The sequence below is a fragment of the Sphingomonas sp. CFBP8993 genome, assembly GCF_034044895.1.
Lineage (GTDB): Bacteria > Pseudomonadota > Alphaproteobacteria > Sphingomonadales > Sphingomonadaceae > Sphingomonas.
The window spans coordinates 113,128-228,095 of sequence record NZ_JAXCWU010000005.1 but is presented as its reverse complement, the minus strand read 5'-3'; the positions used below and the strand labels follow the sequence as shown (position 1 = coordinate 228,095).

General features: G+C 67.5%; 101 protein-coding genes, 2 tRNA genes and 1 riboswitch (2 of these 104 only partly in view). Of the genes, 57 read left to right on the top strand and 46 right to left on the bottom strand.

The features are described 5' to 3' along the window. From SOM26_RS12175 to SOM26_RS12140, 8 genes are all read left to right on the top strand, one after another. Window positions 1–95 carry the end of a hypothetical protein gene (locus SOM26_RS12175; protein ID WP_320452991.1) on the top strand. 448 nt of this gene lie to the left of the window's left edge, so the window shows 95 of its 543 coding nt (coding positions 449–543); the start codon falls outside the window, past its left edge; the stop codon is at window positions 93–95. Further along, window positions 92–589 (top strand): flagella basal body P-ring formation protein FlgA, encoded by a 498-nt coding sequence (locus tag SOM26_RS12170; protein ID WP_320452990.1) that lies wholly within the window; start codon window positions 92–94, stop codon window positions 587–589. The genes SOM26_RS12175 and SOM26_RS12170 overlap by 4 nt, the downstream gene beginning before the upstream one ends. Before the next feature lie 147 nt (window positions 590–736). Continuing rightward, window positions 737–1,012, top strand: a complete 276-nt coding sequence (flgM, locus tag SOM26_RS12165) for a flagellar biosynthesis anti-sigma factor FlgM (protein ID WP_320452989.1) — start codon at window positions 737–739, stop codon at window positions 1,010–1,012. Next, window positions 999–1,310, top strand: coding sequence for a flagellar protein FlgN (locus SOM26_RS12160; RefSeq protein ID WP_320452988.1), 312 nt, complete (start codon window positions 999–1,001; stop codon window positions 1,308–1,310). Before flgM ends, SOM26_RS12160 begins: the two co-directional genes overlap by 14 nt. 236 nt (window positions 1,311–1,546) lie before the next feature. Further along, window positions 1,547–2,404 carry a lytic transglycosylase domain-containing protein gene (locus tag SOM26_RS12155; protein WP_320452987.1) on the top strand — a complete coding sequence of 286 codons (858 nt, stop codon included), beginning with the start codon at window positions 1,547–1,549 and terminating at the stop codon, window positions 2,402–2,404. A 3-nt stretch (window positions 2,405–2,407) separates the two neighbouring features. After that, window positions 2,408–4,489: a flagellar biosynthesis protein FlhA gene (gene flhA / locus SOM26_RS12150; protein ID WP_320452986.1), complete on the top strand. Its 2,082-nt coding sequence runs from the start codon at window positions 2,408–2,410 to the stop codon at window positions 4,487–4,489. Continuing rightward, window positions 4,486–5,295 (top strand): sigma-70 family RNA polymerase sigma factor, encoded by an 810-nt coding sequence (locus SOM26_RS12145; protein WP_320452985.1) that lies wholly within the window; start codon window positions 4,486–4,488, stop codon window positions 5,293–5,295. Before flhA ends, SOM26_RS12145 begins: the two co-directional genes overlap by 4 nt. A 101-nt stretch (window positions 5,296–5,396) precedes the next feature. Then, a complete protein-coding gene (locus SOM26_RS12140) occupies window positions 5,397–6,623 on the top strand; it encodes an ABC transporter permease (RefSeq protein WP_320452984.1) in 1,227 nt (408 codons plus the stop codon). A 127-nt stretch (window positions 6,624–6,750) separates the two neighbouring features. On the opposite strand, the gene SOM26_RS12135 is transcribed toward SOM26_RS12140, so the two are convergent. Next, a complete protein-coding gene (locus tag SOM26_RS12135; protein ID WP_320452983.1) occupies window positions 6,751–7,587 on the bottom strand; it encodes a flagellin N-terminal helical domain-containing protein in 837 nt (278 codons plus the stop codon). A gap of 201 nt (window positions 7,588–7,788) precedes the next feature. Continuing rightward, the gene (locus SOM26_RS12130) at window positions 7,789–8,637 is read right to left on the bottom strand and encodes a flagellin N-terminal helical domain-containing protein (protein ID WP_320452982.1); all 849 of its coding nucleotides are present in this window, start codon (window positions 8,635–8,637) and stop codon (window positions 7,789–7,791) included. A 297-nt stretch (window positions 8,638–8,934) separates the two neighbouring features. On the opposite strand from SOM26_RS12130, the gene SOM26_RS12125 reads away from it, so the two are divergent. The 18 genes from SOM26_RS12125 to fliS all read left to right on the top strand — a co-directional run bounded on the left by SOM26_RS12125 (window position 8,935) and on the right by fliS (window position 25,382). Further along, window positions 8,935–10,218, top strand: coding sequence for a sigma-54 interaction domain-containing protein (locus tag SOM26_RS12125; RefSeq protein WP_320452981.1), 1,284 nt, complete (start codon window positions 8,935–8,937; stop codon window positions 10,216–10,218). Beyond that, window positions 10,215–10,589, top strand: a complete 375-nt coding sequence (gene fliE / locus SOM26_RS12120; RefSeq protein WP_320452980.1) for a flagellar hook-basal body complex protein FliE — start codon at window positions 10,215–10,217, stop codon at window positions 10,587–10,589. Before SOM26_RS12125 ends, fliE begins: the two co-directional genes overlap by 4 nt. Before the next feature lies 1 nt (window position 10,590). Then, the gene (gene fliF / locus SOM26_RS12115; RefSeq protein ID WP_320452979.1) at window positions 10,591–12,423 is read left to right on the top strand and encodes a flagellar basal-body MS-ring/collar protein FliF; all 1,833 of its coding nucleotides are present in this window, start codon (window positions 10,591–10,593) and stop codon (window positions 12,421–12,423) included. Continuing rightward, entirely contained in the window at window positions 12,420–13,448 is a 1,029-nt protein-coding gene (gene fliG, locus SOM26_RS12110; RefSeq protein WP_320452978.1) for a flagellar motor switch protein FliG, read from the top strand. The genes fliF and fliG overlap by 4 nt, the downstream gene beginning before the upstream one ends. Continuing rightward, a complete protein-coding gene (locus SOM26_RS12105; protein WP_320452977.1) occupies window positions 13,441–14,244 on the top strand; it encodes a FliH/SctL family protein in 804 nt (267 codons plus the stop codon). Before fliG ends, SOM26_RS12105 begins: the two co-directional genes overlap by 8 nt. Beyond that, complete coding sequence (locus tag SOM26_RS12100; protein ID WP_320452976.1) at window positions 14,238–15,575, top strand: FliI/YscN family ATPase; 1,338 nt, start codon at window positions 14,238–14,240, stop codon at window positions 15,573–15,575. The genes SOM26_RS12105 and SOM26_RS12100 overlap by 7 nt, the downstream gene beginning before the upstream one ends. 6 nt (window positions 15,576–15,581) lie before the next feature. Further along, window positions 15,582–16,046: a hypothetical protein gene (locus SOM26_RS12095; protein ID WP_320452975.1), complete on the top strand. Its 465-nt coding sequence runs from the start codon at window positions 15,582–15,584 to the stop codon at window positions 16,044–16,046. Between the two features lie 12 nt (window positions 16,047–16,058). Beyond that, on the top strand, window positions 16,059–17,735 hold the full coding sequence (locus tag SOM26_RS12090; protein ID WP_320452974.1) for a flagellar hook-length control protein FliK: 1,677 nt from the start codon (window positions 16,059–16,061) through the stop codon (window positions 17,733–17,735). 11 nt (window positions 17,736–17,746) lie between these two features. After that, window positions 17,747–18,451, top strand: a complete 705-nt coding sequence (locus SOM26_RS12085; RefSeq protein ID WP_320452973.1) for a flagellar basal body-associated FliL family protein — start codon at window positions 17,747–17,749, stop codon at window positions 18,449–18,451. Window positions 18,452–18,454: 3 nt separating this feature from the next. Then, window positions 18,455–19,435 (top strand): flagellar motor switch protein FliM, encoded by a 981-nt coding sequence (locus SOM26_RS12080; RefSeq protein ID WP_320452972.1) that lies wholly within the window; start codon window positions 18,455–18,457, stop codon window positions 19,433–19,435. Beyond that, window positions 19,432–19,722 carry a flagellar motor switch protein FliN gene (fliN, locus tag SOM26_RS12075; protein WP_320452971.1) on the top strand — a complete coding sequence of 97 codons (291 nt, stop codon included), beginning with the start codon at window positions 19,432–19,434 and terminating at the stop codon, window positions 19,720–19,722. Before SOM26_RS12080 ends, fliN begins: the two co-directional genes overlap by 4 nt. A 7-nt stretch (window positions 19,723–19,729) precedes the next feature. After that, the gene (locus tag SOM26_RS12070) at window positions 19,730–20,083 is read left to right on the top strand and encodes a FliO/MopB family protein (RefSeq protein WP_320452970.1); all 354 of its coding nucleotides are present in this window, start codon (window positions 19,730–19,732) and stop codon (window positions 20,081–20,083) included. Then, on the top strand, window positions 20,080–20,967 hold the full coding sequence (gene fliP, locus SOM26_RS12065; protein ID WP_320452969.1) for a flagellar type III secretion system pore protein FliP: 888 nt from the start codon (window positions 20,080–20,082) through the stop codon (window positions 20,965–20,967). The genes SOM26_RS12070 and fliP overlap by 4 nt, the downstream gene beginning before the upstream one ends. Before the next feature lie 244 nt (window positions 20,968–21,211). Next, complete coding sequence (gene fliQ / locus SOM26_RS12060) at window positions 21,212–21,481, top strand: flagellar biosynthesis protein FliQ (RefSeq protein WP_320452968.1); 270 nt, start codon at window positions 21,212–21,214, stop codon at window positions 21,479–21,481. Between the two features lie 18 nt (window positions 21,482–21,499). Beyond that, window positions 21,500–22,273: a flagellar biosynthetic protein FliR gene (gene fliR / locus SOM26_RS12055; RefSeq protein ID WP_320452967.1), complete on the top strand. Its 774-nt coding sequence runs from the start codon at window positions 21,500–21,502 to the stop codon at window positions 22,271–22,273. After that, on the top strand, window positions 22,273–23,400 hold the full coding sequence (locus SOM26_RS12050; protein WP_320452966.1) for an EscU/YscU/HrcU family type III secretion system export apparatus switch protein: 1,128 nt from the start codon (window positions 22,273–22,275) through the stop codon (window positions 23,398–23,400). The genes fliR and SOM26_RS12050 overlap by 1 nt, the downstream gene beginning before the upstream one ends. Before the next feature lie 94 nt (window positions 23,401–23,494). Further along, on the top strand, window positions 23,495–24,961 hold the full coding sequence (fliD, locus tag SOM26_RS12045) for a flagellar filament capping protein FliD (RefSeq protein ID WP_320452965.1): 1,467 nt from the start codon (window positions 23,495–23,497) through the stop codon (window positions 24,959–24,961). A gap of 1 nt (window position 24,962) precedes the next feature. Beyond that, entirely contained in the window at window positions 24,963–25,382 is a 420-nt protein-coding gene (gene fliS / locus SOM26_RS12040; RefSeq protein ID WP_320452964.1) for a flagellar export chaperone FliS, read from the top strand. Between the two features lie 55 nt (window positions 25,383–25,437). On the opposite strand, the gene SOM26_RS12035 is transcribed toward fliS, so the two are convergent. From SOM26_RS12035 to argH, 5 genes are read right to left on the bottom strand one after another with little or no spacing between them, the layout of a single operon-like run. Continuing rightward, window positions 25,438–26,391: a zinc transporter ZntB gene (locus SOM26_RS12035; protein WP_320452963.1), complete on the bottom strand. Its 954-nt coding sequence runs from the start codon at window positions 26,389–26,391 to the stop codon at window positions 25,438–25,440. Beyond that, window positions 26,388–27,161: a precorrin-2 dehydrogenase/sirohydrochlorin ferrochelatase family protein gene (locus tag SOM26_RS12030; protein ID WP_320452962.1), complete on the bottom strand. Its 774-nt coding sequence runs from the start codon at window positions 27,159–27,161 to the stop codon at window positions 26,388–26,390. Before SOM26_RS12030 ends, SOM26_RS12035 begins: the two co-directional genes overlap by 4 nt. A gap of 52 nt (window positions 27,162–27,213) precedes the next feature. Further along, the gene (gene lysA, locus SOM26_RS12025) at window positions 27,214–28,476 is read right to left on the bottom strand and encodes a diaminopimelate decarboxylase (RefSeq protein ID WP_320452961.1); all 1,263 of its coding nucleotides are present in this window, start codon (window positions 28,474–28,476) and stop codon (window positions 27,214–27,216) included. After that, the gene (locus SOM26_RS12020) at window positions 28,476–28,712 is read right to left on the bottom strand and encodes a hypothetical protein (protein WP_042487426.1); all 237 of its coding nucleotides are present in this window, start codon (window positions 28,710–28,712) and stop codon (window positions 28,476–28,478) included. The genes lysA and SOM26_RS12020 overlap by 1 nt, the downstream gene beginning before the upstream one ends. Next, window positions 28,709–30,076 carry an argininosuccinate lyase gene (gene argH, locus SOM26_RS12015; RefSeq protein WP_320453182.1) on the bottom strand — a complete coding sequence of 456 codons (1,368 nt, stop codon included), beginning with the start codon at window positions 30,074–30,076 and terminating at the stop codon, window positions 28,709–28,711. Before argH ends, SOM26_RS12020 begins: the two co-directional genes overlap by 4 nt. A 16-nt stretch (window positions 30,077–30,092) precedes the next feature. Between argH and SOM26_RS12010 the strand changes: the two genes are divergently transcribed. Beyond that, a complete protein-coding gene (locus SOM26_RS12010) occupies window positions 30,093–30,698 on the top strand; it encodes a TlpA family protein disulfide reductase (protein WP_320452960.1) in 606 nt (201 codons plus the stop codon). 172 nt (window positions 30,699–30,870) lie between these two features. Here SOM26_RS12010 and SOM26_RS12005 read toward each other — a convergent pair whose 3' ends face one another. Next, window positions 30,871–33,867, bottom strand: coding sequence for a TonB-dependent receptor domain-containing protein (locus tag SOM26_RS12005; RefSeq protein WP_320452959.1), 2,997 nt, complete (start codon window positions 33,865–33,867; stop codon window positions 30,871–30,873). 187 nt (window positions 33,868–34,054) lie between these two features. Here SOM26_RS12005 and SOM26_RS12000 point away from each other — a divergent pair, with 187 nt between their 5' ends. Together SOM26_RS12000 and mdoH are read left to right on the top strand one after the other, a co-directional pair. Next, on the top strand, window positions 34,055–35,578 hold the full coding sequence (locus SOM26_RS12000; RefSeq protein ID WP_320452958.1) for an OpgD/OpgG family glucan biosynthesis protein: 1,524 nt from the start codon (window positions 34,055–34,057) through the stop codon (window positions 35,576–35,578). Then, window positions 35,575–37,374, top strand: coding sequence for a glucans biosynthesis glucosyltransferase MdoH (gene mdoH, locus SOM26_RS11995; protein ID WP_320452957.1), 1,800 nt, complete (start codon window positions 35,575–35,577; stop codon window positions 37,372–37,374). The genes SOM26_RS12000 and mdoH overlap by 4 nt, the downstream gene beginning before the upstream one ends. A gap of 100 nt (window positions 37,375–37,474) precedes the next feature. On the opposite strand, the gene SOM26_RS11990 is transcribed toward mdoH, so the two are convergent. Beyond that, on the bottom strand, window positions 37,475–38,473 hold the full coding sequence (locus SOM26_RS11990; protein ID WP_320452956.1) for a ligase-associated DNA damage response exonuclease: 999 nt from the start codon (window positions 38,471–38,473) through the stop codon (window positions 37,475–37,477). Between the two features lie 19 nt (window positions 38,474–38,492). Between SOM26_RS11990 and SOM26_RS11985 the strand changes: the two genes are divergently transcribed. From SOM26_RS11985 to SOM26_RS11965, 5 genes are all read left to right on the top strand, one after another. Beyond that, window positions 38,493–40,904 (top strand): ligase-associated DNA damage response DEXH box helicase, encoded by a 2,412-nt coding sequence (locus SOM26_RS11985; RefSeq protein WP_320452955.1) that lies wholly within the window; start codon window positions 38,493–38,495, stop codon window positions 40,902–40,904. 138 nt (window positions 40,905–41,042) lie between these two features. After that, a complete protein-coding gene (locus tag SOM26_RS11980; RefSeq protein ID WP_320452954.1) occupies window positions 41,043–43,142 on the top strand; it encodes a RelA/SpoT family protein in 2,100 nt (699 codons plus the stop codon). Window positions 43,143–43,449: 307 nt separating this feature from the next. Next, a complete protein-coding gene (locus SOM26_RS11975; protein WP_320452953.1) occupies window positions 43,450–44,865 on the top strand; it encodes a M48 family metalloprotease in 1,416 nt (471 codons plus the stop codon). 34 nt (window positions 44,866–44,899) lie between these two features. Further along, window positions 44,900–45,892 carry a glycosyltransferase family 2 protein gene (locus SOM26_RS11970; RefSeq protein ID WP_320452952.1) on the top strand — a complete coding sequence of 331 codons (993 nt, stop codon included), beginning with the start codon at window positions 44,900–44,902 and terminating at the stop codon, window positions 45,890–45,892. 193 nt (window positions 45,893–46,085) lie between these two features. Then, on the top strand, window positions 46,086–46,781 hold the full coding sequence (locus tag SOM26_RS11965; protein ID WP_320452951.1) for an alpha/beta hydrolase: 696 nt from the start codon (window positions 46,086–46,088) through the stop codon (window positions 46,779–46,781). 118 nt (window positions 46,782–46,899) lie between these two features. Here SOM26_RS11965 and pnp read toward each other — a convergent pair whose 3' ends face one another. From pnp to SOM26_RS11945, 4 genes are all read right to left on the bottom strand, one after another. Then, a complete protein-coding gene (gene pnp, locus SOM26_RS11960; protein WP_320452950.1) occupies window positions 46,900–49,248 on the bottom strand; it encodes a polyribonucleotide nucleotidyltransferase in 2,349 nt (782 codons plus the stop codon). A gap of 243 nt (window positions 49,249–49,491) precedes the next feature. Further along, complete coding sequence (rpsO, locus tag SOM26_RS11955) at window positions 49,492–49,761, bottom strand: 30S ribosomal protein S15 (protein ID WP_320452949.1); 270 nt, start codon at window positions 49,759–49,761, stop codon at window positions 49,492–49,494. Between the two features lie 12 nt (window positions 49,762–49,773). Further along, complete coding sequence (gene truB, locus SOM26_RS11950; protein WP_320452948.1) at window positions 49,774–50,784, bottom strand: tRNA pseudouridine(55) synthase TruB; 1,011 nt, start codon at window positions 50,782–50,784, stop codon at window positions 49,774–49,776. A 9-nt stretch (window positions 50,785–50,793) separates the two neighbouring features. After that, window positions 50,794–51,405 (bottom strand): thymidine kinase, encoded by a 612-nt coding sequence (locus SOM26_RS11945; protein ID WP_320452947.1) that lies wholly within the window; start codon window positions 51,403–51,405, stop codon window positions 50,794–50,796. A gap of 64 nt (window positions 51,406–51,469) precedes the next feature. On the opposite strand from SOM26_RS11945, the gene SOM26_RS11940 reads away from it, so the two are divergent. Next, window positions 51,470–52,036, top strand: a complete 567-nt coding sequence (locus SOM26_RS11940) for a YceI family protein (RefSeq protein WP_320452946.1) — start codon at window positions 51,470–51,472, stop codon at window positions 52,034–52,036. Window positions 52,037–52,452: 416 nt separating this feature from the next. Here SOM26_RS11940 and rbfA read toward each other — a convergent pair whose 3' ends face one another. From rbfA to rimP, 6 genes are all read right to left on the bottom strand, one after another. Next, a complete protein-coding gene (rbfA, locus tag SOM26_RS11935; RefSeq protein ID WP_320452945.1) occupies window positions 52,453–52,860 on the bottom strand; it encodes a 30S ribosome-binding factor RbfA in 408 nt (135 codons plus the stop codon). A 107-nt stretch (window positions 52,861–52,967) separates the two neighbouring features. Then, window positions 52,968–55,868, bottom strand: a complete 2,901-nt coding sequence (infB, locus tag SOM26_RS11930) for a translation initiation factor IF-2 (protein ID WP_320452944.1) — start codon at window positions 55,866–55,868, stop codon at window positions 52,968–52,970. Beyond that, window positions 55,865–56,680, bottom strand: coding sequence for a DUF448 domain-containing protein (locus SOM26_RS11925; RefSeq protein WP_414712055.1), 816 nt, complete (start codon window positions 56,678–56,680; stop codon window positions 55,865–55,867). The genes infB and SOM26_RS11925 overlap by 4 nt, the downstream gene beginning before the upstream one ends. Then, window positions 56,661–56,897: a tautomerase family protein gene (locus tag SOM26_RS11920; protein WP_320452943.1), complete on the bottom strand. Its 237-nt coding sequence runs from the start codon at window positions 56,895–56,897 to the stop codon at window positions 56,661–56,663. Before SOM26_RS11920 ends, SOM26_RS11925 begins: the two co-directional genes overlap by 20 nt. Then, complete coding sequence (gene nusA / locus SOM26_RS11915) at window positions 56,897–58,513, bottom strand: transcription termination factor NusA (RefSeq protein WP_320452942.1); 1,617 nt, start codon at window positions 58,511–58,513, stop codon at window positions 56,897–56,899. Before nusA ends, SOM26_RS11920 begins: the two co-directional genes overlap by 1 nt. After that, window positions 58,513–59,091 (bottom strand): ribosome maturation protein RimP, encoded by a 579-nt coding sequence (gene rimP, locus SOM26_RS11910; protein ID WP_320452941.1) that lies wholly within the window; start codon window positions 59,089–59,091, stop codon window positions 58,513–58,515. Before rimP ends, nusA begins: the two co-directional genes overlap by 1 nt. Before the next feature lie 174 nt (window positions 59,092–59,265). Here rimP and SOM26_RS11905 point away from each other — a divergent pair, with 174 nt between their 5' ends. Next, on the top strand, window positions 59,266–60,468 hold the full coding sequence (locus SOM26_RS11905) for a PQQ-dependent sugar dehydrogenase (protein WP_320452940.1): 1,203 nt from the start codon (window positions 59,266–59,268) through the stop codon (window positions 60,466–60,468). Window positions 60,469–60,613: 145 nt separating this feature from the next. Next, entirely contained in the window at window positions 60,614–61,906 is a 1,293-nt protein-coding gene (locus tag SOM26_RS11900) for an ROK family transcriptional regulator (protein WP_320452939.1), read from the top strand. A gap of 104 nt (window positions 61,907–62,010) precedes the next feature. Here SOM26_RS11900 and SOM26_RS11895 read toward each other — a convergent pair whose 3' ends face one another. After that, on the bottom strand, window positions 62,011–63,453 hold the full coding sequence (locus SOM26_RS11895) for a sugar porter family MFS transporter (RefSeq protein WP_320452938.1): 1,443 nt from the start codon (window positions 63,451–63,453) through the stop codon (window positions 62,011–62,013). Window positions 63,454–63,603: 150 nt separating this feature from the next. Continuing rightward, on the bottom strand, window positions 63,604–64,674 hold the full coding sequence (locus SOM26_RS11890) for a LacI family DNA-binding transcriptional regulator (RefSeq protein ID WP_320452937.1): 1,071 nt from the start codon (window positions 64,672–64,674) through the stop codon (window positions 63,604–63,606). A 109-nt stretch (window positions 64,675–64,783) separates the two neighbouring features. Continuing rightward, window positions 64,784–64,893: riboswitch (SAM-I-IV-variant riboswitch) on the top strand. A gap of 44 nt (window positions 64,894–64,937) precedes the next feature. On the opposite strand from SOM26_RS11890, the gene SOM26_RS11885 reads away from it, so the two are divergent. Next, window positions 64,938–66,005, top strand: a complete 1,068-nt coding sequence (locus tag SOM26_RS11885; protein ID WP_320452936.1) for a threonine aldolase family protein — start codon at window positions 64,938–64,940, stop codon at window positions 66,003–66,005. A gap of 52 nt (window positions 66,006–66,057) precedes the next feature. Here the strand turns inward: SOM26_RS11885 and SOM26_RS11880 are convergent, their stop codons facing one another. The 9 genes from SOM26_RS11880 to SOM26_RS11840 all read right to left on the bottom strand — a co-directional run bounded on the left by SOM26_RS11880 (window position 66,058) and on the right by SOM26_RS11840 (window position 77,543). After that, window positions 66,058–66,399: a hypothetical protein gene (locus SOM26_RS11880; protein WP_320452935.1), complete on the bottom strand. Its 342-nt coding sequence runs from the start codon at window positions 66,397–66,399 to the stop codon at window positions 66,058–66,060. 65 nt (window positions 66,400–66,464) lie between these two features. After that, the gene (locus SOM26_RS11875) at window positions 66,465–66,965 is read right to left on the bottom strand and encodes an OmpA family protein (protein WP_320452934.1); all 501 of its coding nucleotides are present in this window, start codon (window positions 66,963–66,965) and stop codon (window positions 66,465–66,467) included. A 177-nt stretch (window positions 66,966–67,142) separates the two neighbouring features. Next, window positions 67,143–68,222 carry an AI-2E family transporter gene (locus SOM26_RS11870; protein WP_320452933.1) on the bottom strand — a complete coding sequence of 360 codons (1,080 nt, stop codon included), beginning with the start codon at window positions 68,220–68,222 and terminating at the stop codon, window positions 67,143–67,145. Between the two features lie 217 nt (window positions 68,223–68,439). Beyond that, complete coding sequence (gene gltB, locus SOM26_RS11865; protein WP_320452932.1) at window positions 68,440–72,957, bottom strand: glutamate synthase large subunit; 4,518 nt, start codon at window positions 72,955–72,957, stop codon at window positions 68,440–68,442. Further along, window positions 72,954–73,556 carry a DUF2059 domain-containing protein gene (locus SOM26_RS11860; protein ID WP_320452931.1) on the bottom strand — a complete coding sequence of 201 codons (603 nt, stop codon included), beginning with the start codon at window positions 73,554–73,556 and terminating at the stop codon, window positions 72,954–72,956. Before SOM26_RS11860 ends, gltB begins: the two co-directional genes overlap by 4 nt. Next, window positions 73,553–74,116, bottom strand: a complete 564-nt coding sequence (locus SOM26_RS11855; protein ID WP_320452930.1) for a DUF2059 domain-containing protein — start codon at window positions 74,114–74,116, stop codon at window positions 73,553–73,555. The genes SOM26_RS11860 and SOM26_RS11855 overlap by 4 nt, the downstream gene beginning before the upstream one ends. Continuing rightward, complete coding sequence (locus tag SOM26_RS11850; protein ID WP_320452929.1) at window positions 74,113–75,564, bottom strand: NAD(P)-dependent oxidoreductase; 1,452 nt, start codon at window positions 75,562–75,564, stop codon at window positions 74,113–74,115. Before SOM26_RS11850 ends, SOM26_RS11855 begins: the two co-directional genes overlap by 4 nt. A 153-nt stretch (window positions 75,565–75,717) precedes the next feature. Next, window positions 75,718–76,527 carry an undecaprenyl-diphosphate phosphatase gene (locus SOM26_RS11845; RefSeq protein WP_320452928.1) on the bottom strand — a complete coding sequence of 270 codons (810 nt, stop codon included), beginning with the start codon at window positions 76,525–76,527 and terminating at the stop codon, window positions 75,718–75,720. An 83-nt stretch (window positions 76,528–76,610) separates the two neighbouring features. Further along, window positions 76,611–77,543 carry a complex I NDUFA9 subunit family protein gene (locus SOM26_RS11840; RefSeq protein ID WP_320452927.1) on the bottom strand — a complete coding sequence of 311 codons (933 nt, stop codon included), beginning with the start codon at window positions 77,541–77,543 and terminating at the stop codon, window positions 76,611–76,613. 104 nt (window positions 77,544–77,647) lie between these two features. Between SOM26_RS11840 and SOM26_RS11835 the strand changes: the two genes are divergently transcribed. Together SOM26_RS11835 and SOM26_RS11830 are read left to right on the top strand one after the other, a co-directional pair. Continuing rightward, window positions 77,648–77,734 (top strand) — tRNA-Leu (locus SOM26_RS11835). 314 nt (window positions 77,735–78,048) lie between these two features. Then, window positions 78,049–78,615 carry a phosphoribosyltransferase gene (locus tag SOM26_RS11830; RefSeq protein WP_320452926.1) on the top strand — a complete coding sequence of 189 codons (567 nt, stop codon included), beginning with the start codon at window positions 78,049–78,051 and terminating at the stop codon, window positions 78,613–78,615. A 111-nt stretch (window positions 78,616–78,726) separates the two neighbouring features. Here SOM26_RS11830 and SOM26_RS11825 read toward each other — a convergent pair. Further along, a tRNA-Gln gene (locus tag SOM26_RS11825) sits at window positions 78,727–78,800 on the bottom strand. Window positions 78,801–78,969: 169 nt separating this feature from the next. Here SOM26_RS11825 and SOM26_RS11820 point away from each other — a divergent pair. The 3 genes from SOM26_RS11820 to SOM26_RS11810 are packed head-to-tail and all read left to right on the top strand — an operon-like array spanning window position 78,970 to window position 80,980. After that, window positions 78,970–80,013 (top strand): Ppx/GppA phosphatase family protein, encoded by a 1,044-nt coding sequence (locus SOM26_RS11820; RefSeq protein WP_320452925.1) that lies wholly within the window; start codon window positions 78,970–78,972, stop codon window positions 80,011–80,013. Next, window positions 80,010–80,705: an RlmE family RNA methyltransferase gene (locus tag SOM26_RS11815; protein WP_320452924.1), complete on the top strand. Its 696-nt coding sequence runs from the start codon at window positions 80,010–80,012 to the stop codon at window positions 80,703–80,705. The genes SOM26_RS11820 and SOM26_RS11815 overlap by 4 nt, the downstream gene beginning before the upstream one ends. Before the next feature lie 50 nt (window positions 80,706–80,755). Continuing rightward, window positions 80,756–80,980 (top strand): hypothetical protein, encoded by a 225-nt coding sequence (locus tag SOM26_RS11810; RefSeq protein ID WP_320452923.1) that lies wholly within the window; start codon window positions 80,756–80,758, stop codon window positions 80,978–80,980. A 183-nt stretch (window positions 80,981–81,163) separates the two neighbouring features. Here the strand turns inward: SOM26_RS11810 and SOM26_RS11805 are convergent, their stop codons facing one another. Then, window positions 81,164–81,526, bottom strand: a complete 363-nt coding sequence (locus tag SOM26_RS11805) for a response regulator (protein WP_320452922.1) — start codon at window positions 81,524–81,526, stop codon at window positions 81,164–81,166. 34 nt (window positions 81,527–81,560) lie between these two features. Here SOM26_RS11805 and SOM26_RS11800 point away from each other — a divergent pair, with 34 nt between their 5' ends. From SOM26_RS11800 to SOM26_RS11785, 4 genes are all read left to right on the top strand, one after another. Beyond that, window positions 81,561–81,848: a DUF3572 domain-containing protein gene (locus tag SOM26_RS11800; RefSeq protein WP_320452921.1), complete on the top strand. Its 288-nt coding sequence runs from the start codon at window positions 81,561–81,563 to the stop codon at window positions 81,846–81,848. After that, the gene (locus tag SOM26_RS11795; RefSeq protein ID WP_320452920.1) at window positions 81,845–82,471 is read left to right on the top strand and encodes an HAD family hydrolase; all 627 of its coding nucleotides are present in this window, start codon (window positions 81,845–81,847) and stop codon (window positions 82,469–82,471) included. Before SOM26_RS11800 ends, SOM26_RS11795 begins: the two co-directional genes overlap by 4 nt. Window positions 82,472–82,530: 59 nt before the next feature. Then, on the top strand, window positions 82,531–82,995 hold the full coding sequence (locus tag SOM26_RS11790; protein ID WP_320452919.1) for a RidA family protein: 465 nt from the start codon (window positions 82,531–82,533) through the stop codon (window positions 82,993–82,995). A 221-nt stretch (window positions 82,996–83,216) separates the two neighbouring features. Continuing rightward, window positions 83,217–84,347, top strand: a complete 1,131-nt coding sequence (locus tag SOM26_RS11785) for a GNAT family N-acetyltransferase (protein ID WP_320452918.1) — start codon at window positions 83,217–83,219, stop codon at window positions 84,345–84,347. Between the two features lie 9 nt (window positions 84,348–84,356). On the opposite strand, the gene SOM26_RS11780 is transcribed toward SOM26_RS11785, so the two are convergent. Then, entirely contained in the window at window positions 84,357–86,018 is a 1,662-nt protein-coding gene (locus SOM26_RS11780; RefSeq protein ID WP_320452917.1) for a hypothetical protein, read from the bottom strand. 287 nt (window positions 86,019–86,305) lie between these two features. After that, window positions 86,306–87,526 (bottom strand): argininosuccinate synthase, encoded by a 1,221-nt coding sequence (locus tag SOM26_RS11775; protein WP_320452916.1) that lies wholly within the window; start codon window positions 87,524–87,526, stop codon window positions 86,306–86,308. A 163-nt stretch (window positions 87,527–87,689) separates the two neighbouring features. Here SOM26_RS11775 and SOM26_RS11770 point away from each other — a divergent pair, with 163 nt between their 5' ends. After that, window positions 87,690–88,085 (top strand): EF-hand domain-containing protein, encoded by a 396-nt coding sequence (locus SOM26_RS11770; protein WP_320452915.1) that lies wholly within the window; start codon window positions 87,690–87,692, stop codon window positions 88,083–88,085. A gap of 306 nt (window positions 88,086–88,391) precedes the next feature. On the opposite strand, the gene SOM26_RS11765 is transcribed toward SOM26_RS11770, so the two are convergent. The 4 genes from SOM26_RS11765 to SOM26_RS11750 all read right to left on the bottom strand — a co-directional run bounded on the left by SOM26_RS11765 (window position 88,392) and on the right by SOM26_RS11750 (window position 92,224). Next, window positions 88,392–89,741, bottom strand: a complete 1,350-nt coding sequence (locus SOM26_RS11765) for an ammonium transporter (protein WP_320452914.1) — start codon at window positions 89,739–89,741, stop codon at window positions 88,392–88,394. Between the two features lie 14 nt (window positions 89,742–89,755). Next, complete coding sequence (locus tag SOM26_RS11760) at window positions 89,756–90,094, bottom strand: P-II family nitrogen regulator (protein ID WP_058717839.1); 339 nt, start codon at window positions 90,092–90,094, stop codon at window positions 89,756–89,758. A 280-nt stretch (window positions 90,095–90,374) separates the two neighbouring features. Beyond that, window positions 90,375–91,805 (bottom strand): metalloprotease TldD, encoded by a 1,431-nt coding sequence (gene tldD, locus SOM26_RS11755; RefSeq protein WP_320452913.1) that lies wholly within the window; start codon window positions 91,803–91,805, stop codon window positions 90,375–90,377. Between the two features lie 185 nt (window positions 91,806–91,990). Then, the gene (locus SOM26_RS11750; protein ID WP_320452912.1) at window positions 91,991–92,224 is read right to left on the bottom strand and encodes a zinc-finger domain-containing protein; all 234 of its coding nucleotides are present in this window, start codon (window positions 92,222–92,224) and stop codon (window positions 91,991–91,993) included. Between the two features lie 88 nt (window positions 92,225–92,312). Here SOM26_RS11750 and SOM26_RS11745 point away from each other — a divergent pair, with 88 nt between their 5' ends. Next, complete coding sequence (locus SOM26_RS11745) at window positions 92,313–93,245, top strand: ABC transporter ATP-binding protein (RefSeq protein WP_320452911.1); 933 nt, start codon at window positions 92,313–92,315, stop codon at window positions 93,243–93,245. 314 nt (window positions 93,246–93,559) lie between these two features. Here the strand turns inward: SOM26_RS11745 and SOM26_RS11740 are convergent, their stop codons facing one another. Then, complete coding sequence (locus SOM26_RS11740; RefSeq protein WP_320452910.1) at window positions 93,560–94,303, bottom strand: energy transducer TonB; 744 nt, start codon at window positions 94,301–94,303, stop codon at window positions 93,560–93,562. A gap of 118 nt (window positions 94,304–94,421) precedes the next feature. Between SOM26_RS11740 and nadB the strand changes: the two genes are divergently transcribed. From nadB to SOM26_RS11720, 4 genes are all read left to right on the top strand, one after another. Then, window positions 94,422–95,999: an L-aspartate oxidase gene (nadB, locus tag SOM26_RS11735; RefSeq protein WP_320452909.1), complete on the top strand. Its 1,578-nt coding sequence runs from the start codon at window positions 94,422–94,424 to the stop codon at window positions 95,997–95,999. A 112-nt stretch (window positions 96,000–96,111) separates the two neighbouring features. Beyond that, window positions 96,112–97,242, top strand: coding sequence for a serine hydrolase (locus SOM26_RS11730; RefSeq protein ID WP_320452908.1), 1,131 nt, complete (start codon window positions 96,112–96,114; stop codon window positions 97,240–97,242). A 438-nt stretch (window positions 97,243–97,680) separates the two neighbouring features. After that, entirely contained in the window at window positions 97,681–100,455 is a 2,775-nt protein-coding gene (gene polA / locus SOM26_RS11725; RefSeq protein WP_320452907.1) for a DNA polymerase I, read from the top strand. Window positions 100,456–100,663: 208 nt separating this feature from the next. Next, on the top strand, window positions 100,664–102,178 hold the full coding sequence (locus SOM26_RS11720; protein ID WP_320452906.1) for a lipopolysaccharide biosynthesis protein: 1,515 nt from the start codon (window positions 100,664–100,666) through the stop codon (window positions 102,176–102,178). Window positions 102,179–102,309: 131 nt separating this feature from the next. On the opposite strand, the gene purH is transcribed toward SOM26_RS11720, so the two are convergent. Then, window positions 102,310–103,929, bottom strand: coding sequence for a bifunctional phosphoribosylaminoimidazolecarboxamide formyltransferase/IMP cyclohydrolase (purH, locus tag SOM26_RS11715; protein WP_320452905.1), 1,620 nt, complete (start codon window positions 103,927–103,929; stop codon window positions 102,310–102,312). Window positions 103,930–104,128: 199 nt separating this feature from the next. Between purH and SOM26_RS11710 the strand changes: the two genes are divergently transcribed. Continuing rightward, the gene (locus SOM26_RS11710) at window positions 104,129–107,578 is read left to right on the top strand and encodes a glycosyl hydrolase 2 galactose-binding domain-containing protein (RefSeq protein ID WP_320452904.1); all 3,450 of its coding nucleotides are present in this window, start codon (window positions 104,129–104,131) and stop codon (window positions 107,576–107,578) included. An 8-nt stretch (window positions 107,579–107,586) separates the two neighbouring features. Further along, the gene (locus tag SOM26_RS11705; RefSeq protein ID WP_414712061.1) at window positions 107,587–108,351 is read left to right on the top strand and encodes an SGNH/GDSL hydrolase family protein; all 765 of its coding nucleotides are present in this window, start codon (window positions 107,587–107,589) and stop codon (window positions 108,349–108,351) included. Here SOM26_RS11705 and SOM26_RS11700 read toward each other — a convergent pair. Next, the gene (locus tag SOM26_RS11700; protein ID WP_320452902.1) at window positions 108,330–108,743 is read right to left on the bottom strand and encodes a PaaI family thioesterase; all 414 of its coding nucleotides are present in this window, start codon (window positions 108,741–108,743) and stop codon (window positions 108,330–108,332) included. The two genes, SOM26_RS11705 and SOM26_RS11700, sit on opposite strands and share 22 nt — an antisense overlap. After that, window positions 108,740–109,162 (bottom strand): PaaI family thioesterase, encoded by a 423-nt coding sequence (locus SOM26_RS11695; RefSeq protein ID WP_320452901.1) that lies wholly within the window; start codon window positions 109,160–109,162, stop codon window positions 108,740–108,742. Before SOM26_RS11695 ends, SOM26_RS11700 begins: the two co-directional genes overlap by 4 nt. A gap of 48 nt (window positions 109,163–109,210) precedes the next feature. Here SOM26_RS11695 and SOM26_RS11690 point away from each other — a divergent pair, with 48 nt between their 5' ends. Further along, window positions 109,211–109,993, top strand: coding sequence for a crotonase/enoyl-CoA hydratase family protein (locus SOM26_RS11690; RefSeq protein ID WP_320452900.1), 783 nt, complete (start codon window positions 109,211–109,213; stop codon window positions 109,991–109,993). 211 nt (window positions 109,994–110,204) lie between these two features. On the opposite strand, the gene SOM26_RS11685 is transcribed toward SOM26_RS11690, so the two are convergent. Further along, the gene (locus SOM26_RS11685) at window positions 110,205–110,660 is read right to left on the bottom strand and encodes a peptidylprolyl isomerase (RefSeq protein WP_320452899.1); all 456 of its coding nucleotides are present in this window, start codon (window positions 110,658–110,660) and stop codon (window positions 110,205–110,207) included. 132 nt (window positions 110,661–110,792) lie between these two features. Between SOM26_RS11685 and mgtE the strand changes: the two genes are divergently transcribed. Continuing rightward, window positions 110,793–112,220, top strand: coding sequence for a magnesium transporter (mgtE, locus tag SOM26_RS11680; protein WP_414712060.1), 1,428 nt, complete (start codon window positions 110,793–110,795; stop codon window positions 112,218–112,220). A 158-nt stretch (window positions 112,221–112,378) separates the two neighbouring features. Here mgtE and SOM26_RS11675 read toward each other — a convergent pair whose 3' ends face one another. The 3 genes in view from SOM26_RS11675 to SOM26_RS11665 are tightly spaced (each overlapping or abutting the next) and all read right to left on the bottom strand, a layout consistent with a single transcriptional unit that may run on beyond the window. Further along, window positions 112,379–113,653 carry an adenosylmethionine--8-amino-7-oxononanoate transaminase gene (locus SOM26_RS11675; protein ID WP_320452897.1) on the bottom strand — a complete coding sequence of 425 codons (1,275 nt, stop codon included), beginning with the start codon at window positions 113,651–113,653 and terminating at the stop codon, window positions 112,379–112,381. Then, window positions 113,650–114,270, bottom strand: a complete 621-nt coding sequence (gene bioD, locus SOM26_RS11670) for a dethiobiotin synthase (RefSeq protein ID WP_320452896.1) — start codon at window positions 114,268–114,270, stop codon at window positions 113,650–113,652. Before bioD ends, SOM26_RS11675 begins: the two co-directional genes overlap by 4 nt. After that, window positions 114,267–114,968: the 3' portion of an 8-amino-7-oxononanoate synthase gene (locus tag SOM26_RS11665; protein WP_320452895.1), read on the bottom strand. It continues 408 nt past the right edge of the window; the window shows 702 of its 1,110 coding nt (coding positions 409–1,110); its start codon lies beyond the right edge, outside the window; its stop codon occupies window positions 114,267–114,269. The genes bioD and SOM26_RS11665 overlap by 4 nt, the downstream gene beginning before the upstream one ends.

Sequence of the window (114,968 nt, the reverse complement as noted above, 5' to 3'; positions counted from 1 at the left end):
ACCGCCTCACCCTCTCTACCGCCACCGCGCCCGGCCAGCGGACCGCGCTGGTCACGCTGGTCTTTTCCGGCGAATCGCAAAGGAAGTCCCGATGATCCTGTCCCTGTTGCTGGCCGGCGCCGCCGGTTTTCAGGATGTCCGCGCGCTCGACGCCGCCGTCGCCGCCTTTACCGGCCGCCCGGTCGGCATAGAGGGGGGGGCGCGTTCGGGCGTCGATGCCCGGCTGAAGCTGGCGCAATGCCCCACCGTCGCGCTGTCGTGGCGGACCGAGGCGCATGATGCCGTCGTCATCGCGTGTTCCGCACCGCAATGGCGCATCTTCGTACCGGTCCTCGCCATGCCCCGCCCCGCCCCGCCCGCCGCCGCGATACCGGCGGTCGCCATACGCCTGGAGCCGGTGATCCGGCGCGGCGATCCGGTGACGGTGGAGGCGGGGTCGGACGGCTTTTCGATCAGCCGCGACGGGGTGGCGATGGCCGATGCCACGCCCGGCGCGCACTTCCCCGTGAAGATCGACGCCGCGCGCCAGCCGATCCAGGCCGTGGCCCTGTCCAGCGGCCGCGCCACCCTGCCCGGCTGGACCGAGTGATCCCCGAGTCCGCCCCCCGGGATATCGAGTCGGCGCGCAGATTTCTTTCTAAAGGATTTCACCGCCCGGCCGTTTCATGGGATGTCAGCGAAACCGATAGGTGCGGGCATGGTGGAAATAGCAACTTCAAGGCCGAATGCCGGGGACATGAGGATCGCACGGGTGACCGGCGCGGCTCGTGGCCTGGCGACCGCAGAAGCGGGTCTCGCTTCGGCGTCGGCTGCGACGCCGAAGGCGGGGGGCGACCAGAGCGCGCTGAGCGGCCTGGCCAGCGTCATGGCGAGCCATCCGCCGGTCAACCAGGAACGCATCGCCATGATCAAGAAGGCGATCGCCGACGGCCATTTCCCGATCATGCCGGCGACCATCGCCGACCAGATGATTGCCCTGAAGCTGAGCTGGAACAACAATGACGCGGCGTGACGCCCTGATCCGGGTCATCGAGGCCCTTCATCGTGAGATCGCCGCGCTGAAGGTCAACGACGTCAGCGCGCTGGAGCGCGCGACGACCGAGAAGCTGGCCGCGATCGAGGACGTCGCGGCGCTCGGCACCGGGCCCGCCGGACCGGAACTGCGCGAACTGGCCGACGAGGCCAACCGCCTGAACGAGACGTGCCGCATCTATGTCAACCTGATGGCGGCCAATGTCCGTCGCCGGTTGCAGACCCTGACCGGCGATGCCGGTGGCGGGTATCGCCCGATGATGCGGGCCTATGCCTGATTGCCGCCCGATTGCCGCCTGCCGGGCGGCAAGGGCTTGCCGCTTTGCCGGATAGGCCGCCTACCGACCGTTGCCGCCTGCCCTGCCCTCCCACCCCCGACACCTCGCAAAGCCCGGTTTTTCCGGGCTTTTTTGTCGAATTTCGCGATGATCCGCACATCGCTCAACGATCTCCCCGGAATTGGCACGCCGCTTGCTGAGTAAGTCCCGAACAGGGGCTTTGACCATTTAACAGCATGACCGTCCAACCCGTTTCCCAAGCCAGAGTCCAATCGGCCATCGCGCTGGCATCCAGCCGCACGGGCGTCGATTTCGGCTATCTGCTCGGCCAGGCCAAGCTGGAGTCGGGGCTGAACGCGAATGCGCGGGCAGGCACCTCCTCGGCATCCGGGCTGTACCAGTTCGTCGAACAAAGCTGGCTGGCGGTCGTCAAGAAGCACGGCGCCGAGCATGGCCTGGGCTGGGCGGCGGACTCGATCGGCCAGTCGGGCGGACGTTATTATGTCAGCGGCGACGCGCGGGCGGCCGTGATGGGTCTGCGCAACGATCCCACCGCCGCCTCGCTGATGGCCGCCGAGCACGCGTCGGACAACAAGGCCGCGCTGGAATCGACGCTGGGCCGCGAGGCGGGCGGCACCGACCTGTACATGGCGCATTTCCTGGGCCTGGGCGGCGCGACCAAGTTCCTGGGAACCATGGCCAGCAACCCGCAGGCCAGCGGCGCGGCGCTGTTCCCGGCGGCCGCGCGCGCCAACCGTTCGGTCTTCTATGCCGCCAATGGCCAGCCGCGCTCGCTGTCGGACATCTACGACCGTTTCGCCAACAAGCTGGCGGGCACCCAGGCGGACGGCAACGAAACCCGCGCCGCCAATCTGCAGTTCGCCGCACAGACGCTGGCGCTGCAGGCGATGAACGGGGAGGCCACCGTGGTCACCGGCTCCAACGAAAGCCCCGCCGACGCGATGGCCTGGGCCAACAGCACGATGAACCAGCTGGGCCTGCGCCATGCGAACGTCACCGGCGACAGCGTGCTGCGGCCCAAGCCCGATCATGCGCGCCTGGCATATATGATGCTCGCACGGATGGGTGGCTAAGCGATGGGCAAGCTCTTCTCCGGTGGCCGCACCATGGCCCTGCCCGCGGCGATCCTGCTGCTGGTGCTGGTCATGGTCGTGCCGATCCCGCCCGCGCTGCTCGACATCTTCTTCGTCGCCAACATCGCGATCAGCCTGGCGGTCCTGATGGTCGCGCTGAACGCGCAGAAGCCGCTCGACTTTTCGGCCTTCCCGACCGTCCTCCTGTTCGCCACCCTGTTCCGCCTCGGCCTGAACGTCGCCTCGACCCGCATCGTGCTGGTCCATGGCCATGAGGGCGAAAGCGCGGCCGGTCACGTCATCGAGGCGTTCGGCACCTTCCTGATCGGCGGCGATTACGTCGTCGGCCTCTTCGTCTTCGCGATCCTGATGATCATCAACCTGATCGTCGTGACCAAGGGCGCAGGGCGCGTGTCGGAAGTGTCCGCGCGCTTCACCCTGGACGCCCTGCCCGGCAAGCAGATGGCGATCGACGCCGACCTGAACGCCGGTCTCATCACCCCGGACCAGGCCAAGGCGCGCCGCGTCGAGGTGTCGACCGAGGCCGATTTCTACGGCTCGATGGACGGTTCGTCCAAGTTCGTGAAGGGCGACGCGGTCGCCGCCATGCTGATCCTGGCGGCCAACATCGTCGGCGGCCTGATCCTGGGTCCGGTCAGCCACGGCATGGGCATCGCCGACGCCGCCAAGACCTATATCCTGCTCGCCATCGGCGACGCGCTGGTCGCGCAGCTCCCCTCGCTGATGCTGTCGATCGCCGCCGCCGCCATCGTGACGCGCGTGTCGTCGGACAAGGATCTGGCGGGCCAGATCGGGTCGCAGTTCGGCGCGTCGAAGACCTGGCTGCCGGTCGCGGTGATCCTCGGCCTGCTGGGCGTGCTGCCCGGCATGCCGCACCTGATCCTGCTGCCCGCCGCCGCCATCGCCGGGTTCACCGCATGGAAGCTGCGCCAGATCGAGAAGCGCCCGGTCCTCGCGCCCCCCGCCCCGGCACCCGAACCGGTCGACCCCTCGCGCATCGCCTGGGACGAAGTGATCGACGGCATGCAGGTGCATATCGACATCGGTTACGGCCTGGTGCCGCTGGTCGACGAGCGTCGCGGTGCGCCGCTGATGGCCCGCATCACCGGTGTGCGCCGCCAGCTGTCCAAGGATCTCGGCTTCGTGGTGCCGCAGGCACGCGTGCGCGACGACATCAACCTGGCGCCCTATAGCTACCGCATCCTCATCAACGGCGTGGTCGCCGCCGAGGACCAGGTCTCGCCCGACGAGATGCTGGCGCTCGACACCGGCCAGGCGTTCGGCACGCTGAATGGCAAGCCGGTCAAGGACCCGACCTTCGGCCTGCCCGCGACCTGGATCCTGAAGGGCGACGCCGATGCCGCCACCGGCATGGGCTATCTGGTCGTCGATCCGGGCACCGTCATGGCGACGCACCTGAACCATATCCTGGGGTCCAACGCGTCCGAGCTGCTCGGCCCCGACGAGGTGCAGGCGCTGCTCGACGGGCTCAAGGAACGCGCGGCACAGCTGGCGGCCTCGCTCTGCCCGACGCCGCTGCCGCTGACCACGCTGACCCAGGTGCTCAAGGGCCTGCTGGCGGAGAACATCTCCCTCAAGGAGTTCCGCCGCATCGCCAGCGCCATCGCGGTCGCCGCGCAGAAGACCGCCGATGCCGAGGATATCATCGAGCTGATCCGCCCGAGCCTGGGCGGCCTGATCATCCAGAAGCTGTGCGGCGTGCGCGAACCGCTTCGCGTCATGACGCTCGACGGCCAGCTTGAAGGGCTGCTCGCCCAGGCGATGCGCGCCGACGTGTCGCGCCGCCATGTCATCGAACCCGATCTGGGCCAGCGGATCACCACCGCCCTGACCCAGGCCGCCGAACCGCTGATCGCCGAGGCCAAGCCCTTTGCCCTCGTCGTGCAGCCGGGCGTGCGGGTGGCGATGCGCAAGCTGTTGCGCACCTGCCTGCCCGACGTGCCCGTCCTCTCCTTCTTCGAAGTGCCGGAAGACAAGCCGGTCGAAGTCGTCGCCGTCATCGGCGCCCCCCATCACTCCCAGCAACAGGCGATTGCTGCATGACCTCGCACCCTCTCAGCGGCGCATTCATGAACGCCCAGCCGATCAATCCGGCAAGCTTCGACCCTGCGCTGATCAACCCGACCGTCGCGGACCAGCCGCTGACCTATCGCCCCGTGCCGCGTGGGCCGGGTCGCGATGCGAGCGCGCTGATCCGCCAGCATTTGCCGCTGGTCCGGCGCATCGCGTGGCATGTCCATGGATCGATGTCGAACCTGGTCGAGATCGAGGATCTGGTCCAGGTCGGCCTGGTCGCCTTGGTCGAGGCCGCCGCCTCGTTCGAGGAGCGCGGCGTCGAGTTCGGCCATTATCTCAAGGCGCGGCTGCGCGGCGCGATGATCGACGAGTTGCGCCGCCAGGCGACGACGACGCGCGGTGCGATGCGCCGCCGTCGCGACTATGCCAAGGCGGTGTCGGCCCTGTCCCAGGCGACCGGCCAGGCCCCGACCGACGAGGTCGTGGCTCAGAAGCTGGGTGTGACCGTCGAGCGGCTGCGTACGGAATACAAGACCGCCGAGGCCATCCGCATGGAGGCGATCGACGACATCTATTCCGACGATATGCCCTGGTTCGCCGACGACACGCCCAACGCCTTCGAACAACTGGCCGAAAGCGACCTGCGCGACGCGCTGATCGCCGCGATCGGCGCGCTGCCCGAGCGTGAGGCGATGGTCATCCAGCTCTATTATGTCGAGGAACTCAATCTCGAGGAAATCGGCCAGGTCCTGGGCGTCGGCGCCGCACGCGTCTGCCAGATCAAGAGCGCCGCGCACGCCCGCCTGAAAAAGGCCCTCGCCGCGCAGGCGTGAGGGGCGAGGCGGTGGGACTCGCCATGCCGCCGCCATCATAATCCTCTTCCCGTCGGGAGCCCTGCGCGCCTAAGCCTTCCCCCTTGGTCCGGGGGAAGAGCATGCTGGCATCCCATGAACGTCGACTGATCGCGCGCTATCTCTGGCCGGGTGCCGGTGGGCGGCTGGTCCTGCTGGTTGCTGCAATCGGATGCATCGGTGTCGCGATCGGTGTCGCCTCGCTGGTCCTGGTCGTCGCCGTCATGAATGGCGCTCAGGCCAAGCTCGCCAGCACCGTCGCGCCCGTCGACGGACATCTCAGCATCACCGCGGCCGCGCACCAGCGCATGAACGAGACCCAGGTCGCCGCGATCGTCGCGCGCCTACCGGGCGTTGCGCGCGCCGAGCCGCTTCGCGAAGTCACCACCGCGCTCAGCGTCGACGGACGCATCAGTTCGGTCCGAGTCCAGGGGCTGACGCCGGAGGGCATCGCCCGTCATCCCGCGCTGGTCCGCCCGGCCATGGGGGTACGACCGAACGCACCCGGCACCATCGCAATTGGCCAAAATGCCGCATTGCGACTCGGCCTGCTGCCCGGCTCGCCCGTCGCGATCGGCCGGGTCGCGGTCGGCCCGGACCAGTCGGTTGATCTGCAACTGTTCGAGGTGCGGGTTTCGGGCCTTTATGACGATGACAAGGCGGTCGGCGGGAAAGCACCGGTCCTGCTCGGCCCGGTCGACGGCCTCGCCGTCCTGGATGGCCCGGCCGTCACGCGCCGCGTGGCGGTGACGCTCAACCGGCCCGAGGACGAACCCGCCATCCTCGCCGCGATTCGCCGGCACCTTGGCTCCGCCTATCGCATCACCAGCTGGATGCAGACGAACCGCACCCTTCTCGCGGCGCTCGCGACCGAGAAGATCGGCATGACGATCGCCGTCGGTCTGGTCACGGTGATCGCGCTGTTCAACATCCTGTCGTCGATGACCCTGCTCGCCCGGTCGAAGCGGCGCGAGATCGCTGTGTTGCGCAGCATGGGGACGTCGGCGTCCAGCATTGCACGCATATTTGCCACGGTCGGCAGCGTGATTGCCGCATCTGGCGCGACGGCGGGAATGGCCCTGGCGGGCGGAATGTTGGTGCAGCGCGACCGGATTGCGGCGCTCATGTTGTGGCTGGTGCCAACACGCGCGGCGGAACTCGACCTTTTCCTGTCGTTGCCCATCGGCATTGCCGCCCATGAGGTTGCGACGATCGGTGTCTGCGTGATGGCGGGCGCCGTGCTGGCCAGCCTGTATCCGGCATGGGCCGCGTCGCGCGTGCCGCCCGCGCTCGTGCTACGCGGCGAATAGACGAAAAGAAACCCCGGCAGCCCGAAGGCCGCCGGGGTTTGTCCTGCAAACCGGTCCGCGAAGGCGCAGCCGGTTGGCCCCGGCACCCGAGTGGGGGCGCGGTGCCAGGGCGCTCAGGAACCTGGTATTACTGGCCGAGCAGCTTGAGCACGCCCTGCTGCGACTGGTTGGCCTGGCTCAGCATCGCGGTCGAGGCCTGGCTGAGGATCTGGGCCTTGGCGAGCGCGGTCGTCTCGGCCGAGAAATCGGTGTCCTCGATACGGCTGCGCGCCTCGGAAAGATTGGTGGCGTTCGAGGTCAGGTTGTTGATCGCCGACTGGAGCCGGTTCTGCACCGCGCCCAGGCCCGAACGGAAATTGGCGACCCTGGCGATGGCGGTGTCGAAATCCTCGAGCGCGGGCGGCGTCGACGAGTTCAGCCGCTGGTTCGTGAAATCGATGATCGTGGTCAGGGTCGCGTCGGTCTTCAGATTGCCGAACGTCATGGTCAGCGCATCGCTGGTATAGGCGCCCGCCTGGATCTGGACCGAGCCCGAAACACCGGCCGTCCCGTCGAACAGCTTCTGGCCGTTGAAGGTGGTGTTGGTCAGAATGGTCGAGATCTGCGCCGACAAGGCGTCCTGTTCGACGGTGATGCTCGTCTTGTCCTGCGCCGAATAGGTCGCGTTGGCCTTCTGCACCGCCAGTTCGCGCATCCGCTGCAGCATGTTGCTGACTTCCTGGAGCGCGCCTTCGGCGGTCTGCGCCATCGAGATGCCGTCGTTCGCGTTGCGCACGCCCTGGTTCATGCCGCGAACCTGCGCGGTCATCGAGGACGTGATGGCGAGGCCTGCCGCGTCGTCCATCGCCGAGTTGATGCGCTTGCCGGTCGACAGGCGGTTCATCGACACGTCCAGCCCGTTCTGGGCGGAAACGGATGCGTTGGCGGCACGTAAGGCCGTGATGTTGGTGGCGATCACCGTCATGGTTGTTCTCCAAAGCTGGAGCTCTCCGCCGCCCCCAAGGCGAAGGTCGAGCTGCCACCACGGAAAACGGTCGCCTTGCACCGCACTTTAGGAAAAAATGCAGCGGGCGACGATTTTTTTCTAAAACCGCCCCCCGCCATCGGTTCGCGATGGTGGGGGGGCGGTCCTTTGATCCGGGAGGACGATCCCGGAACCCTGGGATTAACCGAGCAGCTTCATCACGCCCTGCTGCGACTGGTTCGCCTGGCTCAGCATCGCGGTCGAGGCCTGGGCGAGGATCTGCGCCTTGGCGAGCGCGGTGGTTTCGGTCGAGAAGTCGGTGTCCTCGATGCGGCTGCGTGCTTCGGACAGGTTGGTCATGGTCGAGGTGGTGTTGTTGACCGCCGACTGGATCTGGTTCTGGGTCGCACCCAGACCGGCCCGTGCCGTCGCCACCGCCGTGATCGCGGCGTCATACTGGGCCAGCGTCGCAGCGGCCGATGCCGTCGCGGCGTTCGCCGCCGTCTCGCCGCCGCCGCCGGTCACGGCGACCAGGGCCGCGCTGCCGGTTGCCTTGGAGAAGTCGGTCGACTTCAGCGTGATCGCATCCGCCGAGCTGGCACCCGTCTGGATGTTGAAGCCGGTGGCAGCCGCGGCGTTGAACAGCGCCTTGCCGTTAAAGGTGGTGTTGCTGACCACGCTGTTGATCTGCACGGCCAGGGCGGCCTGTTCGTTCTGGATGTTGGTCTTGTCGGTCGCCTGGTAGCTGTCGTTCGACGACTGCACCTTCAGTTCGCGCATCCGCTGCAGCATGTTGTTGACCTCGTCCAGCGCACCTTCGGCGGTCTGCGCCATCGAGATGCCGTCATTGGCGTTGCGGATACCCTGCGCCATGCCGCGGATCTGCGACGTCATCGATGCCGAAATCGCCAGGCCTGCCGAGTCGTCCGCTGCCGAGTTGATGCGCTTGCCGGTCGACAGGCGGTTCATCGAGGTGTTCAGGGCGTTCGACGCCATGTTGTTGGCAGCAGTGGCACGCAGGGCGCTGATGTTCGTGGCGATAACAGTCATGGTTCGTCCTCCAAATTTCCCGACGGTCCCCTCGTTGTCCGCTGGGACCCTCGAGCCGTCGAAATGAAGAACGGCCGCATTCCGGCAGGTTTTAGCCGCCAAACGGCAATTTCCTGCCCTTAAGTTTTGCCGGTTTTGCCGTTTCACGGGCGAGCGGGCGGGCTGGCGCGCCCCTGCCCCCGCCCCGGCGCAGGCGGGCGCATCGCGCGCGGAAAAAACTTGCCGCAACGATTGCCGCATTAACCCGCACTTTACCAAGGAAAGGGCATTGCGAAGTCACGAAAGGACTTGTCGCCGATGCCGTCGATTCACCCCTCCCCCGCGCTGGTTAAGCAGAAATACGCGCTGATTTCCGCTTTGCGCGCCCAAGGTCTGGCCCTTGCCGAACCCGGCGCTGCGCCCCAGGCCGGGGATATGTTCCTGCTGGCACCGGGCGACATGGTCACCCATCCGACCCGCACCGTGATCGTGACCGACGGCCCCGTCGCCTCGATCACCCCGATGCAGGGCGGCCAGCCGATCACGGTCACCTATCCAAGCAGCGAGGCAGGCGTCGGCAACAGCGTCGTGCGCGCCCTCGTTGCCGGTCCGCAGATGCCGACCGCCGCCGACCCGGAAAGCCTGGCGCTGTTCACCCTGGCCGAGCGCGTGGCCCAGTCGGACATCACCGTCCTGATCAACGGCCCCACCGGCACCGGCAAGGAAGTGGTCGCCCGCACCATCCACGCCCAGTCCGCCCGCGCGAACAAGCCGTTCGTCGCGATCAACTGCGCCGCGCTGCCCGAATCGATGCTCGAGGCGCTGCTCTTCGGTCACCAGAAGGGCGCGTTCACCGGTGCGGCGCAGGCGGGCGAAGGTTTCTTCCGCGCGGCGGACGGCGGCACGCTGCTGCTCGACGAGATTGCCGAAATGCCGCTTCAGCTGCAGGCCAAGCTGCTGCGCGTCCTTCAGGAGCGCGAAGTGATCCCGCTCGGCGCGTCGATGCCGCAGTCGGTCGACGTCCGCGTCATCGCCTGTGCCAACCGCGATCTGCAGGCCGAAGTGGCGGCAGGCCGGTTCCGCGCCGACCTTTACTACCGCCTGTCGGTCTTTCCGCTGACCACCAAGTCGCTGTGCGAGCGTCGCATGGACATCCCCGCGCTCGCCGCGACGATGATCCTGCGCCATGCCGCCGGTCGCACCGCCATTCCGTGGCCGAGCACGGCCGCGATCGACAAGCTGGCCATGCACAACTGGCCCGGCAATGTCCGCGAGCTGGAGAATGTGATCCAGCGCGCGCTGCTCTTCGCGGGCGGTGCGACCATCGAGCCCGAGCATATCGTGTTCGACCGCCCGATGATCGCCAACGACCTGGACGACGAGCCGCTGACCGTGACGACCGCGGAAGCCACGCTGGGCAAGGTCGTGCAGATGAGCGAATTCGCCGCGATCCGCGACATGCTGGCCGCATGCGGCGGCAACCGGGTCGAGACCGCCAAGCGCCTGGGCATCTCGGAGCGTACCCTGCGCTACCGCCTGGCCAAGGCGCGCGAGCAGGGCGAAGAGATCATCCGCCCGTCTAGCCGGGCCGTGATGGCATGAGCGTCGGTGGCATCGGCGGCGCAATGAGCGTCGACCGGGTGATGGCGCTTCGCGCCCAGATCCTGGAACGCAATCAAGCGCTGAAGGCGGCAAGCCAGGCCGGTGCCAACCAGGCGGCACAGGCCGCCTCGACTCAAGCTCCCGCGGCCCCGGCGACCTTCGCCGACACGCTGGAGACCGCGCTGAAGGGCGTGAACGAAGGCCAGCAACAGGCCGCCCGACTCTCCGAATCCTATGAACGCGGCGAGACCGTCGACATCGCCAAGGTGATGATGGCGCGCCAGCAGGCATCGGTCGGGTTCGAGGCCACGCTGCAGGTCCGCAACAAACTCCTGTCCGCCTATAAGGACATCATGAGCATGCCGGTGTAAGATGAGCACTGCCCTCACCCCCGCATCGACCAATCCCGCACCGGCCCTGCCGCCTTTGCCGGAAAAGTTCGCCAACCCGCTTCGCCAGATCAAGTCGGTCATGGCGCAGCCCGCGGTCCGCCGTTCCGCGCCGATGGCGCTGCTCGTCGGGCTGATCGCGGCCGCCGCGCTGGCCTGGATGGCGCTGTCCAGCCCGCCGCAGAAGACGCTGTTCGAAAATCTGTCGGACGCGGACAAGCAGGCCGTCACCTCGGCGCTGTCCACCGCGAACATCAAGAGCAAGATCAACGACGGCACCGGCGCGCTGACCGTGAACGAGGAGGATTACGCCAAGGCGCGGATGCTGCTGGCGGGTCAGGGCCTGCCCAAGCAGGCGCCCGGCGGTTACGCGATCCTCGACCAGTTGCCGATGGGCGTCAGCCGCGCGGTTGAGGGCGAACGCCTTCGCCAGGCGCGCGAGAGCGAGATCGCCCGCTCGATCCAGGAGATCGACGCCGTCGCCGAAGCGCGCGTGCACCTCGCCACGCCCGACGCCTCGCCCTTCATCCGCGACAAGTCCTCGCCCTCGGCCTCGGTGGTGCTCAAGCTCAACGCCGGGCGCTCGCTGTCGGAGGCGCAGGTCCAGTCGATCATCAACCTCGTCGCCTCGTCGGTGCCGGGCATGAAGCCCGAGGACGTGACCGTCGTCGACCAGATGGGTGCGCTCCTGTCCAAGAAGGGGGGCGAGGGTGCGGCCGGCGACGATCGCCGCATCGATTTCCAGCGTCGCCTGGAAGAGAAGTACCGCACCCAGCTGGTCCAGCTGCTGACCCCGCTGGTCGGCGCGGGCAACTTCACCGCCGAGGTGCAGGCCGACGTCAATCTGGACGAGACGAGCGCGACCAGCGAACGTTACGACAAGGACGGCGCGCTGCGGGCCGAAACCGGCAACTGGACCGGCAACCAGAAGGACCCGACGACGCCGGGCGGTATTCCGGGCGCACTGTCCAACACGCCGCCGCCCGCCAGCATGCTGCAGCAGCCGCAGGCCGCCAACGGCGCGAGCGGTGCGCCGCCCGCCGATGGCAAGCCGGTCGCCGGTGGCCCGGGCGTGAACCCGGAAAAACAGTCCGACGCCTATCAGCGCGCCTATGACCTGAACAAGCAGGTGTCGGTGACGCGCGCCGCGCCGGGGTCGATCAAGCGGCTGACCGTCGCGGTCCTGCTGCGCGATCCCGCCACCGGCAAGCGCAGCCAGATGGAAATCTCCCAGATTTCCGACCTGGTGAAGTCGGCGGTCGGTTTCGACCAGCAGCGCAACGACAACGTCACCGTCATCAGCCGCAAGTTCGCCGATGCCGGTATGGAGGACAAGCGCGCCTGGTACGATGCCAGCTGGATGCCGGTGGCCGCGCGCAACGCGACCGCGCTGGTCATCGCGCTCCTCGTCCTGCTGCTCGGCGTGCGGCCGCTGGTCAAGGCGATGACCAAGAAGAAGGAAGAACCCGCGGCCAACGCGCTGCCCATGGGCGCCGCCGACGGTGCACCCGGCCAGATCCTGACCGGTGCCGACGGCGCGCCGATGGTGATGAATGCCGAAGGGGTCGCCGTGCCGCTCGACGCCGCCGCGCTTGCCGCGCTGTCGGCCGCCGGGATCGACATCGCCAGGATGAACCCGGCGCTGGCCGCGCCCGCCGAGCCGTCGGTGCTGCCGCCCGTGACCCTGGACGATATCGAACAGTCGACCCATCTCGACGACCGCATCGTCAAGGTGCGCGGCTTTACCCGCGACAACCCCGCGCGCGCCGCACTCGCCGTTCGTGACATGATCCGCACGTCGGAGGAGGCCGCGTGACAACCGCCACCGATACGCGGACCTATACGGGCGTCGAGCGTGCCGCGGTCCTGATGATGCTGGTGGGCGAGGCCGAGGCCGCCGCCATCCTGCAGAAGCTGGACCCGGACGAGGTGCGCGAACTGGGCCGCGCCATGTATTCGATCGCCGACGTCAGCGAGAACGAGGTCGACGCCGTGCTCGACAATTTCGTCGGCGCGGCCCGTGCCCGCACCTCGATCGCCTTCGAGCCCAAGCCGATGGTCGAGAACATGATGACCCGCGCGCTCGGCCCCGAGCGGGCCGACACCGTGCTGTCGCGCATCATCCCGCCCGAGGCGCAGTGCGAGATCGACATGCTCGACTGGCTGGACGCCGCCGACATCGCCAAGATCGTCGAGAAGGAACATCCCCAGATCGGCGCGGTCATCATCGCGAACTGCGATCCGGCCGTCGCGGGCCAGGTGCTCGAACTGCTGCCCGAGATCATGCAGCCCGATATCCTGCACCGCGTCGCCCGGCTGGGTCCGGTGACCCCGCAGGCGGTCGAAACGCTGAACGCGGTCCTGCAACGGCGCGCCGGCGGCGGTGGCGGTGGTGCGGGCGGCGGCGGCAACGGCCTGGCCATGGGCGGATCGCGCGAAGCCGCCAAGATCCTGTCGAGCGCGCGCAAGGCGACCGAACAGCGGGTCATGCCCAAGCTGTTCAAGATCGACCGCGACGTCGCCAAGCAGATCGAGGAGGCGCTGTTCATCTTCGAGAACCTGCTCGAGATGGACGACAAGAATCTGGGCACCCTCATCCGCAACGTCGACGGCGAAGTGCTGATCCGCTCGCTGAAGGGCGCGGACGAGGTGGCACGCGAACGCTTCCTGGGCTGCATGTCGGCGCGGGCGGCGACGGGCATCCGCGACGAGATCGAAGGTCGCGGGCCGATGAAGCTGACCGAGGTGCTGGAAGCGCAGAAGGCGATGATCGCCGTCGCGCGTAACCTGGCCAAGGAAGGCACGATCATGATGGGCGGGGGCGAGGACGATTATGTCTGATTTCATCGCGGGTTTCTCCGCGCGCCAGAACGCGGCGGCGGCCGCGCTGCAACAGGCGTTCGTGCCACCGGGCGGCTTTTCCCGGACCGACATGCCGGGTCTCGCCGGGCTGGGCATCGACCTGAATGCCGAGCCGTTCTCGTTCCGCGCGCGCGCGCCCATGCCGGGCGGCCAGACAGCACCCGATCCCGCCGCCGAGGTCCGGCCCCGCCACTTCCACCCGGTCAACCGCGCCGAGGACCCGACCGAGGGCTGGGATCCGTTCGCCGCGTGCGACGACAATGCCGAGCCCGCCGCCGATCCGATCGCGACGGCCCGCGCCGCCGGTTATGCCGAGGGCTATGCCGCCGGGGTCGATGCCGCCACCGCCGAATTCCAGGCGCTGGTCGAGGGGCAGGCGCGCGATGGCCAGTTGATCGAGGGTATCGCCCAGGCGCTGACCTCGCGCGTCGATCGCGAACTGATGGCGGGCCAGTTGCGCGACACCGTCATGACGCTCGTCACCCGGCTGGTGGGCGAGATCGGCGTCGATGCCGACCGTCTGGCCACCCGCATCGAAGGTGCGATCGACCTGCTGACCAACACGCAGGAATCGGCCATGTTGCGCGTTCACCCTGAGGATGTCGCACTGCTCGACGGACGCCTGCCGCAGACCATCTTTCCGGTCGGTGATCCGACCATCGAACGCGGCAGCTTCGTGCTCGAGAGCGCCTCGACCATCGTCGAGGACGGGCCGCGCCTGTGGCTGGATCAGCTGGCCGCCGTCATGGACAAGGTTCCGGTTCCATCATGCTGAATCGATTCACCGCCGATTATCTGGAAACGCTGGCCCAGGCCGATTTCGCGCCGCGCGCCACCGTGTGCGGTCGCCTGTCCTCCTATGACGGACTGTTGATGGAAGCGGTCGGCCTGTCGCTGCCGGTCGGCACCGTCTGCGCGATCGGCGACAAGCCCGAGGAACGGGTCGAGGCCGAGGTGATCGGCTTTCGCAACGGCCGCACCCTCCTGATGAACCTGGGCGGCCCCGCCCCCCTGTTGCCGCGCGCGCCGGTGCGCCCGCTCGGCCCTCCCGGCGAAGCGGAGGTCGGTGCGGCGATGCTGGGCCGCGTGGTCGACGGGTCGGGCAAGCCGATCGACGGCCTGGGCCCCATTCGCGGCGCGGGTCGCTGGCCGCTGGCGGGCCGTATGCAGTCGCCGCTCGACCGCGGTCGGGTGCGCGAGCCATTGGACGTCGGGGTGCGCGCGATCAACGGCCTGCTGACAATCGGCCAGGGCCAGCGCGTCGGCATCATGGCGGGCTCGGGCGTCGGCAAGTCGGTGCTGCTGGGCATGATGGTGCGTGCCGCGCGCGCCGACGTGATCGTCATCGGCCTGATCGGCGAACGCAGCCGCGAGGTCGCCGACTTTCTGGAAACCAAGGTGGCGGGCGAGGCCCGCGCGCGCTCGGTCGTGGTCGCGGTCCCCGCCAACCACTCGCCGGTGCTGCGTATTCGCGGCGCCCTGCGCGCCACCGCCATTGCGGAGGCGTTCCGTGCAGAGGGCAAGAAGGTCCTGCTGATCATGGATTCGCTGACCCGCGTCGCCCATGCCGGTCGCGAGATCGGGCTGGCGCTGGGCGAGCCCGCCTCGGCGCGCGGCTATCCGCCCTCGGCCATCGCGATGCTGCCCAACCTGATCGAGCGGGCGGGTGCCGATGCGCATGGCACCGGTTCGATCACCGCCATCTATACCGTGCTGGCCGATGGCGACGACGGCAACGACCCGGTCGTCGACTCGGCGCGCTCGATCCTGGACGGGCATATCGTGCTGAACCGCCATCTCGCCGAGCGCGGCGTCTATCCGGCGATCGATATCGGTCCCTCGGTCAGCCGCGTGATGACCGACATCGTCGGCAAGCCCCACGCCATGGCCGCGCGCACGCTGCGTCGTCACCTGGCGACCTATGAGGAAAATCGCGACCTGGTGCTGATGGGTGCGTACCGCGCGGGCGCCGACCCCGCGATCGACGCCGCCATCGCCTGCCACCCGGCGGTGATGGAATATATCCGCCAGGATGCCGACGAGATCGTGCCGCTCGACCATGCGGTCGAGGAGCTGGTCGGCGTGTTCGGCCAGGCGGGGGCCTGACGCACCATGGCCGACCGCCAGCAGGCGATGCTCAACCGGCTGCACCGGGTCCGCACGCTGCAACTGAACCTGACCCGCGCCGAGGAAGCGCGGGCGCAGGAACGCGTCTCGACCGAGCAGTCCCTGTCGCAGCGTATCGCCCAGCTGGTCGAGGCGGTGTCGCCGGTCGCCGCACCGCCGACCGCCGCCGCCGGATTGATGGCGCGCGCGCATTTTCGCGGACGCCTGCTCGAATCGGCCGATGCCGCCACCGCGCGGGTCGCCGCCGCCGAACAGCGCGCCGCCCAGGCCGCCGAACAGACGCGCGAGGCCAAGCGCGACCAGACCGCCGTCGAAAAGCTGCTCGAACGGGCCCGCGTCGCCGCCATCCGCGCCGAGATGCGCGCGCTGGAGGACATGCCCGCCGCCGGTTCGCGCGGCGGCCTGGGGCGGGGTCCGGACCGGGATCACAACCGGCACGATCCTTGCTGACGGTGTCCTATCATGTCAGCCATCCCCTCTTTCCTTTCGCCCGACGCGTCCTCGCCCAGCCGGGCGACCTCGCTCCGATCGCGGCCCGATGCCACGGGCGCGGCCGGGCAACCCCCGAAATTCGCTGACTTTCTGACCGCCAGCGTGGTCGTGCCGCCGCCCGGGGGCGACACGGGCATGCCGCTCGCTTCCAAGCCCGCAGCGGGCGCGATCGACGGTGCGGCAATGCCCGAGGCTCCGATGGCGGCATTGCCCGGCAACGGCTTGCCGACCCCCGCGCCTTCCTTGCCGGTCATGCCCGCCGTCCGGGCGGATAGCCCGAGCGCCGCGCCCGTCACGGCCCAGGTAGTTGCCGGTGAGCCCGTTTCCGCTGCGCCTGTCGCGGCCGGAGCGGTCACCGTCACGCCGCTTGCTACCCGGTCCGTCGCGAAGGCGATGCCAAGCGATGGTGCGCCGCGGCCCGACAAGCTTATTCAGACGGCCACCGACGACGAACCGACCGGAGATACCGATACCCCGAGCGATCCGTTGGCGACCAAGGACGACGACGAGCCCGGTAACGCACCCGGACCAGCCATCGCCACGCCCATCCTGCCCGACGCAGCCGTCATACCGTTCGCGATGGCACCCACGCCCGACGCGACGCCCGATGCAGCGCCGGTCGCAGCCGCGCCGACGCCCGCAATTCCACCCGCCGCCCGTGCGACGACCGGCCCCGTGGCAGCATCGAAGGTCTTTGCATCGCTGCGTCAGGCGACGGCCGACACCTCTTCGCTGGGCCTAGTTCCCACCCCTTCGGCCGGTCCCATGGTCGCGGCCATGCCGTCTTCGGCGGGCACGCCATCGATCGCGCTGCCCGCCATGCCGGACGCGGCCGCCACTGGCCCGGCGACGCCGATGACGACCACCGCGAATCCGGCACCGTCCGCGAATATGCCCGCCTTCCGGCTGGTCGCCATGCCGGTGGCCACGACGCCCGAGACGGCACCGCCGCCGCTGGCTACGCTGCCCAGCGGCCCGCTGAGCGTGACCCAACCGGCACAGGCGACCGCGACGATCGGCCTGCTGGCGGGCGCGCTGCGCGGGGCGGCGACGCCGGTTCGCGACGAGGATCCGCTGGACGACCCCGCCCGGCCGACCACCGCGGCGATCGACCCGGCCGCGCTGGCCGCAACCGACCTGACCCGCCCCGTGGCGTCCGCCAGCGCACCCGACCAGCCGCCGCTCGACATGACGCAGGCGCATTGGCCGCAGGGCATGATCGAACGCATCGACCGCATGCGCGAGGATGCAGCCACCGCCGACACCCGGATCCAGCTGTCGCCCGACGCGCTGGGCGGCATCGCGGTGGCGATTCGCCAGGATGACGGCGCGACCCATATCCATTTCACCGCCGACCATGCCGGCACCGCCGCGATGCTCGCCGATGCGCAGGGCCAGCTCACCCGGCTGGCCGAGGACAAGGGCATGCGGCTGGGCGATGTGGCGGTGGCGTCCGGTGGTACGGGCGGCGGCATGGCGAGCGGGTTCGACATGGGCCAGTCGCTGCGCGACCAGCGTCCCCCCGCCCAGCCCGCGCCGGTGATCCCGTCACGGCCGCGCGGCAGCGGCACCTCCCTCTTCGGCGAGGAATCGGTCGGATCGTCCCCGACCGCCTCGCCTTCCACCCCATCCATCCGAATCGCCTGAGGAACTGAACTATGAGCGACGCGAAAGACACGCCCACCGATGATGCGCCCAAGAAGAAGAAGGGCAAGCTCGGCAAGATCATCGTCATGGTCGTCGGCGTCCTCGTCCTGCTGGGCGGTGGCGTCGGTGCCGGGCTCTATGCCGCCAGTTCGGGCCTGATCGGCGGCCACGGCGCGAAGGCCGACAAGGCGGGCCATGAGGAAGCCGAGGCCGATGCCAGCCATCCCGGCCCCAAGCTGGTGCCCAAGGCCGAGCAGAAGCGCGCCGGAGCCGAAGGTGAAGGGGGCGAAGGCGGTCATGGCGGCGGCGAAGGTGGCGGCCATGGCGAGGGCGGCGAAGGCGGCGGTACACACGAGAATGTCGGCATGAAGACGCCGGTGGGCGATGGCGGCGAGCGCTATGCGTCCAACTATTACCAGCTGCCCAAGGACTTCACCTCGAACCTGCGCGACTCGATCCATATCGTCCAGGTCGGGCTGGCCATCTCGACCCCCTATGACGACACGGTCATCAACAATCTGAAGACCAACGACTTGGCGGTCCGCTCGGCGGTGCTGATGACGCTGGGCGATGCCAGCGAGGACATGGTGACGTCCGGCGACGGCAAGCGGCAGCTCCAGCGCCGCCTGGTCGACGCGATCAACGAGATTCTTCGCCAAAAGGAGGGATTCGGCGGCGTCGCTAACGTCTACTTTACCAATTTTGTTGTTCAGTGAGGCATGGTTAACGCCGCCCCTCAGGTTGAACGTCGCGAACGTCCGCGGGATCAGTATGTCGCTGATCACGGGGTGCTGGGCTCGCACAAGATCAACCCGTTCGGCGATCTCCACACGATGCAGCATCTGTCCGCGCGACTGGCGCGGACGCTGCGCGGCCTGTTCGAATCGCTCCTTCGCGAAGAGTTGCGCTGCTGGGCCGAGCCGCTGGTCGTCCAGCGCTTCTCGGATTACCGGGCCGAGCGCGGCGACGGGCTGAGCGCCTGGATGCCGATGGTCATGTCGTCGTTGAACGGCATTTCCGCCGATGCCCAGGCGCTGGTCGTCATCGAGGGCGGGTTCGGCATGTCGCTGATCGACCTGTTCTTCGGCGGCACCGGCGCGGTTCCCGATCCCCTGCCGCCCGAATTCTCGCCCGCGGCCGAGGCGATGATGACCCAGCTGGGCGGCATGATGGCCACGCCGATGCGCAACGCCTGGGACTCGCTCGCCAAGCTCGACTTCCGCGCCGGTCGCACCGAATCCTCGCCCGCCCTGCTGTCGGGGATCGAGGGCGAGGATGCGATGATCGTCACCCGTTTCGGCCTGGCCCGCCAGGATCGCCGCCCCTCGATGCTCGACATCCTGTATCCGGTCAGCGCGTTGAAGCCGCACGGCTCCGCCCTTACCGGCAAGGTCGTCGACAACAAGGGCGAGGCGCATCCGACCTGGCGTGGCGACCTGACGCGCGCGGTGATGACGGTGCGCTTCCCGGTCCGCTCGGTCCTCGCCGAACCCGTCGTGCCGCTCAGCCGCCTGATGGACCTGAAGATCGGTGACGTGATCCCCATCAGCTTCGGCCCGGAAGTGCCGGTGATGGTGGGCGGCGACCTGCTGGGCACCGGCACGGTCGGCACCGCCAATGGCCGCGCCGCCGTCCAGCTCACCTCGCTCGCCCGCTCGCCCGAGTCGCTCGCGCAATCCTTTGAAGGACACCAACAATGAACGATATGGCCGGGGGCTTCCCCGTCGACACGTCGGTCGCCGCCAATTTCCGGCTGCTCCAGGACGTCGACGTCAAGCTGACCGTCGAGATCGGCTCGACCCAGCTGACGCTGCGCGAGCTGCTGGCGCTGTCCGAATCGAGCGTGATCGAACTGGACCGCCAGGCCAACGAGTTGCTCGACGTGCTGGTCAACGGCACGCTGATCGGGCGCGGCGAAGTTGTGACGGTCGGCGACCGGTTCGGCGTGCGCATGACCGAGCTGGTCAACCCCGACAAGCGCGGCTGATCCCACGATGCTCTGGTCCTACATCCTGAAGCTGGTCGTCCTGCTGCCGCTGATCTGCGGCCTGATGATCGGTTGCCTGTATCTGTGGCGTCGCCTGGAGACCCGGATGCCGGGCCGCCCGGCGACGCGGCTGATCCATGTCCGCGAAACGATGATGATCTCGCCCGGCCTGCGCCTGGCGGTCATCGAGTTCGAGGGGCGCAACCTGCTCGTCTCGGTCGGGCGCGGCGGTGTCCAGCTGGTCGACAAGGTCGAGGGTAAGGGCCCGGTCACGCCGGTCACGCCGACGCCGATGGAACCGACCATGCCGCGCCGTCCCGACTTCGTCTCCCGCTTCGCGCCCAAGAAGTTCGACCAATGAGCATTTCCGTGACCCGCCGGGGCACCGGCCCCGCGCTGATCCGCACGCAGGATGCCGGTGCGGCGCGCCGCAGCCTGAAGCCGCTGTGGATCGTGCTGGCGCTGCTGCTGGCGCTGGTCATCGCGATGCCGGCCTTTGCCCAGGCCGCACCGGCCGCCGCTCCCGCCGCCGCACCCGCACCCGCACCGGGCGTCGGCGACGCGGTCGACCGCGCGATCGGCCAGCTGGGCGGCGGCGCCAATGGCGGCTCGGGCTCGCTGAGCCTGTCGCTCCAGGTCCTGATCATCATGGGCCTGCTGACGATCCTGCCGGGCATCATCCTGATGATGACCAGCTTTACCCGGATCGTCATCGTGCTCGCCATCCTGCGCCAGGCGATGGGCCTGCAACAGACTCCGCCCAACCAGGTGCTGATCGGCCTGTCGGTGTTCCTGTCGCTGTTCATCATGGCCCCGACCATCAACCAGATGAACACCCAGGCAATCCAGCCCTATGCCGAAGGACGCCTGCCCGGCACCGAGATGATCAAGGCCGCCGGTGCGCCGCTGCACGCCTTCATGGCCAAGCAGACCCGGATCAAGGACGTGTCGATGTTCGCCGAGATGGCGAAATCGGGTCCCTATGCCAGCCCCAACGACATTCCCTATGCCGTGCTGCTCCCCGCCTTCGTCACCTCGGAGCTGAAGACCGCGTTCCAGATCGGCTTCCTGATCTTCCTGCCCTTCATCGTCATCGACCTGGTCGTCGCGACCGTCCTGATGGCGCTGGGCATGATGATGCTGTCGCCCTCGATCATCTCGCTGCCGTTCAAGCTGCTGCTGTTCGTGCTGGTCGACGGATGGGCGCTGACCATGGGCAGCCTGGCCAACAGTTTCGCGACATAGGGGGTGCCCCCCTAATTCCTCTCCGGCAAGGGGAGGGGGACCAGCAAAGCTGGTGGAGGGGTGTCGCGCTATCGGGAGGGTGACACCCCTCCGACGCGCTGCGCGCGCCACCTCCCCTTCCACGGGACGAATGAGTTCGGTGCCGGACGACAGGCCTTCATTAACCATTTTGGCCCCATAATCCGTTCAGCCTGAGCGCAGTCGAAGGCCACGGGAATCCCTCCCACGGAAGCATGCGAGCATCATGGACGCCCAATATTTCCTGACGCTGGCCAACCAGACCATGTGGGTGCTGGCGCTGGCCGCCGCCCCCATCCTGCTGCCGGTGCTGGTATCAGGCCTGGTCATCGGCATGGTACAGGCCGCCACCTCGATCAACGAACAGACCCTGTCGTTCGTGCCCAAGCTGATCGTCGTGGCCGTCTCGATCCTGATCTTCGGCAGCCTGATCATGGGCCTGCTCAGCGACTTCACCGTCAGCATGTTCGAGCGCATCCCGGACTTGGTAAAGTGAAGGTCTGGGTAAAATAACATGCTGGGCTTCGGCCTCTCGATCGAGCCACAGGCCTGGGCGATCCTGTTCATCATGATCCGGGTCGGGGCGGCGTTCATCACCGCGCCCGTCTTCGGCGCGGTGTCGATCCCCCTGCCCGTGCGGATCAGCCTGGCCGGGGCCATCGCCTTTCTGGTGAACCTGGCGCACCCCGTCGTGCCGCCGCCCGTGATCTTCGCGGTGCCCACCATCATGGCGGTGGTGGCCGAGGTGATCGTGGGTCTCGCGCTCGGCCTGATCCTGCAGGTCGCCTTCACCGCCCCCCTGGTCGCCAGCGAGCTGATCGGCGGGTCGATGGGCATCAGCTTCGCGTCCACGATCGACCCGCTCAACGGTCGTTCGACCCAGGCGCTGGGCCAGTTCTTCACGGTCATGCTGACCCTGTTGTTCCTGTCCGTCGATGGGCACCTCGTCCTCGTCGACACGATCGTCAAAAGCTATGACGCGCTGCCCCCCGGCAGGGCCTGGATGGACCCGGCGCAATTCCGTGCGATCGCGCTGTTCGGCAGCTATGCCTTCCTGGCGGGCCTGTTGCTAGCGCTGCCGGTCGGCTTCCTGCTGCTTTGCCTGAACCTCGTGATGGGCATGATGAGCCGCGCCGCGCCCTCGCTCAACCTGTTCTCGGTGGGCCTGCCCGCCGCGCTCACCATCGGCGTCATCGCCATCGCCGTCGCCTTCCCCGCCATGGGTGACTATATGCTGGTCATCATCCGCGAAGGGCTTGCCGCCACCGTCACGCTGGTGCTCGGCTGATGTCGGAGGGCGGCGAAAAGACAGAAGCCCCAACCCAAAAGCGTCGCGACAAAGCGCGCGACGACGGGCAGATCCTGCGCAGCAAGGACCTGGCGGCGGCTTTGGTGATGATGGCGGGTATCGCCTGGCTGATGTTCGCAGGGCCCACCCTTTTGGGCGCGTGCAAGGCGGTGATGGCGACGAGTTTCCAGTTCACCCATGCCGATGTCGAGGATTTCGAGCCGTTTCGCCCGTTGATGGAGGCGGGGTGGAAGCTGCTGCCCTCGATGGCGTCGCTGTTCGCGATCACCATCGTCGCGACCGTCGCGTCGCAGGCCGGGCTGGGCTCGCTGCGCTTCAATCCCAAGGCCATCGCGCCCAAGCCGTCCAAGCTGAACCCCGCCTCGGGCCTGAAGCGCATCTTCGGGATGCAGGGCTGGACCGAACTCGGCAAGTCGCTGCTGAAGGTCGTGCTGCTCGGTGTGATCGGCGCGTACATGCTGTGGCGCACCACGCGCCCGACGCTGGGCCTGGCGCAGAGCGACATCAACGGGGCGATCGGACAGCTGGGCGGCACCTTCATCACCATCCTGCTGGTGATGGGGTTCGGCCTGATCCTGATCGCCGGGTTCGACGTGCCGCTGCAGATCTTCCAGCTGTTCTCGAAGCTCAAGATGACCAAGCAGGAGGTCAAGGACGAGCATAAGGAGGCCGAGGGCAACCCCGAGGCCAAGGCGCATATCCGCGCCAAGCAACGCGAGATGTCGCATCGTGCGGTCCGCGCGGCGGTGCAGGAGGCGCATGTCATCCTGACCAACCCTACCCATTTCGCGGTCGCGCTGCGGTACGAACGCGGCCAGGACGAGGTGCCGGTGGTGGTCGCCAAGGGGCGCGGCGCGACCGCGCTCGCCATTCGCGAGATGGCGGCCGAATATGCCACGCCCGTGCTGGAATATCCGCAGCTCGCCCGCGCCGTCTATTACACCAGCCGCGAGGGGCAGGAGGTGCGCCCCGACCTGTACCAGGCGATCGCGGTCATCCTCGCCTTCGTCTTCGGCCTCAACGCGGGTGCGGGCGGCACGGCCCAGCCGCCGGTCGAGGTCCCGGTCGAGGCGCGCTTCGACGAAAACGGCCAGCTCGCATCATGAGGTCCGTACTGATTCCACTCGCTTCGTCGCATCGCCCTAAAGCCCGACCCGCGCCGGTCGTTACCGATGACGTACCCGTGTCGGAGCGCCGTCGATGACGACCATTTCTTCCACTTCCTCGTCGACCGCCACCCCGACGCCCACGCCGTCGACGACGGACGCGACCAAGACCGCCGCGCAGGCGCTGTTCAACTCGCTGCAGACGGGGTCGGGCATCGACCTGTCGTCGCTCGTCCCCTCGCTGGTCCAGGCGCAGTTCGCCGCCCGCACCGCCGCGTTGAAGGCCAAGGCCAGCACGCTGACCGCGCAGATCTCGGCGACCTCGACCGTCATGAGCTCGATCACCGACTTTGCCAGCTCGCTCGCCTCGCTGGCCAAGGGCGGCACGCTGGCGACCCAGGCGACCAGCAGCAATTCGGGCGTGCTGAGCGTGACGACGCAATCCGGTGCCAAGCTGGCGGGCCTGTCCAAGTCGATCACCGTCACCGCGCTGGCCACCGCGCAGACCAACGTCACCAATACCAGCTATGACCGCACCGCGGCGATGGGCACGGGCAAGCTGACCATCAAGGTCGGATCGAACACGGCGGTCGACATCAATTTCCCCGACGGCACCAGCCCGACGCTCGACGATATCGCCAGCAAGGTGAACGCGGCCAAGACCGGCGTGACCGCGTCGGTCATCTCGGACGTCAACGGCAAAGCGTATCTGTCCTTCAGCGGGCCGACCGGCGCCGCGAACAGCTTCACCGTCACCGCCAGCGAGGGCGCAACGCCCGGCCTGTCCAACTTCGCGGTCGGCAACGGCGCGACCAGCACGCGCAGCGCGGCTACCGCCGGCAATGCCCAGATGACCGTCGACGGCGTGTCGGTGCAGCGTGCGACCAACAGCTTCAGCGACTTGATCCCCGGCGTGGCGATGACGCTGAACGCGGTGTCGACCGCGCCCGTGTCGCTGACCGGCACGCGCCCCACCGCCGCGCTGACTTCGGTCGTGTCGGACTTCGTGTTGACCTATAACGACAAGATGGTCGAGCTGAACAAGACGCTCGATCCGCAGACCGGCGACCTGCGCAGCAGCGTGGCTGCGCGTTCGCTGCAACAATCGCTGGCGCGGCTGACCACGTCCAAGATCGTGCCGGGCGACAGTTCGACGCCGGGGCCCAAGACGCTCGCCGATCTGGGCGTCGGGACCAACCGGGACGGCACGCTCAAGGTCGACTCGGCGCGCCTGTCGCAGGTGATGGCGCAATATCCCGATGCCGTCGAACAGATGTTCCAGAGCAGCGGCGACAATTTGATCGGCCTGTCGGCGCAGTTGAACAACATCCAGATGGCGGCGACCAGCACCGTCTATGGCCTGGGCGCCACGTCGAAGCAGCTCGCCCAGGACCAGAGCGCCAACCAGCTCGCCCAGAGCAATCTGACCGACGACCAGACATCGACGCAGGACCGGATGACGGCACAGTTCGCCGCGATGAATGCGCGCGTCTCGAGCTACAAGTCGGTTCAGAGCTTCCTGACCCAGCAGGTCAACATGTGGACGAAGAGCAGCAACTGATATGGCCTATGCTACCGGACTATTGGCCGATCCTGCCGCCACCTATCGCCAGATCGACGTCGTCGGTCGGACCGCGACGGCGGACGGCCCCGCGCTCGTCCAGCTTCTCTACGAGGAACTGATCTCCGCGCTGCGCTCGGCCGCCTGGGCGACCGAACATGGCCAGCTCGCGCGCAAGAGCGAGCGGGTGACGCGCGCCACCGCGATCCTGTTCGCGCTCGAGGCGGGGCTCGACTTCGACCATGGCGGCGAGATGTCGATCACCTTCGCCAAGCTCTACGCGGGCGCGCGACGCCAGATCGTCGACGGCTCGCTCGAACAGGACCCGCAGGTGTTCCGCAACGTCGCCGGCAGCATCGCCGACATTGCCGAGGCATGGGACATGGTGCGCAAGATGAACGCGCCGAAGAAGGGCAACTAAACGCGGCCTTCGACATCCGGCATCCGGTCACGCTGCGCGATGCCGAAGCCCGCAGTTACCGCCGGAACCAGTGTTTCTGCACGAAATAGATGACGATCCCCACCGCGATCAGCGTGCAGGCACCCAGGATCGCGTCGAATGCCCAGCTTTCGTCGGCATAGGGCAGGTTCTTGACGTTCATCCCGTAAAGCCCGGTGATGAAGGTCAACGGCAGGAACACCATCGCTACGATCGAGATGACCAGCGCGCGATTGTCGATCTGTTCCGCGCGCATGTCGCTCAGCGTCTCGTGGATCAGCGCGGAGCGTTCGCGGATCGATTCCAGCTCCTCGGCCATGCGCGCCGCACGGTCGGCGGCGGCGGACAAATGCAGCCGGTCGTCGGCGGCCAGCCAGTCGCCGGGCAGCGCGGCCAGCTTTTCGAGTGCGGCGCGTTGCGGATTGAGGAAGCGGCGATAACCGATCGCGGCGACGCGCACCCGGCTGACCGTGCGGCGCAACTGGAAGACGCGGTGTTCGTCCAGCTGCTCCTCGCACCCGTCGAGTTCGTCGCCCAGATTGGCGACGTCGGGGTCCATGTCGCCGGTGATCGCGGTGGCGAAGGCGGTGATCAGGTCGCCGGGATCGTTGATCGCGCCCTTCTCCACCTCCTGCCGCACGGCATCCGTCGCCAGCAGCGGGCGGCGGGTCACCGAATAGACCTTTCCCTTCACCGCCCAGATGCGGACCGAGGCGAGCATGTCCGACCCGTCGAGCGGCTCGCTGCTGCGCCCGCGCAGGTTGAGGAACGCCCCCTCGCCCACCGCCTCGCAACGCGGCCGCGTCTCGGTCGCGGTCAGCGCGTCGATGACATAGTCGTCCAGATGCGCCGCATCGCGCAGCCAGCGTTGCGCGACCGCGTCATTGGTTTCCAGATGCACCCAGACCAAATTCGCTTTGGCGTCCACCGCCTCGCGGATCTTGATCGGCGCGGCATGTCCGTCATCGATGCGATAGGCAAAGCCAGTCATGCGCGCAGGTCCATGGCGAGGTCGACGATCTGCCCCTCGCCCGGCTCGGTCGGCAATGCGTCGCTGGCGATCCGCACCGCATCGGCGCGCGCGCGGTCGAGGATGGCGGGCGGCACATCGACGCGGTGATAGACCCGGTCGGCGGCGGCCAGCGCCCGCGCCTGGCGCAGCGTCAAATCGTCGGGATCGGTCGAGGTGAGGACGAACGTCGCGACCTGTGCCGCCGGACGCGCGACGCCCGCCAGCCAGGCGGCAACATCGGTTTCACCGGCCAGCGGATCGAGCGCGCCGCCGGGCGACAGCGCCGCCCCGATCGCGCGCCGTCGCTCCGCCCCATCGGGGAAGCGCGCACGCAAGCCTGCGCGCGCGGCGTACAGCCCCTCGGCCAGGGTGCCGAGCCCCGCCGGAAGCAACGTCTCCAGCCGCTGGCGCAGCGCCGCGGCCAGCCCCGCCGACACGCCGCCGGTGCCGATCGCGACGATCACCGGCCCACGCTCGACGATGGCGGGCAGGGTGAAGTCGCACGCCGCAGGCCGGTCGACCGCATTGACCAGCACGCCGCGCGCCTTCAGCCGGGCGATGGCGGCTTGCGCCTTGTCCTCATCCTCGATGGCGACGATGGCGAGCGCGGCCTGCGCCTCCTCGCCGACGACCTGCGCCCCGGCGCGGTCGAGCAGACGGCGCTTGGCCTCGGCCGGTTCGCCCTCGCCGACCAGAATGACCGGGCGACCGTTCAAACGGACGAACAGAGGCAGGCTACCGAGGCTCACCCATTCCTCCCCATCTCCAAGCACAGCTTGGGGAGGAATGGGGCCAGCGGCGTCACTTCTTCAGCCACTCCGGCACGCGCTCGGCGGCGATGATCGTCTCGGCGGCGATGCGGTCGGCGACGACGGCGAAGCGGTCGCCCTCGACCATGACCTCGGGCACCAGCGGGCGGCTGTTATAGGTCGACGCCATGGTCGCGCCATAAGCCCCGGCGGTGCGGAACACCGCGAGGTCGCCCGACTTCACCGCATCGATCTCGCGGTTCATGGCGAAGGTGTCGCCCGTCTCGCACACCGGTCCGGCGATGTTCGCCATCATCGTCTCGCCGGTCGGCTTGACCGCGACGAATTCGTGGTGAGCATCGTAGAGCGCGGGCCGCATCAGGTCGTTCATCGCCGCATCGACGATGACGTAAGGGTTGGCGACGCCGGGCTTCACCCAGACGACTTCGGTCGCGAGCACCCCGGCATTGCCCGCGATCACCCGGCCCGGTTCGAACATCAGTTCGACGTCCCAGTCCCTGGTCACGCGCGCCACCATCTCGCCATAAGCGGCAGGGGCGGGCATGACGTCACCCGGCTTGTACGGCACGCCCAGGCCGCCGCCCAGATCGACGCGGCTGATGCGATGCCCCGCCCCGCGCAGCTCGGCGACCAGTTCGCCGACGCGCTTGTACGCGGCCTCCAGCGGGGCAAGGTCGCCCAGCTGGCTGCCGATGTGGCAGGCGACACCCTTCAGGTCGATGCCGGGCAGCCCCGCCAGCCGGTCGAACATGCCGAGCGCCTGGTCGATCGGCACGCCGAACTTGTTCTCCTTGCGGCCGGTCGAGATCTTGGCGTGGGTGCCCGCGTCCACGTCCGGATTCACCCGCAGCGTGGCCGGGGCGACAAGGCCGCGCTCATGCGCCAGCTCGGCGAGGACCGCGCCCTCTTCCTCCAGCTCCAGGTTGAACTGGCCGATCCCGGCCTCCAGCGCGGCGACCAGCTCGGCGCGGGTCTTGCCGACGCCCGAGAACACGATGTCCTCCGCCTTCATGCCCGCCGCCAGCGCGCGCCGCATCTCGCCGACCGAGACGACGTCCGCGCCATAGCCTTCGTCGGCCAGCACGCGCAGCACGGCGATGTTCGGGTTCGCCTTGATCGCATAGGCCAGGTGCACGCGCGGCAGGGCGCTCAGCCCCTCGCGAAACACCTGCGCATGACGGCGGAAGGTCGAGGCGGAATAGATATAGACCGGCGTGCCGACCTCCGCCGCGATCCGGGATACGGGCACGTCCTCCACATGGAGTTCGCCGTTCGAGAAATGAAAATGGTCCATCAGCGGGGGGGCAAATCAAATTCGTCCGAACGGCGATCCTGCGACTGGGTCATCAGTTCGTCGGAGCGTTGCGGGCGTTGTTGGGGGGTGGCCGTCAGCAGTTGCTGCGGCGTCGGAGTCGCGGTGGCGCCGCGCGGGGCCACGGGCAGGCTCTCGCCCTTGGCCGGTTGCAGCCGGTTGGCCGCACCGCAACCGGTCAGCGCCAGCGCGACCAGCAGGGCGAGCGCGGGCTTCATGCCCGCAGGCCCCGTGCGGTCGCGATGGCGGCGCGGACATTGGCGGGCGCGGTGCCGCCGAAGCTGACCCGGCTGGCGACCGAGGCATCGACCGACAGCACGTCATAGATGCTGTCGTTGATCCGCGCGTCGATCGCGGTCAGATCCTCGATGGAAAGCTGATGCAGCATCACGCCCTTTTCCTCGGCCAGCTTCACCGCGCGACCCGTGATATGATGCGCCTCGCGGAAGGGGATGCCACCGACGCGCACCAGCCAGTCGGCCAGATCGGTCGCGGTCGAGAAGCCCGCCTCCGCGACGCCACGCATCCGCTCGGTCCGGAACGTCGCGCTCTGGATCATGCCGGTCATCGCGGCGATGGACAGCGCCAGCAGGTCGTGCGCCTCGAACACCGGCGGCTTGTCGTCCTGCATGTCCTTGGAATAGGCCAGCGGCAGGCCCTTCATCGTGACCATCAGGCTGGTCATGCAGCCCATGATCCGCCCCGCATGACCGCGCACCAGCTCGGCCGCGTCGGGGTTGCGCTTCTGCGGCATGATCGAGCTGCCGGTCGACCACTGGTCGGACAGCGCCACGAAGCCGAAGGGCTGCGACGCCCAGAGCACGAACTCTTCCGCAAGCCGCGACAGGTGCAGCGAGCAGTTGGTCGCCGCCTGCAGATAGTCGATCGCGAAGTCCCGGTCGCTGACCGCGTCCAGCGAGTTGCGCGTCGGCGCGTCGAAGCCGAGCGCCGCCGCCGTCATGTGACGATCGACCGGAAAGCCCGTCCCCGCCAGCGCCGCCGAGCCCAACGGGCACTGGTTCATCCGCGCGCGCGCATCGGCGAAGCGGCTGGCGTCGCGCACGATCATCTCGTGATAGGCCATCAGGTGATGGCCCAAAGTCACCGGCTGCGCCGATTGGAGATGCGTGAAGCCCGGCATCACGCTGTCGGCATGTTCCTCGGCGCGGGTCAGCAACGCGTCCCGAAGCGCGCCAAGCGCCGCCAGCGTCTCGTCGATCGCATCGCGCACCCACAGGCGGAAATCGGTCGCCACCTGGTCGTTGCGCGACCGGGCGGTGTGCAGGCGTCCCGCGACCGGGCCGATCAGCTGGGCCAGCTTCGCCTCGGTCTGCATATGGATGTCTTCGAGGGTCAGGTCCTCGGCCACGCCGTTGGCGGCATAATCCTGCGCGACCTGGTCCAGCCCGGCGGCAATCGTCGCGGCGTCCTCGGCCGAGACGATGCCCTGTTTGCCCAGCATGGCGACATGCGCTTTCGATCCGGCGATATCCTGTTTCCACAATCGCTTGTCGAAGGGGATGGACGCGTTTATCTCGCGCATCACCGCGGCGGGACCTTCTGCGAAGCGCCCGCCCCACATTGCATTGGAGCCGCCCATGTCGTCGCGTACCGTGATCGCCTGTCTCCTGGGGCTGATGGTCGCCGGGTGCGATAAGCAAAGCCCCGCCCCGGAGCAAGCCGGCAACACCTCCACCGGGGAAGTTTCCAGCGGCGAAGTGACCAGCGGCGAGGCCTCGGGCCCGTCCACGACCGAGGCTCCCAAGCCCGCCGGAAAGGTCGATCGCAGCCACAAGGGCGAAGCCGCGCCGACGCTGGCCTTCACCACGCTGGACGGCAAGCCTGCCAGCCTGGCGGATTTCAGGGGCAAGCCGGTGCTGATGAACCTGTGGGCCACCTGGTGCGGGCCGTGCGTGGCGGAGATGCCGACGCTGGCGGCGCAGGCCGAACGGTCGAAGGGCAAGATCGCGGTGATCGCCGTGGCGCAGGACGATGCCGCCAAGGTGAAGCCGTTCCTGGCGGGCAAGAAGCTGGACGCGCTGCCCATCTATCTCGACTCCAAGCTGTCGTTGAGCGTCCATTACAAGGCGAATTTGCCGACCACGATCCTGTACGGGGCGGACGGCAAGGAAATCTGGCGAGTGACCGGCGGCTTCGAATGGGTCGGGGCCGAGGCGGACGGGCTGCTGGCCGAGGCGATGTGATCCGCTGATCCCCCCTGCCGCCCCGGCCCTTGCCGGGCGAGGTGCCGGGGCGGGGCAGCGTGAATCACACCACCATAAAAAAGCCCCGCCCGGGGTGAACCGGACGGGGCAGGCTGGGGTAAAATAGTCCGGAGAAAAAGGCCGGGCGGCGCGCGACCGCCCGCGGCCCTCGTCAGAATTCCGCCGTCAGGCCGATGAACACCGACCGGCCGACCACGTCGTACATGCCGGGATAGGTGTTGCCGTTCCCGAACGCGGACAGCAGCCCCTGCGCGATGATCGGCGGGTCCTTGTCGAGCAGGTTGTTGACGCCCGCGCGGAAGGTGACGCCGTCCTGAACCTTGGCGGTCGCCGCCAGATCGAAATAGCTGTACGCCTTGATCCGGCTGTTGAAGAGCGACGGCGTACCGGTCAGGTTCGGGTCGGTCGAATTGTTGGTCAGGTTCGTCGCGCCGATATAGCGCCAGTTGAGCGAGATCGTCCCCACCTTCGACGCGTCGGTCCAGGTGAAGCGCGACTGGTGCCGCCATTCGGGCGTCGGCTGGCCGCAAACGGGGCCGAAATAGCCGACGCAGTCATAGGAACCCAGGCCCGGCACCGGCTCGTTCACCAGCTTGCGGTTCCAGGTTCCCTGGAAGTCGATCGCCAGCGATCCCACGCCACCCAGCGGCTGGGAATAGGACAGGCCGAAGTCCACGCCCGAGGTGCGCAGCGAACCCGTATTCTGCGTCGTCGAGACGATATAGCCCTGGTCGCCGAAGATGATGCCGCCACGCGGATCGCGCTTGAACAGGTTGCAGAAGAACGGATTGCCGGTCGCGATGCACTGGCTGATCGTCTGGTTGACCGAGATCGAGCCGATATAGTCGCGCACCTTGATGTCGAAATAATCGACCGAGAAGGACAGCCGCCGCAGGAAGGTCGGCGTCAGGACCAGACCGGCGGTGAAGGTGTCGGCCGTCTCCGGCTTCAGCGCCGGATTGCCGCCGAACTGCGCCGTGCAGGTTTCCGCCGGGCAGTCGGTGATGCGGCCATATTGCGCCTGGGTCACGCCGGTACGGGCGCACTGGGCGAAGGTCGCGGTCGGCGTCGCGGTGGCGCAAGGGTCCTGCGCGCTGACATTGCCGTTGAACTGCGGGCCGAACAATTCCGAGACGTTGGCCGCACGGATCGCGCGGTTATAGCTGCCGCGCAGGCGGATATCGCTGCTCGGCGCCCAGGACAGCTCGGCCTTGTAGGTCGAGACGATCTTGGACAGGTTGCTATAGTCCGATCCGCGATAGCCCGCGTTCAGCGACAGGTCCTTGAAGAAAGGGCGGTTCTGGACCAGCGGCACTTCGATTTCCGCGAAGATCTCGTTCACGTCGAAGCGGCCCTGGGTTTCCTTGGTCCCCTTTTGCAGCGCCAGCGCGTCGGCCTTGAACTCCAGGCTTTCATAACGATGCTCGAAGCCGAGGACGACGCCGATGCCGTCGCTCGCGAAGGGCGACGTCACGCCGTACGTGCCCAGGTCCGCACTGATATTGCCGCTGAGCACGGTTTCCTTGTCGACGCCCCGGGTCGAGGTCGGCGCATAGATATAGCCGAACGCCGCGTCCGAAATGCCGTTGTAGCGGAAGATGTCGAGCGGAACGCACTGCGGATCGCTGCCATCGACCACCGACTTGCAGGTCGGGGTGCCGTTGACGTTGACCACCTGGATACCGCGATTGGCGCGGCTCGGGTCGATATCGTTCTCATAGGTCTCGTTATAGAGAACCGTCGAGAACAGCGCGTTGGCGTCATAGCGGATGCCGGGTGCGATCTCGCCGCGCACGCCGCCCGAGAAGCGATAGTCGGTGTGGCGCAGGTCGTCGCGACGCGGACGGGCGTTGCCCGCCACCGGGCGATAGCCGATGTAAAGCTGTTGCGTCGCGTTGGTGCCATAGGCCGAGCCGCACAGGATATTGCCCTGCTGCGCGCTGAGGAACGGATTGTCGCAATTGACCGAGTAGGTATAGCCCTGGAACAGCGCGGACGGGGCGACCTGCGAATTGGTGTGGTCGTCCATGAACATCACGCTGCCATAGGCTTCGACCGACGGCGTGATCTCGTACCGGGCAAAGGCACCGGCGGTGTAGCGGGTGTCGTTGCGCTGGAAATAGTTCAGCGGCGCGTAATTGTAGCGGAAGCTGGAATCATACGGCACCCAGGTGCGGTTGCCGTCCCGCGTATTGTTGAACCGGCCGTTATCGGCGTTCGGGCCCGTGATCGGGTCGAACAGGCCATATTGGTTGTTGCTCGACCCGCCGCAGGTCAGCGTCGAATTGCCCACGCCGGCGGGATCGAACGCGCAGGACGACACATCGCGGCTGCCCTGCAGAATCGGCTTGGTATCACGATAGCCGAAATAGGCGGTCACATTGCCGCGATTGTCGGGGAAGTTGGTGCCGAAGGCGACGTTGACATCCAGCTTGTGCCCGTCGAGCACATTGCGGTTCGCAAGGCGGTAATTGGCCTGGCTCTGGACGCCGCGCGCAAAGCTGTTGTCATTCTGGTGCTGCGCGAAGCCATATTGGATGTCGGTCCGGACGCCCTCCAGATCGTCGCGCAGGATGAAGTTGACCACGCCCGAAATCGCGTCCGACCCGTACACCGCGGAAGCGCCGCCGGTCACCACGTCGATCCGCTTGACCAGCGCGGAGGGGATGAAGTTCAGGTCGTTGGCCTGCACCGGCAGCATGCGCTGGCCGTTGATCAGCACCAGGTTCCGGTTGCTGCCCAGATTGCGCAGGTTGACGCGCGCGGTGCCGTCCGACCCGTTCGAGGCATTCTCGTTCGCGTCCGGCGTCACCTGCGGCAGGCGGTTCAGCACGTTCTCGACCTGGACCGCGCCCTGATAGCGGATCTCGGTATCGTCCACGACCGTCAGCGGGCTGTTGCTGGTCAGGCTGGGGCGTTGAAGCCGGGTGCCGGTGACGACGATCGAGTCGCCCGCTGCCTCGCGGCCCGTCTCGTTGGACAGCTTCGCGGCCTCGGGCGGACAGGGCTTGCCCGGCTCGGGCAGGCAGCGATCGTCGACATTCTGGTCCGTGCCTTGCGTCGCCTGCGCCAGTGCTGGCGAAACCGAAAGCAGCGCGATCGCAATCGCGCCGGCCGAACAGGCCAGCTTCTTGTAATTTCCATTCATGGAAGAGCCCCCTCTTGATTTTATACGATCATATTGCCGCCCCAATACCGTAAGTCAAATAAATTATACGACTTTCTGGACGGCATCTGATGGCGCGTTTGCAACCGATCGCCGCATGTTGCGTTGCAACATGGCAGGGACACGCCCAGCGCGGTCCCATTCGTCCACATGGGAGATGCCGGAGCCGATGATGCAGGCCAATCGTCGAGAACTCTTCGCGGCCTTTGCCGCATTGGGCCTTGCCCCTGCCCTTTGCGCGCGCGCCGCCGCACAGGGTGCATCCACGGGTGCACCGACCGGCAGGACCGAGCCCTTTTCGTGGGAGTCGCTGCAATCTCGCGCCCAGGCGCTGGCCGGGCGATCCTACCGCCCCCAGGCCAAGGTCGAGGCGGCCGCCGCGATCGACTATGATGCGGTTGGCACCATCCGCTACCGCGACGACCGGACATTGGCCGGGGGAATCCGGCTGTTCCCGCTGGGCCGCTACGCCCCCAATCCGGTCGGCATCCATATCGTCGAGAATGGCCGGGCGCGCACCGTCCCCTTCTCCGCCGACCTGTTCACCGCCGAGGCGGGTCATGCGCCGCCGCTGGGTATCGCCGGTTTCCGCGCGATGACGGCGGACGGGAAAAGCGACTGGCTGGCCTTTCAGGGCGCCTCCTATTTCCGTACGGCGGGCGCGCAGGACCAGTACGGCCTGTCGGCACGCGGCATTGCGATCGACACCGGCATCGACGGGCGCGAGGAGTTCCCCGCCTTCACCGACTTCTGGATCGAGCGGACCGGCGCGCAAGGCTATACCGTCTATGCGTTGCTCGACGGGCCCAGCGTCACCGGTGCGTACCGGATCGCCTCGACCAAGGGCGCGAACGGGGTCGAGCAGCAGGTGTCCGCCGTCCTGTTCTTCCGCCGCGACGTCGAGCGGCTGGGTATCGCGCCCGCGACCAGCATGTTCTGGTATGGCGAGGGCAATCGCGCGAGCGGCAGCGACTGGCGGCCCGAAATCCACGATTCCGATGGCCTCGCCCTGCTGACCGGCGCGGGCGAGCGATTGTGGCGGCCGCTGGTCAATCCGCCGCGCCCCACGCTCGACAGTTTCGCCGATACCAATCCGCGCGGCTTCGGCCTGCTCCAGCGCGACCGGGCGTTCGACCATTATCAGGATGACGGGGCGTTCTACGATCGCCGCGCGAACCTGTGGGTCCAGCCGCAGGGCGATTGGGGCCGGGGGCAGGTGATGCTCTATGCCTTTCCCACCAATTCCGAGACGGTCGACAATATCGTCGCCTTCTGGAACCCCGCCGATGCGCCCAAGGCGGGGCAGGAACGGCAATTCGACTATCGCCTGAGCTGGGGTTCCACCGATCCCACCGTGGTCCCTGCCATCGCGCACGTGGTCGACCAGTGGACCGGCGCGGCGGGCCGTCCCGGTGCCGAACCGACACCCGGTGCGCGCAAGCTGGTCGTCGATTTCGTCGGCCCCGCCCTGGGCGGGCTCGATCGGCAGAGCGGTGTCACCGCCGAAATCGTGGTCACGCGCGGCAAGCTGCTGGCCCAGGCCGCCTATCCGGTGGTGGGACAAGCCAATCGCTGGCGCGTCACCGCCGATATCGCGCCCGAGGGGCAGGGTCCGGCCGATGTCCGCCTGTTCCTGAAGCGTGGGACCAGGGCACTGACCGAAACGGTCCTCGCCCCGGTCTTCCTGCCATGACCCTGCCCCGCGCGATCATGCCGCCGCCGGCACCGCTTGCCATGCCGGTGCAGCGGTTCGACGGCCCGCCCCCGCCGCACAATGCGCCCGAACCGCGTCCGGGCGTGAACCTGTCGCCCGACGATATCTTGACCCGGCGGCTGCTGCTGATCCTGCTGACCGGGCTGCTGGCGACGGCCGCCTCGGCGTCGGTCAAGGAGGCGCTGCTCAGCGACGGGTTCAGCCTGCTCGACGGACTGTTGCTGCTGCTCTTCTTCCCGCTCTTCGCCTGGATCTCGTTCGGGTTCGTGACCGCGGCGATCGGCTTCGTCCTGCTGATCTCGCGCGCGCATCCCGGCATCACGCCCGCGCCGCGGGACGCCGCACCGCCGAGCGCGCGAACCGCCGTGCTGGTGCCGGTGCATAATGAGGATGTCGAGGCGGTGTTCGACCGGATCGCCCGCATGGCGACGATGATCGACCGGACGGGCGCCGCCGACCGTTTCGCCTTTTTCGTCCTGTCCGATTCGGGCGAGGCGGCGGAGGCCGAGGAGCGCGCCGCCTGGGCGCGCCTTGCCCCCTGGCTGAAGGTGCCGCTCTATTATCGCCGCCGGACCGAGAATGTCGGGCGCAAGCCCGGCAACGTCGCCGAATGGGTGCGCAACCATGGTGCGGCCTACGACTTCATGCTGATGCTCGACGCCGACAGCCTGATGGGCGGCGACACGATGGTCGGCATGGCGCAGATCATGGAGCAGCGCCCCTCGATCGCGCTGTTGCAGACCGTGCCGATGATCATCGGCGCGACGACCTTCTTCCAACGCTGGATGCAGTTCGCCAGCCGTTTCTACGGCCCCATCTCCACCGCCGGGCTGGTGTGGTGGTCGGGGTCGGAATCGACCTTCTGGGGCCATAACGCGCTGATCCGCATCCGGGCCTTTGCCGAAAGCTGCGGGCTGCCCGACCTGCCCGGACGGCCGCCCTTCGGCGGTACGATCATGAGCCATGACATGGTCGAGGCGGCATTGCTGCGGCGGCGTGGCTGGCGGCTGCACATGCTGATGGTCGAGGACAGTTTCGAGGAGTTTCCGCCGACCCTGATCGATCAGGCGGTGCGCGACCGGCGCTGGGCGCAGGGCAATATCCAGCATCTCAAGTTGCTGGGCGCGAGCGGCTTTCACGGGATCAGCCGGTTGCAGCTGCTGATCGGTGCCTCGGCCTATCTGATGTCGCCCGCCTGGCTGATCCTGATCGCCACCTCGATCGCGCAGAGCCTGTCCGACGATGCCGCGACGGTCCATGCCGTCACCTCGACCCAGGTGCTGGTCGTGACGCTGGTGCTGCTGTTCGGTCCCAAGCTGCTGAGCATGATCTGGGCCATGGCCGATCGCGAGCGACGGGCGAGCTATGGAGGCGCGCGGGCGATCCTGGCGTCGATGGCGCTCGACGTGCCGCTGTCGATCCTGACCGCGCCGGTGATCGCGCTGACCCAGACGATCGACCTGATCGCCATCGTGCGCGGCAAGCCGTCGGGCTGGAACCCGCAGAGCCGGGTGCGCGACGGGCTGGCGGCGGCGGATGCGATGCCGCGTTATCACTGGCATCTGGGCGTGGGCGTGGTGTTGCTGGGGGTGTCGTTCCTGAACCCGATGCTGGGGGCGTGGCTGTCGCCGGTGACGCTGGGGCTGTTGCTGGCGCCGTGGCTGGCGATGCAGACGGCCAAGGTGCGGCCCGGCGAGCGGCTGGCGAAGAAGGGCGTGTTCGCGGTGCCGGGATCGGTGGTGGCGGAACCGGCGCGGCCCTTGGCGATGGCGTGAGGGTTCGGCGTGGGCTTCGACTTCGCTCAGCCTGAACGGCTGGGGGAATTGGCCCTTCCAAACCTCCGTTCAGCCTGAGCGAAGACGAAGGCCAAGGGGATCAATCATCCTCGTCCTCGAACCCCACCAATGCCAGGGCGCGCGCCTTCATCTGCCGCGTCTCGCACCAGTGGACCAGCGCCTCCTCGCGCCCGTGCGTCACCCACACCTCGCGCGGGGCGATCTCGGTCAGCGTCTGGGTCAGTTCGTCCCAATCGGCATGGTCGGACAGGATCAGCGGCAGCTCGACATTCTTCTGCCGCGCGCGCTGGCGCACCCGCATCCACCCGCTGGCCATCGCGGTGATCGGATCCGGCAGCCGCCGCGACCAGCGATCGTTGAGCGCACCCGGCGGGCACATCACGACATGCCCCGCCATCTCCGCCTTGGGGCTATCCGCGACCATGCGCAGCTCGCCCAGATCGACACCCAGTTCCTGATACAGCGCACACAGCCGCGCCAATGCGCCGTGCAGATAGATGGGCGCGTCATGCCCGCGCACCCGCAACTCGGCAATCACCCGCTGCGCCTTGCCCAGCGCATAGGCGCCCACCAGCACGCAACGCGTGGGATTGGCGTGGAGCCGCGCGATCAGCTTGTCGATCTCGTCGCCGGTGTCGGGATGGCGGAAGACGGGCAGCGCGAAGGTCGCCTCGGTGACGAACACGTCGCATTTCACCGGCTCGAAGGCGGTACAGGTCGGGTCGGCGCGGCGCTTGTAATCCCCCGACACCACCACCCGCTCGCCGCGATGGTCGAGCACGATCTGCGCCGATCCCAGCACATGACCCGCGGGCACGAAGCTCACCTCCACTTCGCCCAGCCGGATCGTCTCGCCATAGCCAACCGGCACCCCGTTCTGCGGGCCATAGCGCGCCGCCATGATCGCCAGCGTCTCGGGCGTCGCCCACACCGTGCCGTGCCCGCCGCGCGCATGGTCGGCATGGCCGTGCGTCACCAGCGCGCGGGGCTCCGGCTCGGACGGATCGACCCACACATCGGCGGGGGCCACGTAAATCCCATGTTTATGGGGCTGTATCCAGTCGCCGAGCTTGACCATGATACCTATATCCTTCGGGATGCCCCCCGGTTCCCTTCCCCCCGCCCTGACCGACTGGTTCGCCGCCAAGGGCTGGCGGCCGCGCGCCCATCAGCTGGCGATGCTGGTCGAGGCGCGCGCCGGGCGCCACGCGCTGCTGGTCGCGACGACGGGCGCGGGCAAGACGCTGGCGGGGTTCCTGCCGACGCTGACCGAATTGATCGAGCAGCCGTCCGAGGGGCTGCACACCCTCTACGTCTCGCCGCTCAAGGCGCTGGCGGTCGATATCCGCCGCAACCTCGTCACGCCGATCGAGGAAATGGGCCTCGACATCCGGGTCGAGACGCGGACCGGCGACACCTCGTCCGACAAGAAGGCGCGGCAGCGGGTGAAGCCGCCGCAGATCCTGCTGACCACGCCGGAATCGCTGTCGCTGCTGCTCAGCTACCCGGATGCGGCAGCGATGTTCGCAGGGCTGAAGACCATCGTGGTGGACGAGGTCCATGCCTTCGCCACCGGCAAGCGCGGCGACCTGCTCAGCTTGTGCATGGCGCGGTTGCAGCGCCTGTCCCCCGACCTTCGCCGCGTCGCGCTGTCGGCGACGGTGGCGGACCCGGACGGCTATCGCGCCTGGCTGGCCCCCGATGGCGATATCGACGCGGTGGGATTGGTGACGGGCGAGCCTGGCGCGCCGCCGGATATATCCATCCTGCTGCCCGAGGACCGCGTACCCTGGGCGGGCCATTCGGGCCGCTATGCCGCCGCGCAGGTCATGCGGGTGATCGAGGCGAACCGGACCACCATCGTCTTCTGCAACACGCGCAGCCTCGCCGAACTCATCTTCCAGGATTTGTGGAAGGCCAATGACAAGAGCCTGCCGATCGGCGTCCATCACGGTTCGCTGTCGCTGGAAGCGCGACAAAAGGTCGAGGGCGCGATGGCCGATGGCCAGCTTCGCGCGCTGGTCGCGACCGCAAGCCTGGATCTGGGCGTCGACTGGGGCGATGTCGATTGCGTAATCCAGATGGGCGCGCCCAAGGGCTCGTCGCGCCTGCTCCAGCGGATCGGCCGCGCCAATCACCGACTGGACGAATCGAGCCGCGCCATCCTGGTCCCCGGCAACCGCTTCGAATATCTGGAGGCGCGCGCCGCGCTCGACGCGGTGGAGGCGGGCGAGCTCGACCCCGACCTGTTCCGGCAGGGCGCGCTCGACGTGCTGGCGCAGCATGTCATGGCCTGTGCATGCGCCGCGCCGTTCGAGCAGGGCGCGCTGCTGGACGAAATCCGCTCGGCCATGCCCTATTCGGCGTTGGACGACGAGACGTTCGACCGGGTGCTGAACTTCATCGCCGATGGCGGCTATTCCTTGCGCGCCTATGACAAGTTCAAGCGGTTGGTGCAGCAGCCGGACGGCCTGTGGCGCGTGACCCATCCGCAATTCGTCGCGCAGCATCGGCTGAACGCCGGGATCATCGTCGAGGCGACAATGCTGAAGGTGCGTTTCCGCAACGGCCGCCAGTTGGGCCGTGTCGAGGAGGGATTCGCCGCGACGCTGGCGCCGGGCGACACCTTCTTCTTCGCCGGGCTCAGCTTGGAGGTGGAGTCGATCGACGGCGAGGACCTGATCGTGCGCGCCACCTCCCGCCCGGCCCGCATCCCGACCTATGGCGGCAGCCGGATGCCGCTGTCGACCAGCCTGGCGGACCGGGTGCGCGGCTTCCTGGCCGACCGGGGGGAATGGGATCGCTTTCCGGCTGATGTGCATGACTGGCTGGAGATGCAGGACCGCCGCTCGGTCCTGCCCCGCCCCGGCCAGTTGCTGGTCGAGACCTTCCCGCGCGAGGGGCGGCATTACATGGTCGCCTATAGCTTCGAGGGGTGGAACGCGCACCAGTCGCTGGGGATGCTGATCACAAGGCGGATGGAGGCGCAGGGGCTGAAACCCCTGGGCTTCGTCGCCAGCGACTATGCGCTGGCCTGTTACGGGCTGGAGAAGGTGACCGATCCGGCAAGCCTGTTCTCGCCCGATATCCTCGAAAACGAGTTCGTCGACTGGGTGCAGCAATCGCACCTGCTCAAGCGCGCCTTTCGCGAGGTCGCGGTGATCGGCGGGCTGGTCGAGCGCCAGCATCCCGGCAAGCGCAAGACCGGGCGGCAGGTGACGTTTTCGACCGACCTGATCTACGACGTCCTGCGCAAATATGAGCCCGGCCACCTGCTGCTGCAAGCGGCGTGGGACGATGCGCGCGCGCGGATGACCGATGTGGGGCGACTGGCGAACCTGCTCGACCGGGCGGGCGGCACGATGCTGCACGTCGATCTGGAGCGGGTGAGCCCACTAGCGGTCCCGGTGCTGGTGCTGATCGGGCGGGAAAAGGTGGCGACGGGAAGTGCGGACGACGACCTGCTGATCGAGGCGGAGGCGCTGGCGGCGGAAGCGATGGGGGAGTGATTCCCTAGCTTCACCTCTAGCCGCTCCCCTCCCGGAGGCGGGAGGGGCTTCACAAGAGAAGCGCTTAAGACGACCTCGATCACCCTGATCGCATCAAAAATGTTGCATTGCCCAACCACCCCACGCAAACCTGAATCCGTGCTCCGCCAGTATGAACTCGTCGACCGCGTGCTCGACTACGACCCCCAGGCCGATGAGGCACTGCTCAACCGCGCTTACGTCTTCTCGATGAAGGCGCATGGCAGCCAGAAGCGTGCCTCGGGCGATCCTTATTTCAGCCATCCGATCGAAGTGGCGGGGATTCTCACCGACCTGCATCTGGATGACGAGACGATCGCCACCGCGATCCTGCACGACACGATCGAGGACACGGTCGCCACCTATGACGAGATCGAGCGGCTGTTCGGTCCCAATGTCGCGCGGCTGGTAGACGGCGTTACCAAGCTGTCCAAGATCGAGGCCCAGACCGAGAGCGAGCGCGCCGCCGAGAATCTGCGCAAGTTCCTGCTCGCCATGTCGGACGATATCCGCGTCCTGCTGGTCAAGCTGGCCGACCGTCTGCACAATATGCGCACGCTCCATCACATCGCGAAGCCGGAGAAACGCCGCCGCATCGCGAAGGAGACGATGGACATCTATGCCCCGCTCGCCGAGCGGATCGGCATGTACGAGTTCATGAAGGAGATGCAGATGCTCTCCTTCCAACAGCTCGAACCCGAGGCCTATGAGTCGATCACCCTTCGCCTCGCGCAAATGAAGGAAGGCGGCGGAGACCGGATTTCCAAGATCGCCTCGGGCCTGAAACTGCTGATGTCGCGCGGCGGGGTGGAGGCGGAGGTGACGGGGCGCGAAAAGTCCGCCTTCTCGATCTTCCGCAAGATGAACGAGCGGCACATCAGCTTCGAGCAGCTGTCCGACGTGATGGCGTTCCGTGCGATCGTGCCGACCGAGGAGGATTGCTACCGCGCGCTGGGCCTGATCCATCGCCGCTGGCCGATGGTGCCGGGGCGGTTCAAGGACTATATCTCGACACCCAAGCGCAACGGATACCGCTCGCTGCACACCAGCGTGATCCATGCCGACAATGCGCGCATCGAGATCCAGATTCGCACCCCCGAAATGCACGCCGAGGCCGATTTCGGCCTGGCCGCGCACTGGACCTACAAGCAGGCGACGCGCCACGACGCGCAGGTCAGCTGGATTCGCGACCTCGTCGAAATCCTCGACACCTCGGACAGCCCCGAAGAGCTGATCGAGCATACGAAGATGGCGATGTACCAGGATCGCATCTTCGCCTTCACCCCCAAGGGCGAGCTGATCCAGTTGCCCAAGGGCGCGACGCCGATCGACTTCGCCTATGCCGTGCACACCGATCTGGGCGACCAGGCGGTGGGCGCCAAGTTGAACGGGCGGGTCGTGCCGCTGTCCACCGTCATCGCCAATGGCGACCAGGTGCAGATCCTGCGCTCGGCGGGGCAGACGCCGCAGGCCAACTGGCTCAATCTGGCGATCACCGGCAAGGCGCTGGCCGCGATCCGCCGCCACCTGCGCCATGCCGAGCGCACCGAACAAGTCAGCCTGGGCAGCAAGCTCTATGAGGATATCGTCCGGCGGCTTCCGGCGCAGATCGGGCCGGACGCGCTGACCCATGCGCTGCAACGGCTGAAGATGCCCGACGAGGCGCATCTGATGATCGCCATCGCCAGGCGGACCGTGTCGGACGCGGCGGTGATGGAGGCGTTGATGCCCGGTTCGGCGGGCGCGGATGTCGCCGCCCTTGCGCCGCAGTCGAGCGCGATCTCGATCAAGGGGCTGACGCCCGGCGTCGCCTATGACCTGGCGCAATGCTGTCACCCGGTGCCGGGCGACCGGATCGTCGGGCTTCGCCGCCCGGATGCGGGGATCGAGGTGCACGCGATCCAGTGTCCTGTGCTCGCCGAACTGGCCGACCGCACCGACGAGGAAACCGACTGGGTCGATGTGTCCTGGGGCGACGAGACCGAGGGCGCGACCGCGCGCATCTCGGTGATGGTCAAGAACGAGCCCGGCGCGCTGGGCATCCTGGCGACGATCATCGGCCAGCACAGGGCCAACATCATCAACGTCCGTCTGGATACGCGCGACACGCGTTTCCATACGAACCTGATCGATGTCGAGGTGCACGACCTGCAACACCTGATGCGCCTGATCGCGGCCCTGCGCGCGGCCGATGTGGTGAGCCTGGTCGAGCGGGTTTAGGTTCGCGCAGAGGCGCAGAGGACGCAGAGAGGGGGTGCGCGGAGCGCTTATACTATTTTGACGACCGGCTGATTGTGGAAGGTCGAAGACACGACCGGACAAAATACCTCTGCGCCCTCCGCGCCTCCGCGCGAACCCATTCTTCTTCGTTCCCCGGCGTTGGCCTTGAAGGAACTGGACCCCAGCCTTCGCCGGGGAACGAAATGGGCATCGAAATTCTAACGCAGGAATGACGTCGCCGTAACAAAAGGCTGGAACCCCCAAGCGCGGCGCGCTTTGAAAAGCGCAAACAGGGAGTTCGTCACCGATGCGTTTCGCTACCGCCGCCGCCATGCTGGCACTCGTCGCCACCCCCGTCGCGGCGCAGACCACGCGCTCTATCTCCGCCTCCGACAAGGCGCAGGGTGCGCAGGCCAATCCCCAGCTCGTCCAGCAATATGGCGGTCGCTATACCGGCCCGCAGGCGGCATTCGTCGAGCGCGTGGGCAAGCGCGTGGCGGTGCAATCCGGCCTGTCCAATGCGCAGGGCGACTTTACCGTCACCACGCTGAACTCGCCCGTCGAGAATGCCTTCGCGATTCCGGGCGGCTATGTCTATGTCACCCGCCAATTGTTGGCGCTGATGAACTCGGAAGCCGAACTGGCCTCGGTCCTCGGCCATGAAGTCGGCCATGTCGCCGCGCGTCACTCGCAGAGCCGCAACACCCGCTCGACCATCGGGTCGATCCTGGCGGCGGGCGCGGGCCTGTTGACCGGCAGCAACGTCGCCACGCAGCTGGTCGGCACCGGTGCGCAGCTCTACACGCTGAAATATGGCCGCGATCAGGAGTATCAGGCCGATGGCCTGGGCATCCGCTACATGACGGCGGCCGGCTATGATCCCTATGCCTCGGCCGACATGCTCGCATCGCTGGCCGCGTCGAGCAATCTGGCCGCGCGTACCGCGGGCAGGGACGCCAACGCCACGCCCACCTGGGCCTCGACCCACCCCAACAGCGCCGACCGGGTCCGCCGCGCCGCCGATCTGGCCAAGGCGACCGGCCGTCCGGAAACCACGCCCCCGCAGGACACCGCCTTTCTCCGCATGCTCGACGGCATGGCTTACGGCGACGATCCGAAGGAAGGCGTGGTCGACGGCCAGACCTTCCGCCATCCCGGCCTCAAGCTGAAATTCACCGCACCCAGCGGCTATGCCATCGCCAATGGCAGCGATGCGGTGACGATCGCCGGACAGGGCGGGCAGGCCGAGATGCGCCTGGCGCAAGGCAGCGACCTGGGCCAGGCCATTACCCAGCGTTTCGGTCAGCTTGGCACCGGCACGCCGACCGGCCAGCTTCAGAACGGTACGGCGAACGGCATTCCCTATGCCTTCGTCACCACCCGCGCCGCCGCCAACAACCGCGCGGTCGATGCGACCGTCGTCGCCTACCGCTTCCCCTCGGCGACCTATACCTTCACGCTGGTCACGCCAGCGGGGTCGGGCATCGGCCCGTTCCAGCCGCTGCTCGCCTCGGTCGCGCCGCTCTCCACTGCGGAGGCCAACACCATTCGCGGCAAGAAGATCAGCATCGTCACCGTCAAGGCGGGCGACACGATCGACAGCCTGTCGGCGCGCATGGCCTTTCCCGATTACAAGCGCGAGCGGTTCGTGACGCTGAACGGCCTCGACCCGGAACAGGCGCTGACGCCGGGCCGTCTGGTGAAGTTGGTCGTGAATGGGTGACGGACGGCTTCGACGCCGCTAAACCGGCGGCGTCATGAAGCGCCCAGCCCTGTCCGTCGTCGTCCCCTGCTATAACGAAGCTGCCTGCCTGGACGTGCTGCACGCGCGCATCTCGGGTGCGGCGCGCGCGGCGGTGGGCGAGGATTACGAGATCGTCCTGATCAACGACGGCTCGAAGGACGACAGTTGGCCGGTGATGCAGCGTCTGGCCGCCGCCGACCCGCATCTGGTCGCGATCAACCTGTCGCGCAACCATGGCCACCAGTTGGCGCTGACCGCGGGCCTCGACCTGTGCGCGGGCGAGCAGATCCTGATCATCGACGCCGATCTTCAAGACCCGCCCGAGCTGTTGACCGACATGCGCGCGACCATGGCGGCGCAGGAGGCCGACGTGGTCTATGCCGTGCGCCGCAAGCGTGCCGGGGAGACGCTGTTCAAGAAGGCGACGGCGGCGGTCTTCTATCGGATGCTCGACCGGCTGACCGACACGCCGATCCCGCTCGACACCGGCGATTTCCGCCTGATGAGCCGCCGCGCGCTCGATGCGCTGCAGTCGCTGCCCGAACAGGCGCGCTTCATTCGCGGCATGGTCGCCTGGGTCGGCTTTCGCCAGGTGCCCTTCCCCTATGACCGCGCCGAGCGTCATGCCGGCGAAACCCATTATCCGCTGGGCAAGATGATCGCGCTCGCCTTCGACGCCGTAACCGGGTTTTCGACCGCGCCGCTGCGCTGGGCCAGCCATATCGGGCTGGCGCTGACGGCCGCGTCGCTGTTGCTGCTGGTCTATATCGCGATCGGCTGGCTGACCGGTTCGGCGGTGCAGGGCTGGACCTCGACCATGCTCGTCACCGTCATCCTAGGCGCGGTGCAGATGTTCGTGCTGGGCATGATCGGCGAATATCTGGGGCGGCTGTACATCGAGTCGAAGCGGCGGCCGCTATACCTGGTCGCGGACGTGGCGGGGCCTGTCCAGGGCCATGCCCGGCTGGGGTACAGCGCACATGAGGGGGCCAAGGACCGGGCCTGACCTCCGATCAGCGATGCCCTCAGCCTGGGTTAAGCCGCACCGCACATAGTCCGCCGTGTGAACAGCAAGGGGCTGAGCGATGCCGAAGCGTTGGGCGATCCATTTGATTCTGGCGGGATGGGCCGCTTTCCCCCTCGCCCTATCTGCACAGAGCCATGTTCCGATCGCATCCATAACGACCCGCGTCATCGACATGCCCCGCCCCAACGGTGCGGATCAGCGAATCCTGCTATCGATGCCCGCCCATGCGCGCGGGATGATCGTGATGCTGCCGGGCGGCGCGGGCGATATCGGGATCGAGCACGACAAGACGCTTCGCCACGGCGACAATTTCGTCGTGCGTACACGCGCGCTCTGGAATGCCAGGGGCTATGGGGTGCTGATCCCCGATGCGCTGGGCAGCGACAATATGCGCGGACGACGCAGTTCGCCTGGCTATGCGCGCGTTATTACCGATCTGGTCGCGCTGGCGCATCGTCAGGGGACAGGACCGGTCTTCCTGCTCGGCACCAGCCAAGGATCGATCGCGGCCATGAACGCCGCCGCCCATGCCGCACCGGGAAGTGTGGCCGGCGTCGTGCTGACCGAGTCGGTATCGGTGATGGGCGGCAGTCACGAGACGGTGTTCGATGCTGACCCCTCGGGCGTGCGCGTGCCCGCGCTGGTGGTCGCGAACAGCGATGACGCATGCAAGGTCGCGCCGCCCGCCAATGCCGCCCGAATCGCTGGCGCGATGAAACAGAGCCCGGCGGCGCAGGTGATCGTCGTGTCGGGCGGGGTTACCCGGTCTGACAATCCCTGCGGCTCGCTGACGCCGCATGGCTATTACGGGATCGAGGACAAGGTCGTCGGTGCGATCGTACGCTGGATGGACGCGCAGCCTGGGTGAGGGTGAAGCGTAGCCCTCGATTTCACTCAGCCTGAGCGAAGTCGAAGGCCAAGCGCTCCCCCAACGAAAAAGGGCCCGGGGTTTCCCCCGAGCCCTTTTCCTACCCGAAGGCAGAGGATCAGTCGCGATCGCCGGTCAGGAAGGCCGGAGCGGCGAATTCGGGCGAACCGCCCTGCTCGCCACCTTCGCGACGGGGACGGTCGCCACGGTCGCGACGCGGACCGCTGCGGCCTTCGCCACCACGCTCGCCGCCACGATCACCACCACGGTCTCCGGCGTCACGGCGCGGGCCGCGACCGCCTTCACGGTCGCCGCGCGGGCCACGATCGCCGCGCTGCTCACGCGGTTCGCGCGCCGGACGATTGTCCTCCAGCTCGGCACCGGTTTCCTGGTCGACGACGCGCATCGACAGGCGAACCTTGCCGCGCGGATCGATCTCGAGGACCTTGACCTTGACTTCCTGGCCTTCGCTCAGGACGTCCGAGACCTTCTCGACACGCTCGTTCTTGATCTCCGAGACGTGGACGAGACCGTCCTTGCCGCCCATGAAGTTCACGAACGCACCGAAATCGACCAGGTTGACGACCTTGCCGTTGTAGATCTTGCCGACCTCGGCCTCTTCGACGATGCCCTTGATCCAGTTCATTGCGGCTTCGATCTGCGCACCGTCCGACGAGCTGATCTTGATCACGCCTTCGTCGTCGATGTCGACCTTGGCGCCGGTGGTGGCGACGATCTCGCGGATCACCTTGCCGCCGGTGCCGATCACGTCGCGGATTTTCGACTTGTCGATCGTCATCGTCTCGATGCGCGGCGCGTGCGCCGACAGCTCGGTACGGGTCGACGACAGCGCCTTGTTCATCTCGCCCAGGATGTGCGCGCGGCCTTCCTTGGCCTGCGCCAGTGCGACCTTCATGATCTCCTCGGTGATACCGGCGATCTTGATGTCCATCTGGAGCGAGGTGATGCCCTCGGAAGTGCCGGCGACCTTGAAGTCCATGTCGCCCAGGTGATCTTCGTCACCCAGGATGTCGGACAGGACGGCGAAGTCCTTGCCTTCTAGGATCAGGCCCATGGCGATGCCCGACACCGGACGCTTCAGCGGAACGCCCGCATCCATCAGCGCCAGCGAGCCGCCACAGACGGTGGCCATCGACGACGAGCCGTTCGACTCGGTGATGTCGCTGGTCACGCGGATGGTGTAGGGGAATTCCTCCTTGGTCGGCAGCACCGGGTGCAGCGCACGCCATGCCAGCTTGCCATGGCCGATCTCGCGACGACCCGGCGCACCGAAGCGGCCCACTTCGCCGACCGAATAGGGCGGGAAGTTATAGTGCAGCATGAAGTGCTGGTACGACAGGCCGTTCAGGCCGTCGATCATCTGCTCCGCATCGCGGGTGCCCAGCGTCGTGGTCGCGATCGTCTGGGTCTCGCCGCGCGTGAACAGCGCCGAGCCGTGCGAACGCGGCAGGAAGTGGACTTCGGCCTCGATCGGGCGGATCTGCGTGGTCGAGCGACCGTCGATGCGGCGGCCGTCCTTCAGGATCGCGGTGCGGACGATCTCCGCTTCCAGCTTCTTGACGAGCTTGGCGGCGACCAGCTGCTCCTGAGGGGTACGCTCGGCCATGGCGGTCTTCGCCTTGGCACGCGCCTCGCCCAGCGCGGTCTGGCGCTGCTGCTTGTCGGTCAGCTTGTAGGCCGCGGTGATGTCCTTGCCGATCAGCTTCTTCAGCTCGGCCTTGACCGCCTTCTGGTCGTCGCCGACCTTCAGCTCCCACGGGTCCTTGGCGGCCTGCTCGGCCAGGTCGATGATCGCGTCGATGATCTGCTGCGACGCCTTGTGCGCATGCATGACGGCGCCCAGCATCACCTCTTCGGACAGCTCCTTGGCTTCCGATTCGACCATCATCACCGCGTCGTGGGTGGCGGCGACGACCAGGTCCAGCTCACCGGCCAGCGCCTCGGCGTCGGTCGGGTTCAGGACATATTCGCCATCGACATAACCGACGCGCGCGGCGCCAATCGGGCCCATGAACGGCACGCCCGAGATGGTGAGCGCGGCCGACGCGGCGACCAGCGCCAGGATGTCGGGCTCGTTCTCGCCGTCATACGAGAGCACCTGGCAGATGCAGTTGATCTCGTTGTAGAAACCTTCGGGGAACAGCGGGCGGATCGGACGATCGATCAGGCGGCTGATCAGCGTCTCACGCTCGGTCGCGCCACGCTCGCGCTTGAAGAAACCGCCGGGGATACGGCCCGCCGACGAGAACTTCTCCTGATAGTGAACGGTCAGCGGGAAGAAGTCCTGCCCTTCCTTCACGTTCTTCGCGGCCGTCACGGCGCACAGCACCACCGTCTCGCCCAGCGTCGCGATCACCGCGCCGTCGGCCTGACGGGCCACCTTGCCGGTTTCGAGGGTCAGCGTCTTGCCGCCCCACTCGATGGCCACTTTCTTGGTATCGAACATCAAATTTCCTTCACTCCGACGGGCCTATCCCGCCGGGGCCTATGGGTTGAGCCAAAATTGGCTCTGGAGGTCGACCGAATTGCCGATCCCCCGATCCTACCCGACCCTATCGTCGGGTTTCATGACATAAAGGCCTTGGGATGCGCATCTGCGCCGTCCGGTCGGCCGGGTGCTCTATACACCAGCCGATGAAAAAAGGGCACCCCGTGAGGGATGCCCTTTTTCGTCAGCGTCGTCCGCGTGTTACTTACGCAGGCCGAGCTTGGCGATCAGCGCCAGATAGCGGTCGCCGTCCTTGTGACGCAGATAGTCGAGCAGCGAGCGACGCTTGTTGACCAGCATCAGCAGACCGCGACGCGAATGGTTGTCCTTCGCATGGGTCTTGAAGTGCTCGGTCAGGTTCTGAATACGCTGGGTCAGGATCGCGACCTGGACTTCGGGCGAACCCGTGTCACCCTCGGCGCGGGCATGATCCTTGATGATTTCCTGGCGGCGTTCAGCGGTTACCGACATCGTGGTCCTTTCTTAATCGAGGTTGAAACCACGAACGACCCGGACATTTGCGTCCAGCGCCTCCACCAGCGCCACCGGATTCTCACCCAGCATCGCGAAATATTGGCCATCGTCCACGGCAATCCCAACCAGCACACGCCCCTGACGGAGCGCCCCTGCCTGGTCGGGGTCGAGAGCAAGAGCCGGGATGTCGTCCAGCCCCGCCCTCAGTGGCAGGAGTATCTGTTCAAGGGTGCGCGCCTGCCCCATCTCGTTCAATTTGTCCAGCGATATCGCCGGGGCCAGGGTAAACGGCCCCGCCTTGGTGCGGCGGAGCATCGTGACGTGCCCGACGGAACCGAGCGCCAGCGCGATGTCGCGGGCGAGGCTGCGGATATACGTACCCTTCGAGACATGCGCGGTGAGGGTGATCTCCGACAAATCCTCCCCGGCACGGGGAGGGGGACCGCCAGCCGCAGGCTGGGGGTGGAGGGGGGCCTCTGCGGGGGAGTCGCCCAGTGGCGCCCCCCCTCCACCATTCGCTGACGCGAACGGTCCCCCTCCCCGTTCCGGGGAGGATTGGAGCGAGTGAATCGTCACGGCGCGACTCGCCAGCACCACCTCTTCCCCCGCGCGCGCCAGATCATAGGCGCGCTCGCCATCCACCTTCAGAGCCGAATAGGCGGGCGGCACCTGGTCGATCGGCCCGGTGAAGCGCGGCAACACCGCCTCCAGCGCGGTGCGAGTCGGGCGCACGTCGCTGGTCGCGACCACCTCGCCCTCGGCATCGAGCGTCGAGGTCTGCTCGCCGAAACGGATGGTGAAGTCATACACCTTGTCGCTGTCGAGCATCCGCCCGGCCAGCTTTGTCGCCTCGCCCACCGCGATCGGCAGCACGCCGGTCGCCAGCGGGTCGAGCGTGCCGCCATGCCCGACCTTGATGCCCTTGCCATAGCCGCCCTGGCGCAGCACGCGCTTGACCGCGCTTACCCCCTGGGTCGAGCCGAGCCCCAGGGGTTTGTCGAGAATGATCCATCCATGCATCGAACGGCGTTAGTCGGGGTTACGTCCCGCCTCAAGCACCGCCTCCCCCGCCAGCGCCTTGCCGAAATGGCGGCGGCACAGCGCGACATAGCGGTCGTTGCCGCCAATCTCGGTCTGCGCGCCCTCGGCGATCGCCCGGCCCTGGCCATCGACCCGCAGGTTCATCGTCGCCTTGGCCCCGCAGAGGCAGACCGACTTGATCTCGTTGAGCGCATCGGCCAGCGCCAGCAGCCGCGCCGAACCGGGGAAAAGCTGGCCCTTGAAGTCGGTGCGCAGGCCGTAGCACAGCACCGGAATCCGATGGACATCGGCGAGTCGTGCAAGCTGGTCGACCTGTTCGGGCGTCAGGAACTGCGCCTCGTCGACCAGGATACAGGCGAGCGGCGTGAGCCCATGCTGGCCCAGCGCACACGCCTCAAGATCGGTCGACGCGTGGAACGGCGTCGCGGGCTGTGACAGACCGATGCGCGAGGCGATGGTGCCATAGGCGAAGCGGTCGTCGATCGCGGCGGTGAACAGCATCGTGTTCATGCCCCGCTCGCGATAGTTGAAATCGGCCTGCAACAACATGGTCGACTTCCCGGCATTCATGCTGGCGTAGTAGAAATAGAGCTTGGCCATGGCGCGCCCTTATCCGAAGGAAGCGGCGTTTTCGAGCATGGGACGACCGAACATGGAAATGGGAATGCGCATCGCCGTCGCGGCGGCGATGTCGATGGCCATGGCGGCGCCCGCCGGAGCCATCACCTATCATGTCGATCCGGCCCATGCGCGGGTTCGGGCCAAGGTCGGCTTTTTCGGGCTGGGCAGCAAGACCGCACTGTTTCCGAAGGTTGAGGGGCGGGTGGCGCTGTCCGACCGGGATGCGCAAGGCCTGACGCTGGACGTGTCGATCGACGCCCAGGCGCTGGAGGCCGGGGATCCGCTCACCCGCTCGCGCCTGCGCGGGGCGGACTTCTTCGACGTCGATCGCTATCGCCATGTGATCTTCCACGGATCGTCGATGACGCGGACCGGTCCGCATAGCGCGCAGGTGGCGGGCACGATCTCGGCACGCGGGGTGACGCGGCCTGCAACGCTGGCGGTCGATTTCTCGCGGGACTTTGCCGCGATGACCGGCCGCGAGCCGGTGCACATCGCGGCTTCGACGCGGATCGACCGGCGGGATTTCGGGGTGACGGCGTATCCGCTGATCGTCGGGCGACAGGTGACGATCGCGATCGACGCGGATCTGATGCCGGGGCGGGAGTAAAGCTGCTCCCTTCCCTTGCTCCGTTTAGCCTGAGCGAAGTCGAAACCGTTCCTGAGCACCTGCCTTGGCAGGCAGTCGAAGCGGCCACGGGTAAACGGCTTGATCTTGGTTCGCGCAGAGGCGCGGAGGGCGCAGAGGGAGATTTGTCCACTTCCTCAAATACCGGACCACCCCGGCGAAGGCCGGGATCCAGCTACCGTACCGTGTCGAAAGCGCATTGCATGGGCTTCCCCCGCATCGGAGGACCATGTCATTGGCGTTATAGGAACTGGGCCCCGGCCTTCGCCGGGGCACGATCATTCGTGAGGATGTATGATGCGCATCATGAGGGCCACCGCTCTCTGCGCCCTCTGCGCCTCTGCGCGAACCGAATCCATTGGCCTTCGACTTCGCTCAGGCTGAACGGCGGCGGAGATTCAGCCCTCCGACCCCTCACCCTCGGTCAGATCCTGAGCGACCTTGGGCGTCCGCAGCAACGAGTCGATATGGCTGCCCTCGTCGAAGCTCTCGTCGGCCAGGAACTTCAGCTTGGCGGCGTATTTCATCTTCACCCGGTGGGCGACCTCACGCTGCAGATACGCGGTGTTGCTGCGCAGCGCCTTGATGACCACCTCTTCGTCCTTGCCCAGCAGCGGCTTCACGAAAACCGTCGCGTGGCGCAGGTCGGGGGACATGCGCACCTCGGTCACGCTGACCAGATGCTTGGCCAGCGTCTCGTCATGCACGTCGCCGCGCGCCAGGATTTCGGACAGGATGTGGCGGACCTGCTCGCCGACGCGCAGCAGGCGGACCGAGGGTTCGGCGGGGTTGTTGGGTTGGACCATGGCTCAGTTTCTTCTCAAACGAAAATCGCGGCCGCCGGGCAAGGCGACCGCGATCCATTCCGGCATGAACGACCGGCGGCAGGATCGCTCCCGCCGCCCCGCCGTCATCAGAGCGAACGCTCGCGCAGTTCGACCTCGAAGGTTTCGAGATAGTCGCCCGCCTTGATGTCGGTGAAGTTCTGCGTGAACGTCACACCACATTCCAGGCCGGCGCGAACCTCGGCGACATCGTCCTTGAACCGGCGGAGCGAGTTGATCTCGCCCTGGTAGATGATGACGTCGTTGCGCGTGATGCGCGCCTTGAGCGCCTTGCGGATGACACCCTCGGTAACCAGCAGACCGGCGGCACGACCGATCTTGCCCGCCGAGAAGACCTCGCGGATTTCGGCGCGGCCGACGACCGTCTCGAATGCCTCGGGGCCCAGCTCGCCCGCCATCCCTGCGCGGATCTCGTCGATCAGGTCGTAGATGACGTCGTAATATTTCAACGCCACCTTGTTCCGCTCGGCGATCTCGCGCGCCTTGGCGTTCGCACGGACGTTGAAGCCGATGATCGGCGCGCCGCTGGCCGCGGCCAGCGTCACGTCCGACTCGGTGATGCCACCGACGCCCGAGTGCAGGATACGCGCCTTGATCAGATCCGACTGGATCTTGTTGATCGATGCCACGATCGCCTCGACCGTGCCTTGCGTATCCGCCTTCACGACCAGCGGATATTCCTTGGCCTGGTTCGCCTTCAGCGCCGAGAACATCGACTCCAGGCTGGCCGGGGCCGAGGTCGTGCGCTTCTGGAGCACCACGCTCTGGCGATATTCGGCGACTTCGCGGGCACGCGCCTCGTTCTCGACGACCTGCAGCAGGTCACCCGCCTGGGGCACGCCCGACAGGCCCAGGACCTCGACCGGCATGGCCGGACCGGCTTCCTTCACCTGACGGCCCTTGTCGTCGACCAGCGCACGGACCTTGCCGCTTTCCGCGCCGACCACGAACACGTCGCCGACCTTCAGCGTGCCGCGCGTGACGAGCACGGTCGCGACCGGGCCACGGCCCTTGTCCAGCTTCGCCTCGATCACGCTGCCCTCGGCATCGCGATCGGGGTTGGCGGCCAGTTCGAGCAGTTCCGCCTGAAGCTGGATCTTCTCGACCAGCGTATCCAGACCGGTCTTCTTGAGCGCCGACACCTCGACGTCCTGGGTCTCGCCGCCCATGTCCTCGACCTGCACGTTATGCTCGAGCAGACGCTCGCGCACGCGCTGGGCATTGGCATCGTGCTTGTCGATCTTGTTGATCGCCACGATCATTGGCTTGCCCGACGCCTTGGTGTGGTTAATCGCCTCGATCGTCTGCGGCATCAGCCCGTCATCGGCCGCGACCACCAGCACCACGATATCCGTGACGTCGGCACCACGCGCCCGCATCTGGGTGAAGGCCTCGTGGCCCGGCGTGTCGAGGAAGGTGATCTTCGACTTGTCCTTCAGCGTGACCTGATAGGCGCCGATATGCTGGGTGATGCCACCGGCTTCGCCGCGCACCACGTCGGTGCCACGCAGCGCGTCGAGCAGCGAGGTCTTGCCGTGGTCGACATGGCCCATGATCGTGACGACCGGCGGGCGCGGCTGCAGGCTCTCGGCCGCATCCTCGCTCGTGTCGAGCGCCAGATCGATGTCGCTGTCCGAGACGCGGACGATGTTATGGCCGAATTCGGTCACCAGCAGCTCGGCCGTGTCCTGGTCGATCGTCTGCGTCATCGTGACGGGCATGCCCATCTTGAACAGCGCCTTGACCAGGTCCGCGCCCTTTTCGGCCATACGGTTGGCCAGTTCCTGGACGGTGATCGCCTCCGGCACCTGCACGTCGCGGACCTGCTTGATCTGCGGCTCGCGCGGGCCGCCAAAGCCACGCTTTTCCTTCTCACGCGCACGCTTCAGCGCGGCGAGCGAACGGGCACGCGCGCCGTCCTCGTTCAGGGCGCGGTTGACGGTCAGCTTGCCGCCGCGACGCTCGTCACCCTTGCGGTCACGCTGCTGCGGACGGCTGGGGGGCGCGTTGCGCGGGGTCGGCTGGCCCGACGGCAGCGGCCGCGGCGCGCCACCCGAAGGGGCGGATGCCGTGGTGGTGTTGCTCGTCTGGTTCGCGGCCGGAGTCGCGGCTGCGGCGGCCGCAGGCGCGGGCTTGGGCACAGGCTTCGGGATCTCGGGACGCTGGACCGGCGAGAAACGGCGCGGTGCGGGCATCGAGGGATCGCGACCCAGGATCGGCGGCGTCGGCACCACGGGCGCAGGCGCCGGAGCGGGTGCAGGCTTTGCCGCGACCGGGGCGGGCGCAGGCGTCGGAGCCGGGGTCGGCGCGGGCGCCGCAACCTTGGGTTCCTCGACCTTGCGCGCTTCCGCCTTGGGCTCGGGCGCCGGGATCACCGGACGCTCGACCGGACGGAACGGGCGAGCCTGGACCGAGATGGTCGGCGCAGCGGGCGCGTCAGCCTGAACGGGGGCCTGAACCGGCGCTTCCACGACGGGCGCGGGCGCAGGCTCGGGGGCCGGGGTCGGCTCCGGAGCGGGCGCAGGCGCAGCGGCGGCCGCAGCGGCCTCCGCCTCGGCACGGGCACGATCCTCGGCGCGGGCACGCTCGTCCTCGGCGCGCTGCTGACGCTCGGCGTCCTCGCGGCGACGCATTTCTTCCTGCGTGCCGAGACGCTGTTCCTCGGCCTCACGCAGCAGACGGGCCTGACGCTCCTGCGCCGTCTCGTTCGACGGAATGGGGCGCGACGCGGCGACCGGTGCGGCCGCTGCGGGGGCGGCCGGAGTCGGGGTCGGGGTCGGCGCAGGGGCCGCCGCCTCGGCGGCTCCGCCCTGCGGGCCCAGGACGCGACGGCGCTTCGTCTCGACGATCACGGTGTTCGAGCGGCCGTGGCTGAAGCTCTGCTTCACCTTACCGGTCTCGACCGTGCGCTTCAGCCCCAGGGGCTGGCGCATTCCGAGTTTCGGCTTGTCGTTGTCGGTCTCGCTCACTCAAAATCCTCGTGTACGGTCACGGCCGTTCGGTCACCGGTAATGTCGGACGCCGATGCGCCTTGCGAGGCCGTTTCGCAAGGCGTTGCCACAGGGTCGGGTCCGATAAAATGCAGCCAGCGGTCGAGCGCTTCGCTCACCCGCTTTGCCGCGTTACGATCTGTCAGGCCGATGTGTACCACATTTTCGCGGCCCAACGCCAACGACAATATGGGGCGTGTGGCAGGCAGTGCCAACCCCTTGAGATCGGAACCTTCACGTCCCGAACCCACGCGCCACGCCTGCGCCAGCTTGCGACAACCATCGTCGCTTGCATCGGATGCATGATAGAGCGCGTGCAACTGGCCCGAACGGGCCGCCGTCGCGATCTTGTCCGATCCGGTCAGGAGCATGCCCGACCGCGACTCGAGTCCCAGCCGGTCGAGCGCGTTGCGCTCCAGCGCGGTGGTGATCAGCGCGGGCAGGTCGTCGGAGATGACGAACTCGCCCGTCTTGAACGCCCGCGCCAGTGCCCCCTTCAATCGCCCCTTGGCGATCGCGGTTTCCAGCTCGGCGCGAGTCACCCCGATCCAGCCGCCTCGGCCCGGCGCCTTCGCACGGACATCGGGCAGCACCCGCCCATCGGGCGCGAGCGCCAGACGGATCAGGTGCGGGCGCGCGTCATGCTCGCCCGACAGGATGCAGCGACGCACCGGCCCGTCGATCGATTCGCGGGCCGCCTTCGCCGATTCCCTGGGGCTCCGGCCCCGAGGGGCTTGAGCACCGGCGGGAGCGGGCTTTACGCCACCACGCTCATTGTCCCGGTTCCGCATGCGCGTCTCCCCGGGGTTGAGGGGTAGGGGCATCACGGTCGGCGATCAGCTGACCGCCCGCACCGTAATTCTCGGGGCTGACCTCCTCGATCACGATCTGGACGGCGGCCGGGTTCTTGCCCAGCCGCTCCACCAGCGAACGGGTCACGTCGGCGACGATCTCGGCCTTTTGCTGTTTGGAGGCGGTGCCCGCCAGACGGATCGAGACGAACGGCATCAGGCTTCGTCACCCTCCGCGTCCGCATCCGCCGCAACGGGTTCTTCCTCGTCGGAGAACCAGTGCGCACGCGCGGCCATGATGATCTCGTTGCCCTGCTCCTCGCTGAGCCCGTATTCGGCGAGAATACCGCCCTTGGGCGCGGCGCGCGGGGTGTCGTCACCACGGCGACGCGGCTCGGCGCGCTTCTTCTCGACCAGCTCGTCGGTCGCCAGGTCGGCCAGATCGTCGAGCGTCTTGACGCCCGCCTTGCCCAGCGTGACCAGCATCGCCTCGGTCAGATACGGCATCTCGGCCAGCGCGTCGTCGACGCCCAGGCCGCGACGCTCGTCACGGGCGGCCTGTTCGCGGCGGTCCAGCGCTTCCTGGGCACGGCTCTGCAGCTCCTGCGCCAGATCCTCGTCGAAGCCCTCGATCGCGGCCAGCTCGTCCAGCTCGACATAGGCGACCTCTTCCAGCGCGCCGAAGCCCTCGGCGACTAGCAGCTGGGCCAGCGTCTCGTCCACGTCCAGCTCGTTCTGGAACAGCTCGGAGTTCGCGACGAATTCCTTCTGGCGCTTCTCGGAGGCGTCGGCCTCGGTCAGAATATCGATCGCCTTGGCGGTCAACTGGCTGGCCAGACGCACATTCTGGCCGCGACGGCCGATGGCGAGGGACAGCTGATCGTCGGGAACGACGACCTCGATCCGGTCCTCTTCCTCGTCGATCACGACGCGGCTGACGTTCGCGGGCTGGAGCGCGTTCACCACGAAGGTCGCGGTGTCGGGCGACCAGGGGATGATGTCGATCTTCTCGCCCTGCATCTCCTGCACGACGGCCTGAACGCGGCTGCCCTTCATGCCGACGCAGGCACCGACCGGGTCGATGCTCGAATCGTGGCTGATCACGCCGATCTTGGCGCGGCTGCCCGGATCGCGCGCGGCGGCCTTGATCTCGATGATGCCGTCATAGATTTCGGGCACTTCCTGCGCGAACAGCTTCTTCATGAAGTCCGGGTGCGCGCGGCTCAGGAATATCTGCGGGCCACGGTTCTCGCGGCGCACGTTCAGGATCAGCGAGCGGATGCGGTCGTTCACGCGGACGACTTCGCGCGGGATCTGCTGGTCGCGACGGATCACGCCCTCGGCGCGGCCCAGGTCGACGACGATGTGGCCGAACTCGACGCGCTTGACGACGCCGGTGATGATCTCACCCTGGCGGTCCTTGAACTCATCGAACTGACGGTCGCGCTCGGCGTCGCGGACCTTCTGGAAGATGACCTGCTTGGCCGCCTGCGCGGCGATGCGGCCGAATTCGATCGGGGGCAGCGGGTCGACGATGAAGTCGCCGATCGCGGCACCCTTTTGCAGCTTCTCGGCACCCTTCAGGTCGATCTGCTTGTAATAATCGTCGACCACCTCGACCACCTCGACGACGCGCCACAGGCGCAGGTCGCCCGAGTTCGGATCGAGCTTGGCGCGAATGTCGTTCTCGGCGCCGTAACGGGCACGGGCGGCGCGCTGGATCGCGTCCTCCATCGCCTCGATGACGATGCCCTTGTCGATCATCTTTTCCGAGGCGACCGCATTCGCGATCGCGATCAGTTCCGCCTTGTTGGCGGAAATGGCGGTAGCCATCAGTGCCGTCCTTCCGTGGTGGCGCCGTCCTGTTCGGGCGCATCCTGATAATAAACCTCTTCCGCGCCCTCGGGGGACAGCGGCACCGTCGCGGCGATCAGCCGGTCGGTCATGACGAGCTTGGCGTCCTCGATGGCGGTAAAGGGCAGTTCGTGACGAACCTCCTCGCCATCGACGATGACGACATTCTCGCCCTCGACGCCGTCCAGGTCGCCCTTGAACTGCTTGCGGCCGTTCCGCTTCTCGGCCAGCGTGATCCGCGCCTCATGCCCCGCCCAGTCGGCGAAGTCCTTCAGCCGGGTCAGCGGACGGTCGATACCGGGCGAGGACACCTCCAGCCGATAGGCATAATCGATCGGATCGCGGCCCTGCTCCTCCAGCGCGTCGAGCACGGCGGAGATGCGGCGCGACAGGTCGGCGCAGTCGTCGATGTTCAGCTGGCGCGTGTCGGGGCGCTCGGCCATCACCTGCAGCGTGGGGTCCGACGTGCCGCCATACATCTTCACGCGCACGAGTTCGAAGCCGAGCGCCTTGGCCTCGGGTTCGATGAGTTGCGTCAGAAGGGCGATGTCCGCCATGAAAGCTCCAGATGTGCCGGATCGGCGCCGCGGAACCCGTTCCGCAGCCTCCTTCACCCGACGATGTAAGAGAATGGGCCAGTCTATACACAGAAACCGCCGACGAAACAAGCATGGATGCCAGCGCGTTGGCGGCCCATCGGGCCGAACAGGGCCATACCGGGAGAGATGAAGATGAAACTGCCGCTGCTCGCCGCCTTGCCGGTGGCCCTTATCGCCTGTTCGGGCAACGGACCGGCCCCTGACGAAACCGGGAATACGTCGCCCGTGACGGTCGCGCCCGGCGACACCCCCACCCCCTCGCCCTCCGCCTCGGCCACACCGCCCGCGACCGTGGTCGACGGCCAGCCCTTTGGCCGCACGGTCATCGCCGATTTCGACGCGCCCTGGGCGATGACCTTCCTGCCCGACCGGCGGATGCTGGTGACCGAGAAGGACGGCCGGATGCTGCTGGTCGCCGCCGATGGACAGGCGCGGCAGACGATCGCACGCATCGCCGTCGATTCGGCAGGCCAGGGCGGGCTGATGGACGTGGTCCTCGCCCCCGACTTCGCGCGGTCGGCCCGCGTCTATTTCAGCTATTCGGCCGCCGCCGATGGCGGCAAGCACGTCGTGCTGGCGCGCGGGCGGTTGCAGGAGGCGAACGGCACCGCGCAACTGACCGGGGTCGAGACGCTATGGGCCGCCAGCCCGGCCGTCACCGGCGACGGCCATTATTCGGGCCGCATCGCCTTTTCGCCCGACGGCCAGTATCTGTTCTTCACCGCGGGCGACCGGCAGAAATTCACCCCGGCGCAGGATCCCAAGGCGACGCTGGGCAAGGTGTTGCGCCTGACCCCGGACGGCAAGCCTGCGGCGGGCAATCCGCTGGCCGCGCAGGGCTTCGATCCCGCCATCTGGTCCTATGGCCATCGCAACCTGCTGGGCATCGCCTTCGATGCTGCCGGCAATTTGTGGGAGCAGGAGATGGGCCCCAAGGGCGGCGACGAGGTCAACCTGATCCTGCCGGGCCGCAATTACGGCTGGCCCAACGCCTCGAACGGGTCGCATTATGACGGCCGCGACATTCCCGATCACCGCGCGGGCGACGGCTATGAAGCGCCCAAGGTCTGGTGGAATCCGGTGATCTCGCCGGGCGGGCTGATGATCTATTCGGGCTCGCTCTTCCCGCAATGGCGCGGCGATGCGTTCATCGGCGGCCTGTCCAGCAAGGCGCTGGTCCGCGTCGACCTGAACGGCACCAGCGCCGCCAAAGGCGACCAGTGGGACATGGGCGCGCGTATCCGCGAAGTCGAACAGGGTCCCGATGGCGCCATCTACGTCCTGGAGGATGGCGGCGATTCGCAAGGTCGGCTGATCAGGCTGACCCCTGCCTGATCCCGATTGAGGCCGCCCCGCCCCGGTGGCGAACCGGGGCGGAAAAATCTGGTCTGACAAAAGCACTTGACCCGACCGGTTCGCATGTCGATTTTGCGCCCAAAGCGGCGACGCAGGATCGCCATACCGACAGGGGACGGACCAGATGCGATCGCCGCAGCCCGGCGCGCCGGATATACCGGCCATGGGGCTGACCAAGCCACCGGCCAGGGGATCGGACACCGGCAACCGCGCGGTCGAGGTGCATTCGCGCGACGCACGCCTGTCGCGCGGCTTTTCCGGCACCAATCTGGAACGCGCGGGCGACTATAATCTGCGCACCGTGCTCCAGGCGATACGCTGTCATGGCGAGACCACGCGGATCGCGCTGGCCAACCAGACCGGGCTGACCCCGCCGACCATCGCCAATATCACCGGCCGCCTGAGCGAGATGGGGATGATCCGCACCGCCGGGCGGCTGCATCGCGGACGGGGACAGCCTGCGCTGCGGATCGAGATCTGCCCCGACGGCGCGTTCGCGATCGGGCTGACCATCGACCGCGACCATCTGGCCATCGCGATCCTGGACCTCAGCGGCACGGTGCGGGCGCGGGCGACGCGCGAGATCGCCTTTCCCAGCCCCGACGACGTCACCGCCTTCATCCACGATACGTTCGAGCCCGCGCTGGCCGAGGGGCAGGTCGACCGCTCACGGGTGATCGGCGTCGGCATCGCGATGCCCGACGGCGTCGACCGCTCGCTGCCCAACCAGACGCGCGGATATGATGCCTGGGTCGGCGTCGATCCGGAGGCGCTGCTCGCCCCCCTTCTCCCCTGGCCGATCCACCGCGACAATGATGCCGCCGCCGCCGCGCTGGGCGAGGCGCAATATGATCACGACTTCGACTGCCCCAGTTTCTTCTACCTGCTGATCACGGCCGGGCTCGGCGGCGGGCTGGTCGTCGATCGCACCTATCATCGCGGCGCGCATCGCCGTTCGGGCGAGATCGGACTGATGCCCGATCCGACCGCCAAGAGACCTGGGGCAATCGTGCAGGACACGGTGTCGCTGGCCGGGCTGCAGGTGCGGCTGGCGGCGGCGGGCTATACGCTCGATTCGCCCGAGACGCTGGGCGAACAGGACGATCCGATGCTGTGCGCGGTCCTCGACCGGTGGATCGTCGATTCGATCGCGGCGCTGACCCAACCCTTCGTCGCAGTGACGACCTTGTTCGATCCCGATGCCATACTGATCGGCGGTCGCCTGCCCATCTGGCTGCTCGACCGGCTGGCCAGGGGGCTGGACCAAGCGCTGGCGGAGATCGAACTGCCGGTGCGCCCCGCCATCCGCCCGGCACGCCGCGCCCATGACGCGCCCGCCATCGGCGCAGCCATGCTGCCCTTCATGGACCAGTTGCTGCCCTCCGACTCGATCCTGGTTCAGGCGGGACGGGGTTAAGCCCCCTCACCATCCTCGGTTCGGGCTGAACGGAGGTCGGGGACAAAGAAAGGGCCCGCCTCCTGTTGGAAGCGGGCCCTTTCGGCATTCCGATTTCGGGACGATCAGCCCGCCATGTCTTCCAGCTCGCGACCGCGCGTCTCGTTGACCATCGCGCGGACGAAGAAGAACGACACCGCCGCGAAGAAGGCATAGCCGAAATAGGTCACGCTCAGGCCCGGCGACACGGCCAGCGCCGGGAAGCTGACCGAGATGGCGGCATTGGCGATCCACTGAGCAAAGCCCGAGACGGCCAGCCCGGACCCGCGGATCTGGTTCGGGAACATCTCGCCCAGCATGACCCACATGACCGGGCCCCAGCTGGCGTTGAAGAAGATGACGTACAGGTTCGCCGCGACCAGCGCGATGACGCCGTTATTGCCGGGCAGGCTGACCGCGCCGTTCGCCCCGGTGACCGCGGTCGAAAAGGCATAGGCGACAATCGCCAGCGTCACCGCCATGCCCGCCGAGCCGATCAGCAGCAGCGGCTTGCGGCCGATCTTGTCGACGGTCGCGATGGTGAACAGACACGCCGCGATCGACAGCACGCCCGACAGGATGTTGGTCTGGAGCGCGTAATCCTCCGAGAAGCCGACCGCCTCCCACAGCGTCGCGCCGTAATAGAACACGACGTTGATGCCGACGAGCTGCTGGAACACGGCCAGGCCGATACCCGCCCACAGGATCGGGCGGATCCTGCCGGTCGTCTTGTCGACCAGGTCGGACAGTTTGGGCTTGTGCTGGTCGGCGGACAGGCTGCGGCGGATTTCGGCCACCTTGCGGGTCGCCTCACCCTCGCCGAACAGCTTGGTCAGGACGGTATGCGCCTCGGCATCGCGGCCCTTGGCGACCAGGAAGCGCGGACTTTCCGGGATGATCGAGAGGGCCGCGAAATAGATCGCCGCCGGGATCGCCTGAAGCCAGAACATCCAGCGCCAGGCGGGGAAGCCCAGCCAGAATTCGGCGGTCGAGCCACCGGCATAGCGCGCCAGCGCGAAATTGGCGACGAACGCGCCGGTCAGGCCGGTGATGATCATCACCTGCTGCACGCTCGACAGGCGGCCGCGAATCGAGGCCGGGGTGACTTCGGAGATGTAGACGGGCGAGATGACGCTGGCCGCGCCGACGCCCAGGCCGCCGATGATGCGCGCGAAGATGAAGATCGCCGAGCTGCCGGCGGCACCCGCCAGCAACGCGCTGACCAGGAAGAGCCCGGCGGCCAGCATCATGACGTTGCGGCGGCCGATCGCGTCGGACAGGCGCCCCGCGCCGAACGCGCCGATCGCCGATCCGACCAAGATCGCGCCGACATTGACGCCGACACCCAGACGACCGAGGTCGAACGCGGCCTCCAGCCCCTTTTGCGTGCCGTTGATGACGCCGGAATCATAGCCGAACATGAAACCGCCGATGGTCGCGACAACGACGATCGCGGCGATGAATCCATGGTTGACGCGGATCGCGTCCCCACCCCTAGTCGAATCGGTCACCTCGGGCCCTCTCCTCATCCGCGCGGCTCACGTCTTCGCCTAACCGCGCGACTTAATCCTGTCACCGGCGCAAAACTGCCCGGCCTTGAATGGTAACGCTATCTTAAAACATCGCGCCGTCAAGCGGATGTATATGCGCTTCGTCCCGCTTCCGCATGGCGGGACCGGTCATGCGATCGCGCGCGGGCGCCGCCGCGGCGCCGCATCCGACTGACGCCGGATCAGGCTATAGTCGAGCATGCGGTGCGGCGCGGCCTCGCCCGTTTTCTGGCGGATCACGGTCGCCATCATCTCGACCGCGGCGCGCGCCATGTCGGCGATCGGCTGGTGGATGGTGGTCAGCTCGGGCCAGATGGTCGTCGACAGCGTCGTGTCGTCGAACCCGCAGACGGTCAGGTCGCTCGGCACGTCCAGGCCACGGCGATGCGCCACCGCCACCGTCGCGGCCGCCATGTCGTCGTTAGAGGCGATGATCGCGGTCGGCGGCTCGGGCAGGTCGAGCAGCCGTTCGGCCGCGTCCAATCCGGAGCGATAGGTATAGAGCCCCGGTGCGACCATGTCCGCGTCGAACGGCGCGCCCGCCGCCTCCAGCGCGGCGCGAAACCCCTCATATCGCCGGGCGCTGGCGGTCAGGTTCGGGTTGCCCGAGATGAAGCCGATGCGGCGATGGCCCAGCGTCATGACATGCCGGGTCATCTCCTCGGCGGCGGCGCGGTCGTCGATCTGGACCGCCATCGCCGAGTCGGGCATCTCCTCGGGCGAGCGGCCGGTCGCCACGACGACGGTCGGCACCCCCGCCTCGCGCAACAGCGAGAGCACCGGTTCGGCCTCGCACAAGGGCGGCGGCAGGATGACGCCGTCGATCCCGCCCTTGATCAGGTGGCGCGTCACCTCGACCTCATGGTCGCCGATCTCGCACTTCTCGACCACCATCTGCACGTCCAGCCGCGACGCCTGGTCCAGCGTGCCGAGCAGGAATTCGCTTAAGAACCCCTGGCTGGGATTGCTGTACAGCATGCCGATGCGGATCTGCGCCGCGCCCGCCAGGCTGCGCGCGGCGGGGTTGGGGGCATAGTTCAGCTGGGCGATCGCCGCCTCGACCTTTTCGCGGGTGGCGGGTCGGACATTGGCCTCGTTGTTGATGACGCGCGACACGGTCATCAGCGACACGCCGGCCTCTCGGGCGACGTCGCTGATCGTGGGAGCGCTGCTGCCGCGGCGCGAGGTCCTGATATTCATGGCCCTACGCTTCCACGTTTCGTGCCCGATGCGCAATGCTTTGCGGCCGAAAGTCAGGCGTGGAGCGGTAACACCCCTTGCGATTTCCCGTTCATGCCGGTAGTGCGCCCGCCAGCATCAAGAGTCGGGCCCATGCCCGGCACCAACCTGCCTCCCGGCAAGGTGGTGCCTTTCCAGATGGAGAGGGATGTGGCCGAACCGGCAACAACGGGACGAACCGCCACTTCCTCATCCGACTCGCCCAAAGGCACGAAGGATTTGTGATGAAGACGGCCCCTCAGCATCTCGCGCCCCAGCAATTTGCCAGCGACAATTATGCCGGCATCTGTCCCGAGGCCTGGGCCGCGATGGCCGAGGCGAACCAGGGCTATGTCCCCGCCTATGGCGAGGACCCCTATACCGACCGCGCCGCCGACGCGTTCCGCACGCTGTTCCAGACCAAGTGCGAGGTCTTCTTCGCGTTCAACGGCACGGCGGCGAATTCGCTGGCGCTGGCCGCACTCTGCCAGAGCTATCACAGCGTGATCTGCTCGGCCTCCGCGCATGTCGAGACCGACGAGTGCGGCGCGCCGGAGTTCTTCTCCAACGGCTCCAAGCTGCTGGTCGCGCAGACCGAGGACGGCAAGCTGACCCCCGACGCGGTCCGTGCACTGGCCACCGGCCGCTCGGACATTCATTTTCCCAAGCCGCGCGCGGTGACGATCACCCAGCCGACCGAGACGGGGCAGGTCTATACCCTGGCCGAGATCCATGCGCTGTCGGCGGTGTGCCGCGAACTGGGCCTGCGGCTGCACATGGACGGGGCCCGCTTCGCCAATGCCTGCGCGGCGCTGGGCTGCTCACCCGCCGACATGACCTGGCGTGCAGGGGTCGACGTGCTGTGCTTCGGCGGGACCAAGAACGGCATGGCGGTCGGCGAGGCCATCCTGTTCTTCGACCCCGTGCTGGCGGAAGATTTTGATTATCGCTGCAAGCAGGCGGGGCAGCTGGCGTCCAAGATGCGCTACCTCGCCGCGCCCTGGATCGGGATGCTCGACACCGGCGCCTGGCTGACCAACGCGGCGCATGCCAATGCCTGTGCCCAGCGGCTGGCGGCGCGGGTCGCGGGGCTGCCCGGCATCGAACCGATGTTCCCGGTCGAGGCCAATGCCGTGTTCCTGAGTGCACCGCCCGAAGTGCTCGACGGCCTGCGCGCGCGCGGCTGGCGCTTCTATACCTTCATCGGCGGCGGTGCGCGCTTCATGTTCGCGTGGGATGCAGATCCTGCACGGGTCGACCAGCTGGGCGACGACATCGCCGCGGTGGCGGCCGAAGCGTTGCAGGCGGCATAAACGCCGGACGGACCATATTCCTTCCCTCCTGGTGGGGAAGGAAGAATCGGCTTCATCCCTCGGCGGCGAGACGGTCGAGCCAGGCCTGGGCCTGTTTGGGCTCACCCACCGCCTCGGGCCCGACCGGCCCGCGCGACGCGAGAAACTCGGCATGGAGCGCAAAGGGCGGCAGGCCCAGCTGTGTCCTGGCCGCGTCGATCGCCTCGCCGATCTCGGCCAGCTCCGCCACCACGGGGGCCGCCGCCGCGCGGGCCACGCGGTCCTTGCGATGGTCGAACAGCCCCCATTTGCCGCCCGCCGTTATACGCAGCGCCGCGATCAGCGCCTCGCGATAGTCGCTTTCCATTTCCTCGCGCTGCACATCCAACCGCGCCAGTCGATCACCCTTGGCCATGCCCCGGCCTTAAGCCGCGCCGATCGGGTGGGCAATCACCGACATGGCGTGCCGCGAAAACCGGATCAGGAAGCGGCGGGCGTCAGCGCGATCTCCACCCGGCGGTTGCGCGCGCGGCCTGCGCTGTCGTCGCTGCCGTCGGGCTTGGCATTGGGCGCGACGGGGCGCGTCTCACCAAGCGCGATGACGGTCATCCGGTCGCGCGCAATGCCCTTGCGCGCCAGATAATCGCGTACCGCATCGGCCCGCTTGCGCGACATGGTGCGATTGGCCGTGTCATCGCCGTCGCTGTCGGAATGGCCACGCAGCGTCAGGCGGCCCGTCTTCACCGCCGCCGGCTCCGCCATCCGGTCGAGCGTCGCCTTCGCCTCCCGGCTCAGGACCGCGCCCCCTTCGGGAAAGCCGATCGTCGCCAGGGGCGCATCGGGATTGGCGGATGGGTCCGGCGTCGCACGGGCCGAAGGCGACGGCTCGGGGATCGGCATTTCGATGACGGTGCCGTTCGTCCCCGCGGCACGGGCGACCGGCGTTTTGCCGTCGCCGCAGCCCGCCAGGGTCAAGGCCATGGCGGACACGATCATCCCGCCCCCCGGTCGCATTCGCATCCCCATCCCTTCAACGGCCATCACCGCGGGCCCGCCTGCCCGGCCGCTGGATCATAGGAACCGATTGTTGCGGTGCAAACAGGCTTCGCCGCGCATCCCGGCCCAAATCCCCCATTATGGGTCACCGCCGGTGTCGGATCAATCCGACGCTTCGGACGGCAGGGCAACCCCGCGCTGCTCGCTCAGGATCCGCCAGCCCGTCAGGAACAGCGCCGCCACGACCGGGCCGACGACGATCCCGCTAAGCCCCAGCAGCTCGATCCCGCCCAGCGTCGTCAGCAGCACGATCCAGTCGGGCAGGCCGGTGTCGCGGCCGACCAGGATGGGACGCAGGATATTGTCGGCCAGTCCGATGACCAGCACGCCCGAGGCGACGACCACCGCCCCCTGCCAGATCGCCCCCGTCGCCAACAGGTAGATGGCGACCGGCCCCCAGATGATCGCCGGGCCGATCGCGGGCAGCAGGGCGGCGATCGCCATCAGCACGCCCCACAAGAGCGCGGCGGGCACCCCGACGATCGAAAAAGTGATCGCCCCCAGCGCACCCTGCACCAGCCCGACGATGACCGATCCCTTGATCGTCGCGCGCACCACCGCAACGAAGGTATCCACCAGTCGCGTCGACACCTGCCCGTCCAGCGGCAGCGCGCGGACGAAGGCGGACCCCAGCCGATCCCCGTCCCGGATCAGGAAGAAGGCGACATACAGGCCGACGCCAAAGGCCAGCGCGAAGGCGAAGGCGTTGCGGCCGATCGACAGCGCCTGGCTCGCGATCTGGCTGACGCTGCTGCTCAGCGTGCGCGAGACGCGCTGCTGAAGCCCCTCGAAGCTGCCGACGCCCGAATTGTCCATCGCCTGGCGCAACCGCTGGGGCAGTGCATCGCGAACCTGCTGGAAATATTGGGCGAAGTCGATCTGGCCGCTGCGGAGTTTCAGATACACGCCCGAGGCCTGGTCGACGACCATGCTGCCGATCACCAGGGTCGGCACCACCACGGCGAAGGTGATGATGAGCATGGTCAGCCCGGCGGCCAGGCCGCGTCGCCCGCCCGTCTTGGTCAGCAGCCACTGGAACAGCGACCGGAACAGGATCGCCGCCAGCGCCGCCCAGAGCAGCGCCATCAGAAAGCCGGAAACCACCGCGATCAGTCCGATGGTCACGATCGCGAGGAAGAGGATGAATCCCCCTCGTTCGATCCGTTCGCGGTCGATGGTCATGCGGTCTTCCCCCTGTTCATCGCGACCAAACTGTCACGGCGACGCAACGGTTCCGTCTTGGGCTTTGCGAGTTGGACGGGATGGAATCCCGTTCCTCCCCTGCAAGGCGCGGGGGACCAGCGAAGCTGGTGGAGGGGTGTCCCGCTATCGAGGACGCGACACCCCTCCGTCAGGCCTGCGGCCTGCCACCTCCCCTACCAGGAGAGGAAAAGAGCTATCATTCCGCCGCCACCGCCTCGACGCTGTCGTCGAGCGGATGCACCAGCCGGCTCAGCATTTCCTTCGGACAGACCTGCCAGAAATGCCCGGCCACGCGGTCCCAATCCTCGAGCAGCCCCTTCGACCACTTGCTGTCGGTGCGCGCGGCATGGTCGGCGACCAGGTCGCGCAACACGCCTTCCCAATGCGCCGAGGCGAGACGCTGCCACACGATATTCTCGGGATTGGCGCGGCGCGGGAAACGCGCTTCGGGATCGTAGATGAAGGCCATGCCGCCGGTCATGCCCGCACCGAAGTTCGCGCCGACCTCGCCCAGCACCACTGCGGTGCCGCCGGTCATATATTCGCAGCCATTCGCGCCGCAGCCCTCCACCACCACGGTCGCGCCCGAATTGCGCACCGCGAAGCGCTCCCCCGCCTGGCCCGCCGCGAACAGGCGACCCGAGGTCGCGCCGTAGAGGACGGTGTTGCCGATGATCGTGTTCTTCTGGCTGGCCAGCGGCGAGCTGACCGCCGGACGCACGATGATGGTGCCGCCCGACAGGCCCTTGCCGACATAGTCGTTGGCATCGCCGAACACTTCCAGCGTCACGCCCTTGCACAGGAACGCGCCCAGCGACTGGCCCGCGCTCCCCCGCAGCCGGACGGTGACATGCCCGTCGGCCAGCTTGCTCATGCCGAACGTGCGCGTGATCTCCGAGGACAGGCGGGTGCCGACCGCGCGGTGCGTGTTGCGCACCGAATAGGTCAGCTGCATCTTCTCACCGCGCGAGAAGACGGCAGCGGCGTCCTTGATGATCTGCGCATCCAGGCTGTCCGGCACCTCGTTGCGGAAGGTCGACAGGCTGAACCGCCGCTCGGCATCGGTCGCATCGACCTTGGCCAGAACGGGATTGAGGTCGAGATCGTCGAGATGCTCGGCCCCGCGGCTGACCTGACGCAGCAGCTCGGTCCGCCCGATCACCTCGTCCAGCGAGCGCACGCCGAGGCGCGCCAGGATGTCGCGGACTTCCTCGGCGATGAAGGTCATCAGGTTGATGACCTTTTCGGGCGTGCCGGTGAACTTGGCGCGAAGCCGCTCGTCCTGCACGCAGACACCGACCGGGCAGGTGTTGCTATGGCACTGGCGCACCATGATGCAGCCCATGGCGACCAGGCTCAGCGTCCCGATGCCGAACTCCTCGGCCCCCAGGATCGCCGCGATCACGATGTCGCGCCCGGTCTTCAGGCCGCCATCGGCGCGCAGGCGGATGCGACCGCGCAGGCCGTTGAGGGTCAGCGTCTGGTTGACTTCCGACAGGCCCATTTCCCAGGGCGTGCCGGCGTATTTGATCGACGTCTGGGGCGACGCACCCGTGCCGCCGACATGGCCCGACACCAGGATGACGTCGGCATGCGCCTTCGCCACGCCCGCCGCGACCGTGCCGATGCCCGCAGAGGACACCAGTTTCACGCACACACGGGCGCGCGGATTGATCTGCTTGCAGTCATAGATGAGCTGCGCGAGATCCTCGATCGAGTAGATGTCGTGATGCGGCGGCGGCGAGATCAGCGTCACGCCCGGCGTCGCATGGCGAAGCTTGGCGATGAACTCGGTCACCTTGAAGCCGGGCAGCTGCCCGCCCTCGCCGGGCTTGGCGCCCTGTGCGACCTTGATCTCGATCTCGTCGCAGGCGTTCAGATATTCCGCCGTCACGCCGAAGCGGCCGCTCGCGATCTGCTTGATCGTCGAGTTGGCGTTGTCGCCATTGTCATAGGGCTGGTAACGCAGCTTGTCCTCGCCGCCCTCGCCCGACACGGCCTTCGCGCCGATGCGGTTCATCGCGATGGCCAGCGTCTCGTGCGCTTCGGGGCTCAGCGCGCCCAGCGACATGCCGGGCGTCACGAAACGCTTGCGGATCTCGGTGATCGCCTCGACCTGATCGACCGCCACGCCCTCGGCGGGGAAGTTGAACTGGAGCAGGTCGCGCAGATAGACCGGCGGCAGGTCGCCGACGCCGCGCGCGAATTGCAGGTACGTCGAATAGCTGTCGGTCGCGACCGCCGTCTGCAACAGGTGCATCAGCTGTGCCGAATAGGCATGCGTCTCGCCGCCGTCGCGCTGGCGATAGAAGCCGCCGATCGGCAGCGTCGCGACATGCTGGTCCCAGGCCGCCTCGTGGCGGATCATCGCCGAGTAATGGAGCGAGTTGTAACCCTCGCCCGAAATCTTGGCGGGCATACCGGGGAACAGGTCGTTGACCAGCGCGCGGGACAGGCCGACCGCTTCGAAATTATAGCCGCCACGATAGCTGGAGATCACCGCGATCCCCATCTTGGCCATGATCTTGAGCAGGCCGTCCTCGATCGCGGTGCGATGGTTGGCCAGGCACGTCTCGATGGTCATGTCGCCGAACAGGCCACGGCCGTGACGATCGACGATCGCGGCTTCGGCCAGATAGGCGTTCACCGTGGTCGCCCCGACACCGATCAGCACCGCATAATAATGGGTGTCGAGGCATTCGGCCGAACGGACGTTGATCGACGCATAGGAGCGCAGGCCCCGCCGGACGAGATGCGTGTGCACCGCCGCCGCCGCCAGCACGCCCGCGATGGCGACGCGGCCTTCGGAGACGTGCTCATCGGTCAGGAACAGCTCGGAGCGCCCTTCGCGCACGGCCTGTTCGGCCTGGTTGCGGATACGCTGGATCGCGGCGCGCAGACGGTCGGGACCGCCATCGGCCTCGAAGGTGCAGTCGATCTCCGCCGCCGAACGGCCGAAATGCGTCTTCAACCGGTGCCAGTCGGCCCCCGTCAGCACCGGCGAGTTGAGCACCAGCACCCGCTCGCGCCGATCCTCGGTGTCGAGGATGTTGGCGAGATTGCCGAACCGCGTCTTGAGCGACATCACATAGCGCTCGCGAAGCGAGTCGATCGGCGGGTTCGTCACCTGGCTGAAATTCTGGCGGAAGAACTGGCTGATCAGGCGCGGCTTGTCGGAGATGACGGCCAACGGCGTGTCGTCGCCCATCGACCCGATGGCTTCCTTGCCGCCCTCGGCCATGGGCGACAGGATCAGCTCCATATCCTCCATCGTCTGGCCGGCGGCGACCTGACGACGCAGCATTTCGCCGCGCGGCATCCGCACCAGCGCGTCCTCCTCGGACGGCGCAGGCAGCTGGTCCATGGTCAGGAACTCGCCGATCATCGCGGCATAGTCCTGCTCGCCCGAGATCTGGTCCTTGATCGCGCGGTCGTCGTACAGCTTGCCCTCGGCCAGATCGACCGCGATCATCTGCCCCGGCCCCAGGCGGCCCTTGGCGGTGATCGTCGATTCCGGCACCACGACCATGCCGCTCTCCGAACCCACGATCAGCAGGCCATCGGCGGTCAGCGTATAGCGCAGCGGGCGCAGCGCGTTGCGGTCCATACCCGCCACCGCCCAGCGGCCATCGGTCATCGCCAGCGCGGCCGGGCCGTCCCACGGCTCCATCACGGAGGCGAGATACTGGTACATGTCGGCATGCGCCTTGGGCGCGTCGAGGTCCTTCTGCCACGCCTCGGGCACCAGCATCAGCTTGGCGGTCGGCGCGTCGCGGCCCGACCGGCAGATCGCCTCGAACACCGCATCGAGTGCTGCGGTATCGGACGCGCCCGCCGGGATCACCGGCTTGATGTCCTCCGAATTGTCGCCGAACGCGATCGAGGCCATGCGGATCTCGTGACTGAGCATCCAGTTCTTGTTGCCACGGATCGTGTTGATCTCGCCATTATGCGCCAGGCAGCGGAAGGGCTGCGCCAGCCACCATTGCGGGAAGGTGTTGGTCGAATAACGCTGGTGGAAGATCGCCACGCGGCTCTCGAACCGATGGTCCTGCAGGTCGGGATAGAAGACCGATAGGCTCTCGGCGAGGAACAGCCCCTTGTAGATGATCGAGCGGCACGACAGCGAACAGATATAGAAGCCGCTGATCTGCGCCGCGATCACCCGCTTTTCGATGCGGCGGCGGACCAGATACAGGTTCTTCTCGAACTCGGCGGCGTCGACCTCGTCGGGCATCGGCCCGGCGATCATGATCTGCTCGATCTCGGGCCGGGTCGCCTGCGCCTTCATGCCGATGACCGACACGTCGACCGGCACCTGGCGCCAGCCATAGATGGTGTAGCCCGCCTCGATGATGACGCTCTCGACGATGGTGCGGCAGGTTTCCTGCGCGCCCAGGTCGGTGCGCGGCATGAAGATCATGCCGACCGCCAGCCGGTTGGGCAGCACCTTGTGTCCCGACGCAGCGATGGCATCGTCGAAGAAGCGGTGCGGCAGGTCGACGTGCAGGCCCGCCCCGTCGCCGGTCTTGCCGTCCGCATCCACCGCACCGCGATGCCACACGGCCTTCAGCGCGTCGATCGCCGACTGGACGACCCGGCGCGAGGGCTGGCCATCGGTGGCCGCGACCATGCCGACGCCGCACGCATCGCCCTCGAACTCAGGGCGGTACATACCATGCTCGGCGAGATATTCGCGCTGGTCCATCGTCATTCTCCGCTTGCGCCGAACCGGGTCATCACCCCGGCCACGGCCTTTTCCGTTTCCGCCCATTCCCAGGGCGCTTCTTCCGTAATCCAGCTCAGGACCGTCTCTTCGGTCCGGGGCCGCAGCGCCCGGACCTTGTCGACCAGCCCGGCCTCGGTCGTCATATTCGGCGGGACCGTCCCACTCTGCATCGTCGCGATCAGCGCCTGTCCGGCGGGCGTCGCGTAAAAGCGGTTCAGCGTCGCCAGTTCGGCATCGCTGAACGCCGCGCCGTAGATCGCCGCCTGGCGTTGCCACAGGACCGGCATCCGCTCATGCATCGAACGGGCGCGCAACGGCTGTATCGCCTGGGCGATCGCCCGGACGATGCCGGGATGCTTCACCTCGCGCGCCTGCATCTTCGGGTCACTCGCCAAGAGCTGCGCCACCATGGTGTCGGTGCCCATGTCGGCCATCTTGACGAGAAGCGCCTCCGGGTAGAGCAATTGCGCAAGCGCCAGTGCCGCCGGGCGTGGACGGGTCGACGCCGCCAGCGCTATCGGGGCGACCTGTTCGATCCCGCCCGGCACAAGCGCCAGTGCCACAAGGCCGACGACCAACGTCACTGACCGCCCTCGGCCTTGTCCAGCGCCTGGATCCGTGCGCGTATCTTCGGGAAGGCCGCCATGCCCGCCTCGCGCCCGACCGCCTTGCCCGCTTCGGACAGCCGCTGCTGCAATTGCGGTTGCAGGGCGAGCAGGCGCTTACCCGCCGCCGAATCATAAAAGACGATAATCGCCTTCAACTCGTCCTCCGAGAAATTCCGGCGATATTCCTCGGCGGCCGCCTCGGCGATGGCGGGATAGCGCGCACGGAAGGCCGCCAGCATCTCCTCCGAAGTGATCACGCCGACCTGTCGGCGTCCCTCGGACGTTGCCAGCCGGTCCTTGATCGCCTTCGGCGCGTCGCTCGCAGTCTGGAGACCGTTCACGATGTTGGCCGCGACCAGCGGCATCAACCCGGAGAACTGGAAATCCAGCGTCCGGTCGAGATTGAGCTTCCCGACGAGCGTGCGCGCGGTCTCGATCCGCCCACCTGCAGCCGCCGTGGCGGTGGGCGAAGGCGCGGTTTGCGCCGCAACCGGCGCAGCACCCAGCAGCGCCAGGAAGGCCAAGCCACGTGTCACGCCGCCACCTTCTCTCGCGCAGCCGTCTTCGCCCGTGCCTTGAGCCACTTGTGCATCGCCTGTGCGACGTCGCGGCCGTCGCGGATCGCCCACACGACCAGGCTCGCGCCGCGCACGATGTCCCCAGCCGCGAACACGCCGTCCAGGCTGGTCATCAGCGTGCGGCCATCGACCAGCACCGTGCCCCAGCGGCTGACGCCCAGTTCGGCGGTGCCGAACAGGCTGGGCAGGTCCTCGGCATCGAAGCCCAGCGCCTTGATGACCATGTCCGCGTCCAGCAGATGGTCGGCGCCCGGCTCGGCCTCCGGCGCACGGCGGCCGCTCGCGTCCGGCGCGCCCAGCCGCATCTTGGCGGCGCGCACGCCGGTCACCGTCTCGCCACCCTCGAAGCCGAGCGGCGCGGACAGCCAGACGAACTCGGCGCCCTCTTCCTCGGCATTGGCGACTTCGCGCTGCGAGCCCGGCATGTTGGCGCGGTCGCGGCGATAAAGGCACTTCACCGACTTGGCGCCCTGGCGGATCGCGGTGCGGACACAGTCCATCGCGGTATCGCCGCCGCCGATCACGACGACATTCTTGCCCGCCGCGTTCAGCGAGCCATTCTCGAACGCCTCGACCGTGTCGCCAAAGCTCTTGCGGTTGGAGGCGGTCAGATAGTCGAGCGCGGCGATCACGCCGTTCGCACCTGATCCATCCACCTCGACATTGCGCGCCTTGTATACGCCGGTCGCGATCAGCACCGCGTCATGGCGATGGCGCAGTTCCTCCAGCGTCGCGTCCTCGCCAACCGAGAAGCCCTCGTGAAAGACGATGCCGCCCGCCTTCAGCCGCTCGACGCGGCGCATGACCACGGGCTTCTCCAGCTTGAAGCCGGGGATGCCATAGGTCAGCAGGCCGCCGGCGCGGTCGTGCCGGTCATAGACATGGACCTCGTAACCCGAGATGCGCAGATACTCGGCGGCGCTCAGGCCCGCGGGCCCCGCGCCGATCACGGCGACCGACTGGCCGCGCTCGGGCCCCGGCACCAGCGGTTCGACCCAGCCCTCTTCCCAGGCGGTGTCGGTGATGAACTTCTCGACCGATCCGATCGTGACCGCGCCGTGGCCCGAAAACTCGATGACGCAATTGCCCTCGCACAGCCGGTCCTGCGGGCAGATGCGGCCACAGATCTCCGGCATGGTCGAGGTGGCGTTGGACAGTTCATAGGCTTCGCGCAACCGCCCCTCGGCGGTCAGGCGCAGCCAGTCGGGGATATGATTGTGCAGCGGGCAATGGACCGAGCAATAGGGCACGCCGCATTGCGAGCAGCGCCCGGCCTGGTCCTCGGCCGCCGGGGGCGCATAACGCTCCGCAATCTCACGGAAATCCTCCGCACGCGCCTCTGCGCCCCGCTTGGCCGGATAGGCCTGCTCGCGGCCCACAAACTTCAGCATAGAATCGTTCGCCATATGCGCCTCCGAAGATGCGGATATTGCGCAAGCGACCCTAAGTCACCTCGAAATCGACATATATGGCATACATGCTGCCATATTTATTACAATTTATCGATGGCTGGCCGCCCTATTGCGATCGACCCGCAAAAAACAAGGTCCGATCCGGTATCAATGCATCATCAACAGCGCCAGTGCGATGCTGCCGGCCACGATTCGATACCAGGCAAAGGGGCCAAAGCCATGCTTGCCGACGATGCCGACGAACCAGCGTACGACCAGCAGCGCGACGATGAACGCCACCACGAAGCCGATCGCGATCTCCAGCGGCCCGACGCTATTCCCGGCGCGCATCGCATCCATATGCCCGGCCGTCTCCACCACGCTCGCGCCCAGCATCGTGGGGATGGCGAGGAAGAAGCTGAACTCCGCCGCGGTACGCCGCTCGACGCCCAGGGTCAGCGCCCCCAGGATCGTCGCACCCGAACGGCTGACGCCTGGAATCATCGCCAGACACTGGAGGAAGCCGACGCCCAGCGCGGTCTTGGCCGGGACCGCCGCGATGCCGCGCGTGTTGCCGGGCTTCACCAGCCGCTCGATCACCAGGATCGCGACGCCGCCGACGATCAGCGCGACCGCCACAACCTTGGGCTGGAGCAGCAGCGCCTCGATATGCTTTTTTGCCAGCACGCCGATGACGGCGGCGGGAATGAAGGCGATCAGCAGGTTGCGCACGAAACGGACCGAGCCGGGATCGCCCTTGGCCAGGCCGACCATGACCGTCCAGAAGGTACGCCAGTAGAGGACGACGACCGCCAGGATCGCGCCCAGCTGGATGACGATGTTGAACATCTGCCACCGCGCATCGTCATAGCCGAGCAGCGCGCCCGCAAGGATCAGGTGGCCGGTCGAGGATACCGGCAGGAATTCGGTGACACCCTCGACAATTCCGAGGATGATGGCGGCAATCAGGTCGTTCACGCGAGTCCCCAAATGATAAGCCCCGCCGCCATAAGGCGACGGGGCTGACAGCGATACGGCAAAGACGGCGGCCGCGCGACGGTTCAGGCCGCCAGCGTCTCGGCCCGCCGCCCGAAGCGCCCCGCCTTGCGGAAGCGGATCAGATATTCGGGGGCCACGGTCGCCAGCGGCGCGCCCGTAATGCCCAGCTCGGCCAAGCCCGGTGCACCGGCGGCCACGACATTGTCCTGCTGCAGCATCAGCCACTGATCCTGGCTGATCGGCGAGCCCGGCAGGCGTGCCAGCAAGGCGCCCGCGAAATCGGGCATTTCGAGGAAGGTCGGCTTGCGGCCCAGCGTCTGCGCGATCCAGCGGACGAGCTCGCCCATGGAAATGACGTCCGGCCCGCCAAGCTCATAGGTCTTGTGCCCGTGCGATTCGGGATCGCGCAGCGCGGTGGCGACCGCCTCGCCGACATCGCCCGCGAACACCGGCTGGAATTTCACGCCCGCGCGCAGGATCGGCACGATCGGGGCCGACACCATGCCCGCAAAGCGGTTCACGAACTGGTCCTCGCGGCCGAACACGATCGAGGGGCGAAGGATCGTGGCGCCGGGGAAGGCCTGGCGCACGGCGTCCTCGCCCTGCCCCTTGGAGCGCGCATAGGCCGCCGCGCCATGCGCGTCCGCGCCGATCGCCGACACATGGACCAGCGCCCTGGCCCCGGCCCGTGCCGCCGCCTCGGCCACGGCGCGCGCGCCGTCGACATGGATACGCTCCATATTGCCGCCCATCACGCCGACCAGGTTGACGACCGCATCGGCACCCTCGACCGCGCGGGCGACCGTGTCGGGACGCGCGATGTCGGCGGCCACGAACTGGGTCTGGCCCAGCCCGCCCTGGGTGCGCAGGAAATAGGCCTGGCGCGGATCGCGCTGCGCAATCCGTACGCGCGTCCCGTCCCGCATCAGTTCGCGTGCGACATAGCGGCCCAGAAAGCCCCCGCCGCCGATCAGCGTCACCAGCTTGTTCGTCATGACCGTCCCTATTCGCCAGATTTTTTGTGCACCGCCCCTTTGCCCCGCAAAAAAGCCGTTGACAAGGATTCGAACCCTACCCTAAAGGCACACGCCTACCCCGTGCCCAGATGGCGGAATTGGTAGACGCACCAGCTTCAGGTGCTGGCGATCGCAAGGTCGTGGAGGTTCGAGTCCTCTTCTGGGCACCACTTTCCAACATCGGTGGAAAATGTGAGGCGGCTGTCGAAAGACAGCCGCCGACACGTGTTTGTCGCGTTGCTTGCGGACTATTGTCCGAACAGCGCCCGCACCTCGCTCACCATTATATCCGGCAGGCCATCATCTGCGGCGGAATAGTCGCGACCTTCGTCAACGCTTCATCCCCGGCAATAGCGGGTGGCATCATATTGCCTGCCTTTCCTCTGACTCTCCCCGTCACGTCGCGGTTGCCCTTGCCGATGCAGCCTATCAAAAGGGCCAGTCCGGATGGACGTCGATGGTGTCGTGCCGCCGCCCCGCAACGATGATGGACGATCCCGTGACCACCAAAATCTATCTGTCCGCCGATCGCCTGCTGGAGGATTCCTTCCGGCTGGCCAATCTGGTCTTCGATTCGGGCTTTTGCCCGACGCATATCGTCGGCATCTGGCGCGGCGGCGCGCCAGTGGGCATCGCGGTCCAGGAGCTGCTCGAATATCGCGGGGTGCCCAGCGACCATATCGCGATCCGCACCGCCTCCTATACCGGCATCGACCAGCAGGAGCCGCAGGTCCGCATCTATGGGCTGGGCCATCTGGTCGATGTCCTCAACCCGGAGGATCGCCTGCTGCTGATCGACGATGTCTTCGATTCCGGACGCTCGATCCGCGCGGTGCTGCAGGAATTGAGGGCGCGGTGCCGGAACAACATGCCCCACGAGGCGAAAGTCGCGACGGTCTATTACAAGCCGTCGCGCAACGTCACCGACCTGACGCCCGACTTCTTCGTCCATGAAACGAACGACTGGCTGATCTTCCCGCACGAGATCAACGGCCTGACCGAGGATGAAATCCGCGCGCACAAGCACGGCGCCGACATCATCCTGCGCTGACGGCCGGATCATCCGCCTGAGACGGGCCCGGCATGTCCGGGCCCGAACACGCGCCAATACTGACGCGCGAGGGCTGGTCGTAAGGTGCGTCTGGAATTTTGTGGAAGTGTCTGGATGCCCCGTGAGGATTCGAACCTCAATTAACGGAGTCAGAGTCCGTGGTCTTACCTTTAGACGACGGGGCACCGGACAGGGGCGTGCCTCTATGCGGGCCGATCGGGCCTGTCAACCGAAATCCGCCGGGCCAGCCGCCCGGCGTCTTGTCGCGCGGGCGCCGACTCGCTACCTTGAGATTCAAACACCGGCGGACGCTCATGTCCGTGACGGATAGAACAGAATAAGCGAGATACGGCGATGGGGGATGTTCCCACCCGAAGGCCGTACCGGCAGGCCAAGCCCCCTGCCCGTTCGGCACCCCCCCGGCCCCAGCGTGGCCGGTGGTCGGATGCGCAGGCCTATGCCGCGCTCGATCTGGGCACCAACAATTGCCGCCTGCTGATCGCGCGGCCGCAGGGCGGCGGCTTTGCCGTCGTCGACGCCTTTTCGCGGATCGTGCGACTGGGTGAGGGACTGGCGACGACGGGCCGCCTGTCCGACGCCGCGATCGACCGCACCATCGCCGCTCTCCGCGTGTGTGCCGACAAGCTGAAGCGCCGCAACGTCACCCTGTCGCGCGCCGTCGCGACCGAGGCGTGCCGCCGCGCCGCCAACGGCCCCGCCTTCATCGCGCGCGCGCTGGCCGAAACCGGCATCCACCTCGACATCATCTCGGCCGAGGAAGAGGCGCGGCTGGCGGTGCTGGGCTGCCATGCGCTGATCGAGCCGGGCGAGGACCCCGCGCTGATCTTCGACATCGGCGGCGGTTCGACCGAACTGGTGCTGGTCGACACGCATGGGGCCAGCCCACGCATCCTCGACTGGCATTCGGCGCCCTGGGGCGTCGTCTCGCTGACCGAAAGCGCGGGCGGTGGCGAGGGTGAGGCCGGGCGGCTGGCCGCCTATGCGCGAATGCGCGCGATGGTGGCGGACAGCTTCGCCGATTTCGCCGCGCGCCTGCCGAGAAATTTGCGAAGCCCCCGGCTGCTGGGCACCAGCGGCACGGTGACGACGCTGGGCAGCGTCCATCTGGGGCTGAGCCATTACGACCGCAACGCCGTCGACGGGTTGATCGTACCCACCGCGGCCATGCGCGAGATCAGCGCCGATTTGTCGCGCAAGAGCCTGGCCGCGCGCGGCAAGGTGGCGTGCATCGGCCCCGAACGCGCCGATCTGGTGGTGGCGGGCTGCGCCATCCTGGAGACGATATTGGACCTCTGGCCCGCCGAGCGGCTAGGGATCGCCGACCGTGGGATTCGCGAGGGAATCCTGCGCCGTTTGATGGGAATCGCCAGATCGTGAGCAGAGGCAATGCAGGGCTGCACCAGCGCGTGCGCACCGCCCGGAAGCGCACCGCCCAATCGACCCGCTGGCTCGAGCGCCAGCTGAACGACCCCTATGTCCGCCGCGCCAAGGCGGAAGGGTATCGCAGCCGTGCGGCATACAAGCTGATCGAGCTGGACGAGCGGTTCGGCTTCCTGCGCGGCAAGAAGCGGATCATCGACCTGGGGCTGGCGCCGGGCGGCTGGTCTCAGGTGGTGCGGCGCACATTGCCGAATGCGGCGGTCGTCGGCATCGACCTGTTGCCGGTCGACCCGATCGACGGCGTCACCATCTTCGAGATGGACTTCATGGACGATGCCGCGCCGGACGCGCTGATGAACGCGCTGGGCGGCACGCCCGACTTGGTCATGTCGGACATGGCGGCCAACACCGTCGGCCACCCGCAGACCGACGCGCTGCGCACCATGGCGCTGGTCGAGACGGCGTTCGCCTTTGCCTGCGACGTGCTGTCGCCGGGCGGGGTGTTCGTGTCGAAGGTGTTCGCGGGCGGCGCCGATTCGCAGCTGGTCGCCGAGATGAAGCGCCACTTCGCCACCGTGAAGCACGCCAAGCCGCCGTCGAGCCGCAAGGGCTCGGTAGAATGGTTCGTCGTCGCGCAGGGGTTCAAGGGGCGGAAGGCCGTGGCCGTGGAGAATGATTCGGAGGATTGAGCCTGGGGCGGCTGGAGCCGCTCTCGCGCCATTGCCGCCGCAGCGTTTCCATGATCAAAGACCTGATGCCCGACGCGACCATCAAGACAGGTCTTGATCAACGTCCCTCCCAAAGTCGCCAGATCAGCGGCCCCTTGATGCTCGGCCTGTTGACCATGCCGTTGGTGTTCGGTTGGTTCCTGGCTCGGCGTGGCTATGCGAACAGCACGAGAATAATCGTTGCTGTCTATGCCTCGCTCGGGCTGGCCGGCTCGATCTTGTCTTCTTGGGGATAGCTGCGTCGTCACATCCCCATCCGGGCAGACCACTCATCCCAACCCTCCGTTCAGCCTGAGCGAAGTCGAAGGCCACGGGGTGACGTTCATAGCGGAGCTCCGGAGCGTGCACTTCGACTCCGCTTAGTGCGAATGGACAGTGGGGAGCGTAGCGGACGGAGGTTTGGACCCAACGCCCCCCCCTCACAACAACCCGTTCACCGCCTCCATGAACCGCATCAGGCTGATCGGCTTGGAAACATAGGAATCCGCCCCCGCCGCGCGGATGCGGTCTTCGTCGTCGCGGCCCGCATAGGCGGTCACCGCCATCACCGGGATTCGGCGCAGATCCTCGTCGGCCTTCAGCTCCAGGATCAGCTCATAGCCGGTCACATGCGGCATCTGGATGTCCATGATGATCAGGTCGGGCTGCGTCTCGCGGGCGCGCGCCACCGCTTCGCGCCCGTCCCGCACCGGCTCGGCGATGAAGCCGTGCGCGCGCAACAGGTCGCAGAAGAGTTTCAGATTGAGTTCGTTGTCCTCGACAACGAGCACCTTTCTTGTCACGCGGTCTCCACCATTCACGAGGTGACGATAGGCAATGCCCGGACCGGATACAATCGAGCCCGCACGTATCGAGCAAGCCGGGTCGCTGGCGCTTCGGGCGCTGGTCTGGACGCTGCAAAGCCCGTCGCGGGCCGAGCGGCTGCTGGCGCTGACCGGCCTGTCGGTCGAGGAATTGCGGGCAGGTGCCGAACAGCCGGGCGTCATGGCCGCGATCCTGTCGTTCCTGGAGGGGCATGAAGCCGACCTGATCGCCTGTGCCGACGAACTGGGCGAGCGCCCCGAGTCGCTGGTCGCCGCGCGCCGGGTGCTGGAGGCCGCATGAAGCCGCTGCTGATCTGCGACTGCGACGAAGTGCTGGTGCACATGGTCCGCCATTTTCGTACCTGGCTGGACGAGGCGCACGACATCGACTTCGCGCTCGACCGGCATGATTTCTTCGGGGCGATGACCCGGCGGAACGGTGGCGCAGCGCTCGACCAGGCCGAGGCCTGGGATCTGCTGCACGGCTTCTTCCCCGGTGAGATGGAGCGCCAGACGCTGGTGCCGCACGCCGCCGAGGCGCTGGCGGCGCTGGCGGACCAGGCCGACATCGTCATCCTGACCAACCTGATCGAGGAATGCCGGACGCCGCGAATCGAACAGCTGGCACGATTCGGCATCCACCACCGGGTCCAGTGCAATTCGGGCGGCAAGGGCGAGCCGGTCGCCCGGCTGGTCGCCGAGCATGGCCACCCCGTCACCGTTTTCGTCGACGACCTGCCCCAGCATCATGCCTCGGTCGCCGAACATGCCCCGCAGGTGCACCGGCTGCACATGGTGTCCGAACCGGAAATGGCCCCGCACGTGCCACCCGCGCCGGACGCCCATGCGCGGATCGACGACTGGCGACAGGCGCAGGCCTGGATCGCCGCACGCTTCGCCGGGGGGCAGCCCGCCGCCACCTGATACCGCCGCCTGATCCGATGGCTTGACGGCCATGGGGCGGGCACGTCATGTCTCGCCCCATGACCACCCATATCGATCGCGCGCTCGAGCAGCTCGGCCTCACCCTGCCGGAGGCTGCCGCCCCCGTCGCCGCCTATGTCCCCGTCGTCGAGGCGGGCGGGCTTCTTCACATTTCGGGCCAGCTGCCCTTTATCGACGGCCAGCTCGTCACCGGGCGGCTGGGCGAAGGCGTCTCGCTGGAAGACGGGCAGAAGGCGGCGCAGGCGTGCGGGCTGATGCTGGTCGCGCAGATCAAGAAGTATCTGAACGGCGATCTCGGCCGCGTGAAGCGGATCGTGAAGCTGGGCGTGTTCGTAAACTCAGGCAGTGACTTCACCGACCAGCCCAAGGTCGCCAATGGCGCGTCGGAGCTGATGGTCTCGCTGTTCGGCGAGGCCGGGCGTCACGCCCGCTCGGCGGTCGGCGTGCCGGTGCTGCCGCTGGGTGCGGCGGTCGAGGTCGACGCGATCGTCGCGTTGGTTTGATTTCTTTGGGGGGGGCCTGCGGCCCCGCCCTCCCCCATCCCCTCCCGCCTGCGGGAGGGGCGTGCTTCGTGGCCAGAACACGCTTCTGTCGCGAAGGCGGGAAGACGCCTGCCCGGTAACGCACCCCTCCCGCAGGCGGGAGGGGATGGGGGAGGGAAAGCCACGAACCCTGTCGCCGCCCCCCTTGTCCCACCCCACCCCGCACCGCATATCTGCCAGCGATGAGCACCGCCGTCGCGCGTATCCTGTCCGGCGTCGCCGCCCTGTCCCCCGACCAGTGGGACGCTTGCGCTGGCACTGCCAATCCGTTCGTCAGCCACGCCTTCCTGACCGCGCTGGAGACATCGCATAGCGTCGGCGGCCGATCGGGCTGGACGCCTGCCCCGATCGTCATCGACGGCCCCGACGGACAGCCTGCCGCGATCGCCCCGGCCTATCTGAAGGCGCATAGCCAAGGTGAATATGTCTTCGACCAGGGCTGGGCCGATGCCTGGGAACGGGCGGGCGGGCATTATTACCCCAAGCTCCAGATCGCATCGCCCTTCTCGCCCGTGCCCGGCCCCCGCCTGCTGCTCCGCGAACCCTCGCTCGCCCCTGCGCTGATCGCCGCGATCGAGGTGGTGACCGACCAGAACGAACTGTCCTCCGCGCACGTGACCTTCGTCACGCCCGACCAGCTGCCCTATTTCGAGGCGGCGGGCTGGCTGATCCGCGAGGGCGTGCAATTCCACTGGCGCAATGACGGTTATGCCCGCTTCGACGACTTCCTGGACGCGCTGGCCAGTCGCAAGCGCAAGGCGATCCGCAAGGAACGCGCCGCCGCCGTCGAGGGGCTGACCATCCGGCATTTGTCGGGGGCGGATATCCACGCCGAGCATTGGGACGCCTTCTGGACCTTCTATCAGGATACCGGCAGCCGCAAATGGGGCCGCCCCTATCTGACCCGCGCCGCGTTCGACCGGATCGGCGAGCAGATGGGCGACAAGGTGCTGCTGATCCTGGCCGAGCGGGACGGCGTGCCAATCGCGGGGGCGCTGAACCTGATCGGCGCGGACACGCTGTACGGCCGCTATTGGGGCGCGGTCGAGGAGGTGCCCTTCCTCCATTTCGAGCTTTGCTATTACCAGGCGATCGACGCCGCCATCGCGCGGCGGTTGGCGACGGTCGAGGCGGGGGCGCAGGGCGAGCACAAGCTGGCGCGCGGCTACGCCCCCGTGCCGACCTTTTCGGCGCATTACATCCCCCACCCCGCCTTTCGCCGCGCGGTCGCCGAGTTCGTGGAGCGGGAGCGTGAGGCGATCGCGGCGGAGAGCGACTATCTGGGCGAGTTGACCCCGTTCCGCCGGGGCTAGGGCGCTTGCCTAGTCGTCCTGGTCGGCCGTCGCCTTGCGCCGCGCGGGCACGCGCTTGTCTTCCTCGGGCGAGGGACGGCTGAGCATCTCATAGGCCGCCGGGTCGATGATCGGGCGGCGGTCGTCGATGCGATACAGCACGCTGTCGCCCGCCCGCCAGATCGGCGTCAGCCCGCGCGTCAGGCTCTCGTCATAACGCGGCGCATGGACCAGCCAGACATAGTCGAACGCGTCGCGCGGCAGCAGCTTCAGCGCGGTGTCGACCGGCCGCCACCATTGCCCCCGGCAGCGCCGCTGCGTCACGATCTCCGACGGGTCGTGCGCGAACCGCTTGGCGGGGGCATAGCGCACGGTCAGCAACTGCCCGCCCGCCATCGACCACTGGTCGTTGGCATAGGCCAGCTTGCGCTCCAGCGCGAGGCCGGCGACATGCTCCAGCCGGCTCGAAGGCCAGACATCGGCGCAATATTGGCGGCCCACGAACGTCAGCAGCCGCGCGCGAGGCGGCACATGATCCAGCGCGCTCAGCACCCGGTCATAGTCGTTGCTGTACATCACATAGCTGACCGTGGTCGCCGCGATCCGCACGCCGAAGAACGCCAGCCCCACGACCGCCAGCGTCGACGCCCCGCGCAGCGACAGGCCGCGCCGGGGCCGCAGCGCGATCAGCGCGATGGCGAGCACGTACGGCGCCAGCCGCATATCGGCATAGGCCGATCCGAACACGATGCGCGGCAGCAGGATATAGACGACCGCCAGGAACGCCGCCGACAGCACCAGATTGCGCGAATATTCGACCCGCTCGTCGCGCACGCCCTTCAGCAGCACCAGGAACAGCACCGTCACCGACGCCAGGTCGAACGCCATCCAGCGATCGCGCAGCACCATCGTGACCCAGTTGATCTTCCAGCGCCAGTTGAACCAGTCGCCGGTCTTGCCAGTGACGTCCGCACCCGAGCGCCACAGCACCATCAGCACCATGGGCAGCGCCAGCGGGATACAGCCCAGCCCGGCATGGAAGGCCGACTCCGCCCAACCGCGGACGCCGTGCGCCCCCTTGGCCCGGCGAATGTCGTGCTGGCGGATCAGCTCGGCCGAAAAGGCCAGCACGCCCAGCACGCCCCAGCCGAAGGTATGCGCCACCCACAGCACACAGGACAGCGGCACGAACAGCACGGCGCGCAGCTTGACCGCGCCCAGCCGCCCCATGCGCAGCCAGAGCGCGAACAGGTTCAGCGCCAGCGCCATCGCCAGCGCGAAATTCACGAACCCGAACTGGAAGGGATAGCTATAGGCCAGCGGCAGCGCGAACAGCGCGGTGGCGGGAATGCGCCCCTGCACCTCGCGCGCGATCCACAGCAGGCCGGTCACGGTCAGCACCGGGATCGCCATCACGATCAGCTTGACCGCCAGTTCCAACCCGAAGATCGGCGCCAGCGGCTCGATCAGCAGGTCGATGCCCAGATTGCCGATCATCTGCCATTCGAAACGATACCAGGTCGCCAGCCAGGGCTGGTTGGCATATTCCAGCTGGACCCGATACCGCCCCATATGACCCGGCAGGTCGACCAGCGGCGGTACGGTCGGCCAGATCAACGGCAGCGCCGCGAGCAGCGCCATCGCCGCCACGAACCACCGCGTCTGCCACCAGTTGAGCTTTCCCCCATTCATGCCGCCGGGCCTAGCGGATCGAAGGGGGCAAGGACAAGACGAACGCGGCCTGCGCTGCGGCGAGTTGTTGCGGGTGCCGCGAAGGTCATCCCATGACCTTCGACTATGCTCAGGCGGAACGGCGGTCGGGAACGGGGCAAGCGCGCCGGGCCTATGCCCCTCCCTCCGTTCGCACTGAGCGAAGTCGAAGTGCACGCTTGCGCCTTCGCCATCCGCTCCGGCACCCCCACGAAAAAGGGCGGACAGGTTGCCCCGTCCGCCCCTTCGTCCGTCGAACCCGAGCCGGATCAGCCCTGGTCGCGACGCCCCAGCAGGCGCAGGCGAAGCGCGTTGAGCTTGATGAAGCCCGCCGCATCGCGCTGATCATAGGCGCCCTGGTCGTCCTCGAAGGTGACGACCTTTTCCGAGTACAGGCTGTAGGGCGACTTGCGGCCCGTGACGATCGCCTGGCCCTTGTACAGCTTCAGGCGGACGGTGCCGGTCACCTTCTCCTGGCTGTAGTTGACGGCGGCCTGCAGCATCTCGCGCTCGGGGCTGAACCAGAAGCCGTTATAGACCAGCTCGGCATAACGCGGCGCCAGTTCGTCCTTCAGGTGCGCGGCACCCCGGTCGAGCGTGATCTGCTCGATACCGCGATGTGCCAGCGCATAGATGGTGCCGCCCGGCGTCTCGTACATGCCGCGGCTCTTCATGCCGACGAAGCGGTTCTCGACCAGGTCGAGGCGGCCGATGCCGTGCTTGCGACCCAGCTCATTGAGCTTGGCCAGCAGCGTGGCGGGCGAGCACGCCTCACCGTTCAGCGCGACGCCGTCGCCGCGTTCGAAGTCGATGGTAATGACCTCGGGCACGTCGGGCGCGTCTTCCGGATTGACCGTGCGCGAATAGACGTAATCGGGGACTTCATCCCACGGATCCTCGAGCACCTTGCCCTCGGACGAGGTGTGCAGCAGGTTGGCGTCGGTCGAGAAGGGGGCCTCGCCGCGCTTGTCCTTCGACACCGGGATCTGGTGCGCCTCGGCGAATTCGATCAGCTTGGTGCGGCTGGTCAGGTCCCATTCGCGCCACGGCGCGATGACCTTGATGTCGGGGTTCAGCGCGTAATAGCCGAGTTCGAAGCGAACCTGGTCGTTGCCCTTGCCGGTCGCGCCATGGCTGACCGCGTCGGCATTGACCATCTTGGCGATCTCGATCTGGCGCTTGGCGATCAGCGGCCGCGCGATCGAGGTGCCGAGCAGATACGTGCCCTCGTACAGCGCATTGGCGCGCATCATCGGGAAGACGTAGTCCTTGACGAACTCTTCGCGCAGATCGTCGATGAAGATATGTTCGGGCTTCACGCCCGCCATCTCCGCCTTCTTGCGCGCGGGCTCCAGCTCTTCGCCCTGGCCCAGATCGGCGGTGAAGGTCACGACCTCGCAGTTGTAATGCTGCTGCAGCCACTTGAGGATGACGCTGGTGTCGAGGCCGCCCGAATAGGCGAGGACGACGCGCTTGATATCTTCGCTCATGGCAAAGTCCCTAGGAAAGAGGAAGGGGTGGGTTTGACCCGGCCCCTATGCGCTGTCGCGGTCCCACGCAACCTTCGGTTGGCGTCGTTCCCCACTCGTTCATTGCGCGGACAGCCAAAGGGCGTCAGGAGCGGCCCTGATGTCCCGTTCAGGAGTATCGTGCATGACCCGTTTCCCCATCGCCGGTGCGCTGGCCGGCCTGATCGCCGCGACCCTTGCCGTCCCCGCCACGGCGCAGGACACGCGCGCGTCCGCCGCCGCCAAATTCTCACGTGAGTTCAAGGCGCGCGACACCAATCACGACGGCGTGCTGACCAAGGCCGAGGTGAAGGCGGCGATCATGCGCATGGGCAACGGCCAGAAGAAGCTCGACGACGTCCATGCCGCGCGTCTGGCCGACCTGTGGTTCACCAAGGCCGATGCCAACAAGGACGGCAAGGTGACCGAAGCCGAAGCCCAGGCGCTGCTGTCGCGCACCTTCGACGAGTATGAGGCGGCCAAGGCGGCACAGGCCCAGGCCCGGCCCGCGGGTCCGGCGGCGGGGCCGAAGGGGCGGTAAGGGAGCCTCACGCTCCTAATCCCAGTTCCGCCTACCCCCCCCCTCCGTTCCGCCTGTTCCCCAACTCCGTTCACACTGAGCGAAGTCGAAGTGCACGGGACAGCGTTCGCGGCGAGGGCATGGCGTGGCCTTCGACTTCGCTCAGGCTGAACGGAGGTTGGGGTTTCTCCTACCCTCCTTGCGAGGGCCGGAATCCTCCCCCAACCCACACACAAAAAAAGGCCCGGTGCGTTGCCGCACCGGGCTTAGGTCGTCCGCAGGAGGAACGTCGTGGGGTGCGGGGGTTCTTGGTGCCCCCGCTCCCGATCAGTTGTAGGCGCGCTCGCCGTGCTCGCCGAGGTCGAGGCCTTCCTGCTCGACTTCCTTCGAGACCCGCAGGCCGGTCAGGGCCTTGGCAACGAACATCGCGATGACGGTGCCGATGGTGGCCCAGACGATGGTGGTGGCGACAGCGCCCAGCTGGACCAGCAGCTTGGCACCCATGTCGTAATCGGCCGCACCCGGACCGCCCAGCGACGGAGCATAGACCACCGCCGTGCCGATCGCGCCGACCATGCCGCCGATGCCGTGCACACCGAAGGCGTCGAGCGCATCGTCATAGCCGAGCTTGGGCTTCAGGACCGACACCGCATAGAAGCAGACCACGCTGGCGATGGCGCCGAGCACGATCGCACCGAACGGGCCCGAGTTGCCGGCGGCCGGGGTGACCGCGACCAGCCCCGCGACGATGCCCGAGCAGAAACCCAGCGCCGAACCCTTGTGACCCGCGACCCGCTCAGCCAGCATCCAGGCCAGGCCACCAGCCGCCGTCGCGACGAAGGTGTTGATCATGGCGAGCGCCGCCGAGCCATTGGCTTCCAGCGCCGAGCCCGCATTGAACCCGAACCAGCCGACCCACAGCAGGCCGGTGCCGACCCCGGTCAGCGTCAGCGAGTGCGGAGGCATCGGCGTGGTCGGATAACCCATGCGCTTGCCCAGGATCAGGGCGGCGACCAGCGCCGACACACCGGCGTTGATATGGACCACGGTGCCGCCCGCAAAGTCGAGCGCGCCCGCCTTGAAGAACAGGCCCGACGATGCCCACACCATGTGCGCGATCGGCAGATAGACGATGGTCAGCCACACCGCCGTAAAGGCCATGACCGCCGAAAACTTCATCCGCTCGACGACCGAGCCCAGGACGAGCGCGGCGGTGATCGCGGCGAAGGTCATCTGGAAGCAGATGAAGACATATTCGGGAATCTCGACGCCGGCGGTGAAGGTGGCCGCCTGGCTGGCCGGGGTCACGCCCTTCAGGAATGCCTTGCCCAGCCCGGAGATGAAGTTGGACGCGCCCCCCGACACGTCCGGCCCGAAGGCCAGGCTATAGCCGTACATCACCCAGATCAGCATCGCGAGGCAGGCCGCCGCACCGATCTGGGTCATGGTCGCCAGCATGTTCTTCGCGCGGGTCAGGCCGCCATAGAACAGCGCCAGGCCCGGCAGGATCATCATCATGACCAGCACGGTCGAGGTGAGCATCCAGGCGGTGTCGCCCTTGTTCACGGTCGCGGCGGGTGCGGCGGCGGCGGCATCCTGCGCCCAGGCGGGCAGCGCGGCGAACAGCGTCAGGCCAAGGCCTGCGGCACCGGTCGCCATCTTGGTGATGTGCTTCATCGAAATCCCCCCTCTCAGAGCGCTGCGTCGTCGGTTTCGCCGGTGCGGATCCGCACGGCCTGGCCGACATCGAGCATGAAGATCTTGCCGTCGCCGATCGCGCCGGTGTTGGCGGCGGCCTGGATCGATTCGACGACGCGGTCGGCGATCTCGGACGCGCAGACGACCTCGATCTTGATCTTGGGCACCATGTTGGTGCTGTACTCGGCCCCGCGATAGATTTCGGTCTGGCCCTTCTGCCGCCCGAACCCCTTCACCTCGGTCACCGTCATGCCCGCCACGCCCAAGGTCGTCAGCGCTTCGCGCACCTCGTCGAGCTTGAACGGCTTGATGATAGCAATGATCAGCTTCACCTGCGCCCCCTTTGCGTTACTCGGGGAGCAGCCTCGCAAGGGGTGTGCCAGTTTACATTTTCGTTACTTTTACAGCGTTGCCATGGTGCAGCGCGGCATGAATCGCTCGCTGGCTGCATCAATTTTTAGGCATCGGACCTGACCTGCCCGTTTTTTGGGCAGCTTTCCGTTCCTCACCTGTACAGGAAGGTGGCAGCCCGGAGGGGTGTCGCGGTTAGTGCGAACACCCCTCCACCATGCTTCGCATGATCCCCCTCCCCTTGCGGGGAAGGAATATCCGTTACGCCGCCAGCGCCGTCCCGCCGACGGTCAGCCCTTCGACCAGCAGCGTCGGCTGGCCGACACCGGCGGGCACGCTCTGCCCGCCCTTGCCGCAGACCCCGATGCCTTCGTCCAGCGCGAAGTCGTTGCCGATGCCTGTCACCTTCGTCAGCACGCTGGGGCCGTCGCCGATCAGCGTCGCACCCTTGATCGGCGCGCCGAGCCTGCCGTTCTCGATCCGGTACGCCTCGGTGCAGGAAAAGACGAACTTGCCCGACACGATATCGACCTGACCGCCGCCGAACGACTTGGCGAAGATGCCGTTCTTCACCCGCGACAGCAGTTCGGCGGGATCGTCCTGCCCGCCCTTCATGAAGGTGTTGGTCATGCGCGGCATCGGCGCATGGGCAAAGCTCTCGCGGCGGCCGTTGCCGGTGGGCGCGACACCCATCAGCCGCGCGTTGAGCCGGTCCTGCATATAGCCCTTCAGGATACCGTCCTCGATCAGCACGACCTCGCGCGTCGGCGTGCCCTCGTCATCGATCGACAGCGAGCCGCGCCGGTCGGCCAGCGACCCGTCATCGACCACGGTGACGCCGGGTGCCGCGACCCGCTCGCCGATCCGCCCCGAAAAGGCCGAGGTGCCCTTGCGGTTGAAGTCGCCCTCCAGCCCGTGACCGATCGCCTCGTGCAGCAGCACGCCCGGCCAGCCCGGTCCGAGCAGCACGGTCATCTCACCCGCAGGCGCCGCGACCGAGTCGAGATTGACCAGGGCCTGGTTGAGCGCGACGTCGATCCCGCGCTCCCAGGTTTCGCGCGCGACCAGCCGGTCGTAGAGATAGCGCCCGCCAATGCCGAAGCTGCCCGTCTCGCGCCGCCCATTCTGTTCGACCACGACCGAGATGTTCAGCCGCACCAGCGGCCGCACATCGGTGGCGACGAAGCCGTCGGCGCGGACGATTTCGACCACGCTCCAGCTTCCCGACAGGCCGACCGACACCTGCACCACGCGGGGATCGCGCGCGCGGGCGGCGGCGTCGATCGTCTGGCAGAGCGACACCTTCTCGGCAAAGGGGATCAGGTCGAGCGGATCGGTCGCGGTATAGAGATGCCGGTTGGTCCCCTGTGGCGCAGCGGCGGCGGCGCCCTTGGCCGGGTCGATCAGCGCCATGGTCTGCGCGGCGCGCTGGATCGCGGCCTCCGAGAGTTCGTTGGCGTGCGCGAAGGCGGTCATCTCACCCGACACCGCGCGCAGCCCGAAGCCCGAATGGGTGTCGTAGGCGGCGGTCTTCAGCCGCCCGTCGTCGAAGCCGAACGCTTCAGATCGCTTATATTGCAGGTAGAGCTCGCCATCGTCGGCACGCGACAGGGCGCTGGCGGTGAGGCGCAGCGCAGCATCGGGGTCCAGCGTGTCACGGTACAGGAACGAGCGGGGATCGGTGGCGGTCATCTTCGGGATATAGGATGCCCGGCCGGGGTTTGAAACTCCAAGCCGCTCCGCTTCTCCCCTCCCGCAAGCGGGAGGGGTCGGGGGAGGGCATGGGGGTCTCACCGAGCCTGTCGCTCGTGGCAAAGCCCTCCCCCATCCCCTCCCGCCTGCGGGAGGGGCGTGAATCTCAACAGCGTTGGGGGAGCTTAGCGCCCCGCGCCGTCGCCATGATCAGGCAACGCCGCCTGATCCACGCCATCCGCCGCACCGCCGATCAGCACGAAGCGGCGATCGCAATAGCCGCAATCGACATAGCCGGTCTCGTCGATCTGCAACCAGATGCGCGGATGGCCGAGCGCGGCGCCGCCCGGAATGTCGGTGGCACCGTCGCAAGCGACGCGGGTCTGGGTGACGCGGGTGGTTTCAGGCGGCGGCAACATAGCCCTGCGCGATAGCAAGGTGCCGTCCCCCGTGCAATTCCCGAAAACCGGCTTGGCCTGTTGCCCGTGCGGGCCTATCTCGGGGTCCATGACCGCCACCACAGAAGCCGCCATCTCGATCCAGGGCATCGCCAAGACCTATCAGGGCGGCAAGCGTGCGCTCGACGGGGTCAGCTTCGACGTGCCACGCGGCCAGATCTTCGGGCTGCTGGGGCCGAACGGCGCTGGCAAGTCGACGCTGATCAACATCCTGGCCGGGCTGGTCATGAAGACCGAGGGCACAGCTTCGATCTGGGGCTTCGACATCGACCAGCATCCGCGCAACGCCAAGGCGTCAATCGGCATCGTGAACCAGGAGATCCTGTTCGACCCCTTCTTCACGCCGCTGGAGACGCTGGAGATCCAGGGCGGGCTGTACGGCGTGCCCAAGGCGCAGCGCCGTTCGATGGAATTGCTGCGCGCCGTCCATCTGGAGGACAAGGCCAAGGCCTATTCGCGTACCCTGTCGGGGGGCATGAAGCGGCGGTTGATGGTGGCGAAAGCGATGGTGCATTCGCCGCCCGTGCTGGTCCTCGACGAGCCGACGGCGGGCGTCGATATCGAGCTTCGCCAGCAGCTCTGGGCCTATGTCCGCCAGTTGAACGAACAGGGCGTGACGGTGGTGCTGACCACCCACTATCTCGAAGAGGCCGAGGAGCTGTGCGACCGGATCGCGATCATCAATCATGGTCGCCTGGTCGCCAACGAGCCGACCCGCGAACTGGTCGGCAAGGCGCAGGAAAAGATCGTCGCCGTCACCGTCGACCGCGACGTCGCGGCGGTGCCCGACCATGCCAGCTTCGGCAAGATCGTGCTGAAGGGCACGCGCACGCTGGAAATCACCTATGCCAAGGACAAGGTGAATGCGGGCCAGGTGCTGGCGGCGGTGCAGGCGGACGGGTACGGCATCGTCGACGTCTCGACCAAGGAGGCCGATCTCGAGGACGTGTTCCTGTCGCTGACGCGAAGCGTGGCGGTTTAAGGCTGGGGATTTCCCTTGGGCTTCGACCTCGCCCAGCCTGAACGGGGTTTGGGGAGAAGAAAGATTTTGGTTCGCGCGGAGGCGCGGAGGACGCAGAGATGGGCGGTGCGGGGATAGCGCATCCCCAATCCATGACGACCTGTTGGTGTGGACCGACAAACAACCAGGGCCGGACACCTCTGCGTCCTCCGCGCCTCTGCGCCTCTGGGCGAACCAGCCCTTGATTCCGTCCAGGCTGAGCCCTTCGGCTGGCTGGCAAGCCAGCCGCCCAGGATGAACTTCGGCGCTTTGCGCCGGAGTCGAAGCCCACGCCCTCACCGCTCGGCAGGCATCCGCTCCAGCACCCAATCCTGGCTGACTACGATGATCGAGCGCACCGGCCGCCCATCGGCATCGCGCGACGGGTCGTAGCGATAGCGCTGCTCGATCAACCGGCACGTCGTCTCGTCGAGCACGGCATTGCCGCTGCTCCGCGTCACCACGCAGCCGCTGACCCGGCCGTCGACATTGACGAAATAGCGCACCGTCACGCTGCCGCTCGCACCCATTTCGGCGGCCGCTTCGGGATAGTCCGAATTTCTGATCCGCCCCTTGATTCGGCGCGGCGGCGTCTCGTCGCCATAGCCGTCCCCGTCGCCAGAACCTCCGCTGCCCGTGCCATTGCCGATCCCGCCCGCCCCGGTGCCGGGCCCCGGCTTGTCGGAGGCGCCCTGTGTCGCCTGCACGCCGGTTCCCGCCACCGGCGCGACGACGACCGGGGATACAGGCGGCAGGACGACGACCGGTGGCGGCGCGACGATCTCGGTCGCCTGTGAGCGGATGTTGGGCGGCGCGGCGGCCCCGCGCGGGCGGTGGCTGGGGATACGCTTGGGCTGGATTCGCGGCGGCGGGGGTGCGGGCGGGCGCACGTCGAAGCTGTTGAGCGCCTCCGACGGCACCGGCAACACGGGCGCGAAGCCGAGACCTGCGACCAGCGCATAGCCGAGCGCTCCCACGATCAAGCCTGTGGGAATGCCTGCGCGCAGACGATCGCGCCAATCGGGCCGGGCCAGCGTCATGGGCAAGAGGTGGGAATGGCGGCGTGGCGCGGCAAGGCGTTAACCCCCTGTCCCAACCCCCTGGACCGTGCCAGAGGGAAGCGATGTATTCCGCCAACGCGCCCCAAGGAGCCCGCGCATGACCGATTCCGATATCCTGATCGTCGGATCGGGCGCGGCCGGGTTGACCGCGGCCCTGAATCTCGCCGACCGGTTCAAGGTGACGGTGCTGGCCAAGGGCAAGCTGAACGAGGGCTCGACCGCCTGGGCGCAAGGCGGGATCGCCGCCGTGCTGGAACCCGGCGACACCTTCGACAGCCATATCGAGGACACGATGGTCGCGGGCGCGGGCCTGAACGACCGGGCCACCGTCGAGTTCGTCGTCGAGAACGCCCCCGCCGCGATCGAACGGCTCCAGAAACTCGGCGTGCCGTTCGCGACCGAGGGCAATATGCTGCACCTGACGCGTGAGGGCGGGCATTCGCACCGGCGCATCGTCCATGTCGCCGACGCGACCGGCTGGGCGGTGCTCGACGCGTTGCTGCGGGCGGCCGAGGCGCATCCCAACATCACGCTGGTCCCCGACCAGGTCGCGATCGACCTGGCGACCAGCCGCCACGAAATGCGCTATTCGGGCGCGGGCCATGTCTGGGGCATCTATGCGGTCGACCGGCGGACGGGCCGCGTCGTCGTGCACAAGGCGCGCGCGACCATCCTGGCGACCGGCGGGGCGGGCCGCACCTATCAATTCTCGACCGCGCCCAAGGGGGCGACCGGCGACGGCATCGCCATGGCCTGGCGGGCAGGCGCGCGCGTGTCGAACATGGAATTCATGCAGTTCCACCCGACCTGCCTCTACAACACCCAGGTCAAGAATTTCCTGATCACCGAGGCGGTTCGCGGCGAGGGCGGCCACCTGAAGATCCCCGAGACCGGCCACCGCTTCATGCCCGATCTCGACCCGCGCGCCGAACTGGCGCCGCGCGACATCGTGGCGCGCGCGATCGATCATGAGATCAAGCGGCTGGGCCTGGATTACGTCCATCTCGACATCAGCCACCAGTCGCCCGCCTTCGTGCGCGAGCATTTCCCCAACATCCACGAAAAGCTGCTGTCGCTCGGCATCGACATGACGGTGCAGCCGATCCCGGTCGTCCCCGCCCAGCATTATACCTGTGGCGGCGTGATCGTGGACCGCGACGGGCGTACCGACCTGCCCGGCCTCTATGCGGCGGGCGAGGTGACCCAGTCCGGCCTGCACGGCGCCAATCGCCTGGCGTCCAATTCGCTGCTTGAATGCTTCGTCTATGGCGAGGCGTGCGCGAACCATATCGCGGCGCATTGGGATGACCTGCCCCCCGCCCCCGCCATCCGCCCCTGGGACGAAAGCCGCGTCACCGATTCGGACGAAGAGGTGGTCATCAAGCAGAACTGGACCGAAATCCGCCGCTTCATGTGGAATTATGTCGGCATCGTGCGCACCACCAAGCGGCTGGAGCGTGCGCAACATCGCATCCGCATGCTGACCGACGAGGTGAACGACTATTACGGCCATTTCCGCGTCACGCCCGACCTGATCGAGCTGCGCAACCTGCTCCAGACCGCCGAACTGATCGTCCGCTGCGCGCTTCACCGCAAGGAGAGCCGGGGGCTGCATTATACGCTGGATTATCCGCAGACCCTGCCCGACGCGGTCGACACGATCCTGATTCCGTAAAGGGTTTCGCGGCTTGTCGTGTGCGTGCCGCCGTTCGTCGCAAGCTCCGTGCGGGGGGATTTCCCCCATTTGGTCAACACGTAAGGATGGCCGGGTGTAGCGGGGTACGACGGTGACGAAGCGAATAGCGAACGGTGGGCTGCGTCTGGGGCCCGTCGCAATTCTGTTGAGCCTGGCGGCGTGCGGGACGGACACGCGCCCCGGTTCCACTGCCTATACCCCCAGCGCACCCGAACCGCAGGTCGCGGTGTCGATGCCGCTGCCCCCGCCCCGCCCCAGTCGCGCGCCGTCCGCGCCCGCCGGACTGGTCAGTGCGATCAACCGCCTGTCCGCCGGTTTTACGGGCAAGAAGGGTATTGCCGTGCGGGCGGTCGACGACGGCTGGACCGTCGAGGTCGGCGGTCGCCAGCGCCTGCCGCAGCAATCCGTCTCCAAGCTGTGGGTCGCGATCACGCTGCTTGACCTGCGCGACCAGGGCCGTGCCCGACTGGACGAGCCGATCGTCGTGCGGCGCGAGGACCTGACCCTGTTCCACCAGCCGATCGCGATGCTGGTCAAGGGGGACGGATACCACACCACGGTCGGCGAGCTGCTGACCCGTGCGCTGACGCAGAGCGACAATACCGCGAACGACCGGCTGCTGACCTATGTCGGCGGGCCGCAGGCGGTGCGCACGATGATCGCCAACAAGCGGCTGGGCGACATCCGCTTCGGCCCCGGCGAGCGGTTGCTCCAGGCCAAGACCGCCGGGCTGACCTGGCAGCCCGCCTTCGCGATGGCCGGGGCGTTCCAGGCGGCGCGCAACCGCCTCGACCCGGCGGCACGGGCGGCGGCGCTCGACACCTATGTCAGCGATCCGCCCGATGGCGCGGCCCCCATCGCCATCGCCGATGCGCTGGCCCGGCTGGCGCGAGGCGAGCTGTTGTCGGAAACCTCCACCCGCATCCTGATCGACACGATGGAGGCCTCGCGGACCGGCCATGCCCGCCTGCGCGCCGCCGTGCCCAGCGGCTGGACGATCGCGCACAAGACCGGGACGGGTCAGGATCTGGGCCGCCGCAATGCGGGCTTCAACGATGTCGGCCTGCTGACCGCCCCCGATGGCCGCCGCTTCGCCATCGCGGTGATGATCGGCGACACGACAGAGGATATCCGCAAGCGCCAGCTGCTGATCCAGAATGTCGCGGCGGCCGTGGCCGATGCGGCGGGGCCGCCACGCGGGCCGGTGGCGGTGGCGAACTGATCTGGCGCTTGGGGCTCGTGGCTATTTGCCTCCAATTGCGGACATTGGCAAAAGCGGGCAGCGTTCTGAAATGGGTAGAACGGAACGTAGACAGGTGGAGCAGGTGGCGTGAGATTCGCGGGCCTACTGATGGTGCTCGCGTTTGGCTGCTGCTTGATCTGGGGTGTTCGCTCGGGTCGAATGCCCGTTAGGTGGTTCCCGGATGCAGAACGGGAAGCCAACCCGGTATATTTCTGGTCTGTCGTGGCGCTTTACATGTTGTTCTTGGCGTTCGGCATCTGGATCCTCATGACACAGGATTGAACGTCGAATTTCCACCTCATTCCCGTCGCGAAATCAGCACATCAGGCGGAGCGTGGCCCATCCGCCACACGCCCCAAAAACCGGTGCGATCAGGGGCTGTTTACCCTCTCTCTGTTCCGCTAAACCGCGCGGATCATGCCCCATCTCTATCTTGTCGACGGCTCCGGCTATATCTTTCGCGCCTATCACCGCCTGCCGCCGCTGACGAACAAGCATGGCGAGCCGGTGGGGGCGGTCTATGGCTATACCACCATGCTGTGGAAGCTGGTGGACGAGATCAACGCCGCCGACGGGCCGACCCATATGGCGGTGGTCCTCGACAAGTCGTCCAAGACCTTCCGCAACGAGATGTACGACCAGTACAAGGCGCACCGGCCCCCGCCCCCGCCCGATCTGGTGCCCCAGTTCCCGATGATCCGCGATGCCACCCGCGCCTTCTCGCTGCCCTGCATCGAGGAGATGGGGCTGGAGGCGGACGACCTGATCGCCTGCTATGCCCGCGCCGCGCTGGCGCAAGGGTGGCAGGTCACGATCGTGTCGGGCGACAAGGACCTGATGCAGCTGGTCGAGGATGGCAGCCTCGACATGCTCGACACGATGAACAATCGGCGCCTGGGCGAGGCCTATGTCGTCGAGAAGTTCGGTGTCGGGCCCAAGCAGCTGGGCGATGTGCTGGCGCTGATGGGCGACAGCGTCGATAACGTGCCGGGCGTGCCGGGTGTCGGGCCCAAGACCGCCTCCAAGCTGATCGTCGAGCATGGCGACCTGGAATCCGTGCTCGCCGCCGCGCCCGAGATGAAGAAGGGCAAGCTGCGCGACAACCTGATCGAACATGCCGACAATGCCCGGCTGTCGAAGCGGCTGGTCACGCTGGAGTGCAACGCGCCGCTGCCGCAGCCGCTGGAGGAACTGGCGCTGCATCCGACCATCCCGGATGCGCCGCTTCGCGCGTTCCTGGAGCATCACGGTTTCCGCTCGCTGATCGCCAAGATGGGCCAGATCACCGACGATGCCGCGCCCGCCCCCGCCGCCGGGGAAGCTGCGCCCGCCGCCCCGATGGACGATGACGAGCCGTGCAATCTCGACGGCTATGTCACGGTGCAGGACCTCGACACGCTCGACCAATGGGTCGCGGACGCCCGTCACCAGGGCTTCATCGCGATCGATACCGAGACCAGCTCGACCGACGCGACCCAGGCCGAACTGGTCGGCGTCAGCCTGTGCCTCGCGCCCAACAAGGCGTGTTACATCCCGCTCGGCCATGGCGGCAACGACCTGTTGTCGGAAGTGCCGGTGCAGATTCCGGTCGCGCAAGCGCTCGAGCGGATCAAGGCGCTGTGCGAGGACCCGTCGGTCCTGAAGATCGGCCAGAACCTGAAGTTCGACATGATCGTGCTGGGCGAGCGCGGCATCGTCGTCGCGCCGCACGACGACACGATCGTCCTCAGCTTCGACCTCGATGCCGGCCTGCACGGGCACGGCATGGACGAGCTGGCCGCGACTCACCTGTCGCACACCTGCCTCGCCTTCAAGGAGGTGGTCGGCACCGGCAAGAAGCAGCTGGGCTTCCACGAAGTCGATCTGAAGACCGCGACCCGCTACGCCGCCGAGGATGCCGACGTGACGCTGCGCCTGTGGAAGCGGTTCAAGGCGCGCCTCCCCATGGAGCAGGCGACGCGCGTCTACGAGATGGTCGACCGGCCGCTGGTGCCGGTGATCGCGGGGATGGAACGGCGCGGGATCAAGGTCGATCGCGAGCGACTGGCCGCCCTTTCGACCGAGTTCGCCGGACAGATCGCCGCGCTGGAGGGCGAAATCCATGGCCTGGCGGGCACCCCCTTCACCATCGGCAGCCCCAAGCAGCTAGGCGAGATCCTGTTCGACCGACTGGGACTGAAAGGCGGGCGCAAGGGCAAGTCCGGCGTCTATTCCACCGACGTGACCGAACTCGAGCGCCTGGCGCGCGACGGCGGTGACGCGGCGGAGATCGTGCGCAAGATCCTGGAATGGCGCCAGCTGTCCAAGCTGAAGAGCACCTATACCGACGCGCTCCAGGCGCAGATCAACCCCAAGACCGGCCGCGTCCACACCAGCTACAGCCTGACCGGCGCGCAGACCGGGCGCCTGTCCTCGACCGAACCCAATCTGCAGAACATTCCGATCCGTACCGAGGTCGGGCGGCAGCTGCGCGAGGCGTTCATCGCGGAAGAGGGCCATGTCCTGATCGCCGCCGACTATTCGCAGATCGAATTGCGGCTGGCCGCGCATATGGCCGACGTGCCCGCGCTGCGCGACGCCTTCGCCAATGGCGACGACATCCACAGCCTGACCGCCAAGGAGCTGTTCGGCGAGGTGAATCGCGACACGCGCGGCCGGGCCAAGACGATCAACTTCGCCATCCTCTACGGCATTTCGCGCTGGGGGCTTGCGGGCCGCCTCGACGTGTCGGCGGACGAGGCGCAGGCGATGATCGACCGCTATTTCGAGCGCTTCCCGGGCATCAACCGCTATATCGCCGAAACGTTGTCCAGCGTTCGCGAGAAGGGTTTCACCACCACGCTGTTCGGCCGCAAGACGCATTTTCCGCGCATCGCCTCGCGCAACCAGGGCGAGCGCCAGGGGGCCGAGCGCGCCGCGATCAACGCACCGATCCAGGGGACCAGCGCCGACATCATCAAGCGCGCGATGGTCCGCATGGAACCCGCGCTCGCCGCGGCTGGCCTGGGCCATGTGCGGATGCTGCTCCAGGTGCACGACGAACTGGTGTTCGAGGCACCCGAGGCGGATGCGGAAGCGGCGGGCAAGGTCATCCGCGAAGTGATGGCGGGCGCGGCCGAACCGGCGGTGTCGCTGTCGGTGCCGCTGGGCGTAGAGATCGGGTTCGGCAAGAGCTGGGGCGCGGCGCATTGATCCACGCCCGCCGATACGCCAATCCTCCCCAAGCTCGGCTTGGGAAGGGGGACCATGGCGACAACCATGGTGGAGGGGCATGGCCGTCCGCTACGGCAGTGATCCTCGCGGCCGGTGACACCCCTTCGTCAGGCCTTGGGCCTGCCGCCTCCCCTCACAGGGGAGGAATATTGGACGATCAGCCGACCATAGGACTTCGCGTCCTCTGATGCCTCAGACCCAGGACATCGACGCGCTCGCCAAGGGTGGGCGGACCAATATCGCCGGGTTCGCCCTGCGGCTGGCGGCGCGTATCCCGTTCCTGTTCATCGCAGGAAGGATCTATGGCCCCGACCTGGTCGGGCGTTTCGCCATCGCGGTCGTCGTCGTCGAGCTGGCGGCACTGGTCGCGACGCTGGGCATGAAGCGCGGGCTGGCACAGGCGCTGGCCTCGACCGAGCGGCCGCACGTCCATGTCGTCTGGGATGCCATGGCGCTGGCCTTTCTCGCCTCGATCACGGCGAGCGCGGTGCTGTGGAGCTTTCCCGAGCTGCTCTATCCCAACAGCGCGATCACCGGGCTCGACCGGTGGCTGCCCGCGATCATCGTCGCCATCGCCTGGTCCGACGTCAGCCTGGCCGCGCTCGCCTATCGCCACAATGTGAAGGCGACGGTGACCGCACGCGCGGTGATCGAGCCCTGGACGATCTCGATCGCCGCCTGGGTCTTCTCCTTCTTCACCATCCGCGACGGGCTGGTCCTGTCCTATGTCGCGTCGATGACGGCGGCGCTGATCGCCAGCCTGGTGCCGTTCCTGCGCAGCTATGGCCTGCCACACGGCTGGAGCCCGCGCCTCGCCCGCGTCTTCGCGCTCGCTCGTGCCAACGCACCGCTGGCCGGGGCCGACGCGCTGGAATGGGGCACGCGCAATGTCGATCGCTTCATCCTGGGCGTGATGTTCGAGCCGCGCATCGTCGGCATCTATTATATGGCGCAGCAGGTCGCTTCGCTGCCGCAGAAGCTGAAGACCAGCTTCGACCCGATCCTGGGTCCGGTCATCACCCAGAGCCTGGCCAATGGCGACATGGCCGCGATCGCGCGACAGGTGCGCCAGGTCGCGTTCTGGATCATGGCGGCACAAGGATGCCTGGCGCTGATGGGATCGATTCCGGGCGAAGGCGTGATGGGCGTGGTCGGCCCGCAATTCGTCTCGGGCACCGCCGCGCTCGCCTTCCTGCTGTTCGCCGAGGTGCTCGCCTCGACGGGGGCGGTGTGTGAATCGGCGCTGGTCTATACCGCGCGCCACCGCAACCTGATGATCTCCATCGCGATGCTGGGGGTGCAGATCGGCCTGAGCTTTGCGCTGATCCTGGGGATGCGGGCGCTGGGCTGGCCCGACACGTGGGCGGCGGCGGGCCCGGCGGTCGCTCTGGCGATGAGCGTGACCATGACCTCGGTCATCAAGGCACGCGTGCTGTCGGGCATATTGAAGGCACCGGTGTCGCCGTTCCGCTGGCCGCTGGTCTGGGCGGCGGGCGCGGCGGTGGTGGTGGGCGGCGCCTTCACGCTGCTGCCCCAGCGGCTGGAATGGGCCGAACTGCTGTTCGGCGAGCCCGCGATCGCGGCGACCTATCTGCTGATCCTGTGGCGCTGGGCCTTCGGTCCGGCGGACCGCGCACTGTTCGCCAAGGCCCCGAGCGTGGAAGAGGCGACCCTGCCCAACGCGGGCGGGATTACGCGGTAAGAATTTCCTCCCCTGCAAGGGGAGGTGGCAGTCTGAAGGACTGACGGAGGGGTGTCGCCCTTATCGAGAGCGGGACACCCCTCCACCACCGCTCCGCGGCGGTCCCCCTCCCCGTGCCGGGGAGGATGGGATCAATGCCGGAAGTGGCGCATGCCGGTGAACATCATCGCCAGGCCCGCCTCGTCCGCCGCCGCGATGACCTCGTCGTCGCGGATCGAGCCACCCGGCTGGATCACCGCCGTCGCGCCCGCCTCGACCGCCGCCAGCAGGCCGTCGGCGAAGGGGAAGAAGGCGTCCGACGCGACCGCCGAACCGATGGTGCGAGGCTCGGCCCAGCCCGCCTTCTCGGCGGCATCCTTGGCCTTCCACGCGGCGATGCGCGCCGACTCCAGGCGATTCATCTGGCCCGCGCCGACGCCAGCGGTCGATCCGCCCTTGGCATAGACGATGGCGTTCGACTTGACGTGCTTGGCGACGGTCCAGGCGAAGCGGCAATCGGCCAGTTCCTGTTCGGTCGGTGCACGCTTGGTCACGACCTTCAGCATGTCGTCGGTCAGGCGGCCATTGTCGCGGCTCTGGACCAGCAGGCCGCCCGCGATCGACTTCATCATCAGGCCGGGGCGCGACGGGTTGGGCAGTTCGCCCGACAGCAGCAGGCGCAGGTTCTTCTTCCTGGCGAAGATCGCGCGCGCCTCTGGCGACGCGTCCGGGGCCACCACCACTTCGGTGAAGATGCCCGAAATCGCTTCAGCCGTCTCGGCATCGAGCGGACGGTTGCAGGCGATGATGCCGCCGAATGCCGACACCGTGTCGCAGGCGAAGGCCGCCTGATACGCCTCGAGCAGCGTATCGCCGCTCGCCACGCCGCAGGGGTTGGCGTGCTTGACGATCACCACGGTCGGCGGACCGTCGATGAACTCGCTGACCAGCTCCAGCGCGGCATCGGCGTCGTTGAGGTTGTTGTAGCTCAGCGCCTTGCCCTGCAGCTGCTCGGCCTGGGCGATGCCCTGACCACCCTTTTGCGGCAGATAGAGTGCGGCGACCTGATGCGGATTTTCGCCGTAGCGCAGGGTTTCGGGATGCTTGGTGAAAGCGAGCGGCAGGGTGGCCGGAAACGCCTCGCCCTGGTCGACGAAGCCGAACCACTGCGCGATCGCGGAATCATAGGCGGCGGTGGCGGCGAACGCCTTGGCGGCGAGGCGCTGGCGCGTCTTCAGGCTCGAGGCACCGTCATTGGCCGCCAGATCGGCGAGATAGTCGGCATAGTCGGCCGGATCGGTCAGGATCGAGACGTAACCATGGTTCTTGGCCGCCGAGCGGACCATGGACGGGCCGCCGATATCGATATTCTCGATGATCTCCGGTCGCTCCGCGCCCTTCGCGACGGTCTGCTGAAAGGGATAGAGGTTGACGACGACCAGGTCGATCGCGCCGATGCCATGCTCGGTCATGGCGGCGGCATGGGCGGGGTCGTCGCGCACCGCCAGCAGGCCGCCATGGACCATCGGGTGCAGCGTCTTGACCCGGCCGTCCATCATCTCGGGGAAGTTGGTGACCTCGGAGATGTCACGCACCGGCAGCCCCGCATCGCGGATCGCCTTGGCGGTGCCGCCGGTCGAGACGAGGTCGACGCCCCGCTCGGCAAGCGCACGGGCCAGGTCGATGACGCCGGTCTTGTCGGACACCGACAGCAGCGCGCGGCGAACCGGCACCAGATCGACGGAGGGAGCGGTGGGGAGCGAAACGGCCATCGGGCAGCGGGTCCTAAGCTTGGGAGGAGTTTGCGGACCCGATAGACGCCGATCGATCGAAGCGCAAAATGTGATTCGGGCATCGCGCCGCGCCATGGCGGGCGTGCCACCGGACGGGATGATCGCGCGTTGACCGGGAAGCTTTGACTTTAGGGGTTTTCATTTGCTTTATCCGGCGGCGATTAAAAAGGGAGCGGGCATGAGCGTGGCGACGGCAAGAGCGATGGGGGCTCTGGCATCGATGACGGCGCTGTGCTGGAGCCTGGGCGTCTCCGCGCAGACGGCCCCTGCGGCCACGCCGCCGGCGACCCCGCTGGGTCCGATCAATGCCGACCTGCCGCAGGGGGGCGATTCCTATCGCCGCGCGATCGTCGCCAGCCCGGTCGCGGCCACCAGCTGGACGCTGTCCGCCTGGGTCCAGCCCAGGGACGTGCAGGGCAAGGGCACGACGATGCTGATCGGCGGCTTCGGCAATCCCGCCTCCGGCCCGCGCCGCTACCTCGCGCTGGTCGACGGCCAGCCCGCGCTCGTCACCGAGGCGGGCGTGGTGCAGGGCGGCGGCGATGCCGACCGCAGCAAGTGGACGCATATCGCCGCCAGCTATGACGGCAAGGTCGTGCGGCTGTTCGTGGGTGGGCGACAGGTGGTGCAGCGCGCATTGTCGCTGGAGCCGGTCATGGGCGTCGCGACGCTGGCGCCGCGCGCATTTCAGCCGGTCTTTGCGGGCAAGGTCGTCGACTTCCGCATGGTGCGCGAGGCGGTCGATCCGCTGACCATCCGCCTCGCCGCGCGCCGTGCGCCCGATCCGGCCCGCCTCGCGCTCCAGACCGGCAGCCCCAGCTGGCCCTATCAGACCCGGCAGATGCAGGGGCAGACCGTGCCGCAGGACGCCTGGACCCTGCCCCAGTCCAAGGCCCCGATCCCGACCAGCGGCACCGCCAGGCCCGAACCCAAGACCCCCGCACTGGTCGCCACCGCGACCGGGCAATGGGCGGTGAACGGCTGGCGGCTGATCGAGGCGGCGAAGGTCGGCCCCGGCGGCGCGGACCTGTCACAGGGCAATTTCGACGCCAGCAAATGGTATGCCGCGACCGTGCCGGGCACGGTGCTGACCACGCTGGTCGATCGCGGCGTCTATCCCGATCCGGCGGTGGGGCTGAACAACCTGTCGATTCCCGAAACGCTGGCGCGGCAGGATTACTGGTATCGCACCGAGTTCGATACCCCGCCCGAGGCGGCGGGGCGGACCATGTGGCTGACCTTCAACGGCGTGAATTATTCCGCCGAGGTCTGGGTCAATGGCCGGATGGCGGGCACGATGAAGGGCGCCTTCATCCGTGGCCGTTTCCCCGTGACGCTGGCCGCCGGGCGCAACGCGATTGCGGTGCGCGTCTCGCCGCCGCCGCATCCCGGTATCGCGCACGAGGAATCGATGACGGCGGGCGTCGGCGAGAATGGCGGCGTCCAGATGATGGACGGCCCCACCTTCGTCGCGACCGAGGGCTGGGACTGGATCCCGTCGGTCCGCGACCGCAATACCGGGCTGTGGCAGGGCGTGACGCTGGCCGCGACCGGCCCGGCGGTGATCGGCGATCCACAGGTCGTCACCACCCTGCCCAAGCCCGACAATTCGGTCGCCGATGTCGAGATCGCGGTGCCCGTCACCAATAACGGCCAGGCGCCGGTAACGACGACCGTCCGCGCGGTGTTCGACGATGTCGTGGTCGAAAAGCCGGTGACGGTCGCGCCGGGCCAGACGGTCCGTGCCGTCCTGTCGCCCGCCGAGTTCCCGCAGCTGTCGGTCAAGAATCCGCGCCTGTGGTGGCCCAACGGCTATGGCGACCCGGCGCTGCACGACCTGGCCCTGACGGCGGCGGTCGACGGCGCGCTGTCCGATTCGAAGGCCTTGCGCTTCGGCATGCGGCAGGTGACCTACGACCTGTCGCTGTTCGACGGGGAAGGCGACCTGGAGCGGGTGACGCTGGACCTCAACCGCGTGCGCGGCGGCCAGCGGGTGGTCGACACCAGCCATGCGGGCATCCGCAAGACCGCCAATGGCTGGGCGATGAGCTTCATGCCGGGCGGCGACCAGTCGGCGGCGGTCGCCAAGGTCGCCGACGATCCGCGCCTGGCCCCCTATCTGGTCCTGCGCGTCAACGGCGTGCGTATCGCGGCGCGCGGCGGCAATATCGGCATGGACGACTTCATGAAGCGCGTCGACCGTACGCGCCTGGAGCCGTTCTTCCGCCTCCACCGCGACGCGCATCTCAACATCATCCGCAACTGGGTGGGCCAGAATACCGAGGACAGCTTCTTCGACCTGGCCGACGAGTATGGCCTGATGGTCCTGTCCGATTTCTGGGAGTCGACCCAGGACTATAATATGGAGGCCCAGGACCCGCAGCTGTTCCTGGCCAATGCGACCGATGTCGTGCGCCGTTATCGCAACCATCCCTCGATTGTCGCCTGGTTCGGCCGGAACGAGGGCGTGCCGCAACCGATCCTGAACACCGGCCTGGACACGCTGCTGCGCGCCGAGGACGGGACGCGGCTCTATATGCCCTCATCCAATGCGGTGAACCTGCAAGGGTCGGGGCCGTATAACTGGCGGCCGCCGGTCGAATATTTCACCACCCTGGCCAAGGGCTTTTCGGTCGAGGTCGGCACGCCCTCGCTACCCACGCTGGAGGCGTGGAAGCGCGCCATTCCGGCCGAGGCGGATCGCTGGCCGATCGGCGATGTCTGGGCCTATCATGACTGGCACCAGACCGGGAACGGCGCGGTCAAGAGCTTCACCGATGCGCTCGAACGTCGCTTCGGCCCCGCGACGGGCCTCGAGGATTTCGAGCGCAAGGCGCAGATGATGGAGTATGAATCCTACCGCGCCATCTTCGAGGGGATGAATGCGGGCCTGTGGACGGAAAACTCCGGCCGTATGCTGTGGATGACGCAGCCCGCCTGGCCGTCCTCGGCGTGGCAGATCTTCTCGTCCGACTATGACACCCATGCCGCCTTCTACGGCGTGAAGAAGGCGTCCGAACCGGTCCATGTCCAGATGAACCTGCCCGACAACCGCGTCGTGCTGGTGAACAACACCCGCGATGCGCTGAAGGGCGTGCAGGTGCGCGCGAAGATCGTCGGGCTCGATGGCCGCAGCGAGGGCGAGCAGGAGGCCAAGGTCGCCGCCAATGCCGAGGGCGTGACGCCGGTCCTGACCCTCGACCTCGCATCCGCCATGAAGCGCGGGCCGGTACTCGTCCGGCTGGAGGCGATGGACGCGGGCGGGCAGGTCTTGTCGACCAACGCCTATTGGCAGGCGCCGGACGATGCGGGCTACCGCGCGCTGACCACGATGGGCGCGGCGACCGTCACCGCGACCACCAGCTTGCAGGGACAGGGCGAGGAGACGACCGCCAACATCACCCTGACCAACAGCGGCTCGGTCCCGGCGGTCGAGACCAAGCTGACCGTGATGAACGCCGACGGCACCCAGGTGCTGCCCGCTTATTTCAGCGACAACTACGTCACCCTGCTGCCCGGAGAGACCCGCGTGATCGAAATTCGCTATCCCACGGCCAAGGCGGACAAGCCGACCGTGGCCCTGCGCGGCTGGAACATCACCGCCACGCAAGCCGAGTTGCGGCCGTGAGCCGCGTGATGCTGGCCGCGCTGGCCGCGCTGGCCGCCCTGACCCTCGCCGCCCCCGCCATCGCCCAGACGACGGCAATCCCGGCCAGGGAAACCGATTCGCAGCGCTGGACCCGCGAATGGGAAGAGCGGCTGCACAACGACTTCGCCTATCTGGCGCGCTACCGGGCCGACAATGCCCGGCTCGGCGCGCCGGTGGCGGGGCAGCCGCGCATCGTCTTCATGGGCGATTCCATCACCGAGGGCTGGGTCGGCAAGATGCCGCAATTCTTCGTGCCCAGCCGGATCGGGCGCGGGATCAGCGGGCAGACCACCTCGCAGATGCTGCTTCGCTTTCGCCAGGACGTCATCGACCTGAAGCCCGCCGTCGTCCAGATCATGGCGGGCACCAACGACATTGCGGGCAATACCGGCCCGACCACCGATGCCCAGGTGCAGGGCAACATCATGTCGATGGTCGAGCTGGCGCAGGCGCATGGCATCCGAGTCATACTGGCGTCGATCCCGCCCGCCGATCATTTCGAGTGGAAGCCCGGCCTGCCGACCGCTCCGCGTATCGCGGCGCTGAACATGTGGCTGAAGGACTATGCGGCGCGTGTCGGTGCGACCTATGCCGATTACTGGTCGGTCCTGCATGTCGGCGATGCGCTGAACCCCGCTTATGGCACCGACGGGGTGCATCCCAATGCGGCGGGCTATGCCGCGATGGCGCCGGTCGCGGACGGCGCGATCCGGCAGGCGCTGGCGAAACCTCAGCCGCGCAGGATGCGGTAGTTCAGTCGGGCGGTCGCGATCGGCTTTTCGCGATCCTCCTGCCAGGCGGTCGCCTCGACATTGGCGATCCGCTGGCCCAGGCGCAGGATGGTGCCGACCGCGCGCGTGGGATGGTCGCGGCCGGTGCGCAGATAGTCGGTCGTCACCGTCACCGGCTTGATCCGCCCGCCCCCCTCCTGCGTCAGGCGGTGAGTGAGCGCGGCGATGCCCGCCACCTCCAGCAACCCGGCGATCGCACCGCCCTGGAGCAGCCCCGGCCAGCCCATCACATGGTCGCCGAACGGCATGACCAGTTGCGGCAGTCCGTCGACCCATTCGATCGAGCAGCCGAGCCATTCGGCATAGGGGGGCAGCACCATCGCCAGTCCGATGCCGGTACGCGCGATGGTCATGGCTTCATCCCCATGAACGTACCCGCGACATGCGCGACGGGATCATCGGGGTCGCCGTCATGCGCGATCCCCCGGACAAAGGCGACGCTGGGTGTGATCCGATAGCATTCCCCGCGCCCGATCACGGCGCGTTCGGGCACGGCGGGGCGCAGGTAATCGACACGCAGGTCCAGCGTCACATGCGGCGCGAACGCGCCACGCTTCAGCCAGACCGCGACGCTGGTCGCCATGTCCATCATCGCGACGATCGGGCCGGAGGCGAGCACGCCGCTGGTCGGATCGCCGATCAGCCGCGCGTCATAGGGCAGCGCCAGTTCCGCCCAGTCCGGCCCGTGCGCGCGGTACGCGATGCCCAGATGCTGGCCGTGCCCACCGCCCAGGCCGCCCATCGCGACGAAGCGTTCCATGTCGAACCCCATGGTGCGATGCTCTACACCAGCCAGGCATTGGCGCAAAAGGAGAGAGATATGGACGGCCGGGTGACGATCGCGGTGACGGACGGCGTGGCCGATGTCCGCCTGGCGCGCGGGGAAAAGCTGAACGCGATCGATCGGGCGATGTTCGACGCGCTGGCCGAGGCGATCGCCACGCTGGCGGCACGAACGGATGTGCGCGCGGTGGTGCTGTCGGGCGAAGGGGACGGCTTCTGCTCCGGTCTCGACATGGCGGCGATGGCGGGGGGCGATCTGGCGGGACTGGACCTGTCGGCGCGCAGCCATGGCCCGGCCAACCTCGTGCAGCAGATCGCCTGGGGCTGGCGCACGCTGCCGGTGCCGGTGATTGCGGCGGTCCACGGCGTGGTGTTCGGCGGGGCGACGCAGATCATGGGCGGCGCGGACATCCGGCTGGCGCATCCCGCCACCCGCTTTGCGATTCGCGAGGTGCATTGGGGCATCGTGCCCGACATGGGCGGCTTCGCCTTGTGGAATGGCGTGCGCGACGATGTGTTGCGCGAGTGGATCTACACCGCACGCGAGTTCGACGCCGCCGAGGCGCAGGCGGCGGGGTTCGTCACCCGGTTGGCGGAGGACCCGCGTGGTGAGGCTTTGGCATTGGCGCGCATGATCGCCGGGCGGAGTCCCGATGCGGTGCGTAGCGCCAAGCGGTTGTTCGGTGCGATGGGGAGCGCGCCCGAGGCGATGCTGGCGATGGAAAGCGCCGAGCAGGTGACGCTGATGCAGGGGGCGAACCACCGCGAGGCGGTGCAAGCGAATATAGAGCGGCGGCGGCCGGTGTTTCGCGACGCTTGAGGCGCGCCTGACCTCTCCGCCAAGCGATAGCCCCTCCCGCAGGCGGGAGGGGTTGGGGAGGGCATGGGGTCTCACAGAGCGTATCGCCTGGGTCCTTGCCCTCCCCCATCCCCTCCCGCTTGCGGGAGGGGCGTGCCTGGGGCGATCGGCAGGGCCAAACAAAAAAGGGGAGCCTCTTGCGAGACTCCCCTTTTCCCGGCTTTCGCAAAAATTACTCCGCGGTCGCCTTCAAGATCTTGCCCGGGCTGCGCGGCGGCTCGCCCTTCGGCAGTGCGTCGACATGCTCCATGCCGCTCTCGACCTGGCCCCACACCGTGTACTGGCGGTCGAGGAAACGCGCATCGTCGAAGCAGATGAAGAACTGCGAATTGGCCGAGTTCGGATCGTTGGTCCGCGCCATCGAACAGGTGCCGCGCACGTGCGGCTCGGCGTTGAATTCCTGCTTCAAATTCGGCTTGTCCGAACCCGACATGCCGGTGCCGGTCGGATCGCCGCCCTGTGCCATGAAGCCCGGGATCACGCGGTGGAACACCACGCCGTCATAGAAACCTTCGTTGGCGAGCCCGCCGATGCGTGCGACATGCTCGGGCGCCAGGTCGGGGCGCAGCGTGATGACGACGTCGCCGCTGTCGAGCGTCAGGGTCAGCTTGGAAAAAGTCTCGGCCATAAGGGTCTTCCTTGGTTGATGCCCCGCAGGTAGGCATTCCCGTGCCCGCTGGCAAATGCCGCCATCGCAAGTTAGGGGCATGACACCACGTTCATGATCCCATTTTGACATGATCGATCGAGGGAGGCCGAGATCAGCGACACCGAACTCCCCGAACGCGACGCCGAGGCCCTGACGCAGGAGCCCCAGTTGCCCGAGACCCAGCTGGACGAAGACGACCGGTTGAAGCCCGAATATGTCACCGCCGTGCTCGACGCGCTGGAGGATGGCGACGACGAGGGCGCGCGGGCGCTGGTCGAGCCGCTCCACCCCGCCGACATCGCCGACCTGTTCGAGCTGGTCGGCGACGAGGCGCGCGTCAACCTGGCGCGTGCGGTCGCGGACCTGCTGAACGGCGACGTCTTCGCCGAGATGAACGACTATGTGCGCGAGCAGCTGATCCAGGCGCTCGAACCGCATGAAGTCGCCGACATCGCCTCCGAACTCGACACCGACGACGCCGTCGCCATCATCGAGGACATGGACGAAGACGAGCAGCGCGCGGTGCTGCGCGCGCTCGACCCGGACGACCGCGCCGCGATCGAGGAGGCACTGTCCTTCCCCGAGGAGTCCGCCGGCCGCCTGATGCAGCGCGAGCTGATCGCGGTGCCTGAACACTGGACGGTGGCCGAGACGATCGAGTTCCTGCGCGACGACGAGGAACTGACGACCGACTTCTGGGAAATCTTCGTCGTCGATCCCGGTCATCGGCCGATCGGCACCTGCCAGCTGTCCTGGATCCTGCGCGCGCCGGGCGGCATCGTGATCGGCGACGTGATGAAGCGCGAACAGACGCTGATCCCGGTCGACATGGACCAGGAAGAGGTCGCGCTGCGCTTCCAGAAATACGCGCTGATCTCGGCCGCCGTCGTCGATGCCAGCGGGCGGCTGGTCGGCATGATCACCGTCGACGACATCGTCCACATCATCCAGCAGGAGGCGGGCGAGGACGTGCTGCGCCTGTCGGGCGCGGGCGAAGGCGACATCAACGAGCCGATCTTCGACAGCTACAAGAGCCGGGTGCGCTGGCTGCTCGCCAACCTGATCACCGCGATGGTCGCCTCGTCGGTGATCGCCGCGTTCGAGGGGACGATCGCGCGGATGGTGGCGCTCGCCACGCTGATGCCCATCGTGGCGGGCGTCGGCGGCAATGCGGGGACGCAGACGCTGGCGGTGACGGTCCGCGCGCTGGCGACCAACCAGCTCACCCAGTCCAACACGACCCGCGCGATCATGCGCGAGATCCGCGTGGCGATGATGAACGGCGTGACCGTCGCGGCGGTGATCGGCGTGGGGGTCAGCCTGGTCTTCGCCAATCCCGCGCTGGGCATGGTGATCGCGGCGGCGATGATGACCAACATCCTGGTCGCGGGGCTGGCAGGCGTGCTGGTGCCGGTGACGCTCGACCGGTTCGACGCCGATCCGGCGGTCGCGTCTTCGGTATTCGTCACGATGACCACCGATTCGATCGGCTTCCTGGCATTCCTGGGCCTGGCGACGGCGGCGGGTCTGACCGGCTAAATCAATTCCTCCCCTGTAAGGGGAGGTGGCAACCAAAGGCCTGACGGAGGGGTGTCCCGGCTGGCGATGTCGGGTTTTCGTCGCCAGCGGTGACGCCCCTCCACCATGCTGCGCATGGTCCCCCTCCCCTTACAGGGGAGGAATAGTGTGAATGCCAATCAGCTCTGGAATTGGTTGCTTCCTGACGCTCCCCCAAACCGATCGATCGCGCTTTGGATGCCGGTCCACACTGTACCGAGCTGTTCGGGCGTGATCGAATAGGGCGGCATGACATAGATGGTGTTGCCCATCGGCCGGACGAGCAGATCGCTGTTCCGGAAATGCGCCAGAAGTTGGGGGGCCAAGTCGGAGAGATAGTCCTGCCCCGCGCCCAGTTCGAACGCCGCGATCGTGCCCAGCGCCCGTGGGTGGCGAACCGCCGATGCACCCGACACCGCCGCCAGATGCCGTGCCTGCGCCGCCGCCAGCGCGTCGATCCGCGCCTGCACCGGCTCGTCACGCCAGATCGCCAGATTGGCCGCCGCCGCCGCGCAGGCGATAGGGTTAGCGGTATAGCTAGACGAGTGGAAGAATTGTTTCGACCGATCGGTCGCCGACCAGTGCGCCTCGAAGATCGCCTCGGTCGCCAGCGTCACCGCCAGCGGCACCGCGCCGCCGGTCAGCCCCTTGGACAGGCAGAGAATGTCGGGCACCACCCCCGCCTGATCGCAGGCGAACAGCGTGCCGGTGCGGCCCCAGCCGGTCATCACCTCGTCGGCGATGAACAGCACGCCGTGCGCCGTACAGATCGACCGCATCGCCGCCAAAGTCTCGGGGGTATAGAGCAGCATCCCCCCCGCCCCCAGCACCAGCGGCTCGACGATGAACGCCGCCGCCCCCGCCCGGCATTCCGCCTCCAGCGCGTCGAGCGTGGCCTGCACGTCATGGGGAAAGGGAATGGTGCCGACATCGAACAACAGCGGCGCATAGGCGCGGTTGTACACGCCCCGCGCGCCCACCGACATCGCGCCGATCGTATCGCCGTGATAGCTGTGTTCGAGGACCAGGATGCGGTGGCGCGGCTCGCCGCGGTTTAACCAATAGCCCAACGCCATCTTCAGCGCGACTTCGACCGCCGTCGACCCGGAATCGGAAAAGAACACCCGCGTCAGCTCGGGCGGAGTGATCCGCACCAGCTCGGCGGCGACCTCCTCGGCGGGTTCGTGGGTCCAGCCGGCAAAGATGATCTGGTCGAGCTTGCCCGCCTGGTCGGCGATGGCGGCGCTGATGCGGGGGTGGTTGTGCCCGTGCGTCGTCACCCACCAGCTGGAGATGGCGTCGATCACCTCGCGTCCGTCAACCGTGGTCAGCACCGCGTCGCTCGCGGTGGCGACGCACGGGATCGGCTCGCCCAGGCCGTGCTGGGTAAAGGGGTGCCAGACCGGCGAGGTCATCGAAAATCCTCGACGTCGAAATTCGCCGCGAACGCCTGCCCCAGCGTGTCCCGATTCAGATCGGCGAGACGCGGCAGGCGACCGAGCCGTTTCACCTGGCCGATCGCGGCGATGGTCGCCTCGCTATCCTCGACCGCGTCACCGACAAACGCGACACCCAGCAGGGTCACGCCGCGCGCCCGCAGCGCCTCGATCGACGCCAGGCTGTGGTTGATCGTGCCCAGCCCGGTCCGGGCGACCAGCACCACCGGGCACCCCCAATGCGCGAACAGGTCGGCGAACAGCAGCTGGCGCGTCACCGGCACCAGCACGCCCCCCGCCCCCTCGGCGACCAGCGGCCCGTCGACCTGTGGCAGGGCCAGGCGATCCTTCTCGATCGTCACCCCGTCGATCTCGGCGGCGCGGTGCGGCGAGCACGGCGTCTTCAGTCGATAGGCCGATGGCAGGACCGGACGCCCGCTGAGCCGTGCCACCGTCTCGGCATCGCCATGCCCTTCGTCATCGGTGCCCGCCTGGACCGGCTTCCAATAGCTTGCGCCCAGGGCGCCGGTCAGCGCGGCGGAAAAGACGGTCTTGCCGATTTCGGTATCGGTGCCGGTGACGATGACGGCGCTCATGCCAGAACCTCGTAAAGTGCGTGGTCGAGGGCGAGGATGTCCGCCTCCTCGACATTGAGAGTGATCGACAGCCGCAGCCGCGCCGCGCCCACCGGCACGGTCGGCGGACGGATGCCGCGAATGTCATAGCCGCGCGCCTGCAGCGCCTCCGCCGCGCGCATGGTGCGGCCATTGTCGTGCAGGATCAGCGGCATGATCGGCGTGCCCTGTGCCAGCGCGCCATGTTTTGCCAGATGCTCGCCCGCCAGCGCGATCCGATCGCGCAGCATCGCCCGCCGTTCGGGCTCGTCGGCCAGGATGTGCAAAGCCTCGCGCACGCCGCGCGCCATCAGCGGCGAAGGCGCGGTGGAAAAGATGAAGCCCCGCCCGCGATTGACCAGATAGTCGCGCACGATCGCAGGCCCGACAACCAGCGCACCCTCGCAACCCAGCGCCTTGCCGCAGGTGTGGAGGGTCACGACCCGCTCGCCCGCCGTCGCCAGACCCTGCCCGTGCGTCCCGAAGACGCCGGTGGCATGCGCCTCGTCCACGATCAGCATCGCGTCGTGGCGTTCGGCCACCGTTATCAGGTCGGCCAGCGGCGCGGTGTCGCCGTCCATCGAATAGAGGCTCTCGACCGCGATCCAGGCAGTGCCCTTGCCGCCCCGCGCACGCCAGGCCCGGATCGCGTCGTCGAAGGCGGCCGGATCATTATGCGC

Coding starts and splice junctions, on each gene's coding strand:
- SOM26_RS11890 (WP_320452937.1), bottom strand. CDS start 64,674: ATGAATATCAGGACCTCGCGCCGCGGCAGCAGCGCTCCCACGATCAGC.
- fliE (WP_320452980.1), top strand. CDS start 10,215: ATGAGCGTCGGTGGCATCGGCGGCGCAATGAGCGTCGACCGGGTGATG.
- SOM26_RS12145 (WP_320452985.1), top strand. CDS start 4,486: ATGACCTCGCACCCTCTCAGCGGCGCATTCATGAACGCCCAGCCGATC.
- SOM26_RS11975 (WP_320452953.1), top strand. CDS start 43,450: ATGCGTTTCGCTACCGCCGCCGCCATGCTGGCACTCGTCGCCACCCCC.
- SOM26_RS11945 (WP_320452947.1), bottom strand. CDS start 51,405: ATGGCCAAGCTCTATTTCTACTACGCCAGCATGAATGCCGGGAAGTCG.
- SOM26_RS11810 (WP_320452923.1), top strand. CDS start 80,756: ATGATCAAAGACCTGATGCCCGACGCGACCATCAAGACAGGTCTTGAT.
- SOM26_RS12090 (WP_320452974.1), top strand. CDS start 16,059: ATGTCAGCCATCCCCTCTTTCCTTTCGCCCGACGCGTCCTCGCCCAGC.
- SOM26_RS12155 (WP_320452987.1), top strand. CDS start 1,547: ATGACCGTCCAACCCGTTTCCCAAGCCAGAGTCCAATCGGCCATCGCG.
- SOM26_RS11690 (WP_320452900.1), top strand. CDS start 109,211: ATGGACGGCCGGGTGACGATCGCGGTGACGGACGGCGTGGCCGATGTC.
- SOM26_RS11895 (WP_320452938.1), bottom strand. CDS start 63,453: ATGAGGAGAGGGCCCGAGGTGACCGATTCGACTAGGGGTGGGGACGCG.
- tldD (WP_320452913.1), bottom strand. CDS start 91,805: ATGACCGCCACCGATCCCCGCTCGTTCCTGTACCGTGACACGCTGGAC.
- SOM26_RS11775 (WP_320452916.1), bottom strand. CDS start 87,526: ATGAGCGAAGATATCAAGCGCGTCGTCCTCGCCTATTCGGGCGGCCTC.
- pnp (WP_320452950.1), bottom strand. CDS start 49,248: ATGTTCGATACCAAGAAAGTGGCCATCGAGTGGGGCGGCAAGACGCTG.
- SOM26_RS11920 (WP_320452943.1), bottom strand. CDS start 56,897: ATGCCGTTCGTCTCGATCCGTCTGGCGGGCACCGCCTCCAAACAGCAA.
- rimP (WP_320452941.1), bottom strand. CDS start 59,091: ATGGCGGACATCGCCCTTCTGACGCAACTCATCGAACCCGAGGCCAAG.
- purH (WP_320452905.1), bottom strand. CDS start 103,929: ATGGCCGTTTCGCTCCCCACCGCTCCCTCCGTCGATCTGGTGCCGGTT.
- bioD (WP_320452896.1), bottom strand. CDS start 114,270: ATGAGCGCCGTCATCGTCACCGGCACCGATACCGAAATCGGCAAGACC.
- SOM26_RS11750 (WP_320452912.1), bottom strand. CDS start 92,224: ATGTTGCCGCCGCCTGAAACCACCCGCGTCACCCAGACCCGCGTCGCT.
- SOM26_RS12135 (WP_320452983.1), bottom strand. CDS start 7,587: ATGACGGTGATCGCCACCAACATCACGGCCTTACGTGCCGCCAACGCA.
- SOM26_RS12095 (WP_320452975.1), top strand. CDS start 15,582: ATGGCCGACCGCCAGCAGGCGATGCTCAACCGGCTGCACCGGGTCCGC.
- SOM26_RS12080 (WP_320452972.1), top strand. CDS start 18,455: ATGGTTAACGCCGCCCCTCAGGTTGAACGTCGCGAACGTCCGCGGGAT.
- SOM26_RS12160 (WP_320452988.1), top strand. CDS start 999: ATGACGCGGCGTGACGCCCTGATCCGGGTCATCGAGGCCCTTCATCGT.
- SOM26_RS12125 (WP_320452981.1), top strand. CDS start 8,935: ATGCCGTCGATTCACCCCTCCCCCGCGCTGGTTAAGCAGAAATACGCG.
- SOM26_RS11685 (WP_320452899.1), bottom strand. CDS start 110,660: ATGGCCGAGACTTTTTCCAAGCTGACCCTGACGCTCGACAGCGGCGAC.
- fliP (WP_320452969.1), top strand. CDS start 20,080: ATGAGCATTTCCGTGACCCGCCGGGGCACCGGCCCCGCGCTGATCCGC.
- SOM26_RS11885 (WP_320452936.1), top strand. CDS start 64,938: ATGAAGACGGCCCCTCAGCATCTCGCGCCCCAGCAATTTGCCAGCGAC.
- SOM26_RS12010 (WP_320452960.1), top strand. CDS start 30,093: ATGTCGTCGCGTACCGTGATCGCCTGTCTCCTGGGGCTGATGGTCGCC.
- SOM26_RS11940 (WP_320452946.1), top strand. CDS start 51,470: ATGCGCATCGCCGTCGCGGCGGCGATGTCGATGGCCATGGCGGCGCCC.
- SOM26_RS11720 (WP_320452906.1), top strand. CDS start 100,664: ATGCCTCAGACCCAGGACATCGACGCGCTCGCCAAGGGTGGGCGGACC.
- flgM (WP_320452989.1), top strand. CDS start 737: ATGAGGATCGCACGGGTGACCGGCGCGGCTCGTGGCCTGGCGACCGCA.
- SOM26_RS11795 (WP_320452920.1), top strand. CDS start 81,845: ATGAAGCCGCTGCTGATCTGCGACTGCGACGAAGTGCTGGTGCACATG.
- SOM26_RS11925 (WP_414712055.1), bottom strand. CDS start 56,680: ATGCGGAACCGGGACAATGAGCGTGGTGGCGTAAAGCCCGCTCCCGCC.
- SOM26_RS11710 (WP_320452904.1), top strand. CDS start 104,129: ATGAGCGTGGCGACGGCAAGAGCGATGGGGGCTCTGGCATCGATGACG.
- mdoH (WP_320452957.1), top strand. CDS start 35,575: ATGACCCTGCCCCGCGCGATCATGCCGCCGCCGGCACCGCTTGCCATG.
- fliQ (WP_320452968.1), top strand. CDS start 21,212: ATGGACGCCCAATATTTCCTGACGCTGGCCAACCAGACCATGTGGGTG.
- fliD (WP_320452965.1), top strand. CDS start 23,495: ATGACGACCATTTCTTCCACTTCCTCGTCGACCGCCACCCCGACGCCC.
- gltB (WP_320452932.1), bottom strand. CDS start 72,957: ATGACGATGGACCAGCGCGAATATCTCGCCGAGCATGGTATGTACCGC.
- SOM26_RS12105 (WP_320452977.1), top strand. CDS start 13,441: ATGTCTGATTTCATCGCGGGTTTCTCCGCGCGCCAGAACGCGGCGGCG.
- SOM26_RS12000 (WP_320452958.1), top strand. CDS start 34,055: ATGATGCAGGCCAATCGTCGAGAACTCTTCGCGGCCTTTGCCGCATTG.
- polA (WP_320452907.1), top strand. CDS start 97,681: ATGCCCCATCTCTATCTTGTCGACGGCTCCGGCTATATCTTTCGCGCC.
- SOM26_RS11675 (WP_320452897.1), bottom strand. CDS start 113,653: ATGACCTCGCCGGTCTGGCACCCCTTTACCCAGCACGGCCTGGGCGAG.
- SOM26_RS12085 (WP_320452973.1), top strand. CDS start 17,747: ATGAGCGACGCGAAAGACACGCCCACCGATGATGCGCCCAAGAAGAAG.
- SOM26_RS11705 (WP_414712061.1), top strand. CDS start 107,587: ATGCTGGCCGCGCTGGCCGCGCTGGCCGCCCTGACCCTCGCCGCCCCC.
- SOM26_RS11905 (WP_320452940.1), top strand. CDS start 59,266: ATGAAACTGCCGCTGCTCGCCGCCTTGCCGGTGGCCCTTATCGCCTGT.
- SOM26_RS11970 (WP_320452952.1), top strand. CDS start 44,900: ATGAAGCGCCCAGCCCTGTCCGTCGTCGTCCCCTGCTATAACGAAGCT.
- SOM26_RS11770 (WP_320452915.1), top strand. CDS start 87,690: ATGACCCGTTTCCCCATCGCCGGTGCGCTGGCCGGCCTGATCGCCGCG.
- nadB (WP_320452909.1), top strand. CDS start 94,422: ATGACCGATTCCGATATCCTGATCGTCGGATCGGGCGCGGCCGGGTTG.
- SOM26_RS11900 (WP_320452939.1), top strand. CDS start 60,614: ATGCGATCGCCGCAGCCCGGCGCGCCGGATATACCGGCCATGGGGCTG.
- SOM26_RS12005 (WP_320452959.1), bottom strand. CDS start 33,867: ATGAATGGAAATTACAAGAAGCTGGCCTGTTCGGCCGGCGCGATTGCG.
- SOM26_RS11800 (WP_320452921.1), top strand. CDS start 81,561: ATGCCCGGACCGGATACAATCGAGCCCGCACGTATCGAGCAAGCCGGG.
- SOM26_RS12170 (WP_320452990.1), top strand. CDS start 92: ATGATCCTGTCCCTGTTGCTGGCCGGCGCCGCCGGTTTTCAGGATGTC.
- SOM26_RS11965 (WP_320452951.1), top strand. CDS start 46,086: ATGCCCCGCCCCAACGGTGCGGATCAGCGAATCCTGCTATCGATGCCC.
- SOM26_RS11820 (WP_320452925.1), top strand. CDS start 78,970: ATGGGGGATGTTCCCACCCGAAGGCCGTACCGGCAGGCCAAGCCCCCT.
- rpsO (WP_320452949.1), bottom strand. CDS start 49,761: ATGTCGGTAACCGCTGAACGCCGCCAGGAAATCATCAAGGATCATGCC.
- nusA (WP_320452942.1), bottom strand. CDS start 58,513: ATGGCTACCGCCATTTCCGCCAACAAGGCGGAACTGATCGCGATCGCG.
- SOM26_RS11785 (WP_320452918.1), top strand. CDS start 83,217: ATGAGCACCGCCGTCGCGCGTATCCTGTCCGGCGTCGCCGCCCTGTCC.
- flhA (WP_320452986.1), top strand. CDS start 2,408: ATGGGCAAGCTCTTCTCCGGTGGCCGCACCATGGCCCTGCCCGCGGCG.
- fliR (WP_320452967.1), top strand. CDS start 21,500: ATGCTGGGCTTCGGCCTCTCGATCGAGCCACAGGCCTGGGCGATCCTG.
- SOM26_RS11850 (WP_320452929.1), bottom strand. CDS start 75,564: ATGGCGAACGATTCTATGCTGAAGTTTGTGGGCCGCGAGCAGGCCTAT.
- fliN (WP_320452971.1), top strand. CDS start 19,432: ATGAACGATATGGCCGGGGGCTTCCCCGTCGACACGTCGGTCGCCGCC.
- truB (WP_320452948.1), bottom strand. CDS start 50,784: ATGCATGGATGGATCATTCTCGACAAACCCCTGGGGCTCGGCTCGACC.
- SOM26_RS11985 (WP_320452955.1), top strand. CDS start 38,493: ATGCCCCCCGGTTCCCTTCCCCCCGCCCTGACCGACTGGTTCGCCGCC.
- SOM26_RS12035 (WP_320452963.1), bottom strand. CDS start 26,391: ATGACTGGCTTTGCCTATCGCATCGATGACGGACATGCCGCGCCGATC.
- SOM26_RS12130 (WP_320452982.1), bottom strand. CDS start 8,637: ATGACTGTTATCGCCACGAACATCAGCGCCCTGCGTGCCACTGCTGCC.
- rbfA (WP_320452945.1), bottom strand. CDS start 52,860: ATGGTCCAACCCAACAACCCCGCCGAACCCTCGGTCCGCCTGCTGCGC.
- SOM26_RS11780 (WP_320452917.1), bottom strand. CDS start 86,018: ATGAATGGGGGAAAGCTCAACTGGTGGCAGACGCGGTGGTTCGTGGCG.
- SOM26_RS11880 (WP_320452935.1), bottom strand. CDS start 66,399: ATGGCCAAGGGTGATCGACTGGCGCGGTTGGATGTGCAGCGCGAGGAA.
- argH (WP_320453182.1), bottom strand. CDS start 30,076: ATGTGGGGCGGGCGCTTCGCAGAAGGTCCCGCCGCGGTGATGCGCGAG.
- fliF (WP_320452979.1), top strand. CDS start 10,591: ATGAGCACTGCCCTCACCCCCGCATCGACCAATCCCGCACCGGCCCTG.
- SOM26_RS12050 (WP_320452966.1), top strand. CDS start 22,273: ATGTCGGAGGGCGGCGAAAAGACAGAAGCCCCAACCCAAAAGCGTCGC.
- SOM26_RS12100 (WP_320452976.1), top strand. CDS start 14,238: ATGCTGAATCGATTCACCGCCGATTATCTGGAAACGCTGGCCCAGGCC.
- SOM26_RS11695 (WP_320452901.1), bottom strand. CDS start 109,162: ATGGGGTTCGACATGGAACGCTTCGTCGCGATGGGCGGCCTGGGCGGT.
- SOM26_RS11830 (WP_320452926.1), top strand. CDS start 78,049: ATGATGGACGATCCCGTGACCACCAAAATCTATCTGTCCGCCGATCGC.
- fliS (WP_320452964.1), top strand. CDS start 24,963: ATGGCCTATGCTACCGGACTATTGGCCGATCCTGCCGCCACCTATCGC.
- lysA (WP_320452961.1), bottom strand. CDS start 28,476: ATGGACCATTTTCATTTCTCGAACGGCGAACTCCATGTGGAGGACGTG.
- SOM26_RS11700 (WP_320452902.1), bottom strand. CDS start 108,743: ATGACCATCGCGCGTACCGGCATCGGACTGGCGATGGTGCTGCCCCCC.
- SOM26_RS11870 (WP_320452933.1), bottom strand. CDS start 68,222: ATGACCATCGACCGCGAACGGATCGAACGAGGGGGATTCATCCTCTTC.
- SOM26_RS11840 (WP_320452927.1), bottom strand. CDS start 77,543: ATGACGAACAAGCTGGTGACGCTGATCGGCGGCGGGGGCTTTCTGGGC.
- SOM26_RS11765 (WP_320452914.1), bottom strand. CDS start 89,741: ATGAAGCACATCACCAAGATGGCGACCGGTGCCGCAGGCCTTGGCCTG.
- SOM26_RS11740 (WP_320452910.1), bottom strand. CDS start 94,303: ATGACGCTGGCCCGGCCCGATTGGCGCGATCGTCTGCGCGCAGGCATT.
- SOM26_RS12070 (WP_320452970.1), top strand. CDS start 19,730: ATGCTCTGGTCCTACATCCTGAAGCTGGTCGTCCTGCTGCCGCTGATC.
- SOM26_RS12020 (WP_042487426.1), bottom strand. CDS start 28,712: ATGAAGCCCGCGCTCGCCCTGCTGGTCGCGCTGGCGCTGACCGGTTGC.
- SOM26_RS12140 (WP_320452984.1), top strand. CDS start 5,397: ATGCTGGCATCCCATGAACGTCGACTGATCGCGCGCTATCTCTGGCCG.
- SOM26_RS11745 (WP_320452911.1), top strand. CDS start 92,313: ATGACCGCCACCACAGAAGCCGCCATCTCGATCCAGGGCATCGCCAAG.
- SOM26_RS11790 (WP_320452919.1), top strand. CDS start 82,531: ATGACCACCCATATCGATCGCGCGCTCGAGCAGCTCGGCCTCACCCTG.
- SOM26_RS11875 (WP_320452934.1), bottom strand. CDS start 66,965: ATGGCCTTGACCCTGGCGGGCTGCGGCGACGGCAAAACGCCGGTCGCC.
- SOM26_RS11990 (WP_320452956.1), bottom strand. CDS start 38,473: ATGGTCAAGCTCGGCGACTGGATACAGCCCCATAAACATGGGATTTAC.